A 114215-nucleotide genomic window follows, 5' to 3' on the forward strand; every position below is an offset into this window, starting at 1 on the left:
GCGGGCGACGACTTCGTCAACGGCGGGTTCGGGCACGACCGGATCAACGGCGGCACGGGCGCGGACAAGTTCTTCCATGTCGGCGCCAGCGGTCACGGCTCGGACTGGGTGCAGGATTACAGTTCGGCCGAGGGCGACGTTCTGCTGTTCGGCATCGGATCGGCCACCCGCGACCAGTTCCAGGTCAACTTTGCCCATACCGAAAACGCCGAAGGCGAACGTGCCGGGGACGATGCCGTCTCCGAGGCCTTTGTGATCTATCGCCCGACAGGCCAGATCATGTGGGCGCTGGTCGATGGCGAGGGACAGAGCTCGATCAACCTCAAGATCGGCGGCGACATGTTCGATCTCCTGGCCTGATCCTTTCGGGGCGGAGCAAGACCCACGCCCCGGGTATCCATGCGGGGATTACTCCCGTTCCGTACCACCCGATTTGTCGGGTGGTACATTGATTTGAAACGATCATTGGTGGCAATCCAAACTGTGGGATGAAATTTCATGGCAACCGGTTTTGCAGGTACGGTTTTTCTCGGCCCCGAGGGGTTGTCGCAATTCGGGCGCAAGGTCCGCTCGGTCGGAGACCTGAACAATGACGGCATCGCCGATCTGGCGATCGCGGCTCCGGCGGCTGGCAATGGCTATGCCGGGCCGGGGGACAATGTCGACCAGGCCGGGATCGTCTACGTGGTCTACGGGCGGTCGGGCGATCTGGACCCCGGTTACGATTTCGCCTTCGATGGCGGCCTGACCCCGGACGGCGTGTTTTTCTCGGTAATCGAAGGGGATCTGGCCAATGGCCGGCTGGGCGAAGCGCTGAATGCGGCCGGCGATATCGACGGCGACGGTATCAGCGACCTGGTGGTGGGCTCGGACCGCTATGGCGATGGCGGCGCGGCCTTTGTGATCTTTGGCCAGGAGGGCGGGCTGGCGCCCCGCACGGTGACGGGCAACCTCGATGCCGCGGCAGGAATAAGCCTGCCGGGCCCCACGGGGGTCCAGTTCGCGCTCGAGGCCGAGGGGATCGGCGATTTCAACGGCGACGGGCAGGACGATCTCTACATCTCCAGCCAGAACGACAATCAGGTGCTCATCCGCTTTGGAACCGGCAGTGGTCTGGGTGACACGCTGACCCTCACCGGAACGGATGCGCGCGGAGCGCCGGTGGGTGACCTGAATGGCGACGGGCTGGGCGATATCGCGATCAAGACGCAAAGCGGCGCGGCCATGCTGGTCGTCTTTGGAGACAGCAGCTGGACCAGTGGCACCCGGCATGTGGACAGCATCGTTCCCGATGGCAGCAACGGGTTCACCTTCGCCAGCGGCTCGCCCTGGGTGACCGAGGGGCTGGGGGATGTGAATGGCGACGGGCTGGGCGACATGCTGGTGCTGAACACCGCTGGCGCGGCCTTTGTGATCTTTGGCTCGGACAGCGGCTTTCCGACCACGTTCTTCCCGACCGCTCTTGACGGCAGCAATGGCATGCGGCTCACCGGGGCGGGTGTGTCCTTCCAGATCGGCGGGGTCGGGGACATCAACGGTGACGGGATCCGCGATTTTGTCCTGGGCAATCAGAACGGCGGCACTGGCACCGCCTATATCGTGTTCGGACAGAGCGCGGGCCATCCGGCCGAACTGGACCTGACCACACTGGACGGGACCAACGGCTACCGGTTGCAGGGGGTCAATACCAACGACAACCTTGCCGGCGGGCAGCTGGGCGATTTCAACAATGACGGGTTCGCCGACCTGATCGCGGGGGCGGCCCGGTTCGACGGTCCGGCCGGATCGGGCGGCATCCTGAACTGGGATGTGGGCGGAGCCTTCATCGTCTATGGCGGCCCCGAGAGGCTGCGGGCCTTCGACGCGGCGGACGGCGCGGCAGACGGGCAGCTATCCCTGTCCCAGATCGGAACCGAGCTCAGCTTCGAAGAACCTGATCCGGTACCCATCGGCACCGGCGGTGGCGGTGGGTCTGAACCGATCGAGGGCACGGTCGAGGCCGAGGCTCTGACCGGAACAGCGGGCGACGACACCATTCTGGGTTTTGGCGGCAACGACCGGCTGCTGGGCGAGGCGGGCAACGACAGTCTTGACGGCGGCACCGGAGCCGACACGCTCAATGGCGGAGATGGCGACGACACGATCATCGGAGGCCCTGCCGCCGACGACCTGCGCGACGTAATCTATGCCGGCGAAGGCAATGACTCGGTCGATGCAGGTGCGGGTAACGACCTGATCTTTGGTCAGGGTGGTAACGATACCATCGCCGGTGGCTTTGGAGTGGACGAGATCCAGGGCCAGGACGGTGACGATGTGATCACCGGGTCCAGTTTTTCCGACCTCGTCTTTGGTGGTGCGGGCGACGATTTCGTTAACGGCGGCTTTGGCCACGACCGGATCAATGGCGGCACCGGGGCCGACAAGTTCTTCCACATCGGTGTTGCGGGCCATGGTTCGGACTGGGTACAGGACTATAACGCGGCCGAGGGCGATGTGCTGCTCTTTGGAAACGCACTTGCCCGCGCCTCCGACTTCCAGGTGAATTTCGCGCACACGGAAAGCGCCGAGGGCGAGCGGGCCGGCGACGACGATGTGCAGGAGGCCTTTGTGATCTATCGCCCGACGGGCCAGATCATGTGGGCGCTGGTGGATGGCTCGGGGCAGGACAGCATCAACCTTCAGATCGGGTCGGATGCGGTTGGCCTCACGGTCGATCTTCTGGCGTGATCCGGAAACGGCACGAGACAGTCGCGCCGCAAGACGAGCCGCAGGCCGGGATCTGCATGCCAAAACACGCCGCGGGCTTGATCATTGAACTGGCCTGCGGCTTCGCCTATGCACGGGGCAAGGGGCCGCGCGCAGGATTTTCCCAAGGATTTGAAACGACAGGGCACAAGTCCGGGTTGGCGCGAACACGCGTTCCGGAGGGATCGGCCGGTCGAACACCCCGAAGAAAGAGGATGACCAGTTGGGATTGAGAAATTTGTTCAGGCGGGCACCCCGGCCCAGGATTGCGGTTGCGGCCATTTTCAAAAACGAGGGCCCCTATGTTCTGGAATGGGTGGCGCATTACCGGCTGCTGGGCTTTGACCGCATCATCGTGGCCGACAACAATTCCACCGACGAGACGACGGATATCCTGAAGAAGCTGGATGCCGCCGGGATTGTCACCCATCTCCCCTTTCCCGGAGAACCCGGAAAGCCGCCGCAGATCTGGTCCTACCTCAGGATGTTTCTCGATCACGGCAACAGCGTCGACTGGATGGCCTTCGTGGATGCGGACGAGTTCATCGAACCGGTCCCCGGCACCCCCGGGCTGAGCGACTGGCTGGCCGCCTTGCCCGCCGATGTCGGCGCGGTCGCCCTGAACTGGAAAGTGCACGGCTCGGCGGGGCGCAAGGCCCCGGGTGAGGGGCTGGTGCTGGAACGTTTTCCGACACGGGCGCGCGACGAACGGGGCATCAACGCAATTTTCAAGTCGATCTGCCGGTGTTCCGCATTCGACAAACCGATCAACGCACATTTTTTCAAGCTGAACCCCGGTTATCGCTATGTCGATAGTTCCGGTCAGAATCTAGCCAGAGCGGAAAAAACAGGCTTGTCGGTCAAACCGGTTTTTAAATCGTTCTTCGTACGCCACTACATCACAAAATCCGAGGAAGAGTTCCGGAACCGCAAGGCCTCCCGCGGCAGAGCCAGCCGAACCGACATGGGCTACGCAGATGATTTCTTCAAGGCAGTGGACCATAACGAACTGTCAGACCCGGTAGATCCGCGCTGGGTGGCCCGGGTAAAGAAGGAAATCGGCCAGCTCCAGCGCCGTATTTCCAGGCATTGAGAGCAGCCGTCTCTGACCGGCTGGAGAGGTGGCGGGCATTGTGATTTTCAATCCTGGTATTTTTTGCCTATTTGTCGCCCGATTTCGCATTAGTTTGTCGCCCGATTTCGCATTAGACTGCCGAGAGGCCAGAACATTACATTGCATTGAGGATAAACATGGCAACGTTGAACGGTGACAATGGCAACAATGACCTTCTCGGCACCAACAATAACGATACCCTCAACGGTCTGGGCGGCAACGACACGCTGACCGGCCTGGCCGGCAACGATCTGCTTTCCGGGGGGGCTGGCAACGATTTCCTGATCGGGCGCGAGGGCAACGATACGCTCGACGGCGGCGCTGGAACCGACGAGGTTCTCTATTACCGGGAGATCGGGGGGCAAGGGGTCACCGTCAATCTCGAAACCGGCGAGGCCACGGATACCTATGGAAACAACGACCGGCTGATCGGAATCGAGCGGGTCTACGGCACCAGCCACAATGACGTGCTGATCGGGCGGAACGGGGCGGGCGACCTGCTAATCGGGCGCAGCGGCAATGACAGGATCGACGGGGCGGGCGGCAATGACACGCTGGTGGGCGGTGCGGGCCGCGACGCGCTGATCGGCGGCAGTGGCAACGACATCGTGGCCTATTCGATGGAATCCGGCAGCAGTGGCGTGCGCGTCGACCTGCTGGCAGGCACCGCGACCGATACATTCGGCAATGCCGACACGCTCACCTCGATCGAATATGTGATCGGCACCAACCGCAACGACATCCTGCTGGGCAGCAATACCGACGGTGACCGCCTGTTCGGTCGCGACGGCGATGATTTCATCGACGGCCGCGACGGCAACAACCTGATCTTTACCGGGGGCGGCGATGATCAGATCGTTGTCGGGACGACCCAGGTCGATGCCCGCGATACCGTGGTGATCGAGGGGCGCGGCAACAAGGTAATCACCGGTACTGGCGCTGCAGGCACCCGTTATGCCCATCACCTGGTCTTTGACAATGACAGCGGGGTCACCGTGAACCTCGCCACCGGCATCGCCACCGCCACCGGGCTGCGGGTCGATTTTTCCGCGGCGCTGTTCTTCCTCGAGGTCAACGGCACCTCGTATGACGATCACCTGATCGGCGGCAACCCACGCCACGACTACTTGGAATGGCTGAGCGGCAACCGCGGTAACGATACGATCGACGGCGGCGGCGGTCGCAGCAACACGGTCATCTATGATGACGAGGTCACGATCGGATCCTTCAACCATGAACTGGGCCGGCAGGAATTCGGCAACCGCGGCGTGGTGGTGGACCTGGGCGCCGGCACCGCGACGGACACGTTCGGCGATACCGACACCCTGATCAATATCCACGATATCCGTGCCACCGGCTTTGGTGACCGGCTGGTCGGCAGTGCCGACAACAACCGGTTCTGGGGCTTGGGCGGGGCCGATACGATCGACGGCCGGGATGGCACCGACAGCGTGCATTACAGCGATGACACGCTGGCTGGCGGGACGGCGGGCGTGGTGCTGAACCTGGCGACAGGAACCGCCACGGACGGTTTCGGGAACACCGACCGGCTGATCAACATCGAGGATGCTTTCGGCTCGGGCAGCAACGACAATTTCACCGGCAACGCGGTCAGCAACCGGCTCGAAGGCCTGGAGGGCGACGATACGCTGGATGGCGGTTTCGGCAATGACATCCTGCTGGGCGGGCAGGGCAATGACCATGTGATCGGCGGCGGCAATGATGACGAGATCTGGGGTAATGCGGGTAACGACACGCTGGATGGCGGCGCGGGGGCGGGCGACCTGGTGCAGTATCGCGATGCCACGGCCGCAGTGACCATCAACCTGGAGACCGGCAGCGGTTCGGACGGGCTGGGCGGCACCGACACGATCCTGAATGTCGAAAACGTGCACGGCTCGGACCTGGGCGACCGCCTGACCGGCAATGGCACCATCAACCGGCTGTCCGGCTTCGAAGGGAATGACACGATCAGCGGCGGCGGCGGCAATGACATCCTGCTGGGCGGCAATGGCAGTGACAGCATCCTGGGCGGCGATGGCAATGACGAGATCTGGGGCGAGGCCGGCGCCGACACGATCGACGGCGGCGCAGGGGCGGGCGACCTGATCCGCTATCGCAACTCGGCCTCGGGGATCCGCGCCGACCTGCTGGCCGGTACGGTGCGGGACGGGTTTGGCGAGACCGACCGGGTTTCCAATGTCGAGCAGGTTCATGGCTCGGATTTCAACGATTTCCTGCAAGGCTCGGACGCGGCCAATACCTTGCTGGGCTTCGAGGGTGCCGACACGCTGGCCGGCGCCGGCGGCGACGATGTGCTGTCGGGCGGCAATGGCGGCGACAGCTATGTCTTCTATGCCGGGGACCGGATCGACACGATCAACGACCTGGGCGCCAATGCGGGTGGCGACGACACCGTCTATGTCATGAGTTACCGGTCCGAGAACGCCAACGTGGTGCTGGCCAACCCGGCCGACCCCAACAACAAGGCGGTGGTGCTGAATTTCGGCAGCGACCGGGTGGTGATGGCCAATACACGGGACATCGGCGCCACGGGCGCGATCGAGCGGATCGTGTTCGGCGATGGCGAGATCTGGACCCAGGCAGACCTGGTGGCCCGGATCGGACAGATCCTGATCCCGGCCTCGACCACGGCGACCGGGGGCGGCGACTCGCTGGGCGGCACCCGGAACGCCGATACCATTTCGGGGCTGGGTGGTGACGATATCGTCACCGCACTGGAAGGCAATGACAGCATCGACGGCGGATCCGGCAACGACACGTTGCACGGCGGGGCGGGCGATGACACGCTCAAGGGCGGCAGCGGCAATGACCGGATGTCGGGCGGCGACGGCGCCGACAGGTTCATCGTCACCCTGGGCATGGGTCAGGACACGGTCACCGATTTCGACGCCGCCACCGACGTGCTGGACCTGAGCGCGCTCAGTGCGGCCGAGCGCGCCGCCATCGTGATCAGCACCGATGGTGCCGGCAACGCGGTGCACAGGCTGGGGGATGGCTCCTCGATCACCCTGGTGCCGACCCCGGAGAACCATCAGCCGACCGGCGCGGTGACGATCACCGGCACGGTCCGGCAGAATGCCACCCTGACCGCGCAGACCTCCACTCTGTCCGATTTCGACGGGCTGGGCACCCTGAGGTACCAGTGGCTGCGGGACGGGGTTGCGATCGACGGCGCCACCGCCAGCACGCGCGTGCTGACCCAGGAGGATGTCGACGCCCGGCTGTCGGTGGTGATCAGCTATACCGATGGGCGCGGCACCGCGGAAAGCGTGACCAGTTCCGAGACCACGGTGGTGGAAAATGTCAACGATGCGCCTGTCGGCTCCCCGGTGATCGAGGGCACGGCCCGCGAAGGCAACCTGCTGACCGTGAACACGGGCACGATCCGCGATACCGACGGGCTGGGCAGTTTCAGCTACCTGTGGCTGCGCGATGGCAACCCGATCGACGGTGCCACCGGCGACAGCCATGTGCTGGGTCCGGACGATGTAGGCAGCACCATGCGCGTCCGGGTCAGCTATACCGACGGGCAGGGCACCGCCGAGACCCTGAACAGCACCGCGACCTCTGTCATCGCCGGATCGGCCCTGACCCTGATCGGCACGCCCGGCAACGACGTGCTGACCGGGAATGGCGGCAACGACACGTTGCGGGGGCTGGACGGCGCCGACCGTCTGGTCGCGCTCGAAGGCGATGACAGCCTGGAAGGTGGCGACGGCGCCGATATTCTCAACGGGGGCGACGGCAACGACACGATCATCGGCGGCAACACCGAGGATGACGTGCGCGACGTGATCTATGCCGGCGAGGGCGATGACAACGTCGATGCCGGGTATGGTAACGACCTAGTTTATGGCCAGGGCGGCAACGACACCATTGCCGGTGGCTTCGGAGTAGACGAGATCCAGGGCCAGGAGGGCGATGACGTGATCACCGGGTCCAGTTTTTCCGACCTCGTCTATGGCGGTGCGGGCGACGACTTTGTCAACGGCGGCTTTGGCCATGACCGCATCAACGGCGGCAGCGGCGCCGACAAGTTCTTTCACGTGGGCGCCGCGGGTCACGGTTCGGACTGGGTGCAGGATTACGCGGCCGCCGAGGGCGACGTGCTGCTCTTTGGCATCGCAACAGCCACCCGCGCCGATTTCCAGGTGAATTTCAACCACACGGAAAATGCCGAAGGCGAGCGCGCTGGCGACGATGCGGTCAAGGAAGCCTTTGTCATCTACAAGCCCACCGGCCAGATCATGTGGGCGCTGGTCGATGGCGAAGGGCAATCCGCGATCAACCTTCAGATCGGATCGGACGTGTTCGAACTTTTGAGCTGAGCCTTGTCGGGGGGTGAATCGCCACCCGAACGCTCCATGGCGATGCTCGGACGCCCATCGTGAGACCCCTAGGACAAAATGTGCAAACATTGGCCATATCCTGCCAACGTCTTTCTTCCATCTTTCGCTTATAGATCATCGCGCTGTATTGCGTTTTGCGGGATATGTGGTTTTTCTCACCATTTTGGGTGCATGTCGAGCGATACGGTTGCTAGGATTTCCGCGCGAGGTTCTGCTGGCGCATCATCTCGAAGTGATAGGCAATCGCGTCGCCTACATCGTCGAAGTAATGCAGTCGCCCGTCCACCAGGACGGCGCCGGCTTCACACATCTGCCGCATCATCGGCGGCGCATGGGTGACCACGATGGCACCTGCGTTGCGCATACGCTCCTTGAACAGGGCCTGGGCCTTGACCTTGAATATCTCGTCGCCCACCGAAGTCACTTCGTCCACCAGATAGGTGTCGAAGGGGATGCCCATCGACACCCCAAAGCCCAACCGCGCCCGCATGCCCGAGGAATAGGTGCGGACCGGCTGATGAAAATGTATGCCCAGTTCGGCAAAACTTTCGACGAAGTAGAGCAGTTCCTCGGTATCCACCCCATAGACCCGGGCAATGAACCGCACATTCTGCGACCCGGTAAGGTCCTGGTGGAACCCGCCTGCCAACCCCACTGGCCAGGAGATGGTTCCCGTGGTCCGGATACGCCCCGAATCCGGCTCGATGGATCCCGCAATCATCCGCAACAGGGTCGATTTTCCGGCCCCGTTCCGGCCCAGCAGCCCCACCGACACCCCCGAGGGAAAGGTGAGGTTGAGATTGTCGGCGACCACCTTCTGCTCGCCGCGGAAATGGAACGCCTTGTTGAGGTTCTCGAGACGGATCATCGCTCGGGCCCACCTATCTGCGGTCGCGCAGGCTGTAATAGATCAAGAGCAGGATGAACCAACCCACAAGCAGGAAACCCGCCACCAGCAGCGTCAGGATCGACCTGTCCGGTGCGGTTGCGGTTTCCGGCATGGTCGGCAACAGATAAGCAGTGAGGTACCGGCTGGTGCGCTGCGCCTCGGACACGGCGGCATCATAGGCGCTCAGCGAACTCAGATAGGTCTGTTCAGCAAAACGCAGATCGACCAGCAACTCCTCGTACTTGCCGATCACCTCGGCATAGCCCTGCTCGGGATCGCCGCTTTCACTGGCCCCCTGACCGCCAACGCCAAGCTTCTTGCGCTCTTCGCCGATCCGCTTCTCGATCACCTCGATGGTGCGGGCGATCTGTTCCAGGCGCGGGTCGTTGTCGCGAGAGGTCTGCGCCAGCTTGTCCCGCTCGATCAACTCGGCGGCCAGCTGCGACTGCAACGCGTTCAACAGGCCCATCTGCCCGGCGATATCCGCCTCGGGGTCGACGATCTGGTTGTCGATGCGGAAAGCGGTCAGCGCCTTGCGCGCCTCGATCAGCCGGGCGATGGCCTTGTCGCGTTCCTCGGCCGCATAGCCGGTCGCATCATCGCGGGCGACCGCGCTCATCGCGTTGATCTTGCGGCTTGCCTCCTGAAACACCAGTTCCGCCAGCCGGTGCGCCTCGTCCGGCGTGAAGGCGAAGGCGCGCACCTCGATCAGCCGGTTGGACCCGTAATAGACCCGCACCATGCTCGGCCAGTATTCCACCAAGTCCTCGATGCTGCTGTCGGCCGGCAGGGCGAAAACCGGGTCGTAATCCGGCCTGGAGAACACGGTGCGCAGATCCAGTTGCTCGTTGACGTGTTCGACCATCTCCTGGCTTTGGATGTATTCATAAAGAATATCCGTATCCGAGGAACTTGCCGAGGATATCCCCGCAAGCCCGCCCAGCACATCGAGCGCGGATTTCGTCTCTTCGGCGCGCACGGCAAAGCCCATCCGCGACTCGTACTGATCGGCCGCGATAAAGAACATGTACCACGCGGTCACGGCGATCGGGACGATCACCAGAAGCACGAAGCTGGCAAGGATGCCGCGGTGCCGGCGGCGCAACTTCGTGGTACCCGCCATCGGCGGGACCTCGATCACCTGGGGTCCGGACGGAGGGGCCGCGGCTGGTTTCGCTTGCGGCACAGGAGTAGGCTGGGTCAATTCGGGACCTTTCCGAAAACCTTTGTATCCGGCCTCTTATACCACTAAGACGGCCATGAGAACCGCTCAATTGCCGCCGTGAAGACAACGTTTCGATGACCGCTTTCCCAGCCAAAACGCCACGCAACCGCCGCCTGCGGTCGGCGCGCACGATCCTGGCGCTGATGCTGCGCGAGATGGCCACGTCCTATGGCCGGTCGATCATGGGCTATCTCTGGGCGATCGTCGAACCGGTGGCAGCACTGGCGCTGCTGACGCTGGTATTCTCGGCCTTCCTGCGATCGCCACCGATCGGATCGAATTTCCCGCTGTTCTTCGCCTCGGGGTTTCTCGTCTTCAACATCTACGTGGACGTCGGCAATAACGTGGCCAGAGCGGTTCAGTATTCGCGGCCGCTGCTGGAATTTCCCGCTGTGACCCCCCTGGACACGATCCTGGCCCGGTTCCTGCTCAATTTCATAACCCATCTGATGATCATCACGATCATGCTGACAGGGATCATCGAAATCTACGATCTGCACCAGATCATGGATTTCCGCAAAATGATCCTGGCGCTCCTGATGGCGGGCGGATTCGCGCTCAGTATCGGCATCTTCAACTGTTACCTGTTCGTCGCCTTCCCGTCCTATGCCCAGATCTGGGCGATCCTGAACCGGCCGATGTTCATCATGTCGGGTGTCTTTTTCCTGTTTAACAACGTCCCCCAGCCCTTTCGCGACATTCTCTGGTTCAATCCGATGATCCATATCGTTGGAATGATGCGGGCAGGCATCTACCCGACCTACGAGGCGGATTATGTCTCGGTTACATATGTGGCCGGGCTTTCCATGGTGCTGAGCTTGATCGGGCTACACCTGATCCGTCGTTATCTGCGGGATGCCATGAACCTGTAAGCCGACTCCGTCAGAACGGGCCAAGTGCATCCAGCAAGGCCCGAAATCGCTCGATCATGCCGCCCTCCAGCAGGTAGTCCTGGCTGACATAGGGCGTATTGGCGACGGTGTGATCCTTCAGCAGGCGCCCCTCCTCCGACAGGTTCTCGACCCGGTTGCCAAAGGTCTTCAGGAACATCCGCTCCAGATGGTCGTACAGAAAGACCGGATAGGGGCGAACCTGCTGCAGGTAGGGCTTCATCCCGGTCGCGATTTCGGCCAGGTCGTCGGCAAGTTCCTCCCGCTTGCGGGTCAGGGCAAAGCGCACCGCCGGAGACGGCGGGCGCCCGGCAAAGGCCATCTTGTTCAAGAGCCGTAATATCTCGGTATTTTCCGGGGTCTGGCGGCGGTTCTCCCGCCGTTCCTCGGCAATATCGAGCTTGAGGCCCAGAACCTCGCGGCAGAAATGCGTGACGATGTCGTCGCCGGCAGCGACCATCATGTCGTAGGAGAAGATGCGCAGGCGCCGGGGACCGACCACCTTGGCCCAAGGTTCGAGACATTTGAGGTAATTGAGGTAGATGCTCGCCATCGGGGCCGAGACCTGGGTATTGAGAAACTCCAAAAAGGTCCGGCTGTTCCCATGCTTGACCAGTTCCTGCCAGACCGACGGCAAAAGATGATCCCAGCGGCGGGCGTAATAGACGATTTCAAGATCCTCCGGATCGAGCGCCTCGATCAGGATCCGCACGCCCTCGGCGCCGATATGCGCGAGGTTCTCCGAGGAGAAGATCACCGTCCTGTTGTCGGGCAGCGCGGCCAGATTCTCGATCACGCCGGGCGGCACTTCGTGGAACTGCTGCAAGCGGGCAGGGATGCCGTGATGCCCCGGCAAGAGCAGCATCTGCGCGTGACGTCCGAAACCGGGATAGTCATAGCCATTGGCCAAAAGCGTGTCGCGATGCTCGAACAGGACCTCTTGCAGGCTGCTGGTTCCGGTCTTGGCCGGGCCGATATGCATAATGAACTTTCTTTTCATCGCTTTAACGCCAAACTGCCTTTGTATTCGCCATCGGCTCGAAACCGGTTGCGCCTTGCCCACCCGTAATTGACATCCGATACGCGATTTGACCAGTCCCATTCCATGGCAGAGGGCGCCGGGGATGGGTTTGACCCCCATACCCCTACCTGCTAAGCGCATGCAGATGTCGGATTACAATGAACAGGCCCGGACTTGTCTCGAATCAAACACGCGCTGCGACTGATCTTCTTGTCACCTAGCCAGTTTCTCTACGTGCGCCGCATGAAGCGGAGCGGCCTGTTCGACCGCAAGTTCTATCTCGAAGTGAACCCGCTGATCCACTGGATATTCCGGTTCTTTCCTGAACGTCATTATGTCCTGTTCGGCGAGGCCGCCGGCCTTTATCCAAACCCCGATTTCTCGCCCAAGGCCTATATCAAGCACAATCCGGACCTCCGGGGGCGCGGCCTGGCGCCATTCGATCACTATCTGCGCGCAGGCCGCCACGAACAGCGGGTCACCCGGGATCTGCCCTCGGACGGGGGCGGACTAAGCATTCCGCTGCCAAAACTGCGCGGCGCCGGGGCCAATCCCGCCGACTACGCGGTGGTTGTGCATATCTATTACCACGACCTGTGGGAAGAGTTCGAAGCCCGTCTCAAAACACTGGATTTCGATTTCGATCTCTTCGTGTCGCTCACCTACAAGGGTGACGAGACCGAAACCCTGGCCGGGCGGATCCGCGAGGCATGGCCGCGGGCCCGCGTGGTCCCGATGCCCAATCACGGGCGCGACATCTTCCCCTTCCTCCACCTGATCAACGCGGGCCTGCTGTCGGGCTACAAAGCCGTCTGCAAGTTTCACACCAAGAAGTCGCCGCACCGCCAGGACGGCGACACCTGGCGGCGGCACCTGATCGACGGGATCCTGCCCAAAACCGGCACCCGGGCGCTGCTGGAACGCTTCGTGGCCGAACCCGACGCGGCCTTCTGGGTGGCCGATGGCCAGCATTACAACGATCCACAATGGTGGGGTTCGAACCTGAACCGGACCACCGAACTGCTGCAACGGATCGAGATCCCGGTGGACAAGGACCGGCTGTCCTTCCCGGCCGGTTCGATCTACTGGCTCAAGCCGCAGATCGTGACCCTGCTCCGCGGCCTGCAACTGGGGGCCGAGAATTTCGACCTTGAACTGGGTCAGACCGACGGCACCGTGGCGCATGCGATCGAGCGGGTGCTGGGGGTGATGACGGACGCGGTGGGCATGCATATCCTGCAAACCTCGCAACTGGCGGCCCTGCCCGCACCGGAACCGGCCGCACCCGGCCGTCCCTCCTATGTGTCGGCCTTCTACCTGCCGCAGTTCCACCCCACCCCGGAAAACGATGCCTGGTGGGGCAAGGGGTTCACCGAATGGATGGCGGCAACCCGTGCCCAGCCGAATTTCTCCGGCCATGCCCACCCGGTATTGCCCTCCGACGTTGGCTTCTATGACTTGCGCGTCACCGAAACCCTGGGTCAACAGGCCGAGCTGGCGCGCGACGCCGGTATCGACGCCTTTTGTGTCTATCATTACTGGTTCGACGGCCAGCGGATCCTCGAAGCCCCGATCGACCGGCTGCTGGAGCGGCCCGATATCGCGTTCCCGTTCTATCTGTGCTGGGCCAACGAAAGCTGGCGGCGCAACTGGGACGGGATGAGCGGCGAGGTCCTGATGGAGCAATCCTATGCGCCGGGCTTTGCCGCCAGCCTGGCCGAGAGCCTGCTGCCCTATTTCAACGATCCGCGCTACCAGCGCCCTGACGGGGTGCGCCCGCGCTTCGTCATCTACCGGCCCGAGGACATGCCCGACCCGGCCGCCGCGGTGGCGGAAATGCGCGAGACCTGGCGCCGCCTGGGCGTGGGCGAGGTCGAACTGGGCGCGGTCCTGTTCCATGTCGAGGGCGAAAGCCCGGTCGAGGCCGACCTGTTCGACTTCTGGGTCGAGATGCCGCCACACGGGCTGGTGGGGATGGACGATTACCTGTTCGGCGGTCCCGACGGCGACCGGATGCAGGCGGATGTGATGCCGACCTTCTCTGGCCTGATCTACGATTACGACGCGGTGCGGCGCAACAGCCAGTCCGCGCGCTACATTTCGAAACTGCCGGCCCACACGATCGCCGGCATCATGCCCAGCTGGGACAATACCGCCCGGCGCGGGCGCGATGCGCATATGGCCTATGGCGCCAATCCGGTCAGTTTCGAACGCTGGCTACGGGAGATGCTGAAAACCCGGATTCCCCATGCCTATCGCAGGGAGCTGATGATCAACGCCTGGAACGAATGGGCGGAAAAGGCGATGCTGGAGCCGACCCAGCAATACGGGACGGCCAATCTCGATGTATTGAGGCGCAACCTATGATCGAGTTTCACGGCACCTGCCCTGTCTGCGGATCCGCGGAAGGTTTCGAGAGCCAGGACGCGTGGTTCCGCGACCACCTGTTCTGCCGCGGCTGCGGCTCCATCCCCCGGGAACGCATCTTTACCTGGGCCCTGGAAACCTTCCGTCCCGAATGGCGGCAGATGCAGATCCACGAATGCGCCCCCTCGGAACGCGCCGTGTCGCGCCGACTGGCCAAGGAATGCAAGGGCTATATCGGGTCGCAGTATTTTTCCGACGTGCCCCGGGGCGAGATGCGGGACGGGTTCCGCTCGGAAGACCTCGAAGCGCTCACCTTCTCGGATCAGAGCCTGCATCTGCACCTGCATCTGGACGTGATGGAACATGTCAACCGCCCCGACCGGGCGATCCGCGAGATGTGCCGCACCCTGCGGCCCGGTGGATTAGCGATCTTCACCTCCCCGGTATATCACGACCTGGCCGAGAACGATCGCCGGGCGATCTATTTCGAGGACGGCGTCGAGCATCTGGCCCCGCCCGAGTATCACGGCAACCCGATCGACACCGAGGGCGGCGCGCTGGTCACCTTCCGCTTCGGCCGCAACTTCAGCACCCTTATCCGGATGTGGGAGCCGAATTTCGCCGTCACCCATCTGATCCCCGACGATCCCAGCATTGGCGCGGTGGGCGGGTTCCGCGACGTGTTCGTCCTGCGCCGCATCGGCTGAGGTCCGGCAATGAGTTCACCGGCACAGGTCACGGTCCTGCTGGCGATCCGCAACGGTGGAACAGAGCTGGAACCGCAACTCGACAGTTACTTGGATCAGACCCTGAAACCGGCCTGTATCCTGGCCTCGGACGACGGCTCGACCGATGACAGCCGGGCGGTGTTCACCCGCTTTGCCGAGCGTGCCCGCGCGGCGGGCGTCACCTGTCAGTTGTTCGACGGACCGCAACGCGGCCCCACCGCCAATTTCCTGTCCCTGCTGGCCCGGCCCGGACCGGACAGCACCCATGTGGCCCTGTCCGACCAGGACGATATCTGGCTGCCCGGCAAGCTGGAGGACGCGGTCGCCCGTCTGTCCCCGCACACCGGCACACCAACTCTGGTGGGAACGCGCAGCTGGGAATGGGACCCCGACAGTGACCGGCGACAGCTGTCACGCCCGGTGCCCGAGCCGCATGATTTCCGCCATGCCCTGGTACAGAACTATGCCGGCGGCAATACCATGGTACTGAACCGGGCCGGGATCGACCTGATCCAGAGCGCCCTGCCCCGGATCCGGGACGCGGCGGTGCATGACTGGTGGCTCTACCAGATGGTCTCTGGCGCCGGTGGTACGATCCTGCTGGGCGAGACCCCGCATATCCTCTACCGGCAGCATCACGGCAACCAGATCGGCGCCAATACCGGGCTCGACTCCAAGCTGCGCCGTTTCAACGCGATGCTGCGCGGCACCTACCGGGGCTGGAACGACCTGAACGTTGCCGCGCTGATGGCGACACGCGATCTGCTGACGCCCGAGGCCCGGCAGATCCTGACCCGGTTCGATGAGGCCCGGCACGGCCCACTGCACAAGCGGCTGGCCATGCTGCACGCCACCGGGTTGCACCGCAAGGGGCATGTGAACCAGGCCACGCTCTGGCTGGCGGCTATGCTGGGCAAGATCTGACCCGACTTGACATGACAGCGTATCAGACAGCATCAATTACCTGTTCAGACAAACCGAACCAACTCTGACCGCCAACCGTTCGTCAGCTGCCCGAACCATGGCACTGTGTGGTCAAGAATCTTGATCGGCGCTAAGTTCCTAGGCAACATGGAAGGCAGGGCGTTCTACTTGGTGAATGTCAACTGAATGACTTTCGCGGCGAAATACCGATCGGAAGAACAGTATTGGAGCCACGCGTGTCAGGCGATCATTCGTTACTCGAAAAGACTCTCACTGCCGCGCAACGCGATTTGGCGACGGTGACCGAAAAGGGCGCGTCACTGGCTTCGGTTCCACAGGGATCTCGAGAGCATCGGACCGTCACGCATGTGGACGACCGCGGTACGGTAACCGAGTTGTTTGACACCCGGTGGAACTGGCACCCGGATCCAGTCTGCTTTGCCTATACCTACACGATCCGGCAAGGACGGGCCAAGGGATGGGGCCTACACAAGCTGCACGAGGACCGGTACTTCCTGCTGGATGGCCGGATGGAGATCGTCTGCTATGACGTCAGGCCGGACAGCCCGACGTGCGGGCAGATCAGCAAGATCGTGCTGTCGCCGGAAAACCCGCGTATCGTCAACATTCCGGCCTTTGTCTGGCACGTAAACATCAACATCGGTTCCGGTGACGTGCGTGTGATCAATTTCCCGACCCAGCCTTATGACCACACAAACCCAGACAAGTACCGGCTGCCGCTCGATACCGATCTCATTCCCTACCGCCTCGATCCCTTGATCGGCTGGTGATGGTAGAGCACCCCTATTTTACTGTACTCATGCCTACCAACGGGCGGGAGGATGTGATCGGACATGCCATAGGCTCGATCCTGGCCCAAACGGAAACAGATTTCGAGCTTCTGGTGGTCGGCGATGGCTGCACGGACGGGACGGAGGCGCGCGTCCGTTCGGTCGGTGACCCACGGTTGCGCTGGCTGGGTTATGACAAGGCGCCCGGCCCGGGCTATGGCAATCGCAACCGCGCATTGCACGAAGCACGGGGCGAGGTTGTCGCCTTTGCCCAGCATGATGATCTCATGTTTCCCGATCATCTAAAGATCATGCGGCAGCTGTTTCGGCGCACGACGGCGATGTGGGCCTACAGCCGCCCGCTGTGGATCGACGACGACGGCTTTATCATTCCGTTTTTCGTGAACCTGACCGTGCCCGCGGCGCGGAACGCATTCATGAGGCAGCGCAACGTGATCCCGTCAAACTGCGTGGCTGCCCGCCGAGACGCGCTGCTGGCGGTCGGCGGGTTCGACTCTTTCGCCGAGCGAGCAGGGGACTGGACGCTCTGGAAGGCCGTGATCGAGCGGTATGGCCCCAACTCGATTGCCTTTGCCCGAACTCCGACCAGTCTGCATTTCCGGGCGCTCTGGAAAGAAGGTGGAAAGCCGTGGGGGCCGCCGCCCCTGAGCCATATGGCCGCCATGGCCCGGTTTTCGCCGCAATGGCCACGCTCGCTGAAGCTCGGTCTTGAACCTGGGGTGCCGCCACAGGCGCGTGTCGCCGCGATGCTCGAGGCGGATACCGCAGGAATCGTCGCAAGAATTCGGGCCGCAACAGCAAATCTACAGGATCACTTCGCCTGGATCGCGAGCTTCGATCCTCTAGAGATCGGCGGGGGATAGCGAAAGACACAGATGTGAAGAGGTGCCATGCTGAAGAGGCACCCGAACAGTTCGCGTGGGCGGTTGCAGGATACAGTATCAGGCTGGGGTGAAAAACGAACTCACCCCTGGCGCAACATGTGCGCGGGCTGGTCCAGGAACCATTGGTAGGTTTCGGCGATCCCCTGCTCCAGGCCTATACTGGCGCGCCAGCCCAGCCGCGCCAGGCGGCTCACATCCATCAGCTTGCGCGGGGTGCCGTCGGGCTTTTCCGGATCGGTGGTGATGCGGCCGGTATAGCCGGTGATCCGCGCCACCAGCCGGGCCAGGTCGAGGATCGAGATGTCCTCGCCCGAGCCCACGTTGATATGGCTCAGCATCGGCTGGGTCTCGCGGGCATAGGTCCGGGCGTCGAGATCCAGTACGAAGAGGCTTGCCTCGGCCATGTCGTCCACATGCAGGAACTCGCGCCGCGGCGTGCCGGTGCCCCAGATCACCACCTCGTCCAGCCCGTCCCGTGCGGCCACGTGGAACCGGCGCATCAGCGCCGGCAGGACATGGGAATTGTCGGGGTGAAAATTGTCGCCCGGCCCGTAAAGATTCGTCGGCATCACCGAGCGGTAGTCGACCCCGTATTGCCGGTTGTAGCTCTCGCACAGTTTGATGCCCGCGATCTTGGCCACGGCATAGGGTTCGTTGGTAGGCTCCAGCACCCCGGTCAGCAACGCGTCCTCGCGCATCGGCTGCGGCACCGCACGCGGATAGATACAGGACGACCCCAGTTGCAACAGCCGCGTCACCCCGGCAGCAAAGGCCTGATGGATCACATTGCATTCGATCATCAGGTTTTCGTAGATGAAATCGGCAGGATAGCTGTTGTTGGCGTGAATCCCACCGACCTTGGCGGCAGCCAGGATCACCACGTCCGGCCGCTCGGTCTGCATGAAATTCCGCACGGCAGCCTGATCGGTCAGGTCCAGGTCGGCATGGGTTCTCGTCAGCAGGGTCAGCGGCTCGCCCGCCTCCTGCCGCGCCGCCAGACGGCGCAGAATCGCGCCCCCGACCATGCCCCGATGTCCGGCAACGTAGATCTTCTGCATCCCGGTCTCCTCAGCCGTTCTCGACCGAAACCGGCAGGTCCATGCCATGGCTCTTCAGCAGGGCGTGGCGGCGGGCGGTCTTAAGATCCTCGGCCACCATCTCGGCGCACATTTCCCGGGCCGTGATCTCGGGCTCCCAGCCCAGTTTTGCCTTGGCTTTCGACGGATCGCCCAACAATGTCTCCACTTCGGCGGGGCGGAAATAGCGCGGGTCGATGCGCATGATCACGTTACCCGGTTTCAAGGCCGGCGCCTTGTCGCCTTCGATGGCGGTCACTGTGGCGATCTCGTCCACGCCCGCGCCCGAAAACGCCAGCGTGATCCCGAGCTCGACCGCCGACCAGATGATGAACTCGCGCACCGAATACTGCACGCCGGTTGCGATCACAAAATCCTCGGGCGCATCCTGTTGCAGCATCATCCACTGCATGCGCACGTAATCCTTGGCATGGCCCCAGTCGCGCAGACTGTCGATATTGCCCATGTACAGACAGTCCTCGAGCCCCTGGGCGATATTGGCCAGGCCGCGGGTGATCTTGCGGGTGACGAATGTCTCACCCCGGCGCGGGCTCTCGTGGTTGAACAGGATGCCGTTGCAGGCATAGATGCCATAGGCCTCGCGATAGTTCACCGTGATCCAATAGGCATACATCTTGGCCACCGCATAGGGCGAGCGCGGATGGAACGGGGTGGTTTCCTTCTGCGGGGTCTCTGCGACCTGCCCGTAAAGCTCCGAGGTCGACGCCTGGTAGAAGCGGGTTTTTCCCTCGAGACCAAGAAAGCGGATCGCCTCCAGAAGGCGCAGGGTCCCGATCGCATCCACGTCGGCGGTGTATTCCGGCGCCTCGAAACTGACCGCCACATGGGACTGGGCACCAAGGTTATAGACCTCGTCGGGCTGCACTTCCTGGATGATCCGGGTCAGGTTCGAAGAGTCCGTCAGGTCCCCGTAATGCAGCCGGAACCGCGCATGATCGGTATGCGGGTCCTGATAGATGTGATCGACCCGTTGGGTATTGAACAACGAGGCCCGGCGCTTGATGCCATGCACCTCATACCCCTTTTCCAGCAGGAATTCCGCCAAGTAAGAGCCGTCCTGTCCCGTAACACCTGTGATCAGGGCTTTCTTCATCTTGTCTTCTCATTCTCGCGATCCGGGACGAAGCTATTCCGCACAAACACGAAATGCCATGTCCAAAACACAAGTCCTTCGCTTTCAAAGCCCGGACAGCTTTCGAACCAGTTCAAAAATTACTATATATATCTGGCTTTTGAGCCATCAAAGACCATTTTCATATCATTTTGAACATTACATGGTGATAATAGTACAATCAAAATTATGCCCGATAACTTTCACTTATCATGTTTTTTTAGGATATAGCAAATTTTAGCGCGGAAGGACCGCGGGTCAGAGACCGGTCCACCGGGGACCCGGTCAAAATAGTTTCGGTTTTCACGGATAATCTTCCACAGATCCGGGCAGGCCCGACCTGTGCCTTCGCCACATTGGCAGGACGCGACCGTTGATGGAACGGAGATTGCGCGGCCCTGGCGGCACGCTCCTGTTGCTACCTAATCCGGTCGGGAAGCGACACACCGCTTTGGGAAACCTGTTCCGGGCTGTTCAAGCCCTACCCGCTTGTAAAAGGCCAGCGTCGAGCAGGTCTTGGGCCCTGTGCTCAGCATCACCCTGTAGCTGCCATGCTGCCAGGCGCGCTCTGTCGCCGCGTACAGGACCAGCGTTCCGAACCGCTTGCCGCGATGCGACGGAAACGTGACAACGTTTTCGATCAGGGCATAAGGCGTTCCACCTCTCGTCAGGTTCGGGATGACAATCAGGGTGCAGCTCGTTGCGATCAGACCGCCGGTTTCACCGACCAGCGTCGCACTCCCCACCTACTTCCCGATATCGGCGATGAGGCCCCTGGCCTGATCAGCCGGGCATCTTTCACCGTCCGGCGTCAGGTGCTGATACAGGTCCAGCAGCGCTTCGGCATCGCTTTCGGATGCAACTCTGATGGCGTCCAGATCGGTCTGAGCGATTGATAGGCACTCGACTACGGTTGCGCAACGATACAGGCAGGGGCACTTGGTAGAAACCGTCGCGTCTTTTGGGACCGGCCTGCGTTACCGACATCTCGCTTACAGGAACAACCATCCCCCAATACGCAAATGATTTGCAGCAGCGCGCGCAAGTGTTTAGGCATCCCCCCATGCAAACAGCCCTCGTCACCGGCGCGGCCGGCTTCATCGGATACCACCTGAGCTTGCACCTGTTGCAGGCAGGATGGCGCGTGATCGGACTGGATTCCCTAAACGCGTACTATGACCCCGAACTGAAACGGCGCAGGTTGGCGATGCTTGAGCGGCAAGAAGGGTTCCTGCCGGTGACGGGCAAGCTGGAAACCCCCGGCCTGCTGACAGATCTCTTCGCCGCCCATCGCCCGACCCGCGTGTTCCACCTGGCCGCCCAGGCGGGCGTGCGCCATTCGATCGAGGCGCCGCGCGATTATGTCGAGGCAAACCTCATGGGCACCTACGAGTTGCTCGAGGCGGCCCGCGCCCATCCCCCCGAACATATGCTGCTGGCCTCGACCAGCTCGGTCTATGGCGCCAATACCGCGATGCCCTATGCCGAGACCGACAAGGCCGACAGCCAGATGTCTTTTTACGCCGCCACCAAGAAGGCGAACGAGGCGATGGCGCATTCCTATGCCCATCTCTTTGGCATGCCAGTGACGATGTTCCGCTTCTTCACCGTCTACGGCCCCTGGGGCCGACCCGACATGGCTTATTTCAAGTTCACCCGCGCCATCCTGAGCGGCGAGACGATCGACGTCTACAACAACGGCCGGATGCGGCGGGACTTCACCTATATCGACGATCTGGTCAGCGCCATCCTGGGCCTGGCCGAGGCCGTGCCCGGCACGGCGCCGGTGGGCGATCATGACAGTCTCAGCCCGGTGGCACCCTTTCGGGTGGTCAATATCGGCGCCAGCCAGCCTGTCGAACTGATGGCGTTCATCCGCGCCATCGAAACAGCCTGCGACCGCCCGGCCCGGATGCGGATGCTGCCAATGCAGCCCGGCGACGTGCCCGCCACCTGGGCCGAAACCCGGCTGTTGCGCGACCTGACCGGCGCCGGGATGGACACGCCGCTGGCCACCGGCATGCAGCATTTCGTCGACTGGTATCGCACATATTACCGGATCTGATCTCGCGCCAAAGAGACGTGCAACGCGCGGCGGATCCACCGATTGTGAACAGGCCGGAAGAGCAGCCCGGCACGACAAGAGAGGTAGGGGTTATGCGGATCGCCATGATCGGAACCGGCTATGTGGGTCTGGTCTCCGGCATCTGATTTTCCGATTTCGGACATGACGTGATTTGCGTCGACAAGGACGCGAAAAAGATCGGCAAGCTGAATACCGGCGAGGTGCCGATCTATGAGCCTGGCCTTGATGCGCTGATGGCGCGGAACGTGGCCGCCGGGCGGCTGAGCTTCACCACCGATCTGGCCGCCGCGGTGGACGGGGCCGCGGCGGTGTTTATCGCCGTGGGCACCCCCACCCGGCGTGGTGATGGCCAGGCGGATCTGACCTATGTGATGACCGCCGCCTAAGAGATCGCGCAGGCCCTCACCGGCTATGCGGCGGTGGTGACCAAATCCACCGTGCCGGTGGGCACCAACCGGCAGGTCAAGCAGACCATCTCAAAGACCAACCCCCAAGCCGGAATCGACGTCGCCTCGAACCCGAAGTTCCTGCGCGAGGGCACGGCAATCGAGGATTTCATGAAACCCGACCGGGTGGTGGTGGGTGTACAGAACGCCCGCGCCGCCGAGGTCATGGCCGAAATCTACCAGCTACTCTATCTGCGCGACTTTCCGATTCTGACCACCGACCTGGAAAGCGCCGAGATGATCAAGTACGCCGCCAACGCCTTTCTCGCAACCAAGATCACCTTCATCAACGAGGTGGCGGGCCTGTGCGAACGGGTCGGCGCCGATGTCAAAGAAGTGGCACGCGGGATGGGCTGGATGGCCGGATCGGCAACAAGTTCCTGCACGGCGGCCCCGGCTACGGTGGCTCGTGCTTTCCCAAGGATACTGCGGCGCTGGCGCGGATCGGGCAGGATCATGCCTTTCCGATGCGGATCACCGAAACGGTGATCCGGGTCAATGACGAGATCAAGCAACGCATGATCGAGAAGATCCGCGACGCGCTGAACGGCAGCTTCAACGGCAAGACCATCGCGGTGCTAGGGGTAACCTTCAAACCCAATACCGACGACATGCGCGAGTCTCCGTCGCTCACCATCGTGCCGACCCTGGTCGGGAGCGGCGCCCGGGTGCGGGTGGTCAATCCGCAAGGCGAGGCCGAGGGCGAGGCGCTTCTGCCAGGGGTCAAATGGATGGACGATCCCTATCAGGCCGCTCGCAAGGCCGATCTGGTGGTGCTGCTGACCGAATGGAACGAGTTCCGCGCCCTCGACCTCAAGCAGATGGCCCGCAAGATGGAAACGCCGCGTATGGTCGACCTGCGCAACATCTACTCGGAAAAAGCCGCTCGCAAGGCCGGGTTCGAACGGTATATCGGGGTTGGCCGCTAGGCCGATTGGTTAGCGAAACGTTTCGCACGCGAAACATCTAAGCGTGAAGCGTGGCTCCCCCGGGATATTTGAAGCAAAAGGAAAGACCCTATCAAAGGGATTTGAGCCAATCTTCCAGCATCTCGGCCAACCGCTCGGAGACCCCATCGCCCACCAGTTCGATGCGACCCTGATCCGGAGTAAAGCGCATTTCGATGCCCTGCGTCACCTGGGTGACGATCCGCTCGCCGGCGGCCGGGTTCTGCGCGGTCGAGCGTAACCGGGGGCGGGCCGGCGGTTCGGGATCGGCTAGCGGTGGCGGTGGTGCCTGGCGCTCGGTCAGGGCTTGGGCCAGGATGCGCATTTCGGCCGGGGCGCTGTCGCGGGGGCTATCTTGCAATCGGGTCTTGAGCTGATCGGTAAAGCCTGGGTCGCGCACCATTTCCCGCGCCAGCGCCAGGCCCAGCTTCTCGGAAATTGCCGAAGGGAAGTAGAGCACCGCGTCGAATGCCTCGACCAGCAGGATGAAGGTCCCGATTTTGGAGCGGCGCGAGCGGGTGGTATTGCCAAACAGCCCCTGCAAGGCGGCGCGCTGATTGGGATAGACACCCTCCTTCATCGCGCGCACCGCGATCCGGGCGCGCTCGTAATGGCTGAGGTTCACCCGGATCTCGTTTTCCTCGACCATCGCGACATAGGCGTCCTGCGCGGTCTCGGGGGCGATCACCATGGCACGCACGGTAGCGAATTTAGGGTCTAAAGTCTCTTTGTAGAGCCTGCGCAGCGCGGTCAGTCGCCGCCAGCCCGAGATCAGGCCATGGGTGCGCCCGCCGGCGGGATCGGGCAGGGGGACCACCTCGACCGGCATCTGCTGGCCGCGTGCGCGCAAACTGTCGAGCAGCGCGGTCATTTCCTCTTCGTTCTGCTCCAGCCGGTCACGGACCAGGTGGCGTTCGTCGATCACATCAAGCGGCAACAGCTCGATCATCCGGCCCTGGGACCGCGCCGCGGCCATGGCCTGGCTCATCTCGTCCAGCGCCGCCCGGGCCGAGGCATCGCCCGCCACCTGGGCAATCGGCGCCTGCCCCGCGCCCAGTGGCATCGACTTGGTCTCGGGCGCCCGCTGTCCGGGCACGGGCCCATCCATGAAAACCGGTTGTGCCGGGCTCAGTCGCTTGCGTTTTGCCATCTCTACCTCCGGATTGCCCTTGTTAGGCCCTGTTATTCCGCTGCCGCCTGCGCGGCCAGTTCGTCGCGCCGCCAGACCCCCAGCAACAGCCGCTTGAATGCCGCGTAAGTGGCATCAAAGGTCTCGCGCCCGCGAGCATAGGTTTCGCGGTTGAAATCGCGGTAATCGGCCTCGTAGATGCCATGCACCCGTTCGCCTGCCTGACCGATCAGGGCGGTGAAATCCTGCCGGTGCGGCGACAGCGTCTTACCCAGATAAGCCTGCATCAGAGCCGAAAGCTCGCCCTGCTGCGCGCCGTCGAACCGGGTGACCACCGCGCGTACCGCATCCCATTCGAACGCCATCTCGGGGCGTCCCAGCGCGCGGGCGGCCATGTTCTCTCCATCCTCGATACTGGCGAAAGTCGAATGCAGCATGTCAAAGAAGCGTCCGGTGGAATCGAACTCCAGGAACGAGGCGCCCAGCGGCACCAGCAGGATATCCGCCGCCGCCAGCCCGTTGATGGTGAGGTACCCCAGCGCGGGCGGCGTGTCGATGAAGACCAGGTCATAGTCGTCCAGCACACCGTCAGCCTCAAGCCGGTCGGTCAGCGCGTCCCACAGCTTCCATCCGCGCGCGGCCATGCGCCAGACCGGGATCTGGAACTCGGCCCAGTAAAGGTTCAGCTGTGCGCCGATCAGGTCGATATTGGGCCAGTGGGTGGACTGGATCACATCCCGCGCGGTCATCTTCATGGCAGCGCTCAGCGCCTCGTCCAGCGGCTGGGGCGCGTCGCCCCGGTCCAGCCGGCGCTGGTTCTCGATCCGCAGATACTCGCCGTAGTGACGCGCCAGCAGCGGAAAGGCGGTTTGCCATTCATCCTCGACCCGGCCGCCAAAGATCGAGGTCATCGAGCCCTGGCTGTCGAGGTCGATCACCAGCACCCGATAACCATCCAGCGCCGCCGACATGGCCAGATGCGCCGCCGTGCTGGTCTTGCCGACGCCGCCCTTGAAGTTGGCCACCGCCACCAGTTTCGCGGGCTGGCCGGCGGGGCGGTAGGGCAGATAGTTCTTGGCCTTCGATCCCTGCGCCCCGAAATGCGCGCGCAGGCGCAGCACCTCGTCCAGTGTGAACCACTTGGCGCCGCCCTCGGTTTCCGAGCGGCCCTGCGGCAGGTCCGGATTCTGCTTCAGCACGCGGCGGAAATGGGCCTGGGCCACCGGGATCAGATAGCGGGTGATCTCCCAGGTGGAAAACAGGCGCAGCGTCTTGCGCCCTTCTTCGTTCATGCCCCGGCTGGCCAGATCGGCGCGGCCGCGGGTGCAGGCCTCGGCAATGGCGGCAAAGCCATGGGTACCTGTGGGTAAATCCAGCTCGGCCAGTGCTGCGTCCGGGTCGATGTTGAAATAGGGGGGCAGGGGTGTGTTGTCCTTGGACATGGGAAATCTGCTCAATGTGCTGTGTTTTCTCCATGATACCGAAAAAGGCGGCACATGGAAGAAAAAGGCGCATGTCGCGCAGATTTTCTAAGCAAATTAAGGGGGTGGTGCGGCTGTTTTACCGCACTTTCGCTGGGCTGGCGATTTTTTTGTCTTGTTAGATTTGTGTTATTTATATGTTACGGAACCTCGGTCCAGGGATTTTCCCTTTTGAAACAAAGGGAAAACATAAAATCTCTGGGTAGAGGCGACTCTGAACCCCCGAAAGAGTGACTCTGAACCCCCGATCAGGTGACTCCGAACCCCCGTTGTGCGGGCTTGTGGATAACTCTAGGGTGGTGTCACTAAAACCACGAAAGAAAACGAGTCGGATACCGACCGCAGAACAGGCACCGAAGGCAGGGCCATGAGCAGGGCAGTGACAGCAATGGGCGCGGGGCTTTTGCCCGATCGTCATCAGCAGGGCGATTTCTTCGTCTGCGACATCTTCGATGCGATCCCCAAGGATGATATCGCCAGCATGGAACATCCGCTGTTCTCGCTGGCGACCCGGCCCGACCGGCGCATCCTGCAATACGACCATAATGGCACCGAGATCACCGTCACCCCCAGCATGCGGGGGCTGGCCACCATCCATGACAAGGATATCCTGATCTTCTGCATCAGCCAGCTGATGGCGGCGCTGAACGTGGGCCGCCGGGTCAGCCGCACGGTGCAGCTCAAGGCGCATGACCTGCTGATCGCCACCAATCGCGAGACCTCAGGCGATGCCTATCGCCGCCTGCGCGAGGCGTTCGAGCGGCTGGCGGGCACCCGCATCACCACCAATATCGTCACCGGCGAGGTCGAGACCACCACCGGGTTCGGCCTGATCGAAAGCTGGGAGATCGTGCGCAAGACCCGGGGCGGGCGCATGGTCAGCGTGGCGGTGACGCTGTCCGACTGGCTGTATCGCGCGGTGCTGTCGAAATCGGTGCTGACGCTCAGCCGCGATTACTTCCGCCTGCGCAAACCGCTCGAGCGGCGCATCTATGAACTGGCGCGCAAACATTGCGGCCGCCAGCCGGCCTGGACCGTCTCGGTCGACACGCTCTTGAAGAAATCGGGCTCGGCCTCGCCGCGCCGGGTGTTCCGCAAGATGCTGCGCGACATGATCGAGGCCGGCCATCTGCCCGATTACGAGATGACCGAGGAACCGGGCGACCTGATCCGCTTTGCCCCGCGCGGCGGGTTGATCGATGGCGACATCCATCCGCCGGTCCTGAGCACCCAGGCGCTGGAGGATGCGCGCGCCCTTATGCCGGGCCAGGATGTCTATGCGCTCGAGGCGGAATGGCGCGGGGTCTGGGCCCGGTCGGGGGCGCCGCGCCTCAGAAGGCCGGACGGGGCCTTTCTGGGGTGGGTCAGAAAGCGGTCAGGTCTGAAATAGATGCTGTTTTGAGGCCGGTTCGGGATTTTTGTCGACCAGCCCCGGTGACAGCCCGGAGCAGGCTTGGTAAGTGGGGCAGAGTTTCAGGACAACATTTGGAAGACCATGCAGATAGAAGAGACAAAGTTGCCCGGGGTGAAGATATTGACCCCAAAGCGATTTGGCGACGACCGTGGATTCTTCAGCGAAAGCTGGAACCGCAAGGTTCTGGCCGAGCAAGGGATCACGCTGGATTTCGTGCAGGATAACCATTCGATGTCTGCCCAGGTGGGCACCATCCGGGGGCTGCACTTCCAGAGCCCGCCCGCGGCCCAGGACAAGCTGGTGCGCTGTGGCCAGGGGGCGCTGTTTGACGTCGCGGTCGATATCCGCAAGGGCAGCCCGACCTATGGCCAATGGGTCGGGGTTGAACTGACCGCCGAGAATGGCAAGCAACTGCTGGTGCCAAAGGGGTTCCTGCACGGGTTTGTCACCCGCGCGCCTAACACCGAGATCTGCTATAAATGCACCGATTATTATGCGCCGGAATGTGATGGCGCGGTGCGCTGGGACAGTTGCGGCATCGCCTGGGAATTCGATGGCGACCCGGTTCTGAGCCCCAAGGATGCCGCCGCGCCCGCTCTGGCTGATTTTGACAGCCCCTTTGTCTGGGAAGGATAAGAACAGATGAAACTGCTGATAACCGGGGGCGCGGGCTTCATCGGGTCCGCCGTTGTGCGGAACGCGATCCGGGATGGTCACCAGGTCGTCAACCTCGACGCGCTGACCTATGCCGCCTGTCTCGACAATGTGGCCAGCGTGGCCGGGCATCCCGGTTACGGTTTTGTCCGGGCCGATATCCGCGACCGCGCGGCGCTGGATGCCGTCTTTGCCGAACACAGGCCCGACGCGGTGATGCACCTGGCCGCCGAAAGCCATGTGGACCGGTCGATCGACGGGCCGGGTGATTTCATCGAGACCAATATCACCGGTACGTTCAATATGCTGGAGGCGGCGCGCAAGTACTGGATGCAGGCGGGCAAGCCCGCGGGTTTCCGGTTCCATCACATTTCGACCGACGAGGTCTATGGCAGCCTGCCTGCCGATCCGGCGGTGATGTTCACCGAAGACACCGCCTATGATCCGCGCAGCCCCTATTCGGCCTCCAAGGCCAGTTCCGACCACCTGGTGCGCGCCTGGCACGAGACCTATGGCCTGCCGGTGGTGCTGACCAATTGTTCCAACAATTACGGCCCCTATCACTTCCCCGAAAAGCTGATCCCGGTGATCATCCTGAACGCGCTGGCGGGCAAGCCGCTGCCGATCTATGGCGACGGCTCGAACATCCGCGACTGGCTCTATGTCGAGGATCATGCCGACGCGCTTTTGCTGGTGGTGCAGAAGGGGGCGGTGGGCCGCTCCTACAACATTGGTGGCGAGAACGAGCGTACCAACCTGGAACTGGTGAACACGCTCTGCGGCATCCTGGACGACCTGCGCCCGCGCGCCGATGGCAAGGCCTATGCCGAGCAGATCACCTTTGTCACCGACCGTCCCGGACATGATGCCCGCTATGCCATCGACCCGACCCGCATCCGCGAGGAACTAGGCTGGCGGCCCAGCGTCACCGTCGAGGAGGGGCTGCGCCGCACGGTTGAGTGGTATCTCGACAACGAGGACTGGTGGCGCGCGTTGCAGAACCGTGAAGGTGTCGGCCAGCGATTGGGGGTGAAGGCATGAAGATCCTGGTATTCGGAGAGATCGGTCAGCTGGGTCAGGAACTGATCCGCCGCGCCGGCGATGCAGAGCTCGAGATCCGCGGGCTGGATGTTGCCGATTTTACCAACCCTGACGCCTGCGTCGCCTTTGTCGAAGCCACTGATGCGGAGGCGGTGATCAATGCGGTGGCCTATACCGCTGTCGACAAGGCCGAAGAGGACGAGGCCCTGGCCGAGCAGATCAACGCCACCACGCCGGGCGCGCTGGCGCGGGCGGCGGCGGCACGGGGGCTGCCCTTCGTGCAGGTCTCGACCGATTACGTGTTCGACGGCTCGGGCGACCAGCCCTTTGCCGTCGATGCCCCGACCGAGCCGCTGGGGGCCTATGGCCGCACCAAGCTGAATGGCGAGACCGCGGTCCGCGCCGCCGGTGGCGTGCACGCGATCCTGCGCACATCGTGGGTGGTGTCGTCCCATGGTCACAACTTCATCAAGACCATGCTGAAACTGGGGGCCGAGCGCGACCGGCTGACCATCGTGGCCGATCAGGTGGGCGGCCCGACCCCGGCGGCGGCGCTCGCCGATGCTTGCCTGGCGGCGGCCCGGCAGCTGGTGGCGGATCCGTCGAAATCGGGCACCTATCACGTCTCGGGCGGGCCGGATGTCAGCTGGGCCGATTTCGCACGCGAAATCTTTGCCCAGGCCGGGATCACCTGCGAGGTGGTCGATATTCCCAGTTCGGACTATCCCACCCCGGCCAAGCGCCCGTTCAACTCGCGCATGGACAATTCGGCCACCGAGGCGGCCTTTGGCCTGCCCCGGCCCGACTGGCGCGCCGGGCTGACCGAGATTCTGGCTGATCTCGGCGCATTGAAACAAGACTGAATTTCCTTATTAGGGCCTGAACAAGGCGACATATTCCAAGAGGTTGAAAGACAAGGCATGAGCAATCGCAAGGGCATCATCTTGGCCGGCGGCAGCGGCACCCGGCTTTATCCGATCACCATGGGGGTCTCCAAGCAACTGCTGCCGATTTACGACAAGCCGATGATCTACTATCCGCTCAGCGTGCTGATGCTGGCGGGCATCCGCGAGATCTGCATCATCACCACGCCGCAGGACCAGGACCAGTTCATGCGCACCCTGGGGGATGGCAGCCAGTGGGGCCTGTCGCTGAGCTATGTGGTGCAACCCAGCCCCGACGGCCTGGCGCAGGCCTATATCCTGGCCGAGGATTTCCTGGCCGGCGCCCCCAGCGCGATGGTTCTGGGCGATAACATCTTTTTCGGTCACGGCCTGCCGCAACTGCTGTCGGCGGCCGACAAGGAAGAGGTCGGCGGTACCGTCTTTGGCTATCACGTCTCGGATCCTGAACGTTATGGGGTGGTGGATTTCGACGCCACCGGCAAGGCCCGCGCGATTATCGAGAAGCCCGAGGTGCCTCCGTCGAACTATGCCGTGACCGGTCTCTATTTCCTTGATGGCACTGCCTCGGCACGGGCCCGCGAGGTCAAGCCCTCGCCCCGGGGCGAGGTCGAGATCACCACGCTTCTGGAGATGTACCTCAACGAGGAGCAGCTGCGGGTAAAACGCATGGGCCGTGGTTATGCCTGGCTGGATACCGGCACCCATGGGTCGCTGCTGGATGCGGGCAACTTCGTGCGCACGCTGGAAAAACGCCAGGGCCTGCAAACCGGCTGTCTGGAGGAGATCGCCTATCAGCATGGCTGGATTTCGACCGAAGCGCTGGCCGAGCGCGCGGATCTGTTCAAGAAGAACGGATATGGTGCGTATCTCAAGGGGTTGCTGCACTGATTTTCCGGGAGGGCGCCGATGAACATCCTCTTCGTTCACCAGAATATGCCCGGGCAATACCGGGAGCTGCTGATGTGGCTGGTGGCGCAGGGGGGGCATCGCATCGTCTTTCTGACCCAGCGCAAGGATGCGCCGCAGATCGCCGGGGTCACCACCCGGATCTATGCGGCGCATCATAAGGCGGCTGACAAGGCCTATGGCCTGTCCAAGGTCTGGGAAGAGGCCACCGGCGCCGGGTTCGGCGCCGCCATGGCAGCCCGCGAGCTGGGCCGGGACGGGTTCCGACCCGATCTGATCCTGGGCCATACCGGCTGGGGCGAGCTTCTGTTCATGAAGCAGATCTGGCCGGATGTGCCGATCCTGGGGTTCTTCGAGTATTTCTACAACGCCACCGGCGGGCTGGTGGGGTTCGATCCCGATGAGCCGGTCTCGGATCACATGCCGTTCCTGATGGAGGCGCGCAACGCGGTGCCCTATGCCGCGATCCAGCATGTGGATCTGGGCCATGTGCCGACCGAATGGCAGAAACAGACCTTTCCGGCCAGTTTCCACGACAAGTTCTATACCTGCCATGACGGTATCCGCACCGACCGGCTGGGCCCCGATCCGGATGTGTCGCTGAACCTGGGTCGGCTTGACCGGCCGCTCACGCGGCAGGACGAGGTCTTTACCTATCTGGCGCGCAATCTCGAACATGCGCGCGGGTTTCATGTCTTCATGGCGGCGCTGCCGAAAATTCTCGCGGCGCGTCCACAGGCCCGGGTGCTGGTGGTGGGGGGCGATGATGTCTCTTACGGGCGACGCAGCAAGCATCCCAAGGGGCTGCGCGCGGAACTGACCGAGAAACTGGGCGACCGGGTCGACTGGAACCGGGTGCATTTCCTGGGCCGGGTGCCTTATTCGGCCTATTGCCAGGTGGTACAGATCAGCCGCTGCCACCTGCATCTGACCATGCCCTTCGTGCTCAGCTGGTCGCTTTTGGAATCGATGGCGATGCAGGCCACCATCGTGGCCTCGGACGTGCCTTCGGTGCGCGAGGCGCTGAGCCATGGTGAAACCGGGATGCTGGTGGATTTCTTCGACCCGGACGCGCTCGCCGATCAGGTGGTCGACGTGTTGGCCGATCCCGGCGCCTATGCCCATCTGGGCCCGGCCGCCCGGGCGCATGTGGTGGGCAAATACGACTTTCTCACCCGCTGCCTGCCGGAACATATCCGGCAGATGAACAGCCTGGTGCCGGCAGACAGGCAAATCCCGCTGCCGGCCTGACCCGGGTCCGTCCGGATCAGTTGCCGATCCGGGTGGTGGCGTTGAAGACGCCGACGAAGTTACCGATAATATTTGACACGGTCAGCACGTCGTTGATCGGCGATTCCGTGGCGATGACCAGGTCATCGGGGTTGATCTGGAACTGGCGCGCCGAAAACAGTCCGTCTGCCGTGGTCAGATCCAGCGAGAACACCACCCGCATGTGACGCGGACCGCGATTACCGGCCGCTACCGCCGACGAGGGGTATTCGCGCAGCACCAGAATGCCCTTGGGGTCGGCCTTGTTATCCTGCAACCCGCCCGAGATCGACACCGCGTCCATCGCCGACAGCTTGTCCTTGGTGAAGATATGCAGCGCCTCGCGACCGGTGGCGCCGAAGGAGAGGAAATAGCGCTCGTCCTCTTCGACAAAGACCCGGTCGCCGCCCCTGAGCAGCGTGTCGTAGTTTGGATTGTTCAGCAGGGCATCGACCGAGGTGCCATAGATCGCGCTGCCGCGCACCAGCCTGATCTGGGGGTTGTTGAGCGTCGGGCTGAGCCCGCCGCCTGCCGAGATCAGGCCCATCACCGTATAGTTGCGGTCGGGCATCGGATAGGTGCCCGGCCGGGCCACGCCGCTGACCAGATCGACCGAGTTGTTGCGCCCCTCGCGCATGTCGAGCTGGAGCTGCGCCGAGGGCACGATCGCCTCCAGCGCCGCTTGCAGGTTCTCGCGTGCCAGGTCCGGGGTCAGGCCGATGACGCTGATATTGCCGACATAGGGCATGAAGATCGAGCCGTTGGCGGCCACGGTCACATCCTGCAACTGCACCATCTTCTGTTCGACCGAGGTCAGCAGCGAATTGTCGCTGCTGTCCCAGATCCGCAGCGTCAGCTTGTCGCCGGGCTGGATGATCTGGGTCTTGGCGCCCTGGCTGGAGCCGATCCAGCGCAGGTTCTCCTGCTTGCCGGTGGGCGGCCATTGCGAAACGGTCGGCAAAAAGGCGCGATTGACCGTGTAGAGCGCGAAATCGGCGTTTTCCGAGTCGGCCTGTTTCAGGATCTCTTCGCTGACCGGGGCACCGCCGGGCAGCCGGCTGCGTGAGCAGGCGGCGGGCAGCAGGCCGATGCTGGCCAGGAGGAGAAGGATCATAAGGTGCCGCATGAATACCGCCTGTCGGGAAAACGCCTTGATTTTTGGTGTCCGCAAGATACTGGCGTAGGACAACCCGTCAACCTGAACAAAGAGTGTTATGTCATTTCCCGCCCTTCTGGTTCTCGGAGCCACCGGCCGTATCGGCCGGGTGCTGCGCCATTGCTGGGCGGGGCAGGGGGACAAGGTGCTGTGGCAGGGTCGATACCGCCCGTCCGCGGCTGAGGGGCATTGGGTGATATACGATCCGTTGCGCGATATGGCCGCAGGTGAGCAGGCCGCGCGGGGCCGGGCGGTGATCCTGTGTCTGGCAGGGGTGACCCATGGGCAGGCGGCGCGCGGGGCCGATTTCGACGACAACCTGCGGCTGGCCGAGGCGGCGATTCGTGCCGGCGCGGCCTCGGGCGCACGGGTGCTGCTGGCCTCGTCGGCGGCGGTTTACGGCAACCGGCCGGGTCTGTTGGGCGAGGATTTGCCGCCCGCGCCCGTCCATCCCTATGGCCAGGCCAAGGCCCGGATGGAGACACAGGGCGCGGCGCTGGCCGCTGATCTGGGCGTCGGGCTGACATCGCTCAGGATTGGCAATATCGCAGGATTGGACGCTATTCTGGGGGGCTGGCGCGCGGGATTCGCGCTGGATGTGCTGCCCGGTGGCGGTACGCCCCGGCGCAGTTACATCGGCCTGTCCGGTCTGGCCGCGGCTTTGGCCGCAGTGGCGGCGGCGCCCGAGCTGCCCGCTGTCCTGAACATCGCCAGCCCCGGCACCGTGGCAATGGGCGATCTGCTGGATGCGGCCGGGCTCGACTGGCATCCGCGCCCCGCCCCCGCCGATGTCATCGCGCAGGTGGAACTGGACACCACCCGCCTGGCTGCCCTAAGCCCTGTGGGCGCTTCGCCATCCGACCCGGCCGGCATGGTCGCGGACTGGCAGCGGATAAGGCCCTATCTGGCGGAAGGACAAGAGAGATCATGACCTGGAGCAAACGCCTGTTCGACCTGTTCTTTGCCTCGCTTCTGGTGGTGGTGCTGGGACCGATCCTGCTGGGCCTGCTGATCTGGCTGCTGATCAAGGAGGGGCGCCCGATCTTCTACGTGGCCGAGCGGATGAAGGGGGTGGATGAACCCTTCATGCTGTGGAAGCTCAGGACGATGACCGTGGTCGACACCGACAGCGGCGTTTCGGGCGGCGACAAGAGCGCGCGGATCACGCCCACCGGCGCCTGGCTGCGGTCAAAACGGCTCGACGAGTTTCCGCAGCTTTGGAACATCCTGAGGGGTGACCTGAGTTTTGTCGGGCCGCGCCCGCCGCTCCGGCAATATGTCGAACGCTATCCTGAGATCTATGGCAAGGTGCTGAAGTCGCGGCCCGGTGTCACCGGGCTTGCCTCGATCATCTATCACAAGCACGAGGCGGCCTTGCTGGAGCGCTGCGCCTCGCCCGAGGAGACCGACAGGGTCTACTCCCGGACCTGCGTGCCCGCCAAGGCGCGGCTGGACCTCATCTATCAGCGCCACCAGAACATGTGCTACGATTTCGACTTGGTGTTCCAGACCATCGGGAACCTGTTTCGGAGATGATTGCGAACAAACCTTGGGGTATTGGGTCATTCTCTTTCAGACATATACAATCTATCTGACGGCATTGCGTTTTCATGGGGTTCCAGCGTATCAGGAGAAGGACTGGTCCCGAGGGTTCTAAATTGCTGTTTTGTATGAGGATGGATTATGATGCGTAAGGTTACGAAAGCCATTTTCCCGGTCGCAGGCCTAGGAACGCGCTTCCTTCCCGCGACTAAGTCTGTGCCGAAGGAGATCATGACCCTAGTCGACCGGCCGCTGGTGCAATACGCCATCGACGAGGCGCGCGCCGCCGGGATCAAAGAATTCATTTTCGTCACCTCGCGTGGGAAATCGGCTCTCGAGGATTATTTCGACCACAACCCGGTGCTTGAGCAGGAGCTGCGCAAGAAGGGCAAGACCGATCTCCTCGATATCCTCAAGACGACCAACATGGATAGCGGCGCCATCGCCTATATCCGCCAGCACAAGGCGCTGGGGCTGGGGCACGCGGTCTGGTGTGCCCGCCGTCTGATCGGCAACGAGCCCTTTGCGGTGATGCTGCCCGATGACGTGATCGCGGCCGAGAAACCCTGTCTGCAACAGATGGTCGAGGCCTATGCCGAGACCGGCGGCAACATGGTTGCCGCGATGGAGGTGCCGCCGGAGAAGGCCAGCGCCTATGGCGTACTCGATGTGGCCGATGACATGGGGTCGGTGGTGTCCGCTCGGGGCATGGTGGAAAAGCCCGAACCGGGCACCGCGCCCTCGAACCTGGCGGTGATCGGCCGCTACATCCTGGGTCCCTCGGTGCTGCGCAATCTCAACAAGATGAAACAGGGTGCCGGTGGCGAGATCCAGCTGACCGACGCCATCGCCGAGGATATCGAGGCGGGCACCCCGGTCTATGGCTACCGGTTCCGCGGCCAGCGTTTCGATTGCGGCTCCAAGGCGGGTTTCCTGCAGGCGACCGTGGCCTTTGCCTTGGCGCGCGAGGATTTGCGGGACGATCTGAACCGGTATCTGGGCGAGGTCATGCAAACTTCGAAAGCGGCGGAATAAGCGGGATCGCGACTGATGCCCAATGTATTGGTCACCGGGGGCGCCGGTTATATCGGGTCCCATGCCTGCAAGGTTCTGGCCGGTGCGGGCTATATCCCGGTCACCTATGACAGCCTGGTCACCGGCTGGCAGGACGCGGTGAAATTCGGGCCCTTCGAACAGGGCGACCTGATGGACCGGGCGCGGCTGGACGAGGTCTTTGCCGCTTATCGGCCTGTCGCGGTGATGCATTTCGCGGCGCTGAGCCAGGTGGGCGAGGCGATGACCGCGCCGGGCCGCTACTGGTCCAACAACGTCACCGGATCGCTGAACCTGATCCAGGCGTCGGTGGATGCGGGGTGTCTGGACTTCGTCTTCTCCTCGACCTGCGCCACCTATGGCGAGCATGACAACGTGGTGCTGGACGAGAACACGCCGCAACTGCCGCTGAACGCCTATGGCGCCAGCAAGCGCGCGATCGAGGACATGCTGCGCGATTTCGAGGCGGCGCACGGGTTGCGGCACGTGATCTTCCGCTATTTCAACGTGGCAGGCGCCGACCCCGAGGGTGAGGTGGGCGAGTTTCACCGTCCCGAGACGCATCTGATCCCGCTGATCCTGGATGCGATCGACGGAAAGCGCGATGCGCTGACCATCCACGGCACCGATTACGACACGCCTGACGGCACCTGCATCCGTGACTATGTGCATGTGATGGATCTGGTCGATGCCCATGTGCTGGGGCTGAAATGGCTGGAGGGCGGCAAGCCCAGCCGGGTGTTCAACCTGGGCACCGGCACCGGGTTTTCGGTACGCGAGGTGGTGGACCATGCCGGGGGGGTGACGAATCGGCCGGTGCCGATGCGCGAGGGGCCGCGACGGGCGGGGGACGCCACCAAGCTGGTTTCGGGCTCGGTGCGGGCGTCGCACGAGCTTGGCTGGTCTCCGGCGCGCTCGAACATGGCCACGATGATCGCCGACGCCTGGCGCTGGCATCAGAACGGGGCCTACTCGGGCTGATCGGCGAAGCCCTCTCTGCGGCAGAGTGGCGCATCTTTCGGCGGATTCCCGCAAGTGAAGGGGGCATGGCGGTTTTCCGTCATTCAGCATTTTGAAAAACCGGGCAATTGCGATAGGAACAGGAACAGAGTTTTTGAGGCAGTTTTCCAGTTGCGCGGTCGTCGCATCCGCGTAGAGCAGGGTCGGTATTCGAAATCGGGGCAAGGCTCGGTGTTGCCTGCGCAAAGTATTTGAAAAAGGGGGCGGCCAGATGTTCAGAGTGATCAGTGCGCTGAGCCGCAGCCAAAAGGCATATGTGTTCATCGCCGTTGATCTGGCGCTCATACCGCTGGCCCTGCTGTTCACCTATACGCTGCAATCCCTGCCGACGACGCCGATCGAGACGCTGATCCAGACGGCGCCGGTTCAACCCTACCTGATGGCCGCGGCGGCGGGCCTGTCGCTCTGGCTTGGCCTGCCTCATATCCAGCTCAATGCCTATGAGGGCCATGCCGTCGGCATGACAGCGGTTCTGGCGTTGCTGCTTGCAGGGGCTTCGGCCCTGCTCACCGAGGTAAGCGGGATAGAGTTGCCGCCGGGCACTCATGTGATGTTCGGGATCAGCTATTTCCTGTTCCTCGTGGCCGCCCGGGTCGTGCTGTATCAGGTCGTTCTTGCCATATACCGCCGGGCGCAGCCGCGGCGCCGGGTGCTGATCTATGGGGCCGGAACCACCGGAACCCAGCTGGCTCAGGCGCTGAAGGCGCATGACCGCATCGACCCGGTGGCCTTTGTCGATGACAATACCTCGCTCCAGGGCATGGTGCTGATGGGCCTGCCGGTCTATCCGCCGGCGCGCATCGCCGAGATCGTCAAGGCTCGCGAGATCAGCCGGGTATTGCTGGCGATGCCGTCGCAGAGCCAGCCGAAACAGGCCCAGATCATCAAGCGGTTGCAGACCATGGGGCTGGAGGTGCAGGCGTTGCCCAGCTTCGCCCAGCTGATCGGGGAAGAGGCGCTGGTGGACAAGCTGACCCCGGTGGCGCCTCAGAATTTCCTGGGCCGTGCGGCCCGCAAGGTCGCTCTGGAGGCGGATTGCGACAGTTACGCGGGACGGGTGGTTCTTGTCTCGGGGGCGGGTGGGTCGATCGGATCGGAACTCTGCCGTCAGATCCTGAACTGCCGTCCGGCCAAGCTGGTGCTTTACGAGCTGAGCGAGCTGGCGCTCTATCTGGTGCATCAGGAACTGGAACAGTTGGCCGAGGATACCGGGATCGAGATCGTTCCGGTGCTGGGCTCGGTCACCGACCCGCGCCAGGTGCGCAAGGTGCTGACCGATCATGGCGTGCAGGTCGTATTGCATGCGGCCGCCTACAAGCATGTTCCCCTGGTCGAAGCCAATCCGCTGGCCGGGCTGGCCAACAATGTTTTCGGAACCCAGACGCTGGCGCGCGAGGCGGCGGTGCTGGGGGTGGAGCGGTTCATCCTGATCTCTTCGGACAAGGCGGTACGCCCGACCAATGTGATGGGGGCCAGCAAGCGGCTGGCCGAACTGGTGGTGCAGGATCTGGCCACCCGTTATGCCGCTACCATCTTTGCCATGGTCCGGTTCGGCAATGTGCTGGGCTCCAGCGGATCCGTGGTGCCCCTGTTCCAGGATCAGATCAGCCGGGGTGGTCCGGTCACGGTGACCGATCCGCGGGTCAAACGCTATTTCATGACCATCAGCGAGGCGGTGCAACTGGTGCTCAAGGCCGGATCCGAGGCGCGCGGGGGCGAGGTTTTCGTGCTCGACATGGGAGAGCCGGTTCCGATCATGCAACTGGCCCGCCAGGTGATCCAGCGCGCCGGCTATGCGGTGCGTGATGCCGACAATCCCGATGGCGATATCGAGATCGAAATCATCGGTCTGCGGCCGGGCGAGAAGCTGGAGGAAGAACTGACCCTGAGCCGGGATCTGATCGGAACCCGCCATCAGAAGATTTTCTGTGCCCAGGAAGCCAAGCTTTCGGAAATCGAGGTCGCCGCCCTGCTGCGCGGTCTGCGCGAGGCGCTGGCGGCCAGCGACGAGTCTGCTGCCCGGCAGGTCATCCTGCGCTGGGTCGAGGGGTACAGTGTCTGGGACGACAATCGCAAGACATCGTGACCCTGTTTTTTTCACGACCGGTCTGCGGGGCCGGTCAACGTAATTGATCCCGGCCCCGGCTTCATGATCTAAGGGCGACAGAGGACGACAGGCAGGGGCGCTTGGGTTGAAGAGCAACGCAACATGCAGGCAGGGTCGGGCGCGGGCATGGGTCGCAGCGCTCTGCATGGTGGTATTCACGGCAGGTGCCTCGGCGCAGGAGGCGGTGGACACGCCCCGTTTCCGGATCGTGCCACAACCCAGCCTGAACTTTTATGGGGTGCCGGGGCTGATCGACATGCCCTCGGGCGAGATGCTGCCCGAAGGGCAGTTCACCACCACGATCAGCTATTTCGGCGGCCAGGGGCGTTATACGTTGACCTTCCAGCCAACGCCCTGGATGTCGGCGAGCTTCCGCTACAACTCGATCCGGAACTGGAACCTTGCCGGGTTCCCCACCTATTACGACCGCGGTTTCGACGTGCGGTTCCGGCTGGCGCAGGAAGGCCGCTATCGTCCGCAGATCACCCTGGGGCTCCAGGATTTCGCCGGCACCGGCATCTATGCGGGTGAATATCTGGTGGCCACCAAGACATTTGAGACGCCGCCGCTGGGCACCTCGCGCCTGCCCGGGCGGCTGAAACTGAGCGCAGGTCTCGGCTGGGGGCGGTTCGGCTCTTTCGGCTCCTTCGGCGGGTTCGGCACCCGGCCGCCCTATGATCCGAGCAATACCGGTGGACAGCTCTCCTATGACCAGTGGTTCCGCGGCCCGATGGCGCTGTTCGGCGGTCTTGAATGGCAGATGAACGAGAAATGGGCGCTGAAGCTAGAGTATTCCTCGGACGATTACGTGACCGAGACCCAGACCACTTCGGTGTTCCAGAAGAAATCGCCGGTGAACTTCGGGGTCGAATGGCAGGCCAGCCCCCGGACCCGGCTGGGGGCCTATTACCTTTATGGGTCCGAATTCGGTCTCAGCGCCCAGATCCAGCTGAACCCGAAACAACCGCCGATGCCGATGACCGTGCCGGCGCCGCAGCCGGTGGCGGTACGGCCCGATCGGGCCACCAACCCCGAGGCCTGGAGCACCTCCTGGGCCGATGCGAAACCGGCGCCGCTCTTGCGCTCGCTGCTGGGACCGATCCTGAAGGACGATGGGCTGATCCTGGAAAGCCTGGACGTCAGCGCCGACCGGGTTGAGCTTCGGTTCCGCAACACGCGCTACATGTCGAACGCGATTGCCATCGGCCGGGCGGCGCGGGCGCTGGCGCGGGTCATGCCGCCCTCGGTCGAGACCTTTGATCTGGTGCTGGTGTCGCGCGGGCTGAGCCTGTCGCGGGTCACCATCCGGCGCTCGGATCTGGAAGCGCTGGAATTCGATCCCGAGGCACCGGATGCGATCCTGGCCGTGGCGGGTATCGGGGCGGCGGGGCCGCCATCTGAGACGGCGGTGTTCGGGCGCGAGCTTTATCCCGATTTCAGCTGGTCGGTCGCGCCCTATTTCGCGCCGGCCTATTTCGACCCGCAACAACCGATCCGCATCGACGTTGGCGTCGATTTCGGCGCTACCTATCAGCCGGCGCCGGGCTGGGTGATCTCTGGCAAGCTGCGCCAGCGGCTGGCGGGCAACCTCAAGGATGGGCGGGTCTCGCCCTCGGCCCTGCCGCCGGTGCGCACCGACCAGGCGCTTTATGCGCAATACGGCACCACGCTGAACAACCTTTATGTGGCGCGCTACTGGCAGCCGGGCGAGGATCTCTATGCGCGCGTGACGGCGGGTTATTTCGAATACGCTTACGGCGGGCTTTCGACCGAGCTTTTGTGGAAACCGGTCAACAGCCTGTTGGCGCTGGGGGTCGAACTGAATTACGCGCTCAAGCGGGATTACAACCAGAGGCTGGGTTTCCAGGATTACAAGGTCTTCACCGGCCATGCCTCGGCCTATATGGATTTCAACAACGGGCTGCATGGGCAGATCGATGTCGGCCGTTACCTGGCCGGGGATGTGGGCGCGACATTCGCGCTGGACCGGGTCTTTGCCAATGGCTGGTCGGTGGGCGCTTTCTTTACCCTCACCAATGTCTCGGCGGCCGAATTCGGCGAAGGGTCCTTCGACAAGGGGATCCGCTTCTCGATGCCGCTGGGCTGGTTCCTGGGCAAGCCGAGTCGCAAGAGCATGGGCACGGTGATTCGCCCGATCCAACGTGATGGCGGCGCGCGGTTGTCGGTGCCGGGGCGGCTTTATGGCGAGGTACGCAAGGCCCATCACAAGGCGCTGACCGATCAATGGGCGGGGTTCTGGGAATGAGGGTACTTGCGTCTCTTGCTCTGGCCGTCCTGCTTGCGGCCTGTTCCAGCGGGACCGAGGAAGCCCCGTTGCAGGTGCAGGTGTTTTCCAATACGCGCGATCTGATCCGGCAGCGGATTTCCCCTGCGGAGACAGGTCTGCCGCCGGTGACCCGGGCGCAGCTTGACGCATTGGATGGCCCGGCTCTGGAAGTGACGCTCGAGACACGCGGCGCGGCCGCCTATCTCTATGTCAATGCGGAGCGGGACGAAGGCGCTGCGGGGCAGGTTACCGTCTGGCGAACCGGGGACAATTCCACCTTGGCGCTGCGCAACGGGGTGCTGGTGGCGACCCGCGGTCTGGGGGGCGACATCCTCTCGAGCGAAATACGTGTCAGCGGAGGCCAGCCCGGTCCCTCGGGAGGGGGCGCGCATGTGATGTTGATTCGCGGCGGCGACGAAGAGGCGCGGCGCCTGGTGTTGGTCTGTGACCTGGAAGACTTGGGGGCGGAGACCGTCGAGATCGTCGAACGACGCTATCCGACCCGCCACTTGCGGCAGAGTTGCAGCGGCTCAGGTGGTGAAGTGGTCAATGATTACTGGGTTGAAGAGCGTGCCGGTGTCGTCCGGCAGTCCCGCCAATGGGCGGGTCCCCATTTGGGATATCTTCGGCTGCGACAGCTTGCGCCTTAGGCGTTTTTTTCCTGAAGCGCGAAAAAGTGCCGCTTTTCAGTGGACAGGCGCGCAGGACGCGTTGAAATGATGTATGTTCTGGTCTACAACGTGGGCAAGTTCAGCCAAAAGGGGTTTGATTATGAAAAAGATGATTGTCGCTCTCGCAGCCTGCGCAATGACGCTTCCCGCCATGGTTTCTGCCGATGCACTCTCGGATGCGCGCGACGCGAACATCTGCGACGTCACTCGTGCAGAGTATCTTGAGGACGGCCGCCTGAAAGTGTGGTGTGTACCCGGTACCGTGAACCCGGCCTATGCCGGCGCCGTGCAGGGTGGAGCCACTGGCGGTCTGACCGGTGGCACCCTGAGCCCGGCCGCTGCTGCCGGTATCGCTGCAGGCGTCCTGATCATCGCGCTGGCCGCCAGCGACGACGAAACCACCACCACCACCACCACCTCGAGCGGGTCCTGATCCCTCAACCTGGTGTTGCTGTGAGAATTCGAAAACAGGCCGCACATGCGGCCTGTTTTTCTATGTGCCGGACCGCCAGGACAAACGGTTCTGTGTCTCAGGGGCGAGCGTAGATATCTTCGTACCGGATGATGTCATCCTCACCCAGATAGCTGCCGGTCTGGACCTCGATCAGGACCATCGGAACCTTGCCCGGGTTTTCCAGCCGGTGCACCGCGCCAAGCGGAATGTAGACGGACTGGTTTTCGCTGATCAGCTGGATTTCATCGTCAACGGTGACCTTGGCGGTGCCTTCGACCACGATCCAGTGTTCCGACCGGTGATGGTGCGATTGCAGGCTCAGGGCGGCGCCGGGATGCACGTGGATACGCTTGACCTGGAAACGATCACCCACGGCCAGGCTTTCGAACCAGCCCCAGGGGCGGTGATCCTTGGGGAAGGTGATGGCCTGTTTGGCCTTTTTCGCCTTGAGCGCGGTGACCGCGGTTTTCACATCCTGAGCACGGCTGGCATCGGCCACCAGGACGGCATCGGGCATTGCGATGGCGATGATGTTGCCAAGCCCCAGGCCGACAAGTTCGAGGCCGCGGTCCTCGGACCGCAATAACGTGTCGTGGCAGTCGATCGCGGTCACCGGCCCCGATGTCGCGACACCCTGGTCATCCTGCGCGGACTCGCGCCAGATGGCGTCCCACCCACCCAGATCGGACCATCCGGCGGCAAAGGGTACCACGGCGAGATTGTCTGCTTTTTCCATCACCGCGTAGTCGATGGAGATATTCTCTGCCCCGGTCCAGGCCTGCGGGTCGAGCCGGAAGAACCCTAAATCTGGGCACCCGCCGTCAATCGCTGCCTGCACCGGGGGCAGCAAATCCGGGGCATGGGTGCGAAACGCATCGACAATGGTCCTGGCGGCAAACATGAATATCCCGGCGTTCCAAAGATAGTTGCCCGCAGCCAGCATGGCCTCGGCGCGGGCGGCATCCGGTTTCTCGATGAAGCGGGTCAGTTCGACCACCTCATCGTCAGGGCGCGCCGCCAGTTCCAGGTAGCCATATCCTGTTTCGGCATGTGTCGGGGCAATGCCAAAGGTCACCAACTGACCGGCGCGCGCCGCGGCGGTGCCGCGGGCGACCGCCGCCTGAAAGGCGGCGGTGTCGGGAATGACATGGTCGGATGGAGAGACCAGCATCAGTCCCTCGGGATCGGTCTTTTGCAGCCAGAGCGCAGCGGCCAGGATGGCGGGGGCGGTGTTGCGGCCTTCGGGCTCGATCAGAATGGTCGCCGGGTCCTGGCCGATCTCCATCAACTGTTCGGTCACGATGAACCGGAAATCGGAGTTGGTCAGCACGACAGGCGCTGCGAAATCCGCGCTGCTCATGCGCCGGACAGAGGCCTGGAACAGGGTGTTATCCCCGATCAGCTGCACGAATTGCTTGGGATAGCTTTTGCGCGAGAGCGGCCAGAGCCGCGTGCCCGAGCCGCCGCAGAGGATTATCGGGGTGATCATGATATGCCCGCCCTGTTGCCTGTCCGGCTGTGCCGGTTTCCTTCTTGCTAACGGTGCTAGAGCGGCATGGCAACAGTGCGGCACCGGGATGGCGTATCCTCAAGTGGACCGATGATTAACGCTGCGCGCGCAGGCTTCAGGCGTTGGCGATCTTTGCTGGTCACAAACGGGGCAGATCGACAGCAACCTCCCGGAGCGGACATGACAGAGACGTCGCCGAAGCTTGGGCTGCCTTATATCCAGCCCGCCCAGGCCCAGAAACATGTGACCCATAACGAAGCGATCCGGGAGCTCGATACCCTCGTGCAACTGCGGATAACGGGGTTCGGAACCGAGACGGCGCCGGGAACGCCCGCGTTGGGCGAAACCCATGCGCTGGGACCGGTGCCGGGTGGGGTCTGGGCTGGGCAAGGTGGCAATCTGGCCACCTGGGACGGGGAAACCTGGCAGTTCCTGACGCCGCAGGAGGGATGGCTGGCCTGGGATATCGCCGCTTCCCGTCTGCGCAGCCATGCGGGGGCAAACTGGGTCTATCCCGATCTGACCGGCGATCAGCTCGCCCGTCTCGGCATCGCTACCGCCGCCGATGACACCAACCGGCTGGCGGTGGCGGCGGATGCCGTGTTGCTGAGCCATGCCGGCACCGACCACCGGCTCAAGGTCAACAAGGCGGCAGCAGGGGATACGGCCAGCCTTCTGTTCCAGAGCGACTGGACAGGGCACGCGGAGATGGGGCTTGCCGGCGACACGGCGTTTTCCCTGAAGGTCAGCGCCGATGGCGGCGGCTGGACCCAGGTGATGCGGGCTGATCCGGCCGCGTTACAAGTTGATGTACCCCTGACGGGCTCTGCAGTTCAATCCAGTGCCACCGATACGACCACAGGTCGCCTGATGCGGGCGGATTACGGATATGGGCCGGGCAACATACTGGGTGCCGTTTCGCAGTCAGGTGGGGTCGTTACTGGCGCAATCATTGAGCAGGGTAACAACGCCAATGGCAGGTATATTCGTTATGCGGATGGAACGCAGATATGCAGGCACGTGATGCAGGCCACATACACAAACGCTGCGCGTTTGGCCGCCTCGTGGACCTTTCCAAGTGTATTTTCAGCGGCACCCCATCTGATCCCCGTGATGCGTGAGCGCAATACGTCAAATACACTTGATGGAGTGGCGCTGAGTGGGAGCTATTCGGTCTGCAGCAATTCAATCGTAACAACCGCTTGCGCGTGTGTCGTCTATGGCAGCGGATTTTCCAGCGGAAACTACATCTGGCTGACGCTGTTTGCCATTGGCCGCTGGTTCTGAGGGGATACAGATGAAAATCAAATTCACACCTATGCGCCATGACGACCGGCTTGAGCTTTGGGTATCGGGCGACACGCTGATCATCAATGGCGAGGCGTTCGATTTCGGGGCAATCCCCGAGGGAGCGAGCCTGCCTTGTGGTGCTGTGGCCTGCAGTTGGCTGGTCTCGGATGTGGAGCGGATCGGGGGCGAAATTGAACTGACCCTGATCTTGCCGCATGACGCCAATGCACCGCCGGAGACCCGTAATCCGGAACCCGTTCATGTGAAGGATGGATTGGTTCCCGTACCCCACTTTGACGCCGGATATGCACAATGAATATTGACTTTTCACAACTCGTAACGGTCGAAGCCAAAAGGGCAATGGATGCGGAAAGCCGCCTGGAGGCTGCCCGTGCAGAGTGCCGCAGGCGGATCCTGCAAGCGGTTGGAAGCGTGGCTCAAATGAATCTGATGGCTGCTGCGAGCGCGGACATGTTGACCCCGGCGCAGATGGCTGACTGGGCAAAAACCCTTGAGTGGATTTCCCGCATGCGCGGGGCATGGCGAGAGATCGCCCAATCCGATGTGGGTTCGGTCCAAGAGGCCAATTGGCCTCCGATGCCCGATGAGACGAAGAGGCTTGTGGAAGGGTTCTGATCCTTCCGGGGCGTCAGATCAATCCGATCCGAACAGGTCCCGGGAAAAGAGCTTGTCCTTTACTTCGCTCAGTTCAGGGGTGGCGCGGTTGGCGACGATCACATCGGCCCGTGCCTTGAACTCTTCCAGGTTCACGACGACCTCGGATCCAAAGAAATGTTCTTCATGCAGGGTCGGTTCATAGACGACAACCTCGATTCCCTTGGCCTTGATCCGTTTCATGATGCCCTGGATTGAGCTTTGCCGGAAATTGTCCGACCCCGCTTTCATTACCAGCCGGTAGATCCCAACGCAGGAGGGATTGCGCATGAGTATCTGCTCTGCAATGAAATCCTTGCGTGTTCGGTTGGCGTCCACGATCGCGCGGATCATGTTCTGCGGTATCTCGGAATAATTGGCCAGCAGCTGCTTTGTATCCTTGGGCAGGCAGTAGCCGCCATATCCGAAGGAGGGGTTGTTGTAGTGATTGCCGATGCGGGGATCGAGGCCGACGCCTTCGATAATCTGCCGCGTATTCAGCCCATGCGCAAGGGCATAGCTGTCCAACTCGTTGAAATACGCCACCCGCATTGCAAGATAGGTATTGGCGAACAGCTTGATGGCCTCGGCCTCGGACGGGTCTGTCAGCAGGATCGGCACATCATGTCGTTCGGAACAATCCCGTAGCATTTCGGCAAAGATCCGCGCCCGTTCGGATCGCTCGCCCACCACGATGCGTGACGGGTGGAGGTTGTCGTAGAGCGCGCGCCCCTCGCGCAGGAATTCCGGGCTGAAGATCACCTGACCGGTTCCGAGGCGCTCCGAGACATCCAGGGTGAAGCCGACGGGAATGGTGGACTTGACCACGATGGTCGCGCGGCTGTTGCGTGCGATCACATCCGTGATCACGGCCTCGACCGAGCTGGTATCGAAATGGTTGGTGGCCGGATCATAATTGGTCGGCGTTGCGACGATGACGAAATCGGCGTCCTGATAGGCGGCGTCCTTGTCGAGCGTAGCGGTCAGCGACAACTGCTTTTCGCGCAGATATTGCTCTAGTTCGGGGTCCATGATGGGGCTTTGCCCGGCGTTGATCATGTCCACCCGCTCTGCGGAAATGTCGACAGCTGTAACATCGTGCTTTTGGGCCAGCAATACGGCATTCGACAAGCCTACATAACCCAGTCCAGCAACAGCAATTTTCATAATCCAATCTTTCTTCTATCTATCTCTGAGATACCGTTGGTTCAGATCTTCGGCGATACCAATAGCGTCGACGTTCCCTGGATACCAGCGCAGAGAGGTGGTTTGCCTGTCTGCCGCACAGCGGTGATCCAAAGGATCAGTATTCTGCCAGAAAACCGGTCTGTAACCCTGTCTGGTCCGAGGAGGCCTTGTCGATTGCAGTCAAATGGTAGGCATCGCTCCCACCACCGTTCACGACACAATAGGGCGCGCGGATCCGGATGGCTGTTACCGTCCCCAACACGATCATGAAGAGATCGCTTGCAGCCGCACCGGATGCCAGTGCGATCCCATCATCCGCAACGGTATAGTCTCTTCCTGCCCGCAGAACGACGTGGTTTTTGAGTACCCATAAATGTTTGGATTTTGTTGCCGGAGCCGGCAGCCCCAACCAGGTTTGCCCGCTAGTCAGGTTGCCGCGTTTTTCTTCGAAATAGTGTTTTTCGCTGATTGAGCGGCAGGCATGGAGCTGTGTTCTGGGGGCGCCCAGCGTAAAGCTTGCACCGCTGTGCGCGCCTTCGACCGTGACTCCTGAAATTTGCGGACCATCATCAAAATAGGTCGGGCTTTTGGTCTGGGATTGGGTCTCGATCACCGCGCCGCGCAAAAAACCATTCGAGATCGACATCGGCCCGGAGGAAAAACAGACCAACCCGCGCGCCGGGATGTTGTCGGCGGCAGCCTCAATGTAGAAATTGCTCAGCACCGAGCGAGCGGCGGGCTGCCGAAATTCATCAACTTCTCCGGTGCCGGGCTCCATCCGTATACCTGCACAATTTTCCGGAATTCCGGTCACCTCGATATCCGACAGGATCGCCCTGCCGCGCAGGCCCAATCCGGAAACAGATCCCTTTTTGAGGCGATGTCCGGGACGGCGTACAATGATACCGGTCATGTGAACCCCGGCGGAGACGTCTTGGGCATCGCCAAGGCCAAACCGGATTTTCCAGTCGATCCCGTCAGCGCCCACGTCCTCGATGGTAATGTTGCGCAGGCTGGTCTCGTAGGCACCGCCATATTGATGGCCAATCCCGTAACTGCCGAACTGAGAGATATGCAGGTCGCGCATGCGGATGCCACGATTGTCATGAGGGGCCGCGGCAGACAGGTAGGACAGGTGGATGCCATGTGCTGCATTGCCCGTGCTGCCGGGGCCGGTCAGCGCAAAGCCGCCCACCTCTCCATCTCCATACTCCCAGAGCCCGATGGCGCTCGCCAAGCCTTCGGTTCGGGCGACTGTGATCCGGCACAATGTGGGGCCAGGCCCAATCAGGCTGACCCCTTTCTCAAGCGCGAGCATCATCTTGATGTCCAGGGGGCTCAGCTGTCCTGGCGGATCTTTGCGGGCCAGATAGGCAAGCCGGGTCAGGGGGGCCGCGAAATGATAAGTGCCGGAGAGCAGGGTCAGTCGACCGCCCCCCCGAAGCGCGAGCCAGTCGGCGGCAGCCTGAGCGGCGGCGGCATCGTCATTGACACCGTCACGGGGCGCTCCCCAATGGTCTGGGGTGACGTCGCCTTCGGGAGACCAGAGAGCCCCGTCACCGGTTCTCAGCGCGGTTCCCTGCGGGTCACGGCGATAGCATAGCAGGGTATCGCCGTGAAGGACCGACAGGCGCTGCGCCATGGCAGGAGCCGGTTCGGTCAGAGCCTGGCTTCGATCGCCAAAGGTTACGCTTGCATCTGCGCTCAGGCCATCCCGATCTAGCTCCTGGCGAAGCCAGTCCCGATACGCTGCCGTGTTCTGCGCTCCGTCGGCCCGGGCTGATCCGGCGGTTGCGACGCCGGCGACCAAAGCGGGGCTGCCCAGCAGAACGGAACGGCGGGTCGGGGTCTTTGTCATTTGTCTGATCCTTCCGTTCGACCCGGCTCGTGCGATTGCAACGGGTCCACGGCTGGTATCATGTAATGGCGATCTCTTCCGGACAATAGGGCGGTACGTTGGAGCTCCGCATCGTTTCAACCCCGGACAGGGCGGCCTCGCTATCGGAGAAATCCAGATGGCGCAGCTGCCAGGGTGCGTAATCCCACCACCGGGCCTTGAGCAGCCGCTCGATGAGAGGCCGCTCGAACCGGTACCGGAGAATCCGCGCTGGCACACCGCCAACGATGGCATAGGAAGGAACGTCGCGTGTCACCACCGCGCCGGCACCGATCACGGCTCCATCGCCAATGGTCAGGCCGGAAATGATGATGGCGCCATATCCGATCCAGACATCATTGCCGATGGTGGTGCGGGCGCGCAGCTGCTCGTGGGCCTTGCGCACGAGTTCTGTTTTGGGCTGGTCACTTACATAGGCCTCCCGATCGGCGAAATCCTCTCCGGTGCGGATTTTGAACGAGGCTTGGAACTGAAACGGGCTGCTTGAGAGCCAGTCGACCGGGTGATTGCCCTGCCCGATATTGCAGCCTCCCGCGATCGAACAATACCGGCCGATCCGGGTCGTATAGGCATGCCCGTCTACCGTATAAGAAAACGCGCCAATGCTGCCGGTACCGTGGAAGATCATGCGAGAGATCCGGGCAGGCACTTCGCAGACCAAGCCCTTGGGCAGTTGTGGAACCACATCGGGGTGCACCTCCAGACCTGCGGCGGCAAGTTTGGCCGGGGTGCAACTCTCCTGGACAATCTCCCGTTGACGACGCGCTGTGGGGGATGCCTGCTTTGTGGGTACGGGTTTTGGAGCAAGGGCCGCCGTTGGCGCAGCGGCCTGATCGGGAGAGGCGCCTGGCGTTTCCGGTGTAAGCCCCGCATACCCCCGCAACCTGTCAGTGTCGGTTTTCCAGTGGGTCAGCCGGTCGCCAAAACGATCGTACAGGTTTGAGAGTTCTGCTTCATAGGCCTTGAGAAGAAAGGCGATATCGCGCGGTTCGATCGGTTTGGCATACGCGATGCTCAGCTTGCGCGGATCGCCGGAGAAGGCATTCGGTTCCGGGTTGACAGCGAGTGTCCCGGGTGCAACGGCAAACCCTTCGGGATCGATCTCCATAAAGCGGGCGATTTCCCCCGCTGTTTCTTCGGGCCACTTCAGGATGCCACTCTCAAGAATGACTACCTGGATCCGCTCCGCTCCGAACACGCTCTCCCAAGCCGCCAGATGATGTGCATAATACCCCATATCCAGAATACCCATCCTGTGTGCGACATCGCGCAGGCTCTGGCCCCGGGGAATGCGCCGGTTGCGGGCATGATGGGCATAGGCTGCGATGGCGCGGCGCACGGGATGTCCCAAAGCGACCAGAATGCGGAGTTCCGACCCCAGCAGATTTGCGACGCTTTGGGGGATACCGGGGTTGTGATCTGCGGGGGGTTGGGATGGCAGGCGGCGCGGTTCCGCGCTCCAGAAATAGGACGATGTGAGTTCACCTACTCTGGTGCAGTGGTCCGGAGCAGCCGAGAAGTTCTGCAGATACGCCTCCAGCGCTTCGGGTCTTTCACAGCCCTTGCGCGAGAAGAATTCCATTTCCTTTTGGGGGGGCATGAACACTGCGCCATGACCGATCAGCAGTGACCGGATCCAGTCGCACCCGGCCTTCTGCGCTCCAACAATTAAAAAGTTTGGTCTTTTCAGAGGCATAATCTGAGTTCGCTTTTGGGAGCCGCAGCGGCCAGTTTCAAGGCGTCAGCGTAGATTTCACCAGAGTGTCGAAGGTGCACTGGCCGGGGTCGAGGAAACGGTTGGTCATCACCCAGTCCCGCAGGGCGAGGCCAGGAAGCCGCCGGTTTGGCCCCTGTGCGACCATGGCCGTCAGTGCCCGGACCCAGGCATCCGTCGCATTGGGGACCAAGGTCAGACCGGGTGGTGTCTCCTTGTGCCCCAACCGCCGGTAGCCTCCGGTATCCGAAGCCAAAACCGGCAATCCAAGAGCACCGTAGTCCAAAATCTTGAGCGCGGATTTTGCGTCGTTGAAGGCGGTTTCAGTCAGAGGCGCGATGGCGAAGTCGACATTCTGTGCGTGGTGGTGCAGCAAGGGGACAAAGCTTGGATATTCCGATTGCCCGGGTTTCAGGCCCAGGTGCCGGATCCACGGTGGCAGATCATCGCGCTCGGTTACGCCAATCATGGTGAGCGTCAGTTCAGGGTAGACCTCGCGCACCTGCTCAAAAGCCGGGAGAACCATTTCCAGATCAGGATCATGTGTCCGGGTGCCCATGTAAAAAGCCCGGATCGCCAGATCGCGGCGGCGCGGCAGCGGAGGGGTCGACCACAGACGGGATGTCAGCAGGTTGGGTAGGTAGAGCACGGTATCATTGAAAGGCGCCATGCACTCCAGAAGCGGCGGGGTCGAGACGGTGATGGCCGCTGCGTTGCGCAGCAGTTTCTCGAGAAAAGGCGCATAAGCCGCATAGGCGCCGTCAGGGTCCTTTTCCTCGGGAACGTTCAGCAGATCGTCGTCCAGATCATGCATGAACCGGATGTTGCGGGCCTGGAACGCCTCCAGGATCGGATCGACCAGCATGGCGGGGACCGCATTGCGCTGAAGGATGGCGCCATCGTACAGACCCATCTTCAGCCCGGCCAGAAGCCCTGCAGGAGACATGCGGATATAATTGCACTCCCGCTCAAGCCCGTTGAGCGTGCGTTCCCAGATCCGGATATAGGTCGAGGCGTTGGCTGTCTGCAAATCGGGGGCGGATGGGGTAACAACGGCGATCTGGGGTGTACGCTCCTTGGCACGGGCTGCTGGCCGGTTCGCCTGAGGTGTGTTCAGCCGGTAGAGATCCATGTAGTGGCTGGCCATCCAGCGGGTTGAATGGGCCACGCCCAGACCTGCTTGCCAGTCACGCACCGCACCTTGCGCTGTGCGCAAAGCGCCGGGGTTGCCGCAGATGCCGGTGATCTGGCAATAAAGGCTGACTGGATCCTGCCCTTTGAGCACCCAGCCTGCCTTGCTGTCGGACACGCGGGTCGCCAGCGTTGGGAAATCCAGAACCATGACTGGCAGGCCGATGGCCCACATCTCGGTCAGTGTATGACAAAAGGTTTCATCCCAAATCGAAAAGACACCACCCAAATGGGGCCGGATTTTTTCTACCTCCCGGGCGAACTCGTCCCGTTTGTAAGCTCCGTGCTTGATGAACCGTGGATGGGTCGGGCTGTCTTTTTCCACTGCGCCCAGAACATGGAATTCCAGCAAGCCCAGCTTATCCTGGGCAAGAATATCAAAGACAAGGTCACGCCCCTTGGCGACGGACAGGTTCCCGGGCAGTAGGATCCGGATCCGCTCTCCTGCGGTTGGCGTAAGCTGTACCTGATGGAATGTCCGAAAATCGCGCCCATGGGGGATGACGTGAAACCGATCGGCATCAAGCTTGGTCAAGTTGCGCAGAATAGTGTTTCGGGCACTGTCCGTGGTTGTGACATAGCCGTCACAATGTGCCAGTGCGGCCTGAAAGTTTTCCTGCCATTGGATCACCCATTCGGGTTCGAGCACAGGCATCTGGTCTTCTCGCCACAGCTCGGGCCGATACGCGCCGTAGGAGACGCCCTTCGTGTCGGGTCTGTAGATATCCTCAGTGTCGAGCAGCTTGAGGCTGGGGCAGACTGTGTAGAAATCATGGAAGGAATGAAAAACCCTTGCACCGCTGGCTTTCGCCAGACGCGGTAACGACAGGCTGTGCCAAGCCAGATGGCGGATATGCACCACCTTAGGGGCTAGCGCGGTCAGCCAGTCTGTCACCACAGCATCATATTCCGCCGAGACATGGGTGATCGGTTCGATCGGGTCGGTCAGGCGGTGATAGCGATGTCGTTTCATCTGCCCCTTGCGATACCGGGACAACTCGATGATGCGGCTGTCGCATCTCAGGACCCAGGTATCCAGCCCGTCGTTCAGCGCATCCATTAGATCCCCGTTCGTCTGTGGGGTTCCGCCTGTCTGAGTGGCAACCACAAACAAAGCACGGGGCAGGTTGTTCTGGACTGCCTGGCAATCCTCCAGGGCCTGACGTGCGCGGAATCGGGCCATTTCCAGCACCGGTGAGGATCCGTAGTAGCGAATGGCGGCAGAATACTCGGGATAGCGCTCGTCAATCACCTTGCGGCCAGCAGCCATCAGGTCGGTTTTGGCCGCGCCAAAGCTTTTCGAGCGATCATGGAACACATAGGTGGCGTCGTCGATCAGGTTCTGCCAGCCGGCGCGCCGTGCGCGCATGCAGAAATCGTTTTCTTCACCATATCCACGGGGAAACGCCTCGGCATCCAGCAGACCGATTTCGTCCATGCAGGCGCGTGCGATGAACATGCAGAACCCGTTACCGGTGGGAACCGACGGGTACAGTCGCAGACTGCGATCCCGGAACGCGCGGGCGTAATCCTCTTCGGAAATCCCTTCAGGCAGATCGTTCTCGTTGCCGATATTGGGGGCCGAAAACGCGCCCGCCCGATCTGACATGGCCGTCACCGTGGCGACCCTCGGGTGGGCCTGCGCTGCCTGCAGCAACCCTTCCACCCAGCCAGGCGTGACACGGGCATCCGAATTCAGAATGATCACGTCCCGGCCGCCAGTTTCTGTCAAGCCGCGATTGATGGTGCGGGTAAAGCCCATGTTCTCGCTGTTTTCCAGAACCCTGAACCCGGGTAGGGTGCGGGCTTTGTCAAGCAGCCCGGCAATGCGCGGATCGGGCGAACAATCATTGATCAGCAGGATGTCGACTTCGGCTGGGGTGTGCGCCTGCAGCCTGTCAATACAGATCGCCACATCTTCGTAGGCATTGTAGATTGGTACCACAACGGCGACCCGGTCAAAGGTTAGAAATTCCGGCGCGATTCGAGGGGGTATGGGCCGCGTGTCGGGGACCTGAATTTCAAGCGAGAACTCTTGTTTATTCGGGGCGCGCGCGGTGAGCTTGTGATGATGACCGGGCAGCAGATCCAGACGCAAGTTGACGACAAACCCGCCGTGACCGGTCGACATGCCCATATTTTGGAGATCCCCACGCGGGTCCTTGTTGCGGACCTGGCGCAGCAACGTGTCATCCAGCAGGATGTCGATATCAAAGACTTCTGCGGGGTCGGCCTCGTTCACCGCCCATCCGCGAGCGTGATCGGCATGTGCCTCGTCGACATAAACTCTGTATGCGTCGGCCGCCTGAGCGGCCCGGTTTTCCTGCGCGCCTTGTTGCAGATAATGCTGTAGCGGCTCTAGACCGGCTTCGGCAACATCGGGGTTCTTTTCCAGATAGTAGCTGACAGAAAAGCCAGGTGAGGGGTTGCGCTTCTCGCGCCAGCCTTGTTGCAGATAATGCTTCAGAAGATCGGCGTCGCTACCGGCCAGATCGCGGTTGCAGGCCCGATAGTAATCCGCATCAAAATGTGCGGCGACCCGATCATGCACGGAAGAAGCGGCCTCTGCGGCCAAAGGAGCGGCATCTGCACGTTGTGAACGCTCCGCTGTTTCCGATCCGGGTGCAGGGTCAGCCTGGGAGCCTTCGGCTCGCGTTCGACGCCCCTCGCTCCGCCCAAACTTCAGGAAATGCTCGAACGGGTTCAGACCTGTTTCAACAACATCGGGGTTGTTTTGCAGGTAGTAACGGGTTGAAAACCAGTTGGTTGGATCACGGCCCTCCTGCCACCCGTGGGTGATGTAATGTTTGAGAAGCGCTTTATCGCTGCCTTTGATGTCCGGGTTGGACTTGCGGTAGTATGCGGCGTCAAATTCTGCCCAAACGTCAAGGGATCGCTTTTTAAACAAGTTCAGCCTCTATTTTAATGGGGAATACCATGTCGGGATCCCTTTGCTGTCTATCTTGAAACCCCGGCAGAAACCAGATCGCCCGCTACTTCCGTGGGCAAAGGAGTCTTTGTCAGTTTCGGGGAGAGCGCCGGAGAAACATCATCAAGCGGCGAACCGGGGCTGTTATTTTCCACGACGTGCTGTTCAGGATGGCGTTGTAGTCGTCCAGGGCCTGCGTAACCTGCGCCTCTTTTTGCTGCAGGATCTGTGCCGTTTCTTCTTCTTTCTTTTGCAGGGTCTTCTGCAAGACAGTCAGTTCACTCTGACTGCTTGCCAACTGCTGCATGAGCGCCTCTGCTTGCGCCGCGTTCTGATTGATTTGAATATCTTGATCGGCCAGAGCTTCCAGCGCTTTGCGATGTGCGCTGTCCAGATGTTTGATTTCGGTATTCGCCTCGTTGATTTTCGCCGAGAGCGCTTCATTATCGGCCTGAGACTTGTCGAGGTCGAAGGATGTGCTCTGAAGGGCTTTTTGAACCTTCAATATGTCTCGCTTGTGCGATTGTCTCTGTGCGTCCAAGGTCGTGCGGTGGCTCTTCTGGAGCTCTTGGATCATATTGGTCAGCATCCCCAGTTCTTCGAACCGATCTTCAAGCTGCTTTTTGAGGTTACGGTTATCGGTCTGAGCTTCTTCAAGGTCGAGATCCCGGGCTTGGAGCGACTTTCCCATCCGCAGGACGTCTCGACGGTGGGTATGAGTCTGGGCCTTGAGCTTTGCGTCATAGTTCTCCTTGGCCGCGCCGAGCATCTGTGTCAGTTGGCCCAGCTCTTCAAACCGCTCCTTGACCTGGGCCGAAAGCACTGCGTTGTCGGCTTGAGCGCTCTCTAGGTCAATCGCCTTGATTTGAAACGCTTTTTGAGCCTGTAGCATTTTTTGGCTGTGAGAGTGCTGTTGTGCCTCAAGGACGGTGCGATACTGTTCCTCGGACTCATGAAACTTTCTTGTCAGGTTGCCAAGTTCCTCGAACCGGTCTTCAAGCTGTTTCTTGAGGTTGCTGTTGCTTGCCTGCGCCTCTTCCAGGTCCAGCACAAGCGCTTCGATTTCTTTCTGCGCACTGAGCAAGTTCTGTTTATGCTCTTCTTGCTGAGCCGCGGCCTCTTTTCTGGCCCGGTCCAGTTCTCCCGCTGTCTGTTCGGCTTCCAAACTGCGTTGCGACAGGGCGCTCTTGGTCTGCATCAAGGTATCGCGCGTTTGTTGGAGCGTTTGCTCCATGGACAAGCGCAAGTCTTCCTCAATGCGCAACCGTGCCTGTGTCTCCGTAATTTTTTCCTCGGCCCGAGCATGCTTTTGTTGTTCGAGCGCGCTGGCCGCTTTCAGGGTAGCAAGCGCTTCCCGGTTGTCCTGCAGTTGTTTCTGCAGGTCTTCCAGCCGGTTTTCAGCCTCTCCGCGTCGGGTGCCATGCTCTTTGACACTGGTTTCAAGGGCGGCGATGATGGCGCGGCCTTCTTCCAGCTGCTTCTGCATTCCTCCCAAGCGTGAATGGGTGCTGTCATTCTTGGTCAGTACGGTTTGCAGGACATTTTTTCGCTCTTCGAGCTGTATTTCGAGTCGCAGGCGCTGCTGTTCGAGCGTGCTCAACTGGTGCTGTGCAGCGGCGTGCTGAGCGCTCTGCTCCTTGAGCTTGGCCTCGATCGTGGCAACGGCGGCCTGGCTGTCCTGCAGCTGTTTTTTTGTCTCGTCCAGTTTAGCCAGTTGGTTCTGGACGGACAGCCCCTCCTTGACCAGCGTTTCAAAGGCAGGGCCAGCATGATCGAATTCGGTGCGGATCTTGTCCAGTCGGGAATAATCCTTGGCCGACTCCCCGGTTCGTGCCCAGCTTTCCAGCAGATCATAGACATCCTGTACCCATACCGGCACTTGGAGCCCGTCGTGAACGCTTCCGGATCCGCTTTGGAAGTGCCGCAGAGATGGGCTCAGAAATTCGTCGATCTCATCTGAGACGTGCCTGCTGATAGGCGGTAAGGGCATGTGAAACGATGACATGATGCCCTCTGCGACCCCGGGCCAGTCTTCGAGCAGTTGTTCGTAGCTGGTGAAATACCGGGTTTGTCCACGGGTCGAGTATTCGGCGTCGAGCACATAACGGAGCCAGAGCAAGAACCCGAATTGCAGCTCGAAACCGTTGCGCTTCTTGAGAGATTGGGCGACCTCTACCGGGTTGCGATGCGTATGCAGGATCAAGGGGCGGATTTTCAGCGACGTCAGGGTTTCAATCCAGAACGGAGCCAGTCGGCACAGTCGGGGATCCTTGATTGCAAAGCACCGTGATGCCCCAAATTCTTCCGCAATCAGGGCCTTGGCGCGGTCACGGTAATGAGCGGCCTGCTCCGGAGACAGCCAGCCCGGATCCTGTGGTGTCCAGTAGTCCCATGTGGTGCCGGCGTCCCGCAGAAGATCGCGATGCATCTCATAGATCTTCTGGGATTCAAAATATCCTCTCTGATTTCCCTCGTTCGCAGCCATAGGGGTGTTGGGCATGTCGAACCCGATATGCTGCAGGAAGCCCGTCAAGGCCGACGTTCCCGAGCGGTGCATTCCAAGGACGAGAACGCAATGTCTCGATTTGGCAGTCGCCCGTTTCTGCTTTTTGGCTGGAAGAGCTTTTTTTATCGCTTTGCTTTTCTTCATCGGTTTGGGAATTTCGTCCAGGTTCAGACGCCCGAAGGGGCCGTCGCAGAAAGGGGGGCGTAGGCAATCGGTAAACGTGTGAAGGTTGTCTTAGTCCAGCCGGACAAACGGTCCCGCCGGTGAGAACAGGTCCTTGATCCGCCAAGGCGTGCGTGATGCGACCGCATGGAAGGGGCACAAAGACACTGCCGGATCATGACAACTCTGCCAGTTGATTAATCGACGTGCGGCAGCCTTCCTGTTTCCAGTATTTGCGCGTCGCGTTCACAATCAGATCCGCCCTGTCTGGAAAGCGCTTACGCAGATCGGCCAAGGCCTCGGATGCCTGCGGGTCAATGCCGACAAACAGATCGAGGTTGAGGGGCGGGATCAGGTGCTTGATGGATTTGGCAAGCTCTGCGTCAGAGCTCTTGAGGATTGCCGCGACGCTGTTGGAATGGATCCAGCCCGGAACGGCCGGTATTTCGATATTCTGCAGCGGATTGGGCATTTTCAGATCCGGGAACATCTTGTTCAGGGTTTGAACGATCCCGGAGTTTTTGATTGCGACGGTTGCATGAGCTTCACGGGAAAGCTGCAATGGATGGCCGATCAGTTCCTTTTTGTTTAGGTTCTCGAAATATGCAATCAGCCGATTGCTCATCGGATGCAGTTTGCCGTCTTCATGTTTGAGACATATTTCGCGCAGGTCTTGAAGCGCGATGAGCTGTTCGCTCGAAATGCTGGCGTTCTGGGTTTCAGCCTTGAGGTGAATGTTCTGATTGCCCGTCAGCTTGCGCAGGATATCGGTGAAATCGGTAACTACATCTCCTGCCAGCAATCGCTTGCGGTCGAACAACCTGACCGTAAGGTTGTGTACAAAGGGGCTGTTCTTCCAATCCGCCAGTTTCCGATCGATTGGGCGCAAGAACTCGTGAGGCTTGCTGTATTCGCTGTTACCCTTGAGGGTTTGCTGAACCAAAGACAGGTACATGCCGGCGGGGGTGCGCACGTAAGAGATGATGTCGACCCGCTCGATGGGCTTGGCTATCTTTTCCAGAATACCCAGAATTGTCTGCGGGTGCTGCATGAAGAACGATTCCGCGGACAGCAGGATGACGCCCGCCTCGTTCGCCCGGCTTTTTATCAGCTTCAGGGTCTCTTGAGCGGACTGGTGCTGTTTCTCCATATCGCCGCGGGTATTGGCACCTGACAGCGTAACCAGATCAAAATGACCCGTTTTGGGAGAGGCGGTCTCATATATGATCCCCTGCTGACGCAAACCTTCGCGGGCATCATACAGAGCCTTCTGGATGGAGGTGCTGCCGCATTTTCCATCACCAATATGTACAATGAACGAAGTCATACTCTGATATTTCGTGTTTTCTACGATGTCAGGAGGTTGGCCATGGGATTACCATCCGACATAGTGCTGCGTTCGGTCCAGACATAGCTGTGCGATGCCTTGCGCATGTCAACATAATTCGGAGGGAATCGCACGATTTCGGTGAGCGTCTCAAGCCAGGATTCCGGATCGTTCTTGCACCCCAGGGCGAGATTTCGGGACAGGATATTGCGATAGGCCGGGCCATCGCTGACCACCGACAACAGCCCCATGGCGCTGTAATCGAGGAACTTGATGTCCGATTTGGCTTGGTTGAACTTGCTGTCCTGTAATGGGGCGATGCCGACGTCGAACTGATCTTGCTGCATCAGCCAGCGCGTGAACTCGGGATAGCTGCCTTTGTTCGCGGGCGGCGGCAGGCGGTGCAGCCAGTCGTGTTTGGGCGGATTGCGCACCGCGCCGATCAGGCTCAGTTCAAACTGACCCGCCGGCAGGGTCTCGGCCAGTTTCCTGAAGGCGGGATAGACCAGGTCGAAATCCTCGTCATGGGTGGCCGTGCCCATATACAGGAACTGGATCGGTTTCCGGAGAAAACGGGTGTTCGCCAGTTTGCGGTAATTGCGCCACAGGCGCGGATCGAGAGCGTTCGGGATCACCCGTTTGGGCGTTCCGATGTCGTCATAATAGCTGGCAAGGATCGATGTGGAAAACCAGAGCTCCTTTGCATTCATCATTAGAACCCGCAGGGCCTTGTCGTGTTCCTTATGCGCTTCATGTAGGAAGAAGGCATCATCGGTATCGACAAAAAGTGCGGTCTTGTTTGCTTTCAGCCGAGCTAGAAGGCGCTCTGCGTCATGGATTGAAGGGACCGCCACGCGCTGCACGATGCAGCTATCGAGCGTGTCGATCCTGGGATCGTCGACACCGCTGAGATGGATCAGATCAACCTTGGCATAGGCCTCTCCGGTTGTCAGCGGTGCGATAAGGCGGATAAAGGCCGAGCTGGTTGGCCAGGCCTTGCCCTGTTGCAGCAGTATGCCAACTTTCCGGCGTTCGCCGCTCCCCAGACTGGGAACGGCGACGGATGCGGCCGCGGCGCTGCCTGCCTCTTTGGCCGACAGGGTGTCGGTGACCCAGTCACAAATGGTACGGGCACGTGCATCGAAGGAATGATGGGCGTGAATATGCTCCGCCACCTTCGCGCGATCTTCGACCGGAATCAGCGGTAGGCCTCTGCCCACCTTTTCGCGAAATTCGCTTTCGGACCCGACGCATGTAACCGCAGGGCCGAACAGTCGGGGAATGGAGGCGAGATGATCACTGACCAGATGGCCTCCGCAGCTGAGCACATCGAAGATGCGGTTTGAGACAAAATCGAAATCCCGCATCGACTCCCAGTGATCATTCAGAACAAAGGCACTGCCAGCATAGGTCTTGTGCAGCTCCTTGTTGTCAATGTTTTGACCACTGATCATGTGAGTCGGAATGAAATCCTCCCAGTGTTCACCAAAGACCTCGATGTCCACGTTATTCTCGACCGACCATCTGACGGCCTCGCGGTAGATCTTGCGAGAATTACCAACAAAAACTCCCTTCGACGAGGTGCCGGTCAGAGTCGGATCAAAAGCGAACCGGTTGCTGTCGGAACATTGCAGCAGCGGGCGGACATCGCGCTCGATCAGCTCGCCCAACAGAGCAGCATAGGAATCCGAGGCCACAAAGATGCCGTGGTAGGATTTATATTCATCATAGGAAATCTGGTCAGGATGGCTGATGTTCCATATTATGCTCAGCTGCCCGGGACGCGGCTCATAGGGGGTCAGGCCACGCAGGACGATCGCCAGATCATCTGACGTGACAGGGCGGTCGTACCACTTGCCCAGGAAATCAATCCGTACATGGTGCCCCAGCTTGGCCAGCGCATCCTTCAGCGATTCCGCATAGTGATAATCGCCCCAGGCTACCCGTTTGTCGTAAGGGGCGGGAATCTTGATCGCGATATTCAGTTTGACGCTGCGCAGCGCTTCTATGGACGTGGCATGTCCGTTGAGATTTTTCTCGTGAACAATCTTGCGGAAGGCATAGGGCTGCGAAATGCTGATCCGGTTGGGATCCGTATCATCCTCAGCATAGATACAGCCGATGACCGGACAATAGGTTGCCCCATTCTCTTTGGTGTAGCGCAGGATCAGGTCCCAATCCACCATGCGTTTCAGCGTCGTGTCGAACAGGCCTTTCTCGGCGATAAGGCTACGGTGGTGACAGAATACGTTCATATCGACGTAATTGCCGCTCAGGCAGTAGTCCCAGTCGAAGGGCTCGCCACGATACCCCAGGGTTTCGCCGTTCGCATTCTCGATCTTGGAGGCACCATAGGCACATTTCGCCTTGGTCATCTGCATGCAATGCAGCATCAGTTTGACAAAATCCCGCGTCCAGATGTTATCTGAGTCGAGATAGAAGATTATATCTCCTGTCGCATTTTCCAGGCCAGTGTTGCGCGCCTTGCTGACCCCGCCATGATCATTCCAGAATACACGGACATTGGGGTTGTCTTTGTATTTGCCGAGCACATCCGGCGTGGCATCCTGGCTTCCGTCATCGATCACGATGAGTTCGATATTCGAATGCGATTGGTTCAGGACCGACGTGATCGCGCGGTCTAGTTTTTCCGCACGGTTATAGGTCGGCATGACGACTGTCACCTTGATGTCTAGGACCGCCAGTTCCACCTGCTCCAGCGACGCAAGGCAATCGGTTGTGCGCTGTAGAAGGTCCACATCCATCTGCGTAAAGAGCCGCTTGGGCTTTTCCTTCATCTTTCGGGAAAAGACCTCTTTGAGGAAGGCCTGAGCCTCCTTGTGCGGGACGATGGGGCGGCGGGGGTCGATCCGAGAGGCCCGAAGCGCCGGGTCGACTGTCGCAGTCTTGCGGATCGGCAGTTTGCGTTTTTCCCGGCGACCATGCGCCTCGTAGTGATAGAGCGGATTAACGTTGTGCTTTGCCACGTCCGGATGCTCGGCCAGATAGGCACGGGTGCTGAACTCAGGCCCCGGGTCGCGGCCGAACAATGCTCCAAAACGGAGATAATGCTCAGCCGGGTCAAGCCCAGAGGCGGGAACGTCGGGGTAAGTGCAGCAATACCATTCCGCCGAGAAGAGGGGGCTTTCTGAAACAATCCGAAGCTCGGTCTTAGAAATGTCTTTCATTATAATCTCTTAACCTTCAAAACTAGAGGGGTTTTGGGGATGGCTATTGATGAGTCTATATGTTTTGCGTACTCGGTCAGTAAGCCGAACAACCAGGTTAGGGCAACCCAATCCTTCTATAATGCGTTTGGTGAGGAGTAACCTCCACACGATGATAAGGCCATGTTTCTATCGATATGGGCCTGACGATCAAGTGTATGCAAGCGCACTGACTTATTGCCTGAGACCGGATCCGGTCTGAGCTGAAATTTTCCACTTGTGAGGCCGTTTGCCGGGCGCGGAGGCATTCATGGGATGTGGAAGTGACAACATCGCAGATCTGGTTTGTGCTGAAGTGGCCCAGATGCCCGAGGGAGGAGATCCCCTCGAAGCCGGAACGTCTGGCGGCCCTCCACGACGACCGACTCGTTCATGCCGGTCGTCGTGCCATCTTCCTGGTGAAAGGCGTGCGATCTCCGTCCTGGACTATTCTACGGCGATGCCCGCGTCCCGGAGCTGTTTTTCCAGCAGCAGGGTCCGGTTCTTGTAGCGGTTCAGCTCACGGTTCAGCTGGGCGATCAGCCTTTGCTCCGGGGATTGATTGATATCGGCCTGCTCCGGCGCCGCCTTGGGGGCGACCCCGTAGCGATCCAGGAAAGTGCCGATGATCTGGCCGACGACAAAATCGCTGGCATGCAGGCGATCCGGTTGCCAGGCGATTTCCGGGTTGCTGAGCGTCACCGCCTCATAGCTCGGAAAATAGTCGATGTCGGGGGTGCTGCTGATGAACTCGTGCGCGGCCGCGCGCAATGTGTTCTTCGAGGTCGTATTGGCGATGACGATATCGTCCTGGCTGAATGTGCGCCCCAGGGGTACAGGCGACACTGTCATCACGATATGCTGCCCGTCCTTGCCATGTGTTTTGAGAATCCGGTGGATCTCGGCCAGGGTGGTCTTGCAGTCCTCTACCGACAGGGTCTTGAACCCGAACCGGTCGCGCTGTTTGGCAAGGGCTTTAGGGTCGGGCAACTCGTTGAGATAGACGCCTGTTTCGTGGTCGAACCAGCATTCGATTAGGCCCAGGGTGATGACAACGATATCGGCCTCGAAGATCTGGCGGAAATAATCGGTCAGGTAAGCCCGCCGCGCCATCTGATCCGCGCGCGACATGGAACCGCCGTTCAGGCGCAGATGCGGGTCGTAATACTCGCCGGCGCTCAATTCCAGCAGCATCGCCTCGTCATAGGTCGCTTCTCCGCAGGCCCATTGCAGTTCCTGAAGGATAGAGAGCGGCGTATATTTGTTCAGCAACCCGCCCAGGCGGGCCGATTGGCTGTTCAGGCGTCCGGCATCAAGATTGCGGCTGAGAACGGTCGCCCCGGCCAGTTCCAGCCGCTCTTCCACGTTGCGGGCAAAGCAGGATCCGATCGCAAAGAATGTATGTTCGGGGCCTGCGGAAAAGCTTTGCTGTCCCATCGGGACGATGACGCCGCTCAAAAGACGCTCCCGGGCCCCGCCTTCAGGCGCCAGCCAACGGTCGAACTTGTTCTGCTTTGATCGTTTCAGGGCTTCGGTTGCAGGTATCATGACAAAAATCCAATTTGGTCTCGGTAACGGTCCTTCAGGCGGTCACGGCCTTGAGGTCTTCGAACGCGCTGCGATTGAGCTTGCGAAGCTGTTCAAGAGCTTCAGGAGGCAATCTCGTTTCTGCTTTGTTGACGTGGCCCCGGTTTCCGGCGACGAGCTCATCCAGCAGGGTTCGGAAGGCCGGGTCATGAGGCAAGCCGAGAAAATCCTGGAGCGTTTCAGCGGCCGTGTCGTTCGGCTGGAAGAACAGGGCATCATAATCCAGAATCATGATGTGCCGCCGGAAATGTGCGTGGTTCATGTGCCGGGCCATGATCTCATGTTGCCTGCTCCAACTGCTCAATGCCTGCTCGAAATTCTTTTCAGGGGGCCAAGGCCAGTCGTAGCAACAATCCGCAGTTGGATAAAGCGAGGAATGGTCACGATCCGTCAGATCTGCTTCGAACGGAGTATTCTGCACAAGGACCCTGCGGGGAGGACCGTTTCCAGTTCGCTTACCCGGCCATCCGCCCAGGTGACCGTCACCTGCATCACCTTGCTTGCCGCGCCCAGCCCGAAATGCACCCGCGGCGCATCAAAGGACATGAACCCGCCGCCCAGCTGGATCTCGCGGCGCTGGATGTTCCCCAGATCATCCTCGATCTCGATGACCGCACCGATGCCGTCGCGGTTGCCCAGGTGATCTTCAAGCTGGAACGCGATGGTATTGGCGCCCTGCGCGTTGTTGCGGAAAAAGACGAGCGGGCCGTTCACCGGATGGGTCAGCATGTCGAGATCCCCGTCGCCATCGGCGTCAAAGGCCACCGCGGCGGCGGTCATCAGGTAATCCTCCAGCCCCATCGGGCCCGAGGTTTCGGTGAAATGGCCTTGGCCGTCATTTTCGAAATAGAGGTTCGACGGGCTGACCTCGTTCGGCACCCAGGTGCCGTTGACGATATAGACGTCAAGATCGCCGTCGAGGTCGAAATCCTCGATCTTGGTGTCCCAGCTCCAGCCGCCCACATCCAGGCCGCGCGTCTTGGCGCTGTCGGACCAGCCGGCGCCGGGCAGCGCCCCCTTGGCCTCGAGCAGCACGTTGGCGCGCAGGATCTGCTGGATCGAGGCCTCGGCCTCGGCCGCGGTGACCTGCCGGGTGGGCCGGAAATGCAACTGGCAATAGGCGCGCGGGATCGGCTGGTTGGCCGGGATCAGGTCGCAGATCGACGGGTCGTGCTGCTGGATCGCCAGATCCTTGACCAGCATCGCCTTGCATTCCACCTGGTCGCGCCCGCTCAGCTCCTGGCAGCGCGCGGCATAGGTCGGGTCGAAATTGTTGCCCGACTTGTACCAGGTCTTGATCGCCATGTTGCGGCGGCAGGTCTCGGCGGCCCGGGTCTCCTCGATGCCGTCGCAATAGCGCTCCAGCGGCTGCATCTTCAGCCGCTCCGAGGCACCCGAGGAGCGGCCCGCGATCTGCGCCAGATAGATCTCGGGCATCCCGTCGCCGGTCAGGTCGGCGCTTTTTACCGCCATCGTGGTGGTGGTGGTATGCGGCACCAACCCGTCCTGATGGGTGATCTGCCGGAACCCGCCCGCCCCGTCGCCCAGGTAAAGCGCGTCGGGAATCTCGAAATCGTTGCCCTCCAGCAGATCGGCATCGCCATCGCCGTCGATATCGCTGAACAGGATGCTGAGCGTCTCGCCGGGAATCGCGGGCAGGTCGGAATAGGCGGCCCCTGTCATCTGGCCGTTCTCGTTCCACAGGATGCGATTGCGCGATTCCTCGCCCGGGACCCGCCGGTACCAACCGGCCGCCCAGTTGCCGAGCGCGATATCCAGGTCACCGTCGCGATCGGGGTCGCCAAGGCTCAGCGCCAGCGTCAGCACCGCGTCGGGCCGGTTCGCCACCGGCTGCGGATGCGCGGTATCGAGCCGACCCTGCCGGTTCGGGATCAGGAAATTTCCCTGCCTGTAGGTCGCCACGAACAGATCCCGCCAGCCGTCATTGTCGATATCGGCCAGCACCGCGTTGAAGACCGGCGCCCCATCCAGGGGCCCCGCCTCCAGCGCCATCCGCGAGAAGCTGCCCGTCCCGTCGTTGGCATAGGCGTAAAGCCCGATCTCGGTCGAGGCGATCACCAGGTCGATATCGCCGTCATTGTCGATATCGCCCGCCGCCAGGCTACGGCCCTCCCAGAACGGGGGCCACATGTCGCGAAAGGAAAACTCGACCGGCTTGTCGATGCCGATCCGGCTGGCCTCGATGCGGGTGAACGGGGCCTCCCCGGTCGGCGAGGGTGGCGCAAACGGGGTCGAGATGACCTCGATCTTCCCCGCAGCGGCGCTGTCCAGCGTTGCCGCTTCGGCGGCCCAGAACCCAGGCTCCTGGCGGGGAGCGGTGTCTGCCTCGCTCAAGAGCAGTTCCAGCGCCCGGCGGCTTTGCCAGTCGTGATAGGTCTGTGCCCCGATCCCGCCCAGGATACCCAGCACCAGGATCGTTCCCGCCAGCATCAGCGCGGCGCGCAGTGACAGCGACTGCGCCACGATGAAGAAGGAGTAGATGCTGAATGTGCCCAGAGTGAACAACAGCGCCATGACATAGCCCTGGGACATCCCCAGCCCCAGAAGCGCCCCGGTGACCACCACGTCAAAGGCGATCGGAACTGGCAGGAACAGCCCCACCAGCGCAAGCGGCACCAGCGCCCAGAGGGCGAAATCGAGCCCGGTCACCAGTTCGGGCGGCAGCAGCACCGCCCCGATAGTGCCCAGGAACCCGGCCAGCAGCATCAGCGGCACGGTCAGCCGGATGATGTACCAGAGGTTCTTGGCAAAGCTGAGCGTGACCGCAAACAGGGCCTGCAGCAGGGTTTCCCGCTGTGCAGGGTCCAGCTCTGCCGCGCTCCAGGGTCTTGGCGGCTGAACCGCGGGGGCAGGGGCCCGTTCGGCCTCGGGCAGCAGCCGGCAGAGCAGCGGCACCGCCACCAGGATCACCAGAAGGCTGAGCGCGATCTTGGTCAGCGCCATATAGACCGGCAGCAGGCTGAAGGTCATCGTCAGCACCACGATGTTCAGGGTGGGCGAGGCGATCATCGCGCTCAGCACGGTCTCGGCCCGCATGCCGCTGGAATACATCCCCCGGGCGATGGGGGCGGCGCAATTGACACAGACCCCCAGCGGCGTGCCGATCACCAGGCCCAGGAGCGAATTGGCGAACCCGCCCGAAAAGCTGCGCCGCCGCAGGTAGGAGGCCGCCGTCAGAAAGGCCGCGGCGAACAGGATGCCGAATGTCATCCCCTTCTTGTTGGTGTTGACCCAGTTCAGCGTCGACCAGAAGATCCGCTCGATCATCCCCATGTCGGGGGTGATCTGGAACTTCGCCTCGAAACTCAGCGCATCCTCCAGCTGGATCGCCCCCGACATGATCGCCTTGTCATCCAGGTCCGGATAGCGCGAGCCGGTCCAGAACAGGTAGGCGAGGGTGACGATCAGCAGGCTCGCGAACAGGAGGCGTTTGGGGTGTGTCGGATTGACTGCCTTAAGCATGGTGGTTCTTCAAGTATCCAAGTCTAGACTAAATCGTATGATGATTAGGCCTCCCTGAGGAGGCGATATCATACACGCGGTTTCCTGCCACGGCCTCCTCGAAACAATGCAGCGCTTGTCGTTCCCGACTGGTCACGGGGTGCCGCCAAAGCAAGCGCGAGGCGCGTAAGGGAAGGTGCAGCGGGTCACTGACGTGAGACCCGCCGCCCGGTCAGAATATGAAGTCATTGGCATCCATGTCACCGATCAGGGCATTCTTGACCGTGATTACCGACCCAGCCCGATCACTGATCGAGACATCTGCGCCGACCTGCTGCATCAGCCCGCCGGTCAGGTCGGCAAAACTGGTGATACCGGACATCGCTGACAGGTCGATCTTTTCATTGTCGTTGAACTCGTCGAAATCCATGATCACGTCGTCTTCCGAACCATCCGCGAAAATGAAGATGTCATCTCCGGCCCCGCCGGTCAGGGTATCATTCCCAACTCCACCGGTCAGGTGATCGTCTCCGTCACCACCGTCGAAGGTGTTGTCTTCGGAGTTTCCGATCAGGTAGTCGTTCAACTCCGTTCCCAAAACGGCTTCTATCGAAGTGAAGGTGGCGATACCCCGCCATGGACCCACCCCGGGGGTCGCGTCAGCGGTGTCCTTGGTCCAGACTTGTGTGCCCGCAAAGGTGAGATCGACCCAGATTGCGGAGCCGAAACCCGAGAAATCGGCGGTATCGAAGTCGTCTCCCCCGTCCAGCTGGTCGAGATCGCCGGCATTACTTTCCCAGAGGCGCAGAATGTCGTTGCCTCCACGGCCTTCCAGCGTATCGCTGCCCAGGCTGCCGGCGAGCAGGTTGTAGTCGTCAGAGCCACTCAACCAGTCATCGAAAGCCGTTCCGCGTATGATCTCGATTTCCACAAGATCAGCGATCGCCCGCCATGGACCGGGCCCGGGTGTGCCGTCGCTGGTGTCCTTTGTCCATACCTGATGGTCCACATAGTTCATGTCGACCCAGATTGCGGAGCCGAAGCCCGAGAAGTCAGCGGTATCCAGAAAATCGCCGCCGCTGCCGCCATCCAGAATATCGAGATCGCCGGCGGCGCTCTGCGACAGGATCAGGGTGTCATCACCTGCCTGTCCTTCCAGGGTGTCACTACCCAGACCACCGGCCAGGACGTTGGCATTGCCATCGCCCACGAGCACGTCGTCTTCACCCGTGCCGGTAAGGTTCTCGATGTTGCGCAGCTCGGCGATCTGCCGCCAGGGCCCGACCCCGGGCGCGGCCTCGGTGGTGTCCTTGGTCCAGGCCTCGCCATCGCCATAGGTCAGGTCGGCCCAGACCGCGACGCTCAGGCCCGAAAAATCGGCGGTGTCGGTGTCGGCGCCGCCATCGAGCGAGTCGAGATCGCCCGCAGTGCTCTGCCACAGGTTCAACAGATCGTTGCCATCGCCGCCCAGCAGCGTGTCATCGCCCAGGCCGCCCCGCAGCGTGTCGTCGCCCAGGCCGCCGTCCAGGAGGTTGGCATTGCCATCGCCCACGAGCACGTCGTCTTCATCCGTGCCGGTGAGGTTCTCGATATTGCGCAGCTCGGCGATCTGCCGCCACGGCCCAACCCCGGGCGCGGCCTCGGTGCTGTCCTTGGTCCAGGCCTCGCCATCGCCATAGGTCAGGTCGGCCCAGACCGCAGAGCCAAAGCCCGAGAAATCGGCAGTGTCGGTGTCGGCGCCGCCATCGAGCGAGTCGAGATCGCCCGCAGCACTACTATCGAATAGAAGCAACAGGTCGTTGCCATCGCCGCCCAGCAGGGTGTCACTGCCCAGGCCGCCTTGCAGGGTGTCGTCGCCCGCACCGCCGTTCAGAAGGTTGTCGTTGCCATCGCCATACAAGTAGTCACTGAAGTCCGTGCCGGTGAGGTTCTCGATGTTGCCCAGCTGGGCGATCTGCCGCCAAGTTACACCCACCGGCGCGGCCTCGGTGGTGTCCTTGGTCCAGGCCTCGCCCAAGGACAGGCCCGCCAGGACCGCGACGCCCAGGCCCGAGAAATCGGCGGTGTCGGTGTCGGCGCCGCCATCGAGCGAGTCGAGATCGCCCGCAGTGCTCTGCCACAGGCGCAACAGGTCGCCGCCATCGCCGCCCAGCAGGGTGTCACTGCCCAGGCCGCCTTCCAGGGTGTCGTCGTCCGCACCGCCATCCAGGAGGTTGGCATTGCCATCGCCCACGAACACGTCGTCTTCATCCGTGCCGACGAGGTTCTCGATGTTGCGCAGTTCGGCGATCTGCCGCCAGGGCCCGACCCCGGGCGCGGCGTTGTCGGTGTCCTTGGTCCAGGCCTCGCCATCGCCATAGGTCAGGTCGGCCCAGACCGCAGAGCCAAATCCCGAGAAATCGGCCGTGTCGGTGTCGGCACCACCATCGAGCGAGTCGAGATCGCCCGCGGTGCTCTGCCACAGGCGCAACAGGTCGTTGCCATCGCCGCCCAGCAGGGTGTCATTGCCCGTCCGGCCTTGCAGCGTGTCGTCACCTAGGCCGCCGCCTAGAAGGTTGTCGCCACCATCGCCCACGAGCACGTCGTCTTCATCCGTGCCGACGAGGTTCTCGATGTTGCGCAGCTCGGCGATCTGCCGCCATGCTCCGACCCCGGGCGCGGCCTCGGTCGTGTCCTTGGTCCAGGCCTCGCCATCGCCATAGGTCAGGTCGGCCCAGACCGCGACGCCCAGGCCCGAGAAATCGACGCTATCGGTGTCGGCGCCGCCATCGAGCGAGTCGAGATCGCCCGCAGCACTCTGCCACAGGCGCAACAGGTCGTTGCCATCGCCGCCCAGCAGGGTGTCGTCACCCAGGCCGCCCCGGATCACGTCGTTATCAGCGCCACCGTCGATCACGTCAGTACCGGAATGGCCAGTCAGACTATCCTTTCCGCCCAGACCGTTGATCTCGACGCGCTCGACGCTGGTCAACGCGATCTGGAACAGGCCCAGATTGGTCCGTTGCAAGGTCAGGGTCCCGCCTTCAAGGAAGGAAACGTCATCTCCGGATCCATCGGAGAGGTTGACCTGTTGGGTATCGGTATCGCCGCCACCGTCGAATTCATCCGACCCGTCACCGTTGTTCCAGATCGCCAGATCGTTGCCATCGCCGCCCAGCAGGGTGTCATTGCCCGTCCGGCCTTGCAGGGTGTCGTCGCCCGCGCCACCGTTCAAGAGATTGACGTTGCTATCGCCTGCAAGCACGTCGTCTTCATCCGTGCCGACGAGGTTCTCGATGTTGCGCAGCTCGGCGATCTGCCGCCATGCTCCGACCCCGGGCGCGGCTTCGGTGGTGTCCTTGGTCCAGGCCTCGCCATCGCCATAGGTCAGGTCGGCCCAGACCGCGACGCCCAGGCCCGAAAAATCGGCGGTGTCGGTGTCGGCGCCGCCATCGAGCGAGTCGAGATCGCCCGCAGTGCTCTCCCATAGACGCAACAGGTCGTTGCCATCGCCGCCCAGCAGGGTGTCGTCGCCCGCCCGGCCCTGCAGCGTGTCATCACCCGCGCCGCCGTTCAGGAGGTTGGCATTGTCATCGCCAAGCAGGTTGTCGTCGAAAGCCGTGCCGGTGGCGTCTTCGATTGAGACCAGATCGGCAAGCTGCCGCCAGGCACCCTGTCCTGATATGGCGTCACCGGTATCCTGGGTCCAGGCCTCGCCCAGCCCCGATCCGCCTCCGCCTTCCAGATCCACCAGAACTGCGGCATCGAACAACGAGAAATCCGCGGCATCCTGACCGGCGCCGCCGTTCAGGGTGTCGATTTCGCCCGGGGTGCTGCTGAAGAGTTGCAGCGTGTCGTCGCCGTCTTCGCCCTGGAGATTGTCGCTGCCACCGGTGCCGCCATTCAGGATGTTCTGGGCGGAATCCCCGATCAGCCAGTCCGCAAAGGCGGTGCCATGCAGGTTTTCCACCGAAAACAGGTCGCCGAGGACACGCCATGAACCTGCGCCCGGCGCGGCGCTCTCTGTATCCCTGGTCCAGATCGCTTCCTGCGTATAATCCAGATCGACCCATACGGCGGCGGAAAAGTCGTCGAAATCCGCGGTATCGGAACCCGAGCCGCCATTCATCGAATCGAAATCGCCCGGCGCGCTTTCCCAAAGCCTCAGGACGTCATCATTCGAGCCGCCGTTCAGCGTATCGCTGCCCGGCCCGCCATCGAGCGTATCGTCGCCCGACCCGCCGTTCAGTTCGTCATCGCCCGCATCGCCCCGGAGCAGGTCGTTTTCGCCAAGGCCCAGGATCGTGTCGTCGCCCCCGTAACCGCGCAGGTCGTTGGCGGTCTGGTCCCCGGTGATATAGTCGTCCGTCATATCGACCAGCAGGGCGATCGCCTCATCGGCCTGTACCAGACCATAGCCGGTCAGGTTGTCATACCCGACGTCGAACGCGCTGGTTCCCGGGTCGTCCATGTCGATGCCGCTGGCCCGCAGCGCGTCATAGACCTGCTCGGGCGTGGCGCCGGGCACCCGTTCCAGCATCAGCGCCGCGATGGCGGCCACATGCGGGGCTGCCGCCGAGGTGCCAAAGAAGTTCGGAAATCCGTCAGGCTCGGAATCGAAGCCAAAGAAGGTGTTGTTGGTGCCGTCCACGCCGGTCACGTCGACACGCTGGCGGATTTCCGGGGTGGCAAGCCGGGTGCCGTTCACGTCGAACAGGATCGGGCTGTCGCCGAACGAGGTGAAGGTTTCGGGCACCGGCGGGGTGACCCCAAAGGCAGGGGTCTGCTGGTAATAGGACGCCGCCACGCCCAGGCCGCCTTCGGCTGAATTGTGCCCATAGGAGGTACCCGATCCGGTGTGATATTCGGCATCCAGCGTGCCGCCCCTGTAATCGACATATTGCAGCAGGCCTGGCACCGGCCCGGCCCAGCCCTGGATGACAAGTTCGTAGGTGTAGCTTGTCGTGAGTGAGTAGTTTATTATTTGGAGGGCTTCAACCGGGTCCCCCCCGCCCACGTTATCGTTATTTCCCCCCGCAAGTGGAATGTCATCACGCAGGACATAAAAATCAACATCGCTCTGGGACCCGCCCGATCCCGGCGCCCCGGTCAGGAAGGGTTGATCCCACTGCAAGACGAGAAGAGCCCGTTCTTGTGGGCCAAGAACGAAGGACTGCCGCGTGTCCACCCCGGGGCCGGGGTCGAAATCATGCCACAGGTCCTGTCCGCCGAACCCGATGATCGACATCAGCTGCGGGTCCGAAACGAAATCCCCCTCGCTGCGATAAGAGGAGCGTGCCCGGTTTCCGGCCGAGGAGAAATAGGCCACCCCGTCCGCGGCGACCTGGTTCACGGCCTGCGCCACGATCCCGTCCTGGAACATCGGTTCGGTAAAATAGATGACGTCGTCGACAACGACATCCGAGATGGCGCCAAGCTCCAGGATGCCATTGGCGAAATCCGCCATCCCGTTGAAGGCGGTGTGAAAGGCAAGGTCCGCGCCCGGGGCGAGGTCGTGCACAAGCTGCGCCATGGCCCGGCCTTCGTCGCTGCCGCCAACGGCCATATCGTCGAGAACGTTGACGCCCGCCGGAAGATCGCCCGTACCGATATCGGTGGCATAGCCACCCAGATTGTCGAAACTGTCGGACAGGATACCGACCGTGGTGCCCGCCCCGGTCACACTGTCATTGCCAAAGGCGACATCCACCGCATGGCCCTGGTAGGCCTGGCTCAGCACCGATCCCGCATTGGTGGCGGCGTAGGAGGGCATCGCAAAGGCGAGACCCTGAACCAAATTCAGCGCCCCCAGCATCTCCAGCGGCACCAGCGCGCTGACGACGTTGGAAAAGGTCGAGATATTCGCCGCCCCCAGCGACTGGAGCTGCGCCACCACCCCGCCAACGTCGTCTGTCGCCGTGATATCGACCACGATGGAGCCATTCTGGATCGGCGCGCTCGAGTTGGACGAGACGAACCCGGCCAGCGCCTCTTGGTGCGAACCGGGCAGGTTGTTGCGCATATATGCCTGTGTCAGGAACTGGGAGACCTCCCGTTCGATGCTGTCCAGACCAAGCCAGAGCTTCTGATTGATCGGTTTGCCGGTTGCGGACAAATTTATTTGCGGCAGGTTGACAGACATGGAATTTCTCTCCCGTTCGAAACGGCACTGCCCATCGTGCGGCGGTCAGACAAGGGATGCTGACAATGGATCGTGACATTTCGGCAAAATATTCGATGCATTATTAACAAGTTTTTTAAAAAAACAATAATTGACAATGGCTTGCATACGTGAATGCGAAAGATCTCCGGTTGTTGCCGTGATAGGTGGGCTGAAGAGTGGATCCTTGCCGGACATTTCGGGGCAAGGTGACCTTTCCTGTCGACATGAGTAGAGAGAGAAACGGTGGGCAAATCAGCCGGGTAGACGGTGAAACATGCTTTGCGAACGGTAAGTGCAGATGGAGATGAGCAGATGACAGAGGATCTTGCCACGGCCTATGACAAGCGTGTCATGAAAGGGGCGGCGCAGGATTTCCTGCGGCAGGTCGGCCATACAGAAGGCGGTGCTCCGATCACGGACAGGCAACTTGCCGCGATGACCGGTGATCTGGAAACCCTTCTGGATCTTGATCCGTCAGATCGTTTGCTGGACCTGTGCTGTGGGAACGGGGCGGTGACCGTGCGGCTGGCGCCGCGCGTGGCGGCCTGCACGGGTCTGGATCTGTCGGGGCACCTGATCGATGTGGCGCGAAAATACAACGCACCGGTCAATACCACATATCAGCAGGCGGACCTTAAGCGGCTGCCACAGATACCACCGCTGGAGCCGGAACCTTTCTCGAAGGTTCTGATGCATGCGGCCTTGCAACATTTCCGCCCGGCGGACCTGGAACCGCTGTTGCGCGCGATCCTGGCGCGCTGTGGGCCGGACCCGGTCATCGTTTTTGGTTTCGTGCCGGAGCATGGCAAGCAGAGATTCCTGTTCAACACCCTGCGCAAGCGGTTGTACCGGGCCTATCTGCAGGTAACGGGACAGGATGTCTTTGGCCATTGGTGGTCCCGGCGGGATCTGGAGACAGTCGCCGACAAGCTGGGACTGAGCTGTTCGTTCCACCCCGTCGATGCCAGTCTTGCGGCGGCGGCCTATCGTTTCAATGTGCGGATGTCGGTTGCGTCTCGTTCGAAGGGGTAATGTCCACCGGTCACAGCACGCACATGCGCCTGAAAGACCGCATTGGATCCTGTCAGGGCAAGACCCAGAAATCTGTCGAATTCGTCCCGGGACGCGAATATCCGGTCTCGCCGAAACACGCCCTGTCGCAGATAGTGCAGGAACACGATTTCCTCGAGGTCGTCCGGGTACAGCGCATCGGCTCTTGGATCGTTCGGGAAATTGTATCGCATTGGGAGGGCGCAGGTTTCCAGGCCGGCTCTGTCGGCGGCCAGGGGCACTTCGATCTGCGGTCCCCACCAGGGTCCGACACATGCGTGCAGAGATTCACGGATATCCGCAGCTGCGCGGTAAAAGGCGTCAAGGCTCTTCGGGGGGCCAGCAAGCACCCCGTAGTTGATGTAGAAAGGAGCTTGGGGCGGCGTGTCGAGAGGAGTCAGCGTATAGCGGTAGGGGCGTTCGATGTCATGTCCAAGGATCTCCTGGGCAATCCGTGGCCAGTCCAAATCCGGCAGACGGTCTTCAAGCTTACGTCCTTCAAGGGGAAAGTGGAAATGCGCGATCACCCCTCCGAGAGCCGAGCGGGACATCAGGTCAAGAGCCATGTCGCGAAATGGCCGGATCGGAGCAACATCCGCATCGCAGAGGAATGCCAGATCGCAATCGGGCCGGATCAGTTCGAAACGCTTGAGATGCTGGGCGGCGTAACCTTCTGCCTCGGGGTCCCCCGACGCGGAATAAGCCCAAGCCACTTCGATACCTTCAAAATACGGCTTCCAGTGTTCGGGCAGTTCTTCCTTGTCGGAATCTCCGAACACCGCCACCAGCCGGGATTTCGCATATTCACCGCCCAGAGCGTTGAGGCACAAGCGAAAGAACGCGATCTGTCCGCAGAAACCGTCCGTAAGACTCGCGGCGATGAGAAAGTCGTATTTCATCGAATGCTTCTTTCGATCAATGCTTGATAGGTTTCGATTTCCACGCGTTATATCGCATCTTGCAGCAGCCGCAGCCACCGCTATCGAGCCAAATCCGTGTCTTTCGCGAAGTTTGCAACCGCTGCAAGGCTACTATAGACCCGAGATGAAAGACCTTTGGTTTTCCAACAGATTGATTACTCGGAATATCCCGCAGGCAACGGATTGTGAAAGATGGATTCAGCATGACGCCCAAACGCAGGGTAGACAATCTGGCGCTCTTTGGTGGAGAACGTCTGTTTTCCGAACCGCGGCATGTGAACAAGCCCAATACCCCTCCGCGGGAACTTTTCGATCGTTATCTGGACACAGCCTGGAGCGCCGCCTGGTTCTCGAATGATGGCCCTCTGTTGCGCCGCTTCGAAGCCCGCCTGTGCGAACAGCTCGACGTAAGGCATTGCATCGTCACGTGCAACGCAACCGCCGCTCTGGACATAGCATTGCAGGCGCTGCGGCTTCCTGCCGGCGGCGAGGTCATTCTGCCTTCATATACATTTGTCTCTACGGCCAACGTGCTCCAGCTTGCGGGGCTGAAGCCGGTCTTTTGCGATATTGCCGCCGACAGCATGAATGCCGACCCAGAGCAATGTTCGCGCCTGATATCCTCCGATACGGTCGCCATCATCCCAACGCATGTCTGGGGGACCCCCTGTGATATCGACGCGCTCCAGGCCTTGAGTGAACGGTCCGGCGTGCCGCTGCTTTTCGACGCGGCTCATGCCTATGGGGCCGTTCATGGGACCCGTCGGATTGGCGGTTTTGGGCTGGCCGAGATATTCAGCCTGCACGCCACCAAGGCGCTACATGCCTTCGAGGGAGGGATCATCGCGACGGATGACGATGCGCTGGCCGACGACCTGCGCTTGCGCCGGAACTTCGGGTTTTCGGGCATCGACCAGGTGGACCTGCCCGGGGTCAATGCGAAGATGTCCGAGGCACATGCGGCCATGGGCCTTGCGAACCTGGATGTGTTTCCGCAGACAATCGCCGCCAGCCGGCTCTGTCACGAGACGTATGAGCAAGGGTTGCGGGGCATTCCCGGTCTGGTTCTGCGCATGCCGGATCCCGCATCGCAGCCCAACTATCACTACGTGGTGGCCGAGCTGGATGCCCCCCGGTTCGGGATGGACCGCGATACGCTGACCAAGCTTCTGTTCGCCGAAAACATCTGGGCGCGCCGGTATTTCTATCCCGGGGTGCATCGGATGACGCCGCATCTTCCCCTTGCTCCGCAAGCCCCTGTTTCGTTGCCACAGACCGAAAGGGCCTGCAACAGGGTTCTGGTCCTGCCCGCCGGGGCCGCGATCGATCTCGATGATGTCAGGGCGATCTGCACCTTGCTTCGGTTCATTTCCGAAAACGCCGCGGTCATCGCCGGCCGCGGCTGAGCCGCTCTACGGATCGGGCAGACGCCATTCGAATTGCGAGCCGGGTTGACGATAGGCGGGGAAATAGCTGCTGCCGGTCGTGGCACTTTCATTGCAAAGCCGGTCATAGGTGCCGGGATCGAGCACATGGCCGCAAAGCCGCGACAGCCGGGCCTCCGGCGTCCAGCGTCTCTTGAACTGGTACAACCCGTCTTCCGGGTCGTCCTTGCCGCCTGCCGCGCCGCCGATATTGAAGGCGTGCGCGCCAAGGCGTTCTGCCTCCGCCGCCGCGGCATCGATCAGGATGTAACTGGTGTGCCGGTCGTAATAGGCGTCGTCAAAACAGACGAGATGGGCGTTCACATGGCTGGGATGGACATAGCTGAGCAGCGCCCCGGTCACCGTGGCTCCAATCCGCGAGACAGCCAGATAGGCCCCGGGAACGGCCAGTTGGCGGGCCAATATCTCTGCCGACAGTCGCGGGATGCCGGTAACGGCGTGCCGCCTGATCGTATTGAGGTAGAGCCGCCAGAACAAGGGGGTGAAATCCGCGGAACCGGGATGTATCTCGACCGTCTGGGCCTGATAGCCCTTGCGCACGTAATACCGGGTATTCTTGCTGCGGGCACTGCGCCAGTCGCCACCCAGATCGAGGATGCAGTGCGTCTTGAACGGCCTGGCAAACTGCAAGCCGGCCTGCAGTTGGACAATCGAATCCTCGGCGAAGGGGTCACTCACAAAGGACAGCGCCACCGCTCCGCTTCCCGCCAACGTCTTCAGATCCCTGGGCAGGGCGCCGAAATCGGCGCACATGGAATAGGGATAGGTTCCGGCCAGATCGAAAACCCCCGGACGAATCTCGCGCCGGATCAGTTGCAGCCCGCTATGGGGCAGGGTGACGATCTCCCCGAGCGCGGCAAAGGATGCGCCGTATTCCGGCGCCAGATATCCGGTGCCTTGCAGGTTGGGACAGGGGGAGGTCTGCATTTCATCGTGCCAGTTGTTGGTCGCCTGCAGGGATACCGGATTTCACGACCCGCCAGAAGATCATTCACACAGTCCCGGTCCCGGTGTTGCCTCGACTGCCGTTCCGGGAGAGAACAACCCATTGCTTGACGACAGGATTGCCCGATGACCGGAACCGGCCAGACCATCTACCTTCACATCGGACGCGGCAAGACCGGCACGACCGCATTGCAGCGGGCTCTGACCGGGGCGCGTTCCGCCTTGCTGCAACGGGGAATTCATTACCCCGAAGCGGCGGGCGGCGCCCGCGGCGCAGGACATGACGGTTTTGCCAAAGCCTGTATTGACGAGGTCCCCTATTACATGCGGATGCCCGCCAATCCACAGGCGGCGGCCCAGGCAATGCGGGATGAACTCAGCCGCGTGCAGGCGCCGGCAATCCTGATCAGTGCGGAAAACCTGGAACTGGCGAACCCTGATCTGGTGCGGGTGTTCTTTGACGATATCTGGCCGGGGGCAAGCTTCAGGATCATTCTCTATGTCCGGTCTCAGGATGAACTGGCAGAGGCCGAATATAACCAACTGGTCAAGCTCGGACGCAGTTCGCAAACTTTCGCGGATTTTGCAGACCGGGAGTTTCAGGGGGATTTCCTGGCCCTGGCCGATCGCTGGGAAACGGTGTTCGGCGTCGGCACGGTTCAGGCGCATGTCTACGATGCCGCACGCCCATGTGTGGTTGCACAATTGCTCGCAAGCCTGGGGCTGGATGGCGATGGCACCGGCTGGCTGGAAACCGAACGGACCAACAGTTCGGTGGGGATCCGGGCGCTGACCGCGATCCGGCTCCTGAGCATGCTCGCTCTTCCGGACGCGGATGCACTCTATGCCAGGATCGTTCAGGGGTTCGATGGGCGGGATACGCCGGCGCTGTATCTCGATGCCGAAGCCGCTGCCTGCTTCCGGGCCCGGTTCGCCGCGTCCAACCGGGCTTTTGCCCGGCGGTTCCTTCGGCCGGATTCGACCGGCCCGGATGGGGATCTGGGCGGGCGGCGCCACACGGATCAGGACCGTGAGGCCATCGTCGAACAGATCCGCCGTCTCGGTCTTGCAGGGGTTTGAACCCGGCAGATCATAGGGAAAAGGCCCCAGACAGATCCGGGGCCTTGTCTTGGTCCGGGCTCTCAGCCGCGGATCAGAGCTTGCCTTCCAGTGCGTCGATACGTTCCTGAAGCGCGGCATTCTGTTCGGCCAGGGCCTGAATGGCCGCAAGCGCGACACCGCTGGTGTCGATGGTCGAGATACCGGTTTCATCCGCGCCGGTCCCAAAGGCTGCGTAGAAATCCTGGGCCATCGGGCCGATATGGCGGACGCCGGTTTCGGCCTCGGTCTTGTAGGTCCAGCTGGTGATCGGCAGGGTCATGACCTTGCCGAGGATATCACGCTGATCGACGGCGGTGATGGCCATCTTGGAATTCTTGTCGGAATTCTGGGTCAGGCTGCCGCCGATGGTCAGGTTGCCGTTGCTGGCCAGAGCCATCCCATTGCCGGCGGAGCCGTTACCACCGACCTGGAAGGTGCCGTCGGCGCTGAGGAACATGCCATCGGCTGCCCCGTCCTGGCGGGCGATGATGAACCGGCCGGCCGCCGCGTTTTCATGTGTGAAGAACCAGCTGTTGCCCGAAGTGGTGTTTTCCATCGTGATGAAGGAACCACCGTTGTTGGACAGTTCCAGCAGACCGGCAGCATTACCGGTGGTACGCGCGATTTCCATTGCGGCATCCGGGCTGGCGGTCCCCAAACCGATATTGCCATCGGTGTTGACGTAGAGCGAGTTCGTGGGCGCGCTGGGTCTGATCTTGAATGGCAGGAGGCTGCCGTTGGTGGCGTCGCGGACAAAGAAGTTGGTCTCGTTGCCGGCCACGTCCCAGGTCTGGGCGTTGAAGCCCGAGGATCCGTTCTGTTCCAGCCGCAGGGTGGGGCTGTCGCCATTGACGACATGCAGTTCGACCACCGGGGTCGAGGTGCCCAGACCGACGCGGCCGCCGTCATCGACATAGAGCGAGTTGGTGGGGGCGGGCCCCTCGATGGTGAACGGGACACGGCCCACGGTGGTGTTCTCGATCGAGAACTTGTTCTGCCCGCCGCTGGCGCTGTCGTTGGCAGTGAGTTGCCAGTCGTTGTTGGGGAAGCCGGCCGAGGTCGAGGTGTCGTCGAACTTGATGCGGGTGTTGTTTTCCTTCAGGCGGATCGTGTCGAAGCCGAAGTTTTCGCCGTTGACGCAGTCAAACCCAACGCAGAGCGACTGGGTGATGATCACGTCGTCGTTGAAGACCTGGTCGGCCTGGGCCAGGGTGGCGGCCAGGCAGAGCACCGAGGTGCTTGCTGCCAAGGTCTTGAATGTGCGTTTGCAAGTCATTTCTGAAACTCCCTGTCGTTCTTTGGGTCTGTTTCCCGGGCCTTTTCTCAGGATCGCCCGTGAACGTGGTTAATTGCTGTCACTTTCCGAGATCTCCTCGGGGGTGATGATCACCCCGCGGGACACCGTGAAGCTGCCATTCATGAGAAACGGCTTGGCGTGGCTGTCGGATTGCGCGTCGCCGCGGCCGTTGTCGATCGGGTTGACGATCTTGACCCGCTCGTCCGAGGCCGCCTGCAGCTCGAAGCGATAGATGCCGTCCAGCACTTCGGCGCCGGACAGCTGAAAGACGGGCGTGCCGCTGGGGGCGGTGATCGTGGTGATCTTGCCGTCGGGCGAGGAGACCACGAGGGTGGCATTGGTCAGCCCGGTCCAGTTCTCGAACCAGACGGCATTGGAATTATGCTGCTTCACGGGGTTGGCCGCCGATACGCTGCTAGCAAGCCCGCAGGCGGCAACCGTGACCGCAAAGACAGAAAACAGGTGTCTCGGCAAAGGCATACGGTTCCTTTCAATCGTTAGGACATAACACAAATTTCCGGTCGGCGGCACACGAGTCAGCATTCCGGGTGCCGTCAGGTCACGCAAGTGTACACCAGAGGCGATACATGTTTAAGAAAATTAATGAGAAATTTCCGTCAACCGGTGCGAAACAGTCCCGGCGGCCGATCACAGCGGCGGCATCCGCTGCCAGATCGCGGCGGCGCGCTCCTGCGCCTCGTTGACCTGCGCCGGGGTCATGCGCCCCAGCAGATCCTCCGCATGGGAGGCCGGGATGCCCGCGGAACCGGCGAGGGTCAGCCACATGTATCCCAGCACGAAATCCTGCGGCACGCCGTATCCCCGGATATACAGGCGGGCCAGATTCAGCATCGCGGGCCCGGAACCGCGCGCGGCGGCGGCCCGGAACAGCCGGGCGGCCCGGCGTGGATCCGACGCAATCGTCCCGGGCGGGCTGCAGGCCAGCCACCCGGCAAGAAAGAGCGCCACCGGGTCACCGCCTTCGGCGCCCCGACTCAGCGCGTCCAGGCCCGCGCTATCGGTCGCGGGCTCTTGCAGCCGCGGATCAAACAGGCAGACCGGCGCGCCGGGCGCCAGGGCCGAGACCGCGTCCTGCCGGACCTGGCTGGCCTGGCGGGCCCAGAATTCGGCCAGCGCGTCGCTTTGCTCGATGCCGAACCCGTTGGCATACATGACACTCAGGTTGGTCATCGCGGTCGGCAGCCCCTGTTCGGCCGCGGCCCGGAACAGCGAGACCGCCCGCGGGTAATCCTGCGCCACTCCGTGCGCGCGCACATACAAGAGCCCCAGATTGTTCTGCGCCCGGGCATTTCCCGCCGCCGCGGGGCCCCTGTAAAGGTCGAGGGCCCGTGCATAGTCCTGGGCCACGCCGGTGCCGTTCTGGTACATCACCCCCAGGCTGACCATGGCCTCCTGGTGCCCGGCCTCGGCGGCCTGGGCATAGAGCGTCGCGGCCCGCGCCTGCGCGTCCGGGTCGCCCTGTTCCAGCACCCGGGCCAGGTCAAAGACATGCTGCGGATCCCCCTGCGCTGCGGCCTTTTCCAGCCAGACGATCGCCTGGGCCCGGTCGGCGGGCAGGCCAAGCCCGGTGTGCAGATACTGCCCCAGCCGGTTCTGGGCGTCCGCGTACCCGGCCTCGGCGGCCGCGCGATAGAGTTCGGCGGCGCGGCCGAAATTCTGCAGCACGCCGAGGCCCTCGTGATACCGTTCGGCCTGGGCGAACATCTCCTCCGGGGCGCGCGCGGTGCCCGCGTCTTGCGCCACGGCCGGGCCGGCGGCAAGCCCGGCGGCCAGGATCGCCGCCCGGAACGGCAGAGACGGGCGCATCAGTTCTCGTCCCGCACGGTCTGCTGCGTGGCCGGAGCCCGCGCTTCGACGGCCTCGAACAGGGTCCGCGCCCGGGCCTGGGCGGCGGCGATCTGCTCGGGCGTCATCAGCTTGGCGACCGTGTCGCGCTGCTCCGCCGCTGCGCCCAGCCCGGCGGCGGCGGCGAGGTTCAGCCAGGCATGGGCGGCCTCGTAATCCAGTGGAACACCGGTCCCGGTGACATGAAGCTTGCCAAGCTCCGCCTGGGCCCGGGCGTCGCCGTCCTGCGCCGCGCGCTCCAGCCAGGCGGCGGCCTCCTCTGTCCGGTCGCCCCGCTCCAGCCAGGCCAGCGCCAGCGCGGTCCGGGCCGGGCGCACCCCCTCCTCGGCCTGCGCGACAAGCCAGGTTTCCGCCCGGCTGTCGCCGCCGCGCAGGGCCTGCGCCATCCAGGTCACCGCCTCGTGCGGCGCGGCCAGCCCGTCCAGCTTTCCGTCCAGTTGCAGCCTGGCCAGCTGCCCGGCGGCCTGCGCCTCGCCCGCGGCCAGGGCCTGGCGGTAGAATCCCATGGCACGGCCCATATCCTGCGGCGTGCCCCGGCCGGTCTCGTGGAACCGGCCGAGCACCAGCATCGCCCGGCCGATGCCGGCATCGGCGGCCCGCTCGTACCAGGCGAGCGCCCTGGCATCGTCCACCGGCACGCCGCCGGCGCCGGTGGCGTATATATAGCCCAGATTGGTCATCGCCCCCGGCTCGCCCGCCTGCGCGGCGGGCTCCAGCCAGCGCAGCGCCTCGCCGATGTCCTGGGTCACCTCTTCGCCCTGCATGTACTTGGTGCCCAGCATGCGCTGCGCCAGGATGTGCCCCTGTTCGGCGGCGCGCCGGTACCAGCGCAGCGCCTCACCGGCGGAGCGGGCCGCGCCCTGACCGGTGTCATGAGCATTGGCCAGATAGAACTGCGCCTCGGCATGGCCGTTCTCGGCGGCGCGGGTCAGCCAGAGCAGCGTTTTCTCCGGGTTCGCGGCCACGCCCGCACCCTTGGAATAGGCGCGGCTGAGCTCATATTGCGCCTCGACATGCTCCTTTTCCGCCGCCGCCAGGAACCAGTTCACGGCGGCCGCCTCGTCCTTGGCCACCCCGTCACCGGCGCTGGTCAGCAGGCCCATGTAATACTGCGCCTCGCGGTCGCCGCGGGCGGCGGCGGCGGCCAGCAGCTGCCCGGCGCGCACCGGATCGCGTTCGATCCCCAGGCTGGTGCCGGTCAGCAGGATCCGCGCCAGCAGGGTCGCGGCCTCCAGATGGTCCTGTTCGACCGCCCGGCCCAGCCAGTCGATCGCCCCGGCGATGTCGCGCGGCCCGCCGCGCCCCTCGTAAAGCACCCGGCCGTAGCGGTATTGCGCCAGGGGCGTGGCGTCTTCCCGAGCCAGCCGCTCCAGCCCCTCGCGCACGGTGACATAATCGCCGCGCTTCCAGGCCTGTTCGATGGCGGCCATGTCGGGGGCGGTCATGTCGGAGGCAGATGGGGCCTGTGTCTCCTGTCCGGGCACGGGAGACGCGGCCATCAGCACGGCAAGGCACAGGACCGGAAGGCGGGAAAGGGCAAGTCGGTGGGGAAAGGGCATACAGATGTGTCTTTGACTAACAAGGGTTTGGCCAGCTTAGGGTGGAGTGCGGGGTGAAATCAATTGATCAACTGCAGCCAGAACCAGAGCGCCATGCCCGCGGCCGCCAGCGCGGCGCCAAAAGGCAGCGCCCGCGCGGGGTCCAGGGCGCGGCTGTCGCGCAAGCGTTGCAGCCCGGCCACCGCCAGCGCGCCGATGGCCGCCAGCAACACCAGATGCGGCAGCAGGAGCGGCCCGCTCAGCGCCCCCAGCCCGGCCATCAGCTTGACATCTCCCAGCCCCAGCCCCTCGCGCCCGCGCACCGCCCGATAGCCCCGCCGGATCAGCCAGAAACTGCCCGCGCCCAGTCCCGCCCCGGCAAGGGCGCCGCCGGGGCCGGGCGCGGCCCCAGGCAGCAGCGCCTGCGCCAGCGCCACCACCAGTACCGTGCCGGTCAGCGGATCGGGCAGGCGCAGCCACAGGATGTCGCTCAGCGCCAGCGCCAGCAGGCTCCAGAGCAGCACCGCGCCCAGCAGCATCTGCACCGGCGGCACCCCGGTCGCCACCACCAGCCCGGCCAGGCCGATGGCGGCCAGTTCGATCCACAGATGCCAGGGCGCGATGCGGGTGCCACAGCGCCGGCAGCGCCCCCCCTGCCACAGGTAGGACAGCACAGGCACCAGCTCGGCCGGGCGCAATCCCTGGGCGCAGCCGCGGCAGGCCGACCGGGGATGGATCACGCTTTCACCGCGCGGCAGCCGGTCGGCCAGCACCCCCAGAAAGGACCCCACCGCCGGGCTGATCAGCAAAAGCAGCAGGGATATCGGGCCGGGGTCGGGCATGAGGCCTCTTCGATGCGGGCGCAGGATGGTTTTTAGTCTTCGCCTGCGATAGTGGATCGCGGACCCTACTGAAAACAGCTATCCACTTTTGCAGCAAATGTTTTTACCATGACGGCAGCACAGGACCCCGCAATGACCTCAATGCCCCGACCGATACCGCCAGCCCGCCGTGACGAGACCGACGATCGCGGTTTCTCCCTGCTGGAGCTGATGGTGGTGGTGGTGATCCTGTCGGTGCTGGCGCTGGTGATCGTGCCGCGGGTGATCGACCGGCCCGATCAGGCGCGCGCGGCGCGGGCGCAATCGGACATCGCCGCCATTTCCAGCGCGGTGCAGCTCTACAAGCTCGACAATTTCCGCTTTCCGACCACCGAACAGGGGCTGGCCGCCCTGGTCAGCCCGCCCGTGGCCGCGCCGCTGGCGCCGAACTGGGCCACCGGGGGGTATATCGACCGGTTGCCCAAGGATCCCTGGGGCCAGGTCTATCACTACCTTTCCCCCGGGGTGCACGGGGCCTTCGACATTTTCACCTATGGCGCGGACGGGGCACCGGGCGGCACCGGCGCCGATGCGGATATCGGGTCATGGGGCACCCCGTAACACCGCCCCCTGCAGCCGGCGATGCCGGCGTCACCCTGATCGAGCTGATGATCGTGGTCGCGATCCTGGCCAGCCTCGCCACCGGCGTCAGCCTGCTGGCGAGCCGGGGGGCGGGGACCGCCGAGACCGACCTCGCCGCCTTTCGCCAGAGCTATGCCGACAACACCGCGCTGGCCGTGCTGGAACGGCGCCGGCGCGGTCTGGCGCTGGAACCGGGGGGCAGCCGCCAGATGCTGATCCGAGCCTCGGGCTGGGCGGAACCGGGCCGGCTCCGGGCCTGGAAAGGGCCGGTCTCCTGGCTGGTCGAGGGGCCACGTCCCGCCCCCGGCGCCCCGGATATCCAGTTCCTGCCCGATGGCCGCAGCAGCGCCTTCGTGATCTCCTTCGGCACGCGGCAATGCCGCAGCGACGGATGGACGGGGCTCAGATGCGACGCGGGGTGACGGCGGACCGGGGGCTGACCCTGCTGGAACTGGTGGTGGCCATTGCCATCCTGGCGATCGGCGCCATCGCCGCGACCCGGACGATGGACCAGGCGCGGCTGTCGCTGGGCGGGGCCATGCCCCGGCTGATGGCGCAGATCGCGGCCCACAACCGGGCCGAGGAGATGCGTCTCTACGGGCCCGAGCGCTGGGGGGCATTGCCCGCCCGCGAGCGGGTGGGCGGGCTCGAGATCACGCTGTCGGTCGGCACCGAGGTCACCGCCGGCGGCCTGATCCGCGCCGAGATCACCGCCCGGACCGAGGCCGGGCCGGGGGCGGCGCTGGTCACCTTCCTGCCGCCGCAACGGGGCCCCGAAGGATGAGGCCGGCACAACATGACATCGGCGAACGCGGCCTGACCCTGATCGAACTGGTGGCGGCCATGGCGATTTTCGCGCTGGTCGCGGTGATGGGGTTGCAGGCGCTGACCGGCAGCTTGCGGATGCGCGACCGGCTGGACGGGATGGCGGCCGAGGTGGGCGATCTCGGGGTCGGACTGGCCTTGCTGCGCAACGATCTCTCGGCGCTGCTGCCGCTGCTGTTCCATCCGCCGGGCGGCGGCGTGCGCTCGGCGCTGGCGCTTTCCGCCGATGGCCGGACCCTGTCCTTCTCGATCGGGGGGCAGGCCGGTCTGCCGCCCGAGGACGGCCTGGGCCTGCACCGGGTCGAATGGCGCTTCGATCCCACCCGGCAACAGCTGCTGCGCCGGTCATGGCCGGTCCCGAACCCGGCCTCCGGGGCAGCGGCCAGCCCCGAGGTGGTGCGGCTGTCCAGCGTGACCGGCCTGTCGGTGCGCAGTTACTGGCCGGGGCCGGGCTGGCTGCCGGGCACCGAGAGCAACCAGCCGCGCAGCGCCCCCGAACTGGGGCCCGGCGACCGGGACGGGCCGCTGGCCCAGGTCGCCAGCAGCTATTCCGACACCCTGCCCGAGGCGGTCGAGGTCACGCTCGAGATCGCCGGGCGGGGGCCTGTCCGCTTGCTGGAGGCGGTGCGGTGAGGCGGGACCAGGGGACATCGCCGGGCTTCGTCCTGCTCAACGCCCTGATCCTGGTGGCGGTTCTGGCCGCGGCGGCGGTTTTTGTGCTGGGCCGGGCCGAGGGCGCGCGCCTGCGCCAGGCCAGCCTGCAGACCGCGACCCAGGCGGGGCTCTATCTGGACGGGTTCGAGGCGCTGGCGCTGGCGCTTCTGCGCCGCGACCAGCAGGCGGGCGCGGTGGACGGGCCCGACGATGCCTGGGCAGGCGCGGTGCACAGGGTCGAGATCGACCGTGGTCAGGTGACGGGGCGGATCGACGACCTGCAAGGCCGGTTCAACATCAACTGGCTCGCCAATCCCGCCGATCTGGCCGCGCTCGAGGGGTTCAGGCGGCTGCTGACAGCGCTCGACCTGCGCCCGGAACTGGCGGCCGGGATCGCCCGGACCCTGCATCCGGATGGCCCGGGACAGGGCGGTCAGGCCTATGCCCGGTTGCGCCCGCCGGTGGCCCCCGTGGGGGGGCCGGTCCTGCTGGTGGACCAGTTGCGCCAGATCCCGGCCCTATCGCCGCGCGATTACAACCGGCTCGCGCCCTATCTCGCGGCCTTGCCCAGCGACAGCCAGCTGAACGTGAACACCGCCGCCCCGCTGGTGCTGCAAAGCCTGCTGCCCGGCCTCAAGTCGGCGGGCCTCGACCAGCTGGTGCAGGAGCGGGCCACCCGCCCCTTCGTGTCGGTCGAGGCCTTCCTGGAGCGGGCGGCGCCCTTTCTCGGCGAGGCCGGGCTGGCCGAAGGCGAGGACCTGCGCCTTGCCGTCGGCTCCCTCTGGTTTGCCGCCGATATTGCGGTTGAGCTTGACGGGCTTGTTCTGCAACGGGTTACCGTGTTCGAGCGCCGGCCCCTGCCATACGGGCCACGGGTCGCATACCGGCTGGAGACCACACCATGATGACGCGCGCAACGCCCCCCACCCCGGCACCCGGCCAGGTCATCCCGCTTCCGGGAGCCGAGGTGGTGATGGTTTCCCTCGACCTGCCCAGGGGCGTGTCGGGCGCCGCGCGCGAGCAGGTGGCCTGGCGCCAGCTGCGCGATGGCCTCGGGCTCGATCCGGCAAAGGTCGAAATGCACCCCTATCCGGGCAAGGGCCCCGCCGGGGACTGGACCCGGGCGCTGGTGGCCGATGCCGCGCGGATTGCCGAGTGGCGGGCCCGTGCCGGGCCCGGAACCAAGGCCATGCTGCCGGATTACCTGACCCTGCCGGCAACAGCGGGCCTCTGGGTGCTGGCCTTTTCCGAGACCGGGCTGCGGGCCCGGCTGGACCTCGATGGCGGGTTCTCCTGTGACCCGGCGATGGCAGAGCTGATGCTGCGGCGGGCGCTGGCCCAGGCGGAAGACAACCCGCCCAGGGCGGTGCTGGCGCTGGAGGTGCCGTCGCCCGACTGGCTGGCGGACATGCTCTCGGCGCGGGACATCCCGCTGCTCACCGATCCCGGCGGGCTGGCCGCGCTCGGCCTGGCCGCGCCCGTGGTGCTGGGGCATGGCGAGATGGCCGCCGATCTGCGCGCCGATCCGCGCGCCGCGCGCGACCGGCTGCGCCGGCGGCTGCTGCCCTGGCGCTGGACGGCGCTGGCGGCGCTGGTCGCGCTGGCGGTCTGGACCGCCGACCAGCTGGTCGAGATCCGGCGGCTGGAGCGGGAAACCGCCACGCTGAACGCCGAACTCGAGACCGTGGTGCGAAGATATTTCGTGGCGACGGGACCGATCCTCGACATCCGGGTCCAGGTGTCGCGGGCGCTGGCCGCGCGGCAGGCCGAGGCCGAGGCGGCCTCGGGGCGGATGTCGCCCCTGCTGCTGTTCGGACAGGTGGCCGATGTGCTGGGCCGGTCCGAGGCGCGGCCCGACCAGGTGAGCTATACCCGGACCGAGGGCTTGGCCATCGACCTGCGCCTGGCCGATTTCGCCGCCGCCGACCGGCTGGCGGAAACGCTCGAGGCGGCGGGGATCCGGGCCGAGCTGCGCGACCTGCGGGTCAGCGGCGAAGGCGAGGGGGTGCGGGTCGACCTGCGGCTTAGGCCGGGAGCAGGGGAGAGGGGCGGATGATCGAACGGCTGTTGAAACTCAGCGCCCGGGAACGGGGACTGCTGGCGCTGCTGGTCGCGGTGGCGCTGCCCGCCCTGGCCTGGAGCGCCGTGATCGCCCCGATGCAGACCCGTCACGCGGCCGCCCTGGCCGCCCGGGACGAGGTCAGGGCCCTGGGGGTCTGGGTGGTCGAACGCGCCGCGGAACAGGCGCAGCTGCGCCGCGCCGGGCAAACCGGCCCGGTGCCGCCGCTGGGCATCAGCGGGCTGGAACAGAGCCTGGTCGAGGCCGGTCTGCGCGCGGCGGTGAGCGCGCTCGGCAGCCAGGCGGACGGGCGCATCGAGCTGCGCTTCGACGCGGTCGAGTTCACCCGGCTGGCCAACTGGCTGTCGCGCTCGGACCCGGGCTGGGGCTATGACATCGCCGCCTTCCGGCTGGAGCGCGGCGCGACCCCCGGCCTGGTCGCGGCGGCCCTGACGCTGGAGCCGCAGGGATGAGCACCGCTCAGAGCGCCTTGAGCTGCACCGCGATACTGGCCTGGCGCCCGGCCAGCGCGCCCAGCGGATCGAGCTCGGGATCGTTCTTCAGCACTTCGGCAAAGGCGGTCTGCGCCTGGGTCAGGTATTGCCGCCCCACCGCGGGGTCGCCCCCGGTCAGCGCGGTCAGGCCCATCTCGTGATAGGCGGTGCCCAGAACCGACAACGCGGCACTGCGGGCGGTGCCGGTCTGGCCCTGGCTCAGCGCCCGGGCCTGCTGGGCGGCCTCGTCATAGGCGCCGCTGCGCAGCAGGCTGTGGGCATATTCCAGCTGGATCCGCGTGCGCAGCGGACCGGCCTCCTGCATCATCCGGGCATAGATCCGGTTGGCCTTGTCGTATTTGCCGGTCTCCAGCGCGGCCCGCGCATCGGTATAGGACCGGCGGAACCCGTCCGACCCGGCATTCTGGCCGTCGTCGCAGCCGATCAACACCACAAAAAGAAGACCCGCAAGCGCGGGTGTCTTGAACTGTCCTGCCTTCATGACCTGCTCTTTCGCCTGTCTTATCTTTTCCTTACAGCTAACATGAACGGGGCGCTGCGTCCATCTGGAGCCGGCAGATCGCCCTCGACCTGTTGCCCGGAGGTTGCTGTTTGATGCGTGCCCTTGCCCTGACGCTGATGCTGGCCTGCCTGGCGCTGGCGGGATGGACGGGCCATCGCCTGTGGCAGCGTGTGTCGCAGCCGCCCGCGCCCGCCCTGTCGCTGACCGCGGCGATGCCCGCGACAGAGGCCACGCCCGCGACGGGCGGCGCGATCAGCCGCAACTGGCCGGCCCTGTTCGGAACCGCGGCCGCCCCCGAGCCGCAGCCGCCCGCCCCCCCGACCCCGCCAATGCCCCCGATCGAAAGCCTGGGATACAGGCTGAAAGGCGTGGTCAGCGCCGGCACGGCGCATTGGGCCATTCTGACCCACCCGACCGGAGACGTGATCCTGAAACCCGGCGACACCCTGACCGACGGGATCACCGTCGAGGCGATCGACGAGCAGGGGCTCTGGCTCAGCCGCGGCGGCGAGCGGGTGTTGCTGGGTTTCGACCCCCCCGAAGGGTAAATCGGATCCGCCTACAAAGACTGGTGCCATTTGTCCCGCGATGGGATAGACTTGCCGCAACGACAAGACCCGAGCAGTTGGACCGGACAGGTAAAGATACCGCCGTGCCGATATAGAGAATGTACAGGCCATGCACGATTTCCGACGTATTCGCGCCGCGCTTGCGGCCCTGACCCTTGCCATCGGGCTATGGCTGGCACCGGGATCGGCGGTGCGCGCCCAGGTCGCGCTCGACCTGCGCGATGCCGATCTGCGCAGCTTCGTGCAGGTGGTCTCCGAGGCGACCGGGCGCAGCTTCGTGCTGGACCCGGCGGTGCGCGGCACGGTGACGGTGCTGGCGCCCCAGGAAATGTCCGCCGATGCGCTCTACGAGGTGTTCCTCAGCGTTCTGGAGCTGAACCGGCTGGCGGTGATCGAGGGCGCGGGCGCCGACCGGATCGTGCCGATGAGCGTCGCCCGCGAACTGGCCCCCGGAGACGACGAGGGCACCGGTATCATCGGCGCCGACGGCTATGAGACCCGGGTGATCCCGGTGCGGCACGTGCCGCTGTCCGAGATCGTCGAGGTGGTGCGCCCGCTGTTGCCCTCCGAGGCAGTGCTGACCCCGGTTCCGGGCGCGAACCTGCTGATCCTGTCCGACCGGGGCACCAATTTCCGCCGCATCGAGAAGCTGATCCAGCGGCTCGACGTGCCGCGCTCGGACCCGGTCGACATGGTGCCGCTGCACAATGCCGATGCCGCCGAGGTGAGCCAGGTGATCCAGTCCCTCGGCATCGTCCCGCAGGGGGCGAGCGTAACCGTCGACCGGCGCTCGAACTCGCTGGTGGTGTCGGGCTCGTCCTCCCTGCGCGAACAGGTGCGGGTGCTGGCGACCCGGCTCGACACCCAGGGCGGGCGCGTCGACAGCTGGGTCGAGCAGCTGAACTATGCCGAAGCCGCGACGCTGGCCGATGTGGTGCTGCGCAGTTTCGCCGACGACCAGAGCGTCAAGGGCCAGGCGATCCGCATCGTGCCCGAACCGCGCACCAACTCGATGCTGATCACCGCCCCCGCCGAGACCATGCCGCATATCATCGCCATGGTGCGCCATCTTGATCGCCGCCCGGTGCAGGTGCTGGTCGAGGCAGTGATCTTCGAGATGTCGGTACAGGGGTTCTCCGACCTCTCGGTGCAATTCGGCGCGGTGCTCAACAACGCGGTGGTAGGCGGGGTGCAGTTCACGCTCGAGGGCCGGCCCAGCCTGACCAGCCTGGTGTCGAGCGTGCTGAACGATACCACGCCCGATGTCGGGCCGGGGGGGATCTTCGGTGGCGCCAAGCAGAATGGCGACAACGGCTTCGTCGGCCTGCTGACCGCGATTGCGGCCACCAACAGCACCCGGCTGCTCTCGACACCCTCGATCATGACGCTCAACAACCAGGAGGCCGAGATCGTGGTGGCACAGAACGTGCCCTTCGTCACCGGCTCCTTCACCTCGACCGGCAGCGGGTCGAACCCGGAAAACCCGTTCCAGACCATCGAGCGGCAGGATGTGGGCCTGACGCTCAATGTCACCCCGCAGATCAACGCCGATGAAACCGTCCGCATGATCATCAAGCAGGAGGTCTCGAACCTGACCAACACCACCTCGGCCTCGGGCGGCGAGATCACCGCCCGGCGCGCCCTGTCGACCACGGTGCTGGTGCGCGACGGCAATGTGGTGATGCTGGGCGGCCTGCTGGAAAACGGCTCGGGCGCGGTCAGCCAGAAGGTGCCGGGCCTGTCGAACCTGCCGCTCCTGGGCGGCCTCTTCGAGGGCAAGAACGCCGAGCGCGATCAGCGCGTGCTGCTGGTGATGCTGCGGCCACAGGTGGTGGCCTCGGATGCCGAGGCCGAACGGCTGACCCGCAAGGCGGCGCAGGACGCCCGCAAGGCAAGCCTTGCGGCGCAACCGCTCGATAGTGGAAGATACCCCCGCGCGCCCAGCCAGGCGCTGCCCTTTGACGGGGCCGATCTGAACCAACCTTTCGATGCCGGATTCATTGATGACCTCGCCCAGAGCCGAAACTTCCCGCCGCTCCCCACCCGGCTCCGGTTCGGAGAATAGCGCGGCGCGCCTGCCCTTCGCCTTTGCCCGCGACCAGCAGGTGCTGCTGGACGAGGATCGGCTGATCGCGGGGCCGGGCGCCTCGCTGCTGGGGCTGGCCGAGGCGCGGCGGCGCGCGGGCCGGGCGCTCGAGATCGTCGAGGAGAGCCAGATCGGCTTCGAGGCGGCCCTGGCCCGGCTCTATCAACGCGACGCGGCCGGGGGCGAGACCGAGCTGCTGTTCGATCTCGAGGACCGCGGCCAGGCGGCGCGCCAGCGCGACCTGCTCGAAGAGGACGAGGACGCCCCGGTGATCCAGCTGGTGAACGCCCTGCTGCGCCGCGCGGTCGGCGCCGGCGCCTCGGATCTGCATGTCGAGCCGCATGAGGGCGGGCTGCGCATCCGGATGCGGGTGGACGGGTTCCTGCAAACCACGATGGACCGTTCCGACGTGCCGGTGCGCAAGATCGTCTCGCGGCTCAAGGTGATGGCCGGGCTCGACATCGCCGAGACCCGGCTGCCGCAGGACGGGCGCATCCCGCTGCGCCTGGGCGGGCGGCTGATCGACACCCGGGTCTCGTCGCTGCCGGGCAAATACGGCGAGCGCATCGTGCTACGGATCCTCGACCGGCAATCGGGGCTGCGCTCGCTCGACCAGCTGGGCCTGTCGCCCGCGCAGGTGGCGCTGCTGGAACGGCTCTCGGCCCTGCCCAACGGCATCATCCTGGCCACCGGGCCGACCGGCTCGGGCAAGACCACCACGCTTTATTCCCTGCTCAAGCTGGCCAATCGCGAAGAGCGCAACATCGTCACCGTCGAGGACCCGATCGAATACGATCTCGACGGCATCTCGCAATCGCAGATCAATGCCGAGATCGGCATGACCTTTGCCGCCGGCCTGCGCGCCACCCTGCGCCAGGACCCCGACGTGATTCTGGTCGGCGAGATCCGCGACCCCGAGACCGCCAGCACCGCCGCCCAGGCGGCGCTGACCGGCCATCTGGTGTTCTCCTCCCTGCATGCCAACGGATCGGTGGGCGCCGTGATCCGCCTGCGCGATCTCGGGCTCGACAATTTCCTGATCGCCTCCACCCTGCGCGGGGTGATCGCGCAACGGCTGCTGCGGCGGCTCTGCCCCGAATGCAAGCAGGCGCAGGTTCCCGGTCCGGCCGAGGCGGCGCATTTCAGCCATCACGGGATGACGGTGCCCGAACGGGTGCATGTCCCGGTGGGATGCCCGGCCTGCGACGGCAGCGGCTATGCCGGCCGGGTCGGCATCTTCGAGATGGTCGAGGTCGGCGAGACCCTGCGCGAGGCGATCGACGCGGGCGCGTCGGAAAGCGCGCTCAAGCAGCTGGTGCTGCGCGACGAGGAAACGCTGGTCGGCCAGGGCCTGGCCGAGGTGGCCGCCGGGCGCACCAGCCTGGCCGAGACCCTGCGCGTGGTCGGGGACGTGGCATGAAGGCCTACAGCTACACCGCCTATACCGACGCAGGCCGCCGCAAACGGGGCACCGTGGTGGCCGAGACCGAGACCCAGGCGGTGCAGCAGCTCAAGGGCAAGGGGCTGTTCGTGTCCGAGATCGGCGACCGCGCCCGCCCGGATCGCGGCCGGCGCGGCACGGCCGGGCTCTGGCAGCGCCGGCTGACCGCCGATCTGCAAATGGTGCTGACCCGGCAGATGGCGGTGCTGCTCGGGGCCGAACTGCCGATCGAGGCGGCGCTCGACGCGCTGCGCGCCTCGGGCCATACGCCGGGGATGGATGCGGTGCTGGCCCGGGCCAAGGTGGCGCTGCTCGAAGGCAGCCCGCTGTCGGATGCGCTGGAGCATAGCGGCGCCGGTTTCCCGCGATATTACATCGCGGCGCTCCGGGCGGGCGAACGCTCGGGGGAACTGGCGACGGTGTTTGCCGAACTGGCCGATCACCTGGAAGAGACCGGCGCCGACCGGGCGCAGATCTCGACCGCGCTGGTCTATCCTGCCTTTGTCGCGGCGGTGTCGCTGCTGGTCTGCGCCATCCTGATGACCAGCGTCGCGCCCGAGATCGTGGCGATGTTCGAAATCTCGGACCGGCCGCTGCCGCCGCTGACCCGCCTGGTGCTGGATGTGACCGATTGGGTGCGCACCCATCTGCCCCTGCTCGCGGGGATGGGGCTGGCCCTGGTGGCGGGGCTGATCGCCCTGTCCCGGATCGGCTGGCTGCGGGCGCGGCGCGACGCGGTGCTCTTGCGCCTGCCGCTGGTCGGCCGGCTGATGCGCCAGGCCGCGGCGGTGCAGTATCTGCGCACGCTCGCCCTGGTGCTGACCAGCCGCCACGCGGTGCTGAACGCCACCGACAGCGCCGCCGAAGTGCTGACCGCGGCGCGCTTCCGGCAGGAGGCGGCGCAGGTCTCCGAGGCGGTGCGCGCGGGCAACAGCCTGTCGGCGGCGCTGGACCAGCTGAGCTTCGTGCCGCCGGTGGCGCGCCAGCTGATCGCGGCGGGCGAGATGTCGGCCCGGCTGGCCCGGATGACCGAGCGCAGCGCGGTGCTGGTGGAAAACGCGCTCTCGACCGAGCGCAAGCGCATCGCCGCCCTGCTCGAACCGATCCTGATGATGGCGGTGGGCGGGTTCGTCCTGATGGTGGTGCTCGCCGTGCTGCTGCCGATCTTCGACCTTCAGGCGATGGTTGCGGTCTGAACGCGAAGGATCTCATAGTGTGAACTATCACGCAGCATCAAATCTCAACGTATGTGAGGAAAGAATGTCTGCAAACCACAGTCTCGTAGCAAAGGTCCTGAGTGACGCCATTGAAGCGTCCGACCTGACGCAGCGCGAAATCGCTGCCCACGCTGGCTTCAACCATTCGAACATCATCTCAATGCTCAAATCTGGCGAAACTCGAATTCCGCTGGACCGTATCCCGGCACTCTCCACTGCCTTGAACTTGGATCAGCAGAAGTTTCTTCTCCAGGCCATCGAAGAGTACCATCCGAACGTACACCAGGTCCTCGTCGACGTTCTCGGCCTGCCGCTCTCCGATGCAGAGACAACCATACTCGGGATGTACCGAATGGCAGCTTTGCGCGGAGAGATCGAAGTCACTGGGCCCTTTGGGAGAGCCTTCGAAAGTCTTCTGGAACTGGCAGCTCCCACTGCGAACACGCTGCTTAGGGATTGTGATGGGGCCCCAACATAAACGTCACCCCCTTGCCAGCCTGGACAGGTCAAGCATGCCTTCCAAAGCTTTCCTGAAAGGATCTTCAACCTCGATCTGGCCGCGGATATTGGCGATGCGGAACATGGCTATCACGCCAAGCTCCGCGTCCTCCATATGAATGCCCAATGTCTCGACCAGGACCTCGAAGACACCGGGATGATATTCCTGGATCGCAAGCACCAGAAACTGTCGTTCATCCATCTGCAGTGTGCGGGCAAGATCGGGGATTCGATCGAGGGGAACCTGCATATCGCCTTGTGCGATCTCGAGGAGGGTGGCAGGCAGTCGAAATCCGCATCTATCCGCAATTTCGGTGAGGCCGAGATCGGATCTATCAATGGCTCGGGCAAGCATTTTGGTTGTCGGGCTCAATGACATGTGGCTACTCCCTTTGCATCATGTGTCATGTCAGCACGTGCTAGACAGAGCGCAGACATCCATGGTGCTGCTCGCCTATTGCCGCCTCTCCAAGGTTCCATGAGGTTTCAGGCTTCGGGCGGCGGGAACGCAATATGTTCGGAGCACGACCTACTAGGACTTCGGAGTTCCATAAGGGCTGTTATTCAGGCGCGAACCCAGCCTTTCCCAATCTGGATTGATCCCTTTGCGCTTGGCAGATCGACAGATACGTCGAAGGAACTTGTTTGGAACGGACCGCTCTCATCTCGCTTTCGAAGCGATCGTTTTCCACCGGCAGAAGACGGAATTGGGACGGAGCAATCAGGGTATCGTCGGTGAAGGGAAATGGTTGGAGGATGCGATCATAACCACCGCACACCCTTAGGAAGTCCCTGCCGAACATCACCGAGACCTTTTCCACTTTGCAAAAGAAAGGCCCCGGACAGAAGCTGGAGTTGAGCTCCTGGGAATATCTCCGGGACCAGTTTCCGGACGGAGAGTCCGGGGGGAGGTAATGGGGCTAGTGGAACTGTTCAACACGGCTTTGCATCTTGGCGCACTGCTGGATTACATGAACAATCGTACCGATAATGCCGGCGGGTTTGGACGATGAAATGGTCATGAGAACCTCCACTGAATGATCCGAGGTTAACATGGGTGATGGGCGCGATCTGTGAATTGCATCACGAGAGTTGCTCATAAAGTCTTGGATACGAGCCTGCTGTCAACTTTTGAACCGAGACAGCTATGCGAGGGTCATATCCCGGTCAGACAATTGGTCTATCGGGCTCTTTCGTATAGCGGAGGCTTGCAGAAGAGATCGGGATCGGCGTGAATGTGATTGTTTGCTTGTCCAGCGGAAAATCCGGGGCCGCAACGACAGTCGCTAGCCGGGGTTCTGGCTTTTCGCTACCCAAAAGGGGGGGCAGGAAAGTAATGCGTGATGTGCGTGCGTGAGTGTGAACCGAACGTGGTTTAAGCTTTCGATTGCGCGGTTTTTACGCGCCACAACCTGCTTCACAAGACGAAGGCGGTCAGTAGAAACCGATCTCGCGCACGTCCAGAAGAGCCTCATGGTCACGACCATAGGCAACAACTCCGACCGAGGTCAGGGTCGAAGCCGAGGGCGTTGCACGCAACAAGCTGCCGGAGGCGCCGAAGGAAGACAGCGGCAGGCGGACCTCGGTCCAGGTACTGGCCGCCTCAAAGCCCGATTGGTAGAATTGCCAAGGCAACAGGGTTCCAGTGGTCCGCAGGTGGATGAAGTAGCGTTCACCATTGCCGCGCACGACAAGCCGGATGCCACCGATATCCGCTGGCACAGGGTCATCCAGTTGTCGACGGAACTGGATGAAGCCGCCCCGGTTTGCCGTGCTGACCGTCCCGGTGAGCCGCGCGAACGAATCCGTGCCGTCGGTTTCAAAGGAGACCTGACCACTCGAGACACCACCCATCACGGTGTCGGCTATATACTGCCAGCGTGTGGCTGGATTGGTCTCGAAGTCCTCGAACATCTTGTCCTCGGCATGGGCGCGAAAGCCGCAGCCAATTATGATCAAAGCGGCCAGTATCAGGGTTCCGTGAGTCAGCAAGAGCGGTTTCCGATCAGTTTAACACGGCAATCGACAGGTTCAGCGCCGCAGCGAAGGCCACCCATGCAGCGTAGGGGACAAAGGCCAGTGCCGATACCCGGTCGGCTGTCCAGTGCTCGCGAATGAACATCACGATGACCCCGAGCAACGCCAGGATTATGATGAACGCGATCCAGGGTTGCTGCACCACGAAAAAGGCTGGGGACCACAGGAAATTGAGACCCAATTGCAGGCTCCAGAGTCGCATCGCCGACCCCGGGTGGCCCGCTTCCCACGTCCGCCACCCGGCCATGGCGATCAGCAGATAGAGCAGGGTCCAAACCGGTGCGAAGATCCAGTTGGGCGGGTTGAAAGGCGGCTTGTTCAGCCCAGCATACCACTCACCCGGCGCGGTGAGCGTGCCGATGAGAATGCCGCCACCAACAACCAGCAGCACGAAGGCGATGCGCGTGAGGGTCTTGGACATCTGTTCTCCATCGGTTGAGGTATTGGTTGTCCTTAGGTCGACGCATGTTCGCTCGAACATTGGCAGTGTCTTGACTCCAATGCTAGGTCATTCCCGGGTGCAGTCAGGCGTCATCGCGAAGAAGCGTTCGAACCACCCACCTGCTGGGTACAAGTTGCCGCACGTCTTCAGCGGGCGAGAACGGGCTGGCTGTCGGGTCTATTGACGCGATCTGTCGGGGTGGAAGCCTAACCACAATCCAGAGCAAATCGGTCGCTTGAGACCTTTTCCCAGATGGTTGCGCGCATCAGCTCCGAAACCCCAAGATCCGGGATCGATTGCACCAAAGAAGCATAAACTCTAAAGCTTTGACCAAAGCAGAAGAGGCCAAAGATGTCTGAGATTCCGTTCCTTTTCCGTCCGCTCGAACTGCGCGGCGTTGAAACCCGCAACCGGGTCGTGATCTCTCCCATGTGCCAGTATTCTGCCCATGAAGGTCATCTGGATGACTGGCACCTCGTTCATCTTGGCCGGTTCGCGATCGGCGGTGCGGGGATCATCTTCACCGAGGCGACGGCGGTTCAGAAGGGTGGCAGGATTACCCATGGCTGCCCCGGCCTCTGGACCGACAGCCAAATCCCCGGTCATGCCCGTGTCGCCCAGTTTGCTTTGCACAACGGCGCCATTCCAGCGATTCAGCTCGGGCATGCGGGCCGGAAATCGAGCATGCAGCGCCCATGGTTCGGCAACGGACCACTCGATCAGTCCGACCTCGACCGAGGCGACATGCCCTGGACCCCGGTGGGCCCCTCGGCGATCCCGGTCGCCGAGGGCTGGCCTATCCCGCACGCGCTTAGCATTCCGGAGATCCGGCAGCTGGTGGAGGACTTTGTCGCCGCCACCCGGCGCGCCCTTCAAGCTGGCTACAGGATCGTCGAGATCCATGGCGCCCATGGCTATCTGCTTCACAGCTTCTTGTCGCCGCTCTCCAACAAGAGAACCGACAGGTATGGTGGCGACCTGCAGGGCCGGATGCGGCTAGCCTGCGAGATTGCCGAGGCCGTTCGCGCAACGCTTCCCGACGATGTTCCGCTGTTCTTCAGAACGTCGGCCGTGGATGGGCCTCCGGATGGTTGGACGCTTGAGGATACTGTCGTACTCGCCAGTCGGTTCAAGGAGATTGGCGTGGACGTTATGGACTGCTCGTCCAGCGGAATTTCCGGCGCGGCGACTGCAGGTGCAGGCAGCAAGCGCCAGCCGGGCTTCCAGGTGCCCTACGCCGAACGGGTCAGAAAAGAAACCGGCATGCTCGCCATGGCCGTTGGTCTGATCACGCACCCTGTACAGGCGGAAGAGATCCTAGAGCGTGGACAGGCCGATCTCATCGCAATCGCCCGCGAGGCACTGGTGGACCCGATGTGGGCGCTTCACGCTGCGCGTGACCTGGGCCACGACACGGTTTTTGCCAGCTGGCCGAAACAGTCCGGCTGGTGGCTGGCCACCCGGCAGAAGACTTGCGAGTTCTACAATCCCGACAGCCCCGCGAGTTGAGCCATCAAGGTGTTTTGAATTGCGCTTCAAGCCGCTGTTCCGTGCTTCGACGGCCAGCGCAATGCTGCAACCCAAGAGGGGTCTGACAACTCAGGGCCTGTATTGCCCAAAGCGTGAAGCGTGAGTGCAAACTTAACGTGGCGACAGCATTTCGAAGGCACATCTTGTAGCATCGCACACCCCCACTTGCTCACATTTCCCCGTGGGAAAAACGCCGAATCCGCACGGGGTTTTGACGCGGTAAATTCGTGTTTGTGGGAGAATCTCAGAGCCTTATCAAAACCCGGATTTTCACCCGGTTTTGCCGGTGCTTTTTGGGCGTTCTTTCTTGGCCGACAAGTCTCTCTTGGCGTTATCACTTGTATTTCGTTTGACGCTTTTTGCGCCATCATAACCATGATCATCAGACGGATTCCAGCACCCCTGCAACAACGACAAGGGTTTGCAAAGCCACCCCTGAGGCAAGACAACAACCGGACACATCGCCAGTTCAACGGCACTAACAAAGCTGGACTCTGCTGACCTTCAGACGGGCCTGATCTGACAGGCGTATTCCAGGTAAAAGGAACCTACGCGAAACACGCGTGAGAGAAGAGAAGTCGTGTGCGTCCAGACCATAACCTTGTAGGGAGCGTAACATATGCGGTGTATCGATCGTGCTCGAAGATCAAGCTCTGCTCGAGTCTTGGAAGAACTTTCCTCTGTCGAGCAGGCTCTGCCATAGGGGCTGAACTTCCCCGGGAACTTCGGCTCGCGACCCTAAAGGAAATCAATCATGTCACTGCGCAGCGATGCCATGATGGTGTTGTTCTATGATATCGATGGCGACACGGCTGATCATGATGACTGGCATAGCTATGAACATTTCCACGAGCGCCTTTCTATTCCGGGCTTCTTGCGTGCAACCCGATGGATTTCGACAGATGTCGGGCCGCGCTACCTGGTGACCTACGAGGTCAGCAGTTTAGATGTTGCGACCTCGCAGCCTTATCTTGACCGGCTCAATGACCCTACCGAGTGGACCCGGGATATGATGCCGCGTTTCCGGGGCATGACGCGCGGCTTCTGCAGTATTCCCTTTAGCATTGGTTTCGGCCTAGCTGCTGCCGCAGTGGCACTTCGCTTCCAACCATCGTCAGGGCAAGAGACAAACCTTTCACAATGGCTGGCCACCGAGGTCTTGCCGCCGATACTGGATCTGCAGGGCATTGTGGGTGCGCATTTGCTGCGACCAGCCGCACCGCCGCCAATGACACAAGAACAGGCCCTGCGCGGAGCAGACACTCCATTGCCCTGGCTGGTCTTGGTGACCGGGTATGACAGGGCGGCGCTTGACGTGGTCATTGCCGAGCACCTTGCCCGGGACAAGCTAGGCATGATGGGCGCTTCAGAACTGAGGCTTGGCCATTACGTGCTGCACTTCACGGCGGATTCAGCTGAGATTGCCCGAACCCCATCAATGCCAGTGTTGACGACGCCGGGACGCACTAGGATCCCCTGAGGTAGACCATCGTTGACGCAGTTGTTTACTTACCAACGTCAGAAAGCCAATCACAGCCGAAGAGATCTCTGCTTGGCGTGTGAAAACCTTGCGAGCCAATCTGCACCGTCCCAGTCGGATGCAGGATTTGTATGAAATTCTCCCATAGTTTGCTATCCTTGATTGAAACGTAATTTAGCTTCCAATTTCTTTGAGTGTTTTGGCTTGGGTGTTCCCCTTGCCAAAAGGGAGGGGGAAAATTTCATGGCCAAGTTCAAGGGCACCAATGGTGACGACGCGCATGATGGCTCGGCGCTAGATGACGATATCGACGGCAAGGAGGGCAACGACACCCTGAACGGTCTCGGCGGTGATGACATCATTCGCGGTCAGCACGGTATGGACAATATCGACGGCGGCGACGGTAACGATACCCTGGTCGGTCATCACGATTCCGATACGGTCCGCGGGGGCGACGGCGATGACGTGGTGTTTGGCGATGTCGGCGGCAACGGGCCGGGATCGAGCTACTGGAACAGTTCCGACGGCCCCGGGGACGGCGACAGTTCCGACGACCTGGTCGATGGCGGCGCAGGCAACGATTATGTCTTCGGCGGCGGCGGCGATGACGAGGCGATCTATGACCTGACCGAAAACGCCGGTGCCATGGACTATTACGCCGGCGGCAGCGGCATCGACACGCTGACGCTGACCATGACGCTCAGCGACTGGTTCCGCATCGAGGTCCAGAACGATATCGCCGCCTTCCTGAATTTCGTCGCGGCCAATACCGATCCGCTGACCGGCGAGGCCAACGGGCAGGGGTTCGACTTTGCGGCCTTCGGACTGACCGCGCGCGAGTTCGAGGATATGCGGGTCTTTGTCGACGGAGTCGAGTTGAGCCCCGAGGACGACCCGGTCACCGCCAATGACGACAGCGCCTCGCTGACCGAGGATGATGGCGATACACCACTTGGCAACGTGCTGGACAATGATGTGGTGCCGGACCTGGTCTACCAGGTGGCGCTGGTCCCGGGACCTGTCAAGGGCATCCTGACTTTCAACCCAGGCACCCCGGGCGCGCCCGACGGCAGCTTCAGCTATGATCCGAAGGGGGAATTCGAATATCTCGCGGTGGGCGAAAGCGAGGATGTCACCTTTGTCTACGAGGTGACGGATGCCAATCGCGACACTGATCAGGCCACGGTGACGATCACCGTCGACGGGGTGAACGACGATCCCGACGCCAATGACGATGCGGTCACGACCGGCGAGAACACCGCCGTCACCGTCGACGTGCTGGCCAATGACACCGACGTGGATACCAGCGACACCCACACGGTCGACAGGGTTGAAATCGCTTCGGGCCTCGGCTCTGTCTCGATCACCGGCAACCAGGTCCATTGGGACCCGGGCACCGATTATGACTATCTCGCGGTCGGTGAAAGCGCACTGGTGGTGATCGACTATGACATGTCGGACAATAACGGCGGCACCGACAGCGCCGAGCTGATCATCACCGTCGACGGGGTGAACGACGACCCCGTCGCCAATGACGATGTGGCCACGACCGACGAGGATACGCCCGTCGATATCAACGTGCTGGCCAATGACACCGACGTGGATGCCAACGACATTCTGATGGCCTCCGCCTTCTCGGCCCTTCATGGCACGGTGGATCTAAACAATGACGGCTCGCTGCGCTATACGCCGGATGCCAACTACTTCGGATCGGACACGCTCAGCTATACCGTTTCGGACGGGAATGGCGGCACCGATACGGCCGAGGTGGCCATCACCGTGAACCCGGTCAACGACCCGCCGATCTCGCTCGACCTGCCAGAGGTGGCGAACGAGGCGGACGGGCCGTTCTACATCATCCAGCTGGACGATCAGGTTCTGGATGTGGACGGCGACAACCTGACCTTTTCCTTCATCAATATCGACCGTGGCGCCACCCCGATCCCGTTCGAGGTGTTCGGCGCCGACAATGAATTCATCCGGATCAATGTCGAGGCGCTCGGGCTGGACACAGGTGACAGCCTGAGCACCCAGTTCCGCTATCTGGTCAGCGACGGCAACGGCGAAACAGATACCGGTTTCGTACCGCTGACCATCAATGGGGCCGATGACGCGCCGCCACCAGCAAACCGGGCGCCGCTGGCCAATGCCCCTAGCGTCGACGCCAACGAGGGTGGCGGCACCATCGTGATCCCGATTTCCAGCTTTGCCAGCGATCCCGATGGCGATGCATTGCTTGTGACCGCGCTGACCGGCACGGTCATGGGGGTACCCGGCAGCAACGTCGCCTTCAGCCAGAGCGAAGGCAATATCCTCATCGACCCCAGGCAATTCTTTGTCCAGGAAGGCGAACCCGTGCCCGAGGATTCCGGCGACCTGATCCTGTCGGGCGGTGAACTGGCCAACCTGGCGCTGAGTTTCACGGTCGAAGATCCCGCCGGGTTGAGCGCGTCCAACGTGATCACCCTGAACCTGACCGGGGTGGAGCCGGATCTCACACCCCGAAATGTGGCCCCGACCGCGCTGAACATTCCGGGCGCGCCGGGCTACCCGAGCGGCACCCCCGATTCCTCGGGGCCGACTCCGGGCACGGTGGAGGTGGATGACCCCGCCGTCACCACCTTCACCATCGATTTCGACGATCTGATCGGAGATCCCGACAACGGCCAGCCGGGCGATCTGGCCGACCCGCTGGTGGTGACTCCCGGCGATCTGGTCGTCGGTTTTGACGAAGCGACCGGCACACCGATCACGGTGGCCTATAGTTTCGACAGCGGCACCAACGAGTTGACCGTCACCCTGGCCGATTTCGGCCTTGCCGATGGCGAGAGCGTGCTGGCGAGCATGCAATACGAGGTCAGCGAAGGCCCCGACAGCACATCTGGCCAGATCGTGATCAATTTCGCCAATCCCGCCGATCCGGAGCCGGAATCCCGGGTGCTGGATTTCGAATCTTTCGCCGCCGATCCGGGCTTTGTCATCCCGCTGGGAACCCTGAACGCGCCGGTTGGCGGCGACGCCTTCGTACCGAATTACCAAGGCCTGATCTTTCAGGGATCGGCCGCGGTGATCGAGACCAACGAGCTGGTTGGCGGCAGCGGCCGCGATACCGGCGCCTCGGGACTCGTCAACGGCCAGACCACGCCGGGGGAGGATAGCCACAATGTGCTGGTCGGCACCTTCAACACGCTGCGGGTGCCGGTGACCGATCCGGTGACCGGCGAACCGGTTCTCGACCGCAATGGCGATCCGCTCTTCGAGACCGTGCAGGACAATGACTTCACCATGCTGGCGCCAGGCCTGAGGTTTGGTATCGGCGATCTCGGCCCCCTGGTGCAGACCGTTCTCGATGGCGCTGCGGTGTTGCCGCTATTCTGGGACAATGCGATTGCCAATCTCGGCAGCGATGGGTTCGATCTCGACGGGCTATCGCTGAACGCGGTCGAAAACGACAATGTGACCGTGACCATGACCGTCTGGACCCTGGGTGAGGTGCGGGTGGACAACCCGTTCAACTCCGCCACCGAAAATGTCCATGTGGGACTGGTCGCGGGGGACAGTTTCGACTTCGTGGTCAGCGCCTCGACCTCGGCGACAGAGATCGATTTCAACACCGTTGCCGGGCCGATCACCGATGTGAGCGCCTTTGACGACATCTATGCGATCAGCTTCGCCACCGATGATGGCAGCGCCATGGTGTTTGACGATATCCTGTTCACTGTCTGAAACAGGCTTGGGCCGCTCCGGTGGGAGCGGCCCGGGACCCGGACCCGCTCAGAGCAGCAGGTTGTAATACTCGGGCGAGCCGTCGATCTGCAGGCGGATCACCGCCTCGCCCTCGCCCTCGCCATCGACCAGCGCCCAGATGATCTGCCCCGTGGGGCGGTAGATCACAAACGCCTCGCGCATGCTGTCGTCGCCGGCCCGTTCGCCCTCGGCGTTCTCGGTATGGGCGAAATTCACCTGGAAATCCGCGCGCGTGGCGCTGCGGTTGCCAAAGAGCAGAACGTCCCCCTCGGCGGCGGTGAAATCCTGCACCCAGTCCGAGCCATGCCCCTCGACACCGACATGAAAGAACTTGTCGGCACCAGAGCCGCCGTTGATCCGGTCGTGGCCGAAACCGCCGTTGACGAAATCATTGCCGGCGCCGCCATAGATCAGGTCCGAAAAACTCGACCCGGTGATCACGTCATCGCCGTCCTGGCCCTGGATCTCGTCGACCCCGGCATCGCCCGCGATGGTGTCGTTGCCCCCCATCCCGAACAGCAGGTCGTTCCCCGGGCCACCGGTGATCCAGTCGTCCCCCTCTCCGGCATAGATGATGTCGCGCAGGTCGCCGCCGGAATTGCCCCCGATGAGGCAATCGTCCCCGTCGCCGCCATTGATCGTGTCCGACCCGTCGCCGCCGTCGATCGTGTCGTTCCCGGCTTCTCCGGCCAGGCGGTCGCTGCCACCATGGCCCTGCAGGACGTCGTTGCCCGCGCCACCGGTCAACCGGTTGTCGCCGTGATCTCCGGAGAGGCTCTCCCCCCCGGTCCCGCCGCCGCCGGTTTCCCCACCTGTTCCGCCGCCGCCAGTTTCACCACCGGTACCACCGCCTGTTCCGCCCCCGCCTTCCCCGGCGCCGCCGCCGTCCTCGACGGCGACATTGCCGGTGGGCAGGTGCTGGGCATTCAGGATCATGCCGGTCGTGAACATCTCGGGCGTCAGACGTATCCCGGAGGCACCGGTCAGTTCGACCCAAAGAGCGCCAAAGCGCAAGATCACACCGGTGCTGACCGACGCGAAGGTGACCTGCCCGATATCGTAGAGAAAGGGCAGGGTGGACAGGTCAAGCCGGTCCCGGCCGGGATCGAAATCCAGCACCCGGCCAAGCCGCCCCTCGGCATCGGCGCGCCCGGGACGGAAGACAAAGGTATCCGCGCCGCCACCGCCGCGCAGGCGATCGGCGCCGCCGCCCGAGATCAGCACATCGTTGCGATCGCTGCCGGTCAGTTCGGCGCCGCTGCCATTCCCTTGCAGGATCAGTCCCAGCGCGGAGAGATCGGCCCGGATCTGGCTGATCCCCGGCTCGGCCCCGGAACTGGTGAAAACCTGCAACTCGGTCCCGATCACCACAGCGTCCAGAGCGCTGATATTGGTCAGGGTCGCGGCCCGGCTGTCGGCGAGACTGTCGAGATGCAGCAACCGCCCGTCCGGCAGCAGCGCAAACAGGCTGATACCGTCATCGGCGCCCGCCGCCAGCACGAACTGCCAGTCGCCCCAGCGGGCACTGGCCAGCCGGGTGGCATCGTCGAACCGCGTCAGCCGGGTGTCGCCCACATGGTCGGTGGCGGTCAGCGTACCGTCGGAGCCGACCCGGAACACGCTCAGCGAGGCGCTGCCGGCAGCGGCCAGCACCGCAAAATCCTGTCCGGCCAGCCGCAGGGTCTCAAGTGCTGTCGGGGTGGCAAAACCGGGGCCCTCGGGGCCGCCCGCGCGGTCGAGCAGGGTCAGCCGCCCATTGCCCGCAACCTGATAGCTGAACAGGCTGCCGCCGCCCTCGCCGCCGGTCCCGGCGGCCAGCAGGACCCCTCCGGCGGTCAGCGCCAGGGCGGTAAACCCCGCATCCGCCTCGCTCACCCTGTTGAGCGGCGCAAGCTGCCCCGTGGCATCCAGCGCATGGGTGGCAATCTCATCCCCGATCCCCGGCAGGGCCACGACCACCGTCCGGCCGCCGAATTCTCCGGCGACCGCGGTGCGCGCCGCCGCGATCGGACTGCCGCCCGGCAGCATCGCCTGGCCTGCGCCGAGGCTTTCCGTCAGTTGATACGAGATCCACAAGGGCAGGCCGATGCCCAGCGGCACCACCCGGGTGCCGCCGCCGGTCTCCAGGGTCAGCAGGTCCACACCCGACCCGACCCGGCCCGGGCCGTAGGATTGCATCGACTCGAACCGGGCAAGCGTGCCGCCGGACAGGCGGAACACACCCAGCCCGCCGCCGGCCTCGGTTGCCGCCAGAACATGTGTCACACCACCGGCCTCGACCACCTCGAGATCGGCGACGGACACCTCGAAGGGCAGCCCGGACAGATCGAGCAGCCCCTGGAATTGCAAAGACAGCACCCCCGTGCCCTCCGCCCGTTTCACTCACCACGGGATGCAGGGTGGACGGGCTCAGGGGCGCCGGGCAGATCGGAAATGTGGCGAAACAGGGGAGGTTGTTGCCGAATTTATCCGCATTTTCAGTGTATTGACAAGGATTTCGCCTACCGGGCAGCATGACCCGGCAGGCCTGTGTGTCAGCTCAGCAGGTCGAAGACATCCGCCCCGATCTGGAGGTTGATCGACGACTGGCCTTCGCCATCGACCAGCGCCCACATGATCTGGCCGGTGGGCCGGTAGATGACGAAGGCCTCCATCACGTCGTCGTCGCCCGCCCGCTCGCCCTCGGCATTCGCGGTATGGGCGAAGTTGACCTGGAAATCGGCCCGGGTGGCCGAGGCAATGCCGAAGAGCAGCACATCGGCCTCGCCGGCGCTGTAATCCTGCACCCAGTCCGACCCGTGACCGCTGGCGCCCACATGGAAGAACTTGTCCGCCCCGGTGCCGCCATTGATCCGGTCGTGGCCGAACCCGCCGTTGACAAAATCGTTGCCATCGCCGCCATAAACCAGGTCGGAGAAGGCCGAACCGGTGATCACGTCATCGCCGGTCTGGCCCTGCAACTCGTCGACACCAAACCCGCCGGCGATGGTGTCATTGCCCGCCATGCCAAAGATCTGGTCGTTGCCCGCGCCGCCGTCGATCCAGTCATCGCCGCTGCCGCCATAGATCACGTCGCGCAGATCGTCCGGAGAGCCGCCGCCGGACAGCGAGTCATCGCCCTCGCCGCCATTGATCGTGTCCGATCCCTCGCCGCCGTCGATACTGTCGGCGCCGTCGCCGCCGCGCAGGGTGTCGTTGCCGCCGCCGCCGTCGATACTGTCGTCACCGCCGCCGCCATCGACCACGTCATCGCCGCCGCCCGAGGTCAGGGTATCGCCCCCGTCGCCACCGCTCAGCGTGTCCGAGCCGCCGCCGCCGACGGTGGTGCCCGGTTCGGGGAACAGGTCGTTGACTAGAACCGCCTGGTCGTCGAAGCCCAGTTCCTCGATCCCGACCAGCGTGTCGGTGCCCAGCGAGCTGACCACCTGGATCGCGCCCGAGGCCAGCTGGGTGATGGTCGCATCACCCCGGTTGACCCCCCAGAACTGGACGCTGTCGAAGCCCGAGCCGCCATCGATCGAGTCGTTACCGCTGTCGCCGACCAGGGTGTCGTCGCCGCCCCGGCCCAGCAGGGTGTCATTGCCGCCCCGCCCCCGGATCTGGTTGTTGCCACCATTGCCCGCCAGCATGTCGTTGGCTTCGAGCGAGCCGTTCACATCCTCGATCCGGGTCAGCGTGTGGCTGAAGGTGGTGCCGCGCCAGGTTCCGGTGGCGGTGCCCGCGGCCAGGTCGACATCGACCGCCTCGACCCGGTTGCGGTCATAGCGCACTAGGTCGCGGCCCGCGCCGCCGTCCAGCGTGTCATCGCCCGCCATCAGGATGAAACGTTCATCCCGGGCCGAGCCGGTAATCTGGTCGGCGTGCATCGAACCACGAAGCTCGCCTGCAAAACCGGTAACCGTGTCGGTACCGCCATGGCCGTCCTGGATGATGCCGGTGGCCAGATCGGCCACGATGCCGGCGGGCGAGGTGCGGTAATCCAGCCGCACGGTGCCGTCGCTGGCGCCGATGTTGATCCGGTCGCCGCCGCCCAGGCCACGCACCTGGAGGAAGCCGTTTGCCGCGCTGGTCACGTTCAGCGTATCGGCAAAGGATGTGCCATGCACGCCCATGCCGCCGCCCAGGATCGCCTCGGCCGGGTTCAGCAGGATGGTGGTGCCGCCCGCGCCCTTGTCGATGCGGCCCACATTGGTGGTGCCGTTGATATTGGCGGTGATCCCCGCGCTCAGCCCGTTGCCATGGGCAATGTCGACATAGGAGTCGCTGGTGCGGGTGTCCGACATATCCACCACATCCAGGCCGGTGCCGGGATCGACATAGGTCTCGGTATAGCCGCTTTCACCATCGATCAGCACCAGGTCGTCGCCAGCCCCGGTGCGCACCTCGTCATAGCCGCCGCCGCCGACGGTGACGTAATCGTTGCCCGCGCCGGTGGTCACCTCGTTGTCGGCCGGATCCATGCTGGTGACGGTTTCGCCGCCATGGATCATGCTGACCGGCGCAAGCGGGATCGAGGCGCCGGGCGCGAACGGGCCGCCGGTGATCGGGCCGGCGCCGGTGATGGTGCTCTCAAAGCTGTTCCAGGCCGCCACCGGGTCCGCGTTGTCGGGAAAGTCCGGCAGCAGGGCGCCGCCCAGGCGGAAATACCAATCCTCAGCCGGCTGGCCCGGCGGGCCATAGTGGAAGCTGATGAAGTACGTGGTCTGTCCGGCGAAATAAACCTGACCGGCATAGCTGTCGGTCTCGTCAAGCTCCGGCCCCAGCAGATCGACGCCCAGCATGCCGGACACATCGCCGATGATCAGGGGGAGCGGTTCATCGGCGGGGTCTGGCACCGGGTTTGCGGGGTTTTCGAACTGATAGATCAGGTTCGGCAGGGTCCCGTCCGACATGGTCACGGTCAGGGACGTGTCGGTGACACTGGTCACGTTATCCGCCAGGTCATAGGTGACCTTGTACCCCAACAATGTGTAGCGCGTCATATGCTTCTCCCCAGAAGTGAGTGTTTTTCTTGATCTATTTTCGCAAGCTCACGGAAGAAACTTGCAAAATCAAGTAATGGCAGGGCTGGGAAGGCGAGGTCGATCCAATCTGTTGCACGACGCCCACGCCCCGCACCCGTGACCAAACGCCTTGTCAATGATCTGGATGCTTGACGTTCGGGAAACCGCGTGTTTCCCTTGGTTTGTAATAAAAGATTTCCCGGCTGCGGTTCTTGTGATCTTATAGCGGGAGAGATTTTTTGGGTGATTTTTTCCGCGCCAGAATGGGCGGACCAACTGGATGGTGCTGCGGGCAATTATGGCCTGAAGGCGAGGCTGCGACACATCCGGACAAGCGGGTGCACGGTTCAGGCAGGCTTCCGCAGGATTGCACGGGAACTGGAGAGGGTCTTGTCCAGGGATGAGTTCCAATCGACACGGTCAGCGGGCATATCTGTCCGGCTTTGGCCTGTGCTGCGTTCCCGATCAACAGGCTCGCTGGCTGTCCGGTCGCTCGGTATCCTGCCGTTCTGCGTGTTCCTTGTCACATCGGCCACCGCGATGCCTGCCGGGGTGCTGGTACCAGGGTTCAGTCTTTTCAAGGCGTCCGCTTCGGGAGAGTGCGGCATGATGCAGGGAGCCGGTGCAATAACGTCGAAAGCCGCTTACGAGATTTGCACGCTGGATGCCGGTCCGGCGGCGTTCTCGCATCCGGACCTGCAGCGGCTCCACACCTTGCTGACGCCGGGCGAAAGCCGGGATGTCACCGACCGGTTCCTGCGCACGGACGAACGCTGGCCCTATACCGATGTGCGGGGGCCCGGGGCCAATACCAATCCGGATCTGCCCGATCCGTTTCGCGCGGCCTATCTGATGAAGGCGGCCGATCCGGCCTTTGACGGGCCGCTTCTGTTCATCGCGCCCGCCCAGATCGAACACAGCCTGGGGGCCGCGGCAGCCGACGAGACACCGCCCGATGTCTGGACCGTCACCGCGGGTCCCTATGCTCCGACGGTCTATGGCCGGGTCCGGACCAGGGACGGAGAGCTTGCGGATTTTGTCGCGCATCCGATCCAACCCGGCACAGAGGTTTTCGGCGCCGCCGAACGTCTCGAATTGAGCCGGATCATCCGCCGCCATTTTGGCGGCACATAAGACAATTGTAGAAAATTACGTTTCTAAAAGGGGGAAACACACATGGCCGGTACAACCAGTGTAACGCCAAGGACCACCAACACGACCCTGCGCGGGCTGGAGGGTGAAACGAAGTGGAGCACCACCTCGCTGACCTATGCCTTTGCCACCTCGGCGGACAGCGCTTCGGCAACCGCCGAATTCGCCGCGGCAGCCGGTGAAACGCTCAACTATCTCGATGCCAGCGACGCCAGTGAAAACGCGCAGCGGATCGCGGCGGTGAACGCCTTTACCGCGTTTTCCCGGGTGTCGAACCTGACTTTCACGGCGGCATCGAATTTCGCCGATGCAGATTTCAAGATCGTCGGTGTCGATAATTTCGGCGCGGGCGGGCGCTCGACCTTCCCCGGCACCAATCCCAAGGGCACATCGACCACCGATTTCGAAAGCTGGAATTTCTTCAACACCACCAGCTTCTGGACCACGCATACCACCGAAACCGGCGCCGGCAGCTATATGGGCCGGGTGACGATGCACGAATTCCTGCATGGCTTGGGCATCGCGCATCCGCATGACGACGGCCACGGATCGACGGCGATCTCGATCAATCAGAGCCCGCGCTCGACCACTGACAACCCGCTCGACAACGAGCGCTATACCATCATGTCCTACGAGCGGGGCGGCACCAATTCGAACTTCGCCCTCACCTATGGCCATGCCCTGACGCCAAGCGCCCTGGACATTGCGGTGCTGCAAAGCCTCTATGGCGCCAATACCTCGACCCACACCACCGATACCGCCTATAACCTGACCGACCGGGCCACCACCGCCTATGATGGCGACGGATCGGACGGCAGCGTGTCGATCGGGCGCGGCTTCTACTCGATCTGGGATGCCGGGGGAGATGGCGACTCGATCCGCTATGGCGGCGGCCAGCGCACGGTGATCAACCTGAACGCGGCCACACTGGATCCGGCCGGCAATGCCGATATCAACGAGCTGATCCAGGGGATCAAGAAATCCCAGATCTATTCCGATCTGCCGACCGATTTCAAACTGGAGTATCAGGGCGACGCCACCCATTCGGCTTCGGCCTATTATGCCGGCGGTTTCCTGTCGCGGGTGTTCACCAATTCCACCACCGGCGATTTGGGCGGCTATTCCATCGCCAATGGCGTGGTGATCGAAAATGCCGAGGGCGGCGCCAAGGGTGACCTGCTGGTCGGCAACACCGCCAACAACACGCTTGACGGCAAGGGCGGCAACGATGCGCTGTTCGGCTTCGACGGCAATGACACGCTCAAGGGCGGCGCCGGCGACGACGAGATGACCGGCGGCGATGGCGACGACCGGCTCGAAGGCGGCGAGGGCACCGATGTGGCAATCTTCTCCGAGGCCTGCCGCAACTACGAGATCACCCGCGACGACGCGACCGGCGTGGTCACCATCCGCCATACGGATGGCTCGATGGTGGATGGCACCGACATCCTGGTCGGTGTCGAGACCGCACGCTTCACCGATGGCGAGATCGACCTGACCGCCGAGGAGATCTCGGATTGTCCGCCGCTCGACTTCATCTTCCTGGTCGACCTGTCGGGCTCGTTCTTTGACGACCTGCCGAACTTCGTGGACTCGGCCAAGCAGATCGCGGCCGACCTGCGCGCCGAAAACCCCGATGTGCAGTTTGCGATCGCCTCCTTCGTCGACCGTCCGGTCAGCCCCTATGGCAGCCCGGGCGACTATCTCTACCGGGCCGAGCTGGCGCTGACCGATGATGTCACCGCCTTTGAAACGACGCTGAATGGTCTGAGTACGCTCAGTGGCAACGACCTTCCCGAGGCGCAGTGGGTGGGCCTGTGGCGGGCGGCCAACGGTGTCGGCCTCAGCCTGCGCGATGGCTCGTCACGGGTGATCTACATGGCCACCGACGCGCCAGCGCATTCGGCTTCGGATTACGGGCTGGACGAAACCACCATCCGGGCGTTCCTGGAAACCGAGGGGATCGATGTCGAAGGCTCCAGCCCGGCGGTCGCCCCAGGCACGGCCTCCGGCGCGACAGCCGGTTCCGGCAGCGGCGAGATGGATGAGCTTCCGGGCGAGGCCCCCGATGGGTATGATGGCGAAGGCGCCCCGCCCGAACTGGGCTCTTACGAGGATCTGCTGATCTCGGCGGTGGGTGACGCATTCCGGGATCTTTCGGCAATCCCGATCATCGGCACCACCTCGGGCACCGAATCCAGCTATCGCGAGGCGCTTGCCGGTCTGGGCAGCGAGGGTGTGGTCGTCACCACGACGCGCGACAGCCGCGACGTGGCCGATGCGGTGCGCGCGGGTCTCGCCACCATCGGCGGGTCGGTCACCGAACTGGGCACCGATGCGGGCGAGGAACTGACCGGGACCGAAGGGGCCGACGTGATCCTGGGCCTAGGCGGAAATGACACCATTCTCGGGCTGGGGGGCAACGACAATCTCGACGGCTCGGGGGGCAATGACTCGATCCTGGGCGGGGATGGCAATGACATCCTCAGCGGTGGCTCGGGCGACGATATCCTGGACGGCGGCGCCGGCGACGACACGCTGAACCCCGGGTCGGGCACCGACCTGCTGCTGCCGGGCGAGGGCCGTGACCTGATCAGCGGACCGGGCAGTTCACTGACCGGCGACCGGGTGGGGCCGGGCTTTGGTCCCGAGGATGCGATTATCCTGCGCAGCGAGACCCTGTTTGGCACACCGTTTCGCGACTTCACTCCCGGCAGCACACCGGACGATCCGGGAACCACCGGCCTGCTGCTGGACCTCGACGACGACGGCTCGCAGGAATTCGGCCTGTTCTTCGACGGCGACCTGACCGGCGCCGGGCTCGAAGCGCGGCAGATGGGTCCTGATATCGGCATCGGGATCTTCGACTTCACCGGCGGACCCGGCGATGACGATCTGACCGGCAACCTGCTGGACAACGTGATTACCGGCGATGCCGGCAACGACCGGCTGCTGGGTCTGGGCGGCAACGACACGTTGCGCGGCGGCGACGGTACCGACACGCTGAACGGTGGTGATGGCGACGACCTGATCGAGGGCGGCGCCACCGAGGCCGACCTGCGGGATCAGATCTTTGCCGGGGCCGGCAATGACAGTGTCGACGGTGGCCATGGCAACGACCAGATCTTTGGCCAGGATGGCAATGACACCATTGCCGGCGGCTTCGGCGTCGACGACTTGCAAGGTCAGAACGGCGATGATGTGATCACCGGCTCGGCGTTTTCCGACCTCGTGTTCGGCGGCGCGGGCGACGACTTCGTCAACGGCGGGTTCGGGCACGACCGGATCAACGGCGGCACGGGCGCGGACAAGTTCTTCCA

At 63.0% G+C, this 114215-nt stretch carries 81 protein-coding genes and 2 pseudogenes; 49 read left to right on the plus strand and 34 right to left on the minus strand.

Features of this window, described 5'->3' with window-relative positions; genetic code table 11:
- The 4 genes and pseudogenes from G0P99_RS04630 to G0P99_RS24670 all read left to right on the plus strand — a co-directional run.
- A pseudogene (locus G0P99_RS04630) lies at positions 1–360 on the plus strand (hypothetical protein); the annotation flags it as partial.
- Positions 361–498: 138 nt separating this feature from the next.
- A complete protein-coding gene (locus tag G0P99_RS04635) occupies positions 499–2727 on the plus strand; it encodes an FG-GAP-like repeat-containing protein (RefSeq protein WP_164128195.1) in 2229 nt (742 codons plus the stop codon).
- A 241-nt stretch (positions 2728–2968) separates the two neighbouring features.
- Positions 2969–3838, plus strand: a complete 870-nt coding sequence (locus G0P99_RS04640) for a glycosyltransferase family 2 protein (protein ID WP_164128197.1) — start codon at positions 2969–2971, stop codon at positions 3836–3838.
- Positions 3839–3996: 158 nt separating this feature from the next.
- Positions 3997–8211, plus strand: coding sequence for a calcium-binding protein (locus G0P99_RS24670; RefSeq protein ID WP_164128199.1), 4215 nt, complete (start codon positions 3997–3999; stop codon positions 8209–8211).
- 211 nt (positions 8212–8422) lie between these two features.
- Here G0P99_RS24670 and G0P99_RS04650 read toward each other — a convergent pair whose 3' ends face one another.
- A complete protein-coding gene (locus tag G0P99_RS04650; protein WP_164128201.1) occupies positions 8423–9100 on the minus strand; it encodes an ABC transporter ATP-binding protein in 678 nt (225 codons plus the stop codon).
- Positions 9101–9113: 13 nt separating this feature from the next.
- The gene (locus tag G0P99_RS04655; protein ID WP_164128204.1) at positions 9114–10244 is read right to left on the minus strand and encodes a sugar transporter; all 1131 of its coding nucleotides are present in this window, start codon (positions 10242–10244) and stop codon (positions 9114–9116) included.
- A gap of 176 nt (positions 10245–10420) precedes the next feature.
- On the opposite strand from G0P99_RS04655, the gene G0P99_RS04660 reads away from it, so the two are divergent.
- The gene (locus G0P99_RS04660; RefSeq protein WP_164128206.1) at positions 10421–11218 is read left to right on the plus strand and encodes an ABC transporter permease; all 798 of its coding nucleotides are present in this window, start codon (positions 10421–10423) and stop codon (positions 11216–11218) included.
- Positions 11219–11228: 10 nt separating this feature from the next.
- Here G0P99_RS04660 and G0P99_RS04665 read toward each other — a convergent pair whose 3' ends face one another.
- Positions 11229–12218, minus strand: a complete 990-nt coding sequence (locus G0P99_RS04665; protein WP_164128208.1) for a hypothetical protein — start codon at positions 12216–12218, stop codon at positions 11229–11231.
- Between the two features lie 213 nt (positions 12219–12431).
- Between G0P99_RS04665 and G0P99_RS04670 the strand changes: the two genes are divergently transcribed.
- The 5 genes from G0P99_RS04670 to G0P99_RS04690 all read left to right on the plus strand — a co-directional run bounded on the left by G0P99_RS04670 (position 12432) and on the right by G0P99_RS04690 (position 17951).
- Positions 12432–14624 (plus strand): glycoside hydrolase family 99-like domain-containing protein, encoded by a 2193-nt coding sequence (locus G0P99_RS04670; protein ID WP_239059681.1) that lies wholly within the window; start codon positions 12432–12434, stop codon positions 14622–14624.
- The gene (locus G0P99_RS04675) at positions 14621–15331 is read left to right on the plus strand and encodes a methyltransferase domain-containing protein (RefSeq protein ID WP_164128210.1); all 711 of its coding nucleotides are present in this window, start codon (positions 14621–14623) and stop codon (positions 15329–15331) included. Before G0P99_RS04670 ends, G0P99_RS04675 begins: the two co-directional genes overlap by 4 nt.
- Positions 15332–15340: 9 nt before the next feature.
- Entirely contained in the window at positions 15341–16276 is a 936-nt protein-coding gene (locus tag G0P99_RS04680) for a glycosyltransferase (protein WP_164128212.1), read from the plus strand.
- Positions 16277–16512: 236 nt separating this feature from the next.
- The gene (locus G0P99_RS04685) at positions 16513–17067 is read left to right on the plus strand and encodes a hypothetical protein (RefSeq protein WP_370462711.1); all 555 of its coding nucleotides are present in this window, start codon (positions 16513–16515) and stop codon (positions 17065–17067) included.
- A complete protein-coding gene (locus G0P99_RS04690) occupies positions 17067–17951 on the plus strand; it encodes a glycosyltransferase family A protein (RefSeq protein ID WP_255455754.1) in 885 nt (294 codons plus the stop codon). Before G0P99_RS04685 ends, G0P99_RS04690 begins: the two co-directional genes overlap by 1 nt.
- A 101-nt stretch (positions 17952–18052) precedes the next feature.
- Here the strand turns inward: G0P99_RS04690 and G0P99_RS04695 are convergent, their stop codons facing one another.
- From G0P99_RS04695 to G0P99_RS04705, 3 genes are all read right to left on the minus strand, one after another.
- Positions 18053–19030: a GDP-L-fucose synthase gene (locus tag G0P99_RS04695; protein ID WP_164128216.1), complete on the minus strand. Its 978-nt coding sequence runs from the start codon at positions 19028–19030 to the stop codon at positions 18053–18055.
- A 10-nt stretch (positions 19031–19040) separates the two neighbouring features.
- The gene (gmd, locus tag G0P99_RS04700) at positions 19041–20162 is read right to left on the minus strand and encodes a GDP-mannose 4,6-dehydratase (protein ID WP_164128218.1); all 1122 of its coding nucleotides are present in this window, start codon (positions 20160–20162) and stop codon (positions 19041–19043) included.
- A 440-nt stretch (positions 20163–20602) separates the two neighbouring features.
- Complete coding sequence (locus G0P99_RS04705; RefSeq protein WP_164128220.1) at positions 20603–20926, minus strand: GNAT family N-acetyltransferase; 324 nt, start codon at positions 20924–20926, stop codon at positions 20603–20605.
- Positions 20927–21243: 317 nt separating this feature from the next.
- Between G0P99_RS04705 and G0P99_RS04710 the strand changes: the two genes are divergently transcribed.
- Together G0P99_RS04710 and G0P99_RS04715 are read left to right on the plus strand one after the other, a co-directional pair.
- Positions 21244–22245 carry an NAD-dependent epimerase/dehydratase family protein gene (locus G0P99_RS04710; protein WP_164128222.1) on the plus strand — a complete coding sequence of 334 codons (1002 nt, stop codon included), beginning with the start codon at positions 21244–21246 and terminating at the stop codon, positions 22243–22245.
- 92 nt (positions 22246–22337) lie between these two features.
- Positions 22338–23641: pseudogene (locus G0P99_RS04715) on the plus strand (UDP-glucose/GDP-mannose dehydrogenase family protein).
- 91 nt (positions 23642–23732) lie between these two features.
- On the opposite strand, the gene G0P99_RS04720 reads toward G0P99_RS04715, so the two are convergent.
- Together G0P99_RS04720 and G0P99_RS04725 are read right to left on the minus strand one after the other, a co-directional pair.
- Positions 23733–24809 carry a ParB N-terminal domain-containing protein gene (locus G0P99_RS04720; protein WP_164128224.1) on the minus strand — a complete coding sequence of 359 codons (1077 nt, stop codon included), beginning with the start codon at positions 24807–24809 and terminating at the stop codon, positions 23733–23735.
- A 32-nt stretch (positions 24810–24841) separates the two neighbouring features.
- A complete protein-coding gene (locus G0P99_RS04725; RefSeq protein WP_164128226.1) occupies positions 24842–26230 on the minus strand; it encodes an AAA family ATPase in 1389 nt (462 codons plus the stop codon).
- Between the two features lie 406 nt (positions 26231–26636).
- Between G0P99_RS04725 and G0P99_RS04730 the strand changes: the two genes are divergently transcribed.
- The 6 genes from G0P99_RS04730 (at position 26637) to G0P99_RS04755 (ending at position 32440) form a co-directional block, all read left to right on the plus strand.
- A complete protein-coding gene (locus G0P99_RS04730) occupies positions 26637–27659 on the plus strand; it encodes a replication initiator protein A (protein ID WP_164128228.1) in 1023 nt (340 codons plus the stop codon).
- 105 nt (positions 27660–27764) lie between these two features.
- Entirely contained in the window at positions 27765–28319 is a 555-nt protein-coding gene (gene rfbC / locus G0P99_RS04735) for a dTDP-4-dehydrorhamnose 3,5-epimerase (RefSeq protein WP_164128230.1), read from the plus strand.
- Between the two features lie 6 nt (positions 28320–28325).
- Positions 28326–29378 carry a dTDP-glucose 4,6-dehydratase gene (gene rfbB, locus G0P99_RS04740; protein ID WP_164128232.1) on the plus strand — a complete coding sequence of 351 codons (1053 nt, stop codon included), beginning with the start codon at positions 28326–28328 and terminating at the stop codon, positions 29376–29378.
- On the plus strand, positions 29375–30241 hold the full coding sequence (gene rfbD / locus G0P99_RS04745) for a dTDP-4-dehydrorhamnose reductase (protein WP_164128234.1): 867 nt from the start codon (positions 29375–29377) through the stop codon (positions 30239–30241). Before rfbB ends, rfbD begins: the two co-directional genes overlap by 4 nt.
- Before the next feature lie 57 nt (positions 30242–30298).
- Positions 30299–31171 carry a glucose-1-phosphate thymidylyltransferase RfbA gene (gene rfbA, locus G0P99_RS04750; RefSeq protein ID WP_164128236.1) on the plus strand — a complete coding sequence of 291 codons (873 nt, stop codon included), beginning with the start codon at positions 30299–30301 and terminating at the stop codon, positions 31169–31171.
- Between the two features lie 18 nt (positions 31172–31189).
- Positions 31190–32440: a glycosyltransferase gene (locus G0P99_RS04755; RefSeq protein WP_164128238.1), complete on the plus strand. Its 1251-nt coding sequence runs from the start codon at positions 31190–31192 to the stop codon at positions 32438–32440.
- A 16-nt stretch (positions 32441–32456) separates the two neighbouring features.
- Here G0P99_RS04755 and G0P99_RS04760 read toward each other — a convergent pair whose 3' ends face one another.
- Positions 32457–33584: a polysaccharide biosynthesis/export family protein gene (locus G0P99_RS04760; protein ID WP_164128240.1), complete on the minus strand. Its 1128-nt coding sequence runs from the start codon at positions 33582–33584 to the stop codon at positions 32457–32459.
- A gap of 88 nt (positions 33585–33672) precedes the next feature.
- On the opposite strand from G0P99_RS04760, the gene G0P99_RS04765 reads away from it, so the two are divergent.
- From G0P99_RS04765 to G0P99_RS04800, 8 genes are all read left to right on the plus strand, one after another.
- Positions 33673–34545, plus strand: a complete 873-nt coding sequence (locus tag G0P99_RS04765) for an NAD(P)-dependent oxidoreductase (protein WP_164128242.1) — start codon at positions 33673–33675, stop codon at positions 34543–34545.
- Complete coding sequence (locus tag G0P99_RS04770) at positions 34542–35150, plus strand: sugar transferase (protein WP_164128244.1); 609 nt, start codon at positions 34542–34544, stop codon at positions 35148–35150. The genes G0P99_RS04765 and G0P99_RS04770 overlap by 4 nt, the downstream gene beginning before the upstream one ends.
- 147 nt (positions 35151–35297) lie before the next feature.
- Positions 35298–36191: a UTP--glucose-1-phosphate uridylyltransferase GalU gene (galU, locus tag G0P99_RS04775; RefSeq protein WP_164128246.1), complete on the plus strand. Its 894-nt coding sequence runs from the start codon at positions 35298–35300 to the stop codon at positions 36189–36191.
- 15 nt (positions 36192–36206) lie between these two features.
- A complete protein-coding gene (gene galE, locus G0P99_RS04780) occupies positions 36207–37190 on the plus strand; it encodes a UDP-glucose 4-epimerase GalE (RefSeq protein ID WP_164128247.1) in 984 nt (327 codons plus the stop codon).
- Between the two features lie 250 nt (positions 37191–37440).
- Entirely contained in the window at positions 37441–39315 is a 1875-nt protein-coding gene (locus G0P99_RS04785) for a nucleoside-diphosphate sugar epimerase/dehydratase (protein ID WP_164128249.1), read from the plus strand.
- A gap of 166 nt (positions 39316–39481) precedes the next feature.
- Positions 39482–41602 carry a YjbH domain-containing protein gene (locus G0P99_RS04790; protein WP_164128251.1) on the plus strand — a complete coding sequence of 707 codons (2121 nt, stop codon included), beginning with the start codon at positions 39482–39484 and terminating at the stop codon, positions 41600–41602.
- Positions 41599–42273: a YjbF family lipoprotein gene (locus G0P99_RS04795; RefSeq protein WP_239059683.1), complete on the plus strand. Its 675-nt coding sequence runs from the start codon at positions 41599–41601 to the stop codon at positions 42271–42273. The genes G0P99_RS04790 and G0P99_RS04795 overlap by 4 nt, the downstream gene beginning before the upstream one ends.
- 157 nt (positions 42274–42430) lie before the next feature.
- On the plus strand, positions 42431–42727 hold the full coding sequence (locus tag G0P99_RS04800) for a hypothetical protein (protein ID WP_164128254.1): 297 nt from the start codon (positions 42431–42433) through the stop codon (positions 42725–42727).
- Positions 42728–42824: 97 nt separating this feature from the next.
- On the opposite strand, the gene G0P99_RS04805 is transcribed toward G0P99_RS04800, so the two are convergent.
- Entirely contained in the window at positions 42825–44237 is a 1413-nt protein-coding gene (locus tag G0P99_RS04805) for a mannose-1-phosphate guanylyltransferase/mannose-6-phosphate isomerase (protein ID WP_164128255.1), read from the minus strand.
- 201 nt (positions 44238–44438) lie between these two features.
- Between G0P99_RS04805 and G0P99_RS04810 the strand changes: the two genes are divergently transcribed.
- The 3 genes from G0P99_RS04810 to G0P99_RS04820 are packed head-to-tail and all read left to right on the plus strand — an operon-like array spanning position 44439 to position 46184.
- Positions 44439–45545: a DUF2793 domain-containing protein gene (locus G0P99_RS04810; RefSeq protein WP_164128256.1), complete on the plus strand. Its 1107-nt coding sequence runs from the start codon at positions 44439–44441 to the stop codon at positions 45543–45545.
- Between the two features lie 10 nt (positions 45546–45555).
- Entirely contained in the window at positions 45556–45864 is a 309-nt protein-coding gene (locus G0P99_RS04815) for a hypothetical protein (RefSeq protein WP_203582975.1), read from the plus strand.
- A complete protein-coding gene (locus G0P99_RS04820; RefSeq protein WP_164128257.1) occupies positions 45861–46184 on the plus strand; it encodes a hypothetical protein in 324 nt (107 codons plus the stop codon). Before G0P99_RS04815 ends, G0P99_RS04820 begins: the two co-directional genes overlap by 4 nt.
- Before the next feature lie 18 nt (positions 46185–46202).
- Here G0P99_RS04820 and G0P99_RS04825 read toward each other — a convergent pair whose 3' ends face one another.
- The 11 genes from G0P99_RS04825 to G0P99_RS24995 all read right to left on the minus strand — a co-directional run bounded on the left by G0P99_RS04825 (position 46203) and on the right by G0P99_RS24995 (position 73492).
- Positions 46203–47369: a nucleotide sugar dehydrogenase gene (locus tag G0P99_RS04825; RefSeq protein ID WP_164128258.1), complete on the minus strand. Its 1167-nt coding sequence runs from the start codon at positions 47367–47369 to the stop codon at positions 46203–46205.
- Between the two features lie 136 nt (positions 47370–47505).
- Positions 47506–48711 carry a hypothetical protein gene (locus G0P99_RS04830; protein ID WP_164128259.1) on the minus strand — a complete coding sequence of 402 codons (1206 nt, stop codon included), beginning with the start codon at positions 48709–48711 and terminating at the stop codon, positions 47506–47508.
- Between the two features lie 595 nt (positions 48712–49306).
- Positions 49307–50887 carry a CatB-related O-acetyltransferase gene (locus G0P99_RS24990; RefSeq protein ID WP_304621496.1) on the minus strand — a complete coding sequence of 527 codons (1581 nt, stop codon included), beginning with the start codon at positions 50885–50887 and terminating at the stop codon, positions 49307–49309.
- A gap of 133 nt (positions 50888–51020) precedes the next feature.
- Entirely contained in the window at positions 51021–54743 is a 3723-nt protein-coding gene (locus G0P99_RS04840; RefSeq protein ID WP_164128260.1) for a glycosyltransferase, read from the minus strand.
- Positions 54744–55212: 469 nt separating this feature from the next.
- Positions 55213–57771, minus strand: coding sequence for a hypothetical protein (locus G0P99_RS04845; RefSeq protein WP_164128261.1), 2559 nt, complete (start codon positions 57769–57771; stop codon positions 55213–55215).
- A 193-nt stretch (positions 57772–57964) separates the two neighbouring features.
- Positions 57965–59116 carry a hypothetical protein gene (locus G0P99_RS04850; protein ID WP_164128262.1) on the minus strand — a complete coding sequence of 384 codons (1152 nt, stop codon included), beginning with the start codon at positions 59114–59116 and terminating at the stop codon, positions 57965–57967.
- A 20-nt stretch (positions 59117–59136) separates the two neighbouring features.
- Positions 59137–61914: a glycosyltransferase gene (locus G0P99_RS04855; RefSeq protein ID WP_164128263.1), complete on the minus strand. Its 2778-nt coding sequence runs from the start codon at positions 61912–61914 to the stop codon at positions 59137–59139.
- A gap of 855 nt (positions 61915–62769) precedes the next feature.
- Positions 62770–63870, minus strand: a complete 1101-nt coding sequence (locus tag G0P99_RS04860; protein ID WP_164128264.1) for a GSCFA domain-containing protein — start codon at positions 63868–63870, stop codon at positions 62770–62772.
- Positions 63871–63904: 34 nt separating this feature from the next.
- Positions 63905–64330 (minus strand): hypothetical protein, encoded by a 426-nt coding sequence (locus tag G0P99_RS04865; protein ID WP_164128265.1) that lies wholly within the window; start codon positions 64328–64330, stop codon positions 63905–63907.
- Positions 64300–67392, minus strand: coding sequence for an FG-GAP-like repeat-containing protein (locus tag G0P99_RS04870; protein ID WP_164128266.1), 3093 nt, complete (start codon positions 67390–67392; stop codon positions 64300–64302). Before G0P99_RS04870 ends, G0P99_RS04865 begins: the two co-directional genes overlap by 31 nt.
- Before the next feature lie 211 nt (positions 67393–67603).
- Positions 67604–73492 carry a S8 family serine peptidase gene (locus G0P99_RS24995; RefSeq protein ID WP_164128267.1) on the minus strand — a complete coding sequence of 1963 codons (5889 nt, stop codon included), beginning with the start codon at positions 73490–73492 and terminating at the stop codon, positions 67604–67606.
- Between the two features lie 333 nt (positions 73493–73825).
- On the opposite strand from G0P99_RS24995, the gene G0P99_RS04880 reads away from it, so the two are divergent.
- The gene (locus G0P99_RS04880; RefSeq protein WP_164128268.1) at positions 73826–74545 is read left to right on the plus strand and encodes a bifunctional 2-polyprenyl-6-hydroxyphenol methylase/3-demethylubiquinol 3-O-methyltransferase UbiG; all 720 of its coding nucleotides are present in this window, start codon (positions 73826–73828) and stop codon (positions 74543–74545) included.
- On the opposite strand, the gene G0P99_RS04885 is transcribed toward G0P99_RS04880, so the two are convergent.
- Complete coding sequence (locus G0P99_RS04885) at positions 74497–75462, minus strand: hypothetical protein (protein WP_164128269.1); 966 nt, start codon at positions 75460–75462, stop codon at positions 74497–74499. The two genes, G0P99_RS04880 and G0P99_RS04885, sit on opposite strands and share 49 nt — an antisense overlap.
- A gap of 224 nt (positions 75463–75686) precedes the next feature.
- Between G0P99_RS04885 and G0P99_RS04890 the strand changes: the two genes are divergently transcribed.
- The gene (locus tag G0P99_RS04890; RefSeq protein ID WP_164128270.1) at positions 75687–76889 is read left to right on the plus strand and encodes a DegT/DnrJ/EryC1/StrS aminotransferase family protein; all 1203 of its coding nucleotides are present in this window, start codon (positions 75687–75689) and stop codon (positions 76887–76889) included.
- A gap of 6 nt (positions 76890–76895) precedes the next feature.
- Here G0P99_RS04890 and G0P99_RS04895 read toward each other — a convergent pair whose 3' ends face one another.
- Complete coding sequence (locus G0P99_RS04895; RefSeq protein WP_164128271.1) at positions 76896–77855, minus strand: GNAT family N-acetyltransferase; 960 nt, start codon at positions 77853–77855, stop codon at positions 76896–76898.
- Between the two features lie 144 nt (positions 77856–77999).
- Between G0P99_RS04895 and G0P99_RS04900 the strand changes: the two genes are divergently transcribed.
- Positions 78000–78953 (plus strand): hypothetical protein, encoded by a 954-nt coding sequence (locus G0P99_RS04900; RefSeq protein WP_164128272.1) that lies wholly within the window; start codon positions 78000–78002, stop codon positions 78951–78953.
- Between the two features lie 73 nt (positions 78954–79026).
- On the opposite strand, the gene G0P99_RS04905 is transcribed toward G0P99_RS04900, so the two are convergent.
- The 5 genes from G0P99_RS04905 to G0P99_RS04925 all read right to left on the minus strand — a co-directional run bounded on the left by G0P99_RS04905 (position 79027) and on the right by G0P99_RS04925 (position 84517).
- A complete protein-coding gene (locus G0P99_RS04905) occupies positions 79027–80250 on the minus strand; it encodes a tail fiber domain-containing protein (RefSeq protein ID WP_164128273.1) in 1224 nt (407 codons plus the stop codon).
- 69 nt (positions 80251–80319) lie between these two features.
- Positions 80320–80751, minus strand: coding sequence for a hypothetical protein (locus G0P99_RS04910; RefSeq protein ID WP_164128274.1), 432 nt, complete (start codon positions 80749–80751; stop codon positions 80320–80322).
- A 168-nt stretch (positions 80752–80919) separates the two neighbouring features.
- Complete coding sequence (locus tag G0P99_RS04915) at positions 80920–82098, minus strand: SEL1-like repeat protein (protein WP_164128275.1); 1179 nt, start codon at positions 82096–82098, stop codon at positions 80920–80922.
- Positions 82098–83696, minus strand: a complete 1599-nt coding sequence (locus G0P99_RS04920; protein WP_164128276.1) for an SEL1-like repeat protein — start codon at positions 83694–83696, stop codon at positions 82098–82100. The genes G0P99_RS04915 and G0P99_RS04920 overlap by 1 nt, the downstream gene beginning before the upstream one ends.
- Before the next feature lie 59 nt (positions 83697–83755).
- Complete coding sequence (locus tag G0P99_RS04925; protein ID WP_164128277.1) at positions 83756–84517, minus strand: A24 family peptidase; 762 nt, start codon at positions 84515–84517, stop codon at positions 83756–83758.
- Between the two features lie 132 nt (positions 84518–84649).
- Between G0P99_RS04925 and gspG the strand changes: the two genes are divergently transcribed.
- Genes gspG through gspM form a run of 7 tightly spaced genes read left to right on the plus strand, consistent with a single transcriptional unit; the run spans position 84650 to position 89149 of the window.
- Positions 84650–85117 (plus strand): type II secretion system major pseudopilin GspG, encoded by a 468-nt coding sequence (gene gspG, locus G0P99_RS04930; protein WP_370462712.1) that lies wholly within the window; start codon positions 84650–84652, stop codon positions 85115–85117.
- Positions 85102–85560, plus strand: a complete 459-nt coding sequence (locus G0P99_RS04935) for a prepilin-type N-terminal cleavage/methylation domain-containing protein (protein WP_164128278.1) — start codon at positions 85102–85104, stop codon at positions 85558–85560. Before gspG ends, G0P99_RS04935 begins: the two co-directional genes overlap by 16 nt.
- Entirely contained in the window at positions 85545–85922 is a 378-nt protein-coding gene (locus G0P99_RS04940) for a prepilin-type N-terminal cleavage/methylation domain-containing protein (RefSeq protein WP_164128279.1), read from the plus strand. The genes G0P99_RS04935 and G0P99_RS04940 overlap by 16 nt, the downstream gene beginning before the upstream one ends.
- Entirely contained in the window at positions 85919–86596 is a 678-nt protein-coding gene (locus G0P99_RS04945; RefSeq protein WP_164128303.1) for a type II secretion system protein GspJ, read from the plus strand. Before G0P99_RS04940 ends, G0P99_RS04945 begins: the two co-directional genes overlap by 4 nt.
- Positions 86593–87522, plus strand: coding sequence for a type II secretion system minor pseudopilin GspK (gspK, locus tag G0P99_RS04950; RefSeq protein ID WP_164128280.1), 930 nt, complete (start codon positions 86593–86595; stop codon positions 87520–87522). The genes G0P99_RS04945 and gspK overlap by 4 nt, the downstream gene beginning before the upstream one ends.
- Entirely contained in the window at positions 87519–88673 is a 1155-nt protein-coding gene (gspL, locus tag G0P99_RS04955) for a type II secretion system protein GspL (protein WP_164128281.1), read from the plus strand. Before gspK ends, gspL begins: the two co-directional genes overlap by 4 nt.
- The gene (gene gspM, locus G0P99_RS04960) at positions 88670–89149 is read left to right on the plus strand and encodes a type II secretion system protein GspM (protein WP_164128282.1); all 480 of its coding nucleotides are present in this window, start codon (positions 88670–88672) and stop codon (positions 89147–89149) included. The genes gspL and gspM overlap by 4 nt, the downstream gene beginning before the upstream one ends.
- 7 nt (positions 89150–89156) lie before the next feature.
- On the opposite strand, the gene G0P99_RS04965 is transcribed toward gspM, so the two are convergent.
- The gene (locus tag G0P99_RS04965) at positions 89157–89672 is read right to left on the minus strand and encodes a hypothetical protein (RefSeq protein ID WP_164128283.1); all 516 of its coding nucleotides are present in this window, start codon (positions 89670–89672) and stop codon (positions 89157–89159) included.
- A 113-nt stretch (positions 89673–89785) separates the two neighbouring features.
- On the opposite strand from G0P99_RS04965, the gene G0P99_RS04970 reads away from it, so the two are divergent.
- The 5 genes from G0P99_RS04970 (at position 89786) to G0P99_RS04990 (ending at position 95484) form a co-directional block, all read left to right on the plus strand.
- Positions 89786–90241, plus strand: a complete 456-nt coding sequence (locus G0P99_RS04970; RefSeq protein ID WP_164128284.1) for a general secretion pathway protein GspB — start codon at positions 89786–89788, stop codon at positions 90239–90241.
- Positions 90242–90371: 130 nt separating this feature from the next.
- The gene (locus tag G0P99_RS04975; RefSeq protein ID WP_164128285.1) at positions 90372–92327 is read left to right on the plus strand and encodes a secretin N-terminal domain-containing protein; all 1956 of its coding nucleotides are present in this window, start codon (positions 90372–90374) and stop codon (positions 92325–92327) included.
- On the plus strand, positions 92266–93768 hold the full coding sequence (locus G0P99_RS04980) for a GspE/PulE family protein (RefSeq protein ID WP_164128286.1): 1503 nt from the start codon (positions 92266–92268) through the stop codon (positions 93766–93768). The genes G0P99_RS04975 and G0P99_RS04980 overlap by 62 nt, the downstream gene beginning before the upstream one ends.
- Positions 93765–94985, plus strand: coding sequence for a type II secretion system F family protein (locus G0P99_RS04985; protein ID WP_164128287.1), 1221 nt, complete (start codon positions 93765–93767; stop codon positions 94983–94985). Before G0P99_RS04980 ends, G0P99_RS04985 begins: the two co-directional genes overlap by 4 nt.
- A 64-nt stretch (positions 94986–95049) precedes the next feature.
- Positions 95050–95484: a helix-turn-helix domain-containing protein gene (locus G0P99_RS04990; RefSeq protein WP_164128288.1), complete on the plus strand. Its 435-nt coding sequence runs from the start codon at positions 95050–95052 to the stop codon at positions 95482–95484.
- A 3-nt stretch (positions 95485–95487) separates the two neighbouring features.
- Here G0P99_RS04990 and G0P99_RS04995 read toward each other — a convergent pair whose 3' ends face one another.
- The 3 genes from G0P99_RS04995 to G0P99_RS05005 form a co-directional block, all read right to left on the minus strand.
- Positions 95488–95883, minus strand: a complete 396-nt coding sequence (locus G0P99_RS04995) for a hypothetical protein (protein ID WP_164128289.1) — start codon at positions 95881–95883, stop codon at positions 95488–95490.
- Positions 95884–96938: 1055 nt separating this feature from the next.
- The gene (locus G0P99_RS05000) at positions 96939–97496 is read right to left on the minus strand and encodes a CIA30 family protein (RefSeq protein WP_239059684.1); all 558 of its coding nucleotides are present in this window, start codon (positions 97494–97496) and stop codon (positions 96939–96941) included.
- A 13-nt stretch (positions 97497–97509) separates the two neighbouring features.
- Entirely contained in the window at positions 97510–97962 is a 453-nt protein-coding gene (locus G0P99_RS05005) for a TspO/MBR family protein (protein ID WP_164128290.1), read from the minus strand.
- 372 nt (positions 97963–98334) lie between these two features.
- Between G0P99_RS05005 and G0P99_RS05010 the strand changes: the two genes are divergently transcribed.
- The 3 genes from G0P99_RS05010 to G0P99_RS05020 all read left to right on the plus strand — a co-directional run bounded on the left by G0P99_RS05010 (position 98335) and on the right by G0P99_RS05020 (position 104719).
- Positions 98335–99492, plus strand: a complete 1158-nt coding sequence (locus G0P99_RS05010) for an NADH:flavin oxidoreductase/NADH oxidase (protein WP_164128291.1) — start codon at positions 98335–98337, stop codon at positions 99490–99492.
- Between the two features lie 775 nt (positions 99493–100267).
- Positions 100268–100993 (plus strand): hypothetical protein, encoded by a 726-nt coding sequence (locus tag G0P99_RS05015; RefSeq protein WP_164128292.1) that lies wholly within the window; start codon positions 100268–100270, stop codon positions 100991–100993.
- 243 nt (positions 100994–101236) lie between these two features.
- Complete coding sequence (locus G0P99_RS05020) at positions 101237–104719, plus strand: Ig-like domain-containing protein (RefSeq protein WP_164128293.1); 3483 nt, start codon at positions 101237–101239, stop codon at positions 104717–104719.
- A 48-nt stretch (positions 104720–104767) separates the two neighbouring features.
- Here the strand turns inward: G0P99_RS05020 and G0P99_RS05025 are convergent, their stop codons facing one another.
- Together G0P99_RS05025 and G0P99_RS05030 are read right to left on the minus strand one after the other, a co-directional pair.
- Positions 104768–107098, minus strand: a complete 2331-nt coding sequence (locus G0P99_RS05025) for a calcium-binding protein (protein ID WP_164128294.1) — start codon at positions 107096–107098, stop codon at positions 104768–104770.
- 176 nt (positions 107099–107274) lie between these two features.
- Positions 107275–109722: a calcium-binding protein gene (locus tag G0P99_RS05030; protein WP_164128295.1), complete on the minus strand. Its 2448-nt coding sequence runs from the start codon at positions 109720–109722 to the stop codon at positions 107275–107277.
- A gap of 627 nt (positions 109723–110349) precedes the next feature.
- On the opposite strand from G0P99_RS05030, the gene G0P99_RS05035 reads away from it, so the two are divergent.
- Entirely contained in the window at positions 110350–110877 is a 528-nt protein-coding gene (locus G0P99_RS05035; RefSeq protein ID WP_164128296.1) for a hypothetical protein, read from the plus strand.
- A 42-nt stretch (positions 110878–110919) separates the two neighbouring features.
- Positions 110920–114215, plus strand: a 3296-nt coding sequence (locus G0P99_RS05040) for a M10 family metallopeptidase C-terminal domain-containing protein (protein WP_164128297.1), incomplete at its 3' end; no start/stop codon positions are given.

Source organism: Ruegeria sp. PrR005, assembly GCF_010500245.1.
Classification (GTDB): Bacteria; Pseudomonadota; Alphaproteobacteria; order Rhodobacterales; family Rhodobacteraceae; genus Ruegeria_B; species Ruegeria_B marisflavi.

Excerpts from the sequence above, each read along its gene's own strand:
- G0P99_RS04635 (WP_164128195.1), top strand. The coding sequence starts at position 499 with ATGGCAACCGGTTTTGCAGGTACGGTTTTTCTCGGCCCCGAGGGGTTG.
- G0P99_RS24670 (WP_164128199.1), top strand. The coding sequence starts at position 3,997 with ATGGCAACGTTGAACGGTGACAATGGCAACAATGACCTTCTCGGCACC.
- G0P99_RS04650 (WP_164128201.1), bottom strand. The coding sequence starts at position 9,100 with ATGATCCGTCTCGAGAACCTCAACAAGGCGTTCCATTTCCGCGGCGAG.
- G0P99_RS04655 (WP_164128204.1), bottom strand. The coding sequence starts at position 10,244 with ATGGCGGGTACCACGAAGTTGCGCCGCCGGCACCGCGGCATCCTTGCC.
- G0P99_RS04660 (WP_164128206.1), top strand. The coding sequence starts at position 10,421 with ATGACCGCTTTCCCAGCCAAAACGCCACGCAACCGCCGCCTGCGGTCG.
- G0P99_RS04665 (WP_164128208.1), bottom strand. The coding sequence starts at position 12,218 with ATGCATATCGGCCCGGCCAAGACCGGAACCAGCAGCCTGCAAGAGGTC.
- G0P99_RS04675 (WP_164128210.1), top strand. The coding sequence starts at position 14,621 with ATGATCGAGTTTCACGGCACCTGCCCTGTCTGCGGATCCGCGGAAGGT.
- G0P99_RS04680 (WP_164128212.1), top strand. The coding sequence starts at position 15,341 with ATGAGTTCACCGGCACAGGTCACGGTCCTGCTGGCGATCCGCAACGGT.
- G0P99_RS04690 (WP_255455754.1), top strand. The coding sequence starts at position 17,067 with ATGGTAGAGCACCCCTATTTTACTGTACTCATGCCTACCAACGGGCGG.
- G0P99_RS04695 (WP_164128216.1), bottom strand. The coding sequence starts at position 19,030 with ATGCAGAAGATCTACGTTGCCGGACATCGGGGCATGGTCGGGGGCGCG.
- gmd (WP_164128218.1), bottom strand. The coding sequence starts at position 20,162 with ATGAAGAAAGCCCTGATCACAGGTGTTACGGGACAGGACGGCTCTTAC.
- G0P99_RS04710 (WP_164128222.1), top strand. The coding sequence starts at position 21,244 with ATGCAAACAGCCCTCGTCACCGGCGCGGCCGGCTTCATCGGATACCAC.
- G0P99_RS04720 (WP_164128224.1), bottom strand. The coding sequence starts at position 24,809 with ATGGCAAAACGCAAGCGACTGAGCCCGGCACAACCGGTTTTCATGGAT.
- G0P99_RS04725 (WP_164128226.1), bottom strand. The coding sequence starts at position 26,230 with ATGTCCAAGGACAACACACCCCTGCCCCCCTATTTCAACATCGACCCG.
- G0P99_RS04730 (WP_164128228.1), top strand. The coding sequence starts at position 26,637 with ATGAGCAGGGCAGTGACAGCAATGGGCGCGGGGCTTTTGCCCGATCGT.
- rfbC (WP_164128230.1), top strand. The coding sequence starts at position 27,765 with ATGCAGATAGAAGAGACAAAGTTGCCCGGGGTGAAGATATTGACCCCA.
- rfbB (WP_164128232.1), top strand. The coding sequence starts at position 28,326 with ATGAAACTGCTGATAACCGGGGGCGCGGGCTTCATCGGGTCCGCCGTT.
- rfbD (WP_164128234.1), top strand. The coding sequence starts at position 29,375 with ATGAAGATCCTGGTATTCGGAGAGATCGGTCAGCTGGGTCAGGAACTG.
- rfbA (WP_164128236.1), top strand. The coding sequence starts at position 30,299 with ATGAGCAATCGCAAGGGCATCATCTTGGCCGGCGGCAGCGGCACCCGG.
- G0P99_RS04755 (WP_164128238.1), top strand. The coding sequence starts at position 31,190 with ATGAACATCCTCTTCGTTCACCAGAATATGCCCGGGCAATACCGGGAG.
- G0P99_RS04760 (WP_164128240.1), bottom strand. The coding sequence starts at position 33,584 with ATGCGGCACCTTATGATCCTTCTCCTCCTGGCCAGCATCGGCCTGCTG.
- G0P99_RS04765 (WP_164128242.1), top strand. The coding sequence starts at position 33,673 with ATGTCATTTCCCGCCCTTCTGGTTCTCGGAGCCACCGGCCGTATCGGC.
- G0P99_RS04770 (WP_164128244.1), top strand. The coding sequence starts at position 34,542 with ATGACCTGGAGCAAACGCCTGTTCGACCTGTTCTTTGCCTCGCTTCTG.
- galU (WP_164128246.1), top strand. The coding sequence starts at position 35,298 with ATGATGCGTAAGGTTACGAAAGCCATTTTCCCGGTCGCAGGCCTAGGA.
- galE (WP_164128247.1), top strand. The coding sequence starts at position 36,207 with ATGCCCAATGTATTGGTCACCGGGGGCGCCGGTTATATCGGGTCCCAT.
- G0P99_RS04785 (WP_164128249.1), top strand. The coding sequence starts at position 37,441 with ATGTTCAGAGTGATCAGTGCGCTGAGCCGCAGCCAAAAGGCATATGTG.
- G0P99_RS04790 (WP_164128251.1), top strand. The coding sequence starts at position 39,482 with ATGGTGGTATTCACGGCAGGTGCCTCGGCGCAGGAGGCGGTGGACACG.
- G0P99_RS04795 (WP_239059683.1), top strand. The coding sequence starts at position 41,599 with ATGAGGGTACTTGCGTCTCTTGCTCTGGCCGTCCTGCTTGCGGCCTGT.
- G0P99_RS04800 (WP_164128254.1), top strand. The coding sequence starts at position 42,431 with ATGACGCTTCCCGCCATGGTTTCTGCCGATGCACTCTCGGATGCGCGC.
- G0P99_RS04805 (WP_164128255.1), bottom strand. The coding sequence starts at position 44,237 with ATGATCACCCCGATAATCCTCTGCGGCGGCTCGGGCACGCGGCTCTGG.
- G0P99_RS04810 (WP_164128256.1), top strand. The coding sequence starts at position 44,439 with ATGACAGAGACGTCGCCGAAGCTTGGGCTGCCTTATATCCAGCCCGCC.
- G0P99_RS04815 (WP_203582975.1), top strand. The coding sequence starts at position 45,556 with ATGAAAATCAAATTCACACCTATGCGCCATGACGACCGGCTTGAGCTT.
- G0P99_RS04820 (WP_164128257.1), top strand. The coding sequence starts at position 45,861 with ATGAATATTGACTTTTCACAACTCGTAACGGTCGAAGCCAAAAGGGCA.
- G0P99_RS04825 (WP_164128258.1), bottom strand. The coding sequence starts at position 47,369 with ATGAAAATTGCTGTTGCTGGACTGGGTTATGTAGGCTTGTCGAATGCC.
- G0P99_RS04830 (WP_164128259.1), bottom strand. The coding sequence starts at position 48,711 with ATGATGCTCGCGCTTGAGAAAGGGGTCAGCCTGATTGGGCCTGGCCCC.
- G0P99_RS24990 (WP_304621496.1), bottom strand. The coding sequence starts at position 50,887 with ATGCCCCCCCAAAAGGAAATGGAATTCTTCTCGCGCAAGGGCTGTGAA.
- G0P99_RS04845 (WP_164128261.1), bottom strand. The coding sequence starts at position 57,771 with ATGAAGAAAAGCAAAGCGATAAAAAAAGCTCTTCCAGCCAAAAAGCAG.
- G0P99_RS04850 (WP_164128262.1), bottom strand. The coding sequence starts at position 59,116 with ATGACTTCGTTCATTGTACATATTGGTGATGGAAAATGCGGCAGCACC.
- G0P99_RS04855 (WP_164128263.1), bottom strand. The coding sequence starts at position 61,914 with ATGAAGGAAAAGCCCAAGCGGCTCTTTACGCAGATGGATGTGGACCTT.
- G0P99_RS04860 (WP_164128264.1), bottom strand. The coding sequence starts at position 63,870 with ATGATACCTGCAACCGAAGCCCTGAAACGATCAAAGCAGAACAAGTTC.
- G0P99_RS04870 (WP_164128266.1), bottom strand. The coding sequence starts at position 67,392 with ATGCTTAAGGCAGTCAATCCGACACACCCCAAACGCCTCCTGTTCGCG.
- G0P99_RS24995 (WP_164128267.1), bottom strand. The coding sequence starts at position 73,492 with ATGTCTGTCAACCTGCCGCAAATAAATTTGTCCGCAACCGGCAAACCG.
- G0P99_RS04880 (WP_164128268.1), top strand. The coding sequence starts at position 73,826 with ATGACAGAGGATCTTGCCACGGCCTATGACAAGCGTGTCATGAAAGGG.
- G0P99_RS04885 (WP_164128269.1), bottom strand. The coding sequence starts at position 75,462 with ATGAAATACGACTTTCTCATCGCCGCGAGTCTTACGGACGGTTTCTGC.
- G0P99_RS04890 (WP_164128270.1), top strand. The coding sequence starts at position 75,687 with ATGACGCCCAAACGCAGGGTAGACAATCTGGCGCTCTTTGGTGGAGAA.
- G0P99_RS04895 (WP_164128271.1), bottom strand. The coding sequence starts at position 77,855 with ATGCAGACCTCCCCCTGTCCCAACCTGCAAGGCACCGGATATCTGGCG.
- G0P99_RS04900 (WP_164128272.1), top strand. The coding sequence starts at position 78,000 with ATGACCGGAACCGGCCAGACCATCTACCTTCACATCGGACGCGGCAAG.
- G0P99_RS04905 (WP_164128273.1), bottom strand. The coding sequence starts at position 80,250 with ATGACTTGCAAACGCACATTCAAGACCTTGGCAGCAAGCACCTCGGTG.
- G0P99_RS04910 (WP_164128274.1), bottom strand. The coding sequence starts at position 80,751 with ATGCCTTTGCCGAGACACCTGTTTTCTGTCTTTGCGGTCACGGTTGCC.
- G0P99_RS04915 (WP_164128275.1), bottom strand. The coding sequence starts at position 82,098 with ATGCGCCCGTCTCTGCCGTTCCGGGCGGCGATCCTGGCCGCCGGGCTT.
- G0P99_RS04920 (WP_164128276.1), bottom strand. The coding sequence starts at position 83,696 with ATGCCCTTTCCCCACCGACTTGCCCTTTCCCGCCTTCCGGTCCTGTGC.
- G0P99_RS04925 (WP_164128277.1), bottom strand. The coding sequence starts at position 84,517 with ATGCCCGACCCCGGCCCGATATCCCTGCTGCTTTTGCTGATCAGCCCG.
- gspG (WP_370462712.1), top strand. The coding sequence starts at position 84,650 with ATGACCTCAATGCCCCGACCGATACCGCCAGCCCGCCGTGACGAGACC.
- G0P99_RS04935 (WP_164128278.1), top strand. The coding sequence starts at position 85,102 with ATGGGGCACCCCGTAACACCGCCCCCTGCAGCCGGCGATGCCGGCGTC.
- G0P99_RS04940 (WP_164128279.1), top strand. The coding sequence starts at position 85,545 with ATGCGACGCGGGGTGACGGCGGACCGGGGGCTGACCCTGCTGGAACTG.
- G0P99_RS04945 (WP_164128303.1), top strand. The coding sequence starts at position 85,919 with ATGAGGCCGGCACAACATGACATCGGCGAACGCGGCCTGACCCTGATC.
- gspL (WP_164128281.1), top strand. The coding sequence starts at position 87,519 with ATGATGACGCGCGCAACGCCCCCCACCCCGGCACCCGGCCAGGTCATC.
- gspM (WP_164128282.1), top strand. The coding sequence starts at position 88,670 with ATGATCGAACGGCTGTTGAAACTCAGCGCCCGGGAACGGGGACTGCTG.
- G0P99_RS04965 (WP_164128283.1), bottom strand. The coding sequence starts at position 89,672 with ATGAAGGCAGGACAGTTCAAGACACCCGCGCTTGCGGGTCTTCTTTTT.
- G0P99_RS04970 (WP_164128284.1), top strand. The coding sequence starts at position 89,786 with ATGCGTGCCCTTGCCCTGACGCTGATGCTGGCCTGCCTGGCGCTGGCG.
- G0P99_RS04975 (WP_164128285.1), top strand. The coding sequence starts at position 90,372 with ATGCACGATTTCCGACGTATTCGCGCCGCGCTTGCGGCCCTGACCCTT.
- G0P99_RS04980 (WP_164128286.1), top strand. The coding sequence starts at position 92,266 with ATGACCTCGCCCAGAGCCGAAACTTCCCGCCGCTCCCCACCCGGCTCC.
- G0P99_RS04985 (WP_164128287.1), top strand. The coding sequence starts at position 93,765 with ATGAAGGCCTACAGCTACACCGCCTATACCGACGCAGGCCGCCGCAAA.
- G0P99_RS04990 (WP_164128288.1), top strand. The coding sequence starts at position 95,050 with ATGTCTGCAAACCACAGTCTCGTAGCAAAGGTCCTGAGTGACGCCATT.
- G0P99_RS04995 (WP_164128289.1), bottom strand. The coding sequence starts at position 95,883 with ATGTCATTGAGCCCGACAACCAAAATGCTTGCCCGAGCCATTGATAGA.
- G0P99_RS05005 (WP_164128290.1), bottom strand. The coding sequence starts at position 97,962 with ATGTCCAAGACCCTCACGCGCATCGCCTTCGTGCTGCTGGTTGTTGGT.
- G0P99_RS05010 (WP_164128291.1), top strand. The coding sequence starts at position 98,335 with ATGTCTGAGATTCCGTTCCTTTTCCGTCCGCTCGAACTGCGCGGCGTT.
- G0P99_RS05015 (WP_164128292.1), top strand. The coding sequence starts at position 100,268 with ATGTCACTGCGCAGCGATGCCATGATGGTGTTGTTCTATGATATCGAT.
- G0P99_RS05020 (WP_164128293.1), top strand. The coding sequence starts at position 101,237 with ATGGCCAAGTTCAAGGGCACCAATGGTGACGACGCGCATGATGGCTCG.
- G0P99_RS05030 (WP_164128295.1), bottom strand. The coding sequence starts at position 109,722 with ATGACGCGCTACACATTGTTGGGGTACAAGGTCACCTATGACCTGGCG.
- G0P99_RS05035 (WP_164128296.1), top strand. The coding sequence starts at position 110,350 with ATGATGCAGGGAGCCGGTGCAATAACGTCGAAAGCCGCTTACGAGATT.